Origin of the sequence: Pseudomonas sp., assembly GCF_035512415.1 — a bacterium.
Classification (GTDB): domain Bacteria; phylum Pseudomonadota; class Gammaproteobacteria; order Pseudomonadales; family Pseudomonadaceae; genus Aquipseudomonas.
This window is the reverse complement of sequence record NZ_DATKDZ010000015.1, coordinates 1-115,343: the sequence shown is the minus strand read 5'-3', so window position 1 is coordinate 115,343 and position 115,343 is coordinate 1. Positions and strand designations below refer to the sequence as shown.

General features: G+C 60.8%; 101 protein-coding genes and 3 pseudogenes (1 of these 104 running past the window's edge). 32 read left to right on the top strand and 72 right to left on the bottom strand.

Going from position 1 to position 115,343, the window contains the following annotated elements:
- On the bottom strand, nt 1–1,327 hold the 5' portion of the coding sequence (locus VMP31_RS09505) for a TonB-dependent receptor (protein ID WP_325506420.1). The gene continues 665 nt to the left of window position 1, outside the view; only the first 1,327 of its 1,992 coding nucleotides appear in the window; it begins with the start codon at nt 1,325–1,327; its stop codon lies off the left edge, out of view.
- Nucleotides 1,328–1,487: 160 nt separating this feature from the next.
- Between VMP31_RS09505 and VMP31_RS09500 the strand changes: the two genes are divergently transcribed.
- Nucleotides 1,488–2,453: an AraC family transcriptional regulator gene (locus VMP31_RS09500; RefSeq protein WP_325506418.1), complete on the top strand. Its 966-nt coding sequence runs from the start codon at nt 1,488–1,490 to the stop codon at nt 2,451–2,453.
- A gap of 158 nt (nt 2,454–2,611) precedes the next feature.
- On the opposite strand, the gene VMP31_RS09495 is transcribed toward VMP31_RS09500, so the two are convergent.
- Complete coding sequence (locus VMP31_RS09495) at nt 2,612–3,925, bottom strand: HipA domain-containing protein (protein WP_325506416.1); 1,314 nt, start codon at nt 3,923–3,925, stop codon at nt 2,612–2,614.
- Nucleotides 3,925–4,242, bottom strand: a complete 318-nt coding sequence (locus VMP31_RS09490; protein WP_325506414.1) for a transcriptional regulator — start codon at nt 4,240–4,242, stop codon at nt 3,925–3,927. Before VMP31_RS09490 ends, VMP31_RS09495 begins: the two co-directional genes overlap by 1 nt.
- A gap of 313 nt (nt 4,243–4,555) precedes the next feature.
- Here VMP31_RS09490 and VMP31_RS09485 point away from each other — a divergent pair, with 313 nt between their 5' ends.
- Complete coding sequence (locus tag VMP31_RS09485; RefSeq protein ID WP_325506413.1) at nt 4,556–4,771, top strand: hypothetical protein; 216 nt, start codon at nt 4,556–4,558, stop codon at nt 4,769–4,771.
- A 153-nt stretch (nt 4,772–4,924) separates the two neighbouring features.
- Here the strand turns inward: VMP31_RS09485 and VMP31_RS09480 are convergent, their stop codons facing one another.
- The 6 genes from VMP31_RS09480 to VMP31_RS09455 form a co-directional block, all read right to left on the bottom strand.
- A complete protein-coding gene (locus VMP31_RS09480) occupies nt 4,925–6,880 on the bottom strand; it encodes a PhoX family phosphatase (RefSeq protein ID WP_325506411.1) in 1,956 nt (651 codons plus the stop codon).
- Between the two features lie 76 nt (nt 6,881–6,956).
- Nucleotides 6,957–7,748 (bottom strand): energy transducer TonB, encoded by a 792-nt coding sequence (locus VMP31_RS09475; protein ID WP_325506409.1) that lies wholly within the window; start codon nt 7,746–7,748, stop codon nt 6,957–6,959.
- An 11-nt stretch (nt 7,749–7,759) separates the two neighbouring features.
- Entirely contained in the window at nt 7,760–8,203 is a 444-nt protein-coding gene (gene tolR / locus VMP31_RS09470; RefSeq protein WP_325506407.1) for a protein TolR, read from the bottom strand.
- A gap of 10 nt (nt 8,204–8,213) precedes the next feature.
- Nucleotides 8,214–8,924: a protein TolQ gene (tolQ, locus tag VMP31_RS09465; protein WP_325506405.1), complete on the bottom strand. Its 711-nt coding sequence runs from the start codon at nt 8,922–8,924 to the stop codon at nt 8,214–8,216.
- Between the two features lie 122 nt (nt 8,925–9,046).
- Nucleotides 9,047–10,972, bottom strand: coding sequence for a phytase (locus tag VMP31_RS09460; RefSeq protein WP_325506403.1), 1,926 nt, complete (start codon nt 10,970–10,972; stop codon nt 9,047–9,049).
- A 71-nt stretch (nt 10,973–11,043) separates the two neighbouring features.
- A complete protein-coding gene (locus VMP31_RS09455; protein ID WP_325506401.1) occupies nt 11,044–13,551 on the bottom strand; it encodes a TonB-dependent receptor in 2,508 nt (835 codons plus the stop codon).
- 390 nt (nt 13,552–13,941) lie between these two features.
- Here VMP31_RS09455 and VMP31_RS09450 point away from each other — a divergent pair, with 390 nt between their 5' ends.
- Nucleotides 13,942–14,859 carry a GGDEF domain-containing protein gene (locus VMP31_RS09450; RefSeq protein WP_325506399.1) on the top strand — a complete coding sequence of 306 codons (918 nt, stop codon included), beginning with the start codon at nt 13,942–13,944 and terminating at the stop codon, nt 14,857–14,859.
- A gap of 10 nt (nt 14,860–14,869) precedes the next feature.
- Complete coding sequence (locus tag VMP31_RS09445) at nt 14,870–15,907, top strand: AraC family transcriptional regulator (protein WP_325506397.1); 1,038 nt, start codon at nt 14,870–14,872, stop codon at nt 15,905–15,907.
- A gap of 128 nt (nt 15,908–16,035) precedes the next feature.
- Here VMP31_RS09445 and VMP31_RS09440 read toward each other — a convergent pair whose 3' ends face one another.
- The 4 genes from VMP31_RS09440 to VMP31_RS09425 all read right to left on the bottom strand — a co-directional run bounded on the left by VMP31_RS09440 (nt 16,036) and on the right by VMP31_RS09425 (nt 20,281).
- Entirely contained in the window at nt 16,036–16,284 is a 249-nt protein-coding gene (locus VMP31_RS09440; RefSeq protein ID WP_325506395.1) for a hypothetical protein, read from the bottom strand.
- Between the two features lie 131 nt (nt 16,285–16,415).
- On the bottom strand, nt 16,416–17,516 hold the full coding sequence (locus VMP31_RS09435; RefSeq protein WP_325506393.1) for a polyamine ABC transporter substrate-binding protein: 1,101 nt from the start codon (nt 17,514–17,516) through the stop codon (nt 16,416–16,418).
- Nucleotides 17,517–17,557: 41 nt separating this feature from the next.
- On the bottom strand, nt 17,558–18,883 hold the full coding sequence (locus VMP31_RS09430) for an alginate export family protein (protein WP_325506391.1): 1,326 nt from the start codon (nt 18,881–18,883) through the stop codon (nt 17,558–17,560).
- Between the two features lie 123 nt (nt 18,884–19,006).
- A complete protein-coding gene (locus tag VMP31_RS09425; RefSeq protein WP_414705442.1) occupies nt 19,007–20,281 on the bottom strand; it encodes a serine hydrolase domain-containing protein in 1,275 nt (424 codons plus the stop codon).
- Between the two features lie 149 nt (nt 20,282–20,430).
- Between VMP31_RS09425 and VMP31_RS09420 the strand changes: the two genes are divergently transcribed.
- Nucleotides 20,431–21,051 (top strand): TetR/AcrR family transcriptional regulator, encoded by a 621-nt coding sequence (locus VMP31_RS09420; RefSeq protein ID WP_325506389.1) that lies wholly within the window; start codon nt 20,431–20,433, stop codon nt 21,049–21,051.
- Between the two features lie 93 nt (nt 21,052–21,144).
- Here the strand turns inward: VMP31_RS09420 and VMP31_RS09415 are convergent, their stop codons facing one another.
- Nucleotides 21,145–21,699 (bottom strand): cysteine hydrolase family protein, encoded by a 555-nt coding sequence (locus tag VMP31_RS09415; RefSeq protein WP_325506387.1) that lies wholly within the window; start codon nt 21,697–21,699, stop codon nt 21,145–21,147.
- Between the two features lie 102 nt (nt 21,700–21,801).
- Between VMP31_RS09415 and VMP31_RS09410 the strand changes: the two genes are divergently transcribed.
- On the top strand, nt 21,802–22,779 hold the full coding sequence (locus VMP31_RS09410; protein WP_325506385.1) for a GlxA family transcriptional regulator: 978 nt from the start codon (nt 21,802–21,804) through the stop codon (nt 22,777–22,779).
- 39 nt (nt 22,780–22,818) lie between these two features.
- On the opposite strand, the gene VMP31_RS09405 is transcribed toward VMP31_RS09410, so the two are convergent.
- The 9 genes from VMP31_RS09405 to VMP31_RS09365 form a co-directional block, all read right to left on the bottom strand.
- Nucleotides 22,819–22,968, bottom strand: coding sequence for a hypothetical protein (locus VMP31_RS09405; protein WP_325506584.1), 150 nt, complete (start codon nt 22,966–22,968; stop codon nt 22,819–22,821).
- Nucleotides 22,926–23,096, bottom strand: coding sequence for a hypothetical protein (locus VMP31_RS23370; RefSeq protein WP_414705441.1), 171 nt, complete (start codon nt 23,094–23,096; stop codon nt 22,926–22,928). Before VMP31_RS23370 ends, VMP31_RS09405 begins: the two co-directional genes overlap by 43 nt.
- A complete protein-coding gene (locus tag VMP31_RS09400) occupies nt 23,056–24,141 on the bottom strand; it encodes a glutamine synthetase family protein (RefSeq protein ID WP_325506383.1) in 1,086 nt (361 codons plus the stop codon). Before VMP31_RS09400 ends, VMP31_RS23370 begins: the two co-directional genes overlap by 41 nt.
- A 259-nt stretch (nt 24,142–24,400) precedes the next feature.
- Nucleotides 24,401–25,264, bottom strand: coding sequence for a sulfite exporter TauE/SafE family protein (locus VMP31_RS09390; RefSeq protein ID WP_325506381.1), 864 nt, complete (start codon nt 25,262–25,264; stop codon nt 24,401–24,403).
- A gap of 11 nt (nt 25,265–25,275) precedes the next feature.
- A complete protein-coding gene (gene ggt / locus VMP31_RS09385; RefSeq protein ID WP_325506379.1) occupies nt 25,276–26,862 on the bottom strand; it encodes a gamma-glutamyltransferase in 1,587 nt (528 codons plus the stop codon).
- Between the two features lie 166 nt (nt 26,863–27,028).
- Complete coding sequence (locus VMP31_RS09380; RefSeq protein WP_325506378.1) at nt 27,029–27,808, bottom strand: amino acid ABC transporter ATP-binding protein; 780 nt, start codon at nt 27,806–27,808, stop codon at nt 27,029–27,031.
- Between the two features lies 1 nt (nt 27,809).
- Nucleotides 27,810–28,577 (bottom strand): amino acid ABC transporter permease, encoded by a 768-nt coding sequence (locus tag VMP31_RS09375; protein WP_325506376.1) that lies wholly within the window; start codon nt 28,575–28,577, stop codon nt 27,810–27,812.
- 171 nt (nt 28,578–28,748) lie between these two features.
- A complete protein-coding gene (locus VMP31_RS09370) occupies nt 28,749–29,555 on the bottom strand; it encodes an ABC transporter substrate-binding protein (protein WP_325506374.1) in 807 nt (268 codons plus the stop codon).
- 64 nt (nt 29,556–29,619) lie between these two features.
- Nucleotides 29,620–30,288 carry a GntR family transcriptional regulator gene (locus VMP31_RS09365; protein WP_325506372.1) on the bottom strand — a complete coding sequence of 223 codons (669 nt, stop codon included), beginning with the start codon at nt 30,286–30,288 and terminating at the stop codon, nt 29,620–29,622.
- A gap of 354 nt (nt 30,289–30,642) precedes the next feature.
- On the opposite strand from VMP31_RS09365, the gene VMP31_RS09360 reads away from it, so the two are divergent.
- Nucleotides 30,643–31,545: an EAL domain-containing protein gene (locus VMP31_RS09360; protein ID WP_325506370.1), complete on the top strand. Its 903-nt coding sequence runs from the start codon at nt 30,643–30,645 to the stop codon at nt 31,543–31,545.
- Here VMP31_RS09360 and VMP31_RS09355 read toward each other — a convergent pair.
- The 3 genes from VMP31_RS09355 to gabT form a co-directional block, all read right to left on the bottom strand.
- Nucleotides 31,505–31,993 (bottom strand): Lrp/AsnC family transcriptional regulator, encoded by a 489-nt coding sequence (locus VMP31_RS09355; RefSeq protein ID WP_325506368.1) that lies wholly within the window; start codon nt 31,991–31,993, stop codon nt 31,505–31,507. The two genes, VMP31_RS09360 and VMP31_RS09355, sit on opposite strands and share 41 nt — an antisense overlap.
- 45 nt (nt 31,994–32,038) lie before the next feature.
- Nucleotides 32,039–32,695, bottom strand: coding sequence for a 2-haloalkanoic acid dehalogenase (locus VMP31_RS09350; protein WP_325506366.1), 657 nt, complete (start codon nt 32,693–32,695; stop codon nt 32,039–32,041).
- Between the two features lie 90 nt (nt 32,696–32,785).
- Nucleotides 32,786–34,084 (bottom strand): 4-aminobutyrate--2-oxoglutarate transaminase, encoded by a 1,299-nt coding sequence (gabT, locus tag VMP31_RS09345; protein ID WP_325506364.1) that lies wholly within the window; start codon nt 34,082–34,084, stop codon nt 32,786–32,788.
- A 272-nt stretch (nt 34,085–34,356) separates the two neighbouring features.
- Between gabT and VMP31_RS09340 the strand changes: the two genes are divergently transcribed.
- Entirely contained in the window at nt 34,357–35,283 is a 927-nt protein-coding gene (locus VMP31_RS09340) for a glyoxylate/hydroxypyruvate reductase A (RefSeq protein WP_325506362.1), read from the top strand.
- 276 nt (nt 35,284–35,559) lie between these two features.
- Nucleotides 35,560–37,695 carry a TonB-dependent siderophore receptor gene (locus VMP31_RS09335; protein WP_325506360.1) on the top strand — a complete coding sequence of 712 codons (2,136 nt, stop codon included), beginning with the start codon at nt 35,560–35,562 and terminating at the stop codon, nt 37,693–37,695.
- Between the two features lie 47 nt (nt 37,696–37,742).
- Here VMP31_RS09335 and VMP31_RS09330 read toward each other — a convergent pair whose 3' ends face one another.
- The 18 genes and pseudogenes from VMP31_RS09330 to VMP31_RS09245 form a co-directional block, all read right to left on the bottom strand.
- Nucleotides 37,743–38,573 carry a substrate-binding periplasmic protein gene (locus VMP31_RS09330; RefSeq protein ID WP_325506358.1) on the bottom strand — a complete coding sequence of 277 codons (831 nt, stop codon included), beginning with the start codon at nt 38,571–38,573 and terminating at the stop codon, nt 37,743–37,745.
- A gap of 140 nt (nt 38,574–38,713) precedes the next feature.
- Complete coding sequence (locus VMP31_RS09325; RefSeq protein ID WP_325506356.1) at nt 38,714–39,793, bottom strand: tartrate dehydrogenase; 1,080 nt, start codon at nt 39,791–39,793, stop codon at nt 38,714–38,716.
- A 60-nt stretch (nt 39,794–39,853) separates the two neighbouring features.
- Nucleotides 39,854–41,311 (bottom strand): NAD-dependent succinate-semialdehyde dehydrogenase, encoded by a 1,458-nt coding sequence (locus VMP31_RS09320; RefSeq protein ID WP_325506354.1) that lies wholly within the window; start codon nt 41,309–41,311, stop codon nt 39,854–39,856.
- A gap of 292 nt (nt 41,312–41,603) precedes the next feature.
- The gene (argE, locus tag VMP31_RS09315; protein WP_325506352.1) at nt 41,604–42,761 is read right to left on the bottom strand and encodes an acetylornithine deacetylase; all 1,158 of its coding nucleotides are present in this window, start codon (nt 42,759–42,761) and stop codon (nt 41,604–41,606) included.
- Nucleotides 42,762–42,880: 119 nt separating this feature from the next.
- Nucleotides 42,881–42,997: pseudogene (locus tag VMP31_RS09310) on the bottom strand ((2Fe-2S)-binding protein); the annotation flags it as partial.
- A complete protein-coding gene (locus VMP31_RS09305) occupies nt 42,994–44,826 on the bottom strand; it encodes an ABC transporter ATP-binding protein (protein ID WP_325506350.1) in 1,833 nt (610 codons plus the stop codon). The pseudogene VMP31_RS09310 and the gene VMP31_RS09305, both read right to left, overlap by 4 nt.
- Before the next feature lies 1 nt (nt 44,827).
- Nucleotides 44,828–45,751 carry an ABC transporter permease gene (locus tag VMP31_RS09300; RefSeq protein ID WP_325506348.1) on the bottom strand — a complete coding sequence of 308 codons (924 nt, stop codon included), beginning with the start codon at nt 45,749–45,751 and terminating at the stop codon, nt 44,828–44,830.
- Nucleotides 45,748–46,701 carry an ABC transporter permease gene (locus VMP31_RS09295; RefSeq protein ID WP_325506346.1) on the bottom strand — a complete coding sequence of 318 codons (954 nt, stop codon included), beginning with the start codon at nt 46,699–46,701 and terminating at the stop codon, nt 45,748–45,750. The genes VMP31_RS09300 and VMP31_RS09295 overlap by 4 nt, the downstream gene beginning before the upstream one ends.
- 82 nt (nt 46,702–46,783) lie before the next feature.
- Nucleotides 46,784–48,427: an ABC transporter substrate-binding protein gene (locus tag VMP31_RS09290; RefSeq protein WP_325506344.1), complete on the bottom strand. Its 1,644-nt coding sequence runs from the start codon at nt 48,425–48,427 to the stop codon at nt 46,784–46,786.
- 85 nt (nt 48,428–48,512) lie between these two features.
- On the bottom strand, nt 48,513–49,787 hold the full coding sequence (locus VMP31_RS09285; RefSeq protein WP_325506342.1) for an FAD-binding oxidoreductase: 1,275 nt from the start codon (nt 49,785–49,787) through the stop codon (nt 48,513–48,515).
- 37 nt (nt 49,788–49,824) lie between these two features.
- Nucleotides 49,825–50,493, bottom strand: coding sequence for a haloacid dehalogenase type II (locus tag VMP31_RS09280; protein WP_325506340.1), 669 nt, complete (start codon nt 50,491–50,493; stop codon nt 49,825–49,827).
- A 373-nt stretch (nt 50,494–50,866) separates the two neighbouring features.
- Nucleotides 50,867–52,339 carry an aldehyde dehydrogenase family protein gene (locus VMP31_RS09275; protein ID WP_325506338.1) on the bottom strand — a complete coding sequence of 491 codons (1,473 nt, stop codon included), beginning with the start codon at nt 52,337–52,339 and terminating at the stop codon, nt 50,867–50,869.
- Nucleotides 52,340–52,838: 499 nt separating this feature from the next.
- Nucleotides 52,839–53,342, bottom strand: a complete 504-nt coding sequence (locus tag VMP31_RS09270) for an Lrp/AsnC family transcriptional regulator (RefSeq protein ID WP_325506336.1) — start codon at nt 53,340–53,342, stop codon at nt 52,839–52,841.
- A 29-nt stretch (nt 53,343–53,371) separates the two neighbouring features.
- Nucleotides 53,372–54,724, bottom strand: coding sequence for an aspartate aminotransferase family protein (locus VMP31_RS09265; protein WP_325506334.1), 1,353 nt, complete (start codon nt 54,722–54,724; stop codon nt 53,372–53,374).
- Nucleotides 54,721–55,791 carry a phosphotransferase gene (locus VMP31_RS09260; protein WP_325506332.1) on the bottom strand — a complete coding sequence of 357 codons (1,071 nt, stop codon included), beginning with the start codon at nt 55,789–55,791 and terminating at the stop codon, nt 54,721–54,723. Before VMP31_RS09260 ends, VMP31_RS09265 begins: the two co-directional genes overlap by 4 nt.
- Nucleotides 55,788–56,501, bottom strand: coding sequence for a haloacid dehalogenase type II (locus VMP31_RS09255; RefSeq protein WP_325506330.1), 714 nt, complete (start codon nt 56,499–56,501; stop codon nt 55,788–55,790). Before VMP31_RS09255 ends, VMP31_RS09260 begins: the two co-directional genes overlap by 4 nt.
- Nucleotides 56,502–57,015: 514 nt before the next feature.
- Nucleotides 57,016–57,987 carry a threonine/serine dehydratase gene (locus VMP31_RS09250; RefSeq protein ID WP_325506328.1) on the bottom strand — a complete coding sequence of 324 codons (972 nt, stop codon included), beginning with the start codon at nt 57,985–57,987 and terminating at the stop codon, nt 57,016–57,018.
- A 37-nt stretch (nt 57,988–58,024) separates the two neighbouring features.
- The gene (locus VMP31_RS09245) at nt 58,025–59,014 is read right to left on the bottom strand and encodes an ornithine cyclodeaminase family protein (RefSeq protein ID WP_325506326.1); all 990 of its coding nucleotides are present in this window, start codon (nt 59,012–59,014) and stop codon (nt 58,025–58,027) included.
- A 714-nt stretch (nt 59,015–59,728) separates the two neighbouring features.
- Between VMP31_RS09245 and VMP31_RS09240 the strand changes: the two genes are divergently transcribed.
- The 5 genes and pseudogenes from VMP31_RS09240 (at nt 59,729) to VMP31_RS09215 (ending at nt 66,202) form a co-directional block, all read left to right on the top strand.
- Nucleotides 59,729–61,054, top strand: coding sequence for an FAD-binding oxidoreductase (locus tag VMP31_RS09240; RefSeq protein WP_325506324.1), 1,326 nt, complete (start codon nt 59,729–59,731; stop codon nt 61,052–61,054).
- A 206-nt stretch (nt 61,055–61,260) separates the two neighbouring features.
- Nucleotides 61,261–62,406 (top strand): annotated as a pseudogene (locus VMP31_RS09230) (transposase); the annotation flags it as partial.
- A 389-nt stretch (nt 62,407–62,795) separates the two neighbouring features.
- Complete coding sequence (locus VMP31_RS09225) at nt 62,796–64,133, top strand: OprD family porin (RefSeq protein WP_325506317.1); 1,338 nt, start codon at nt 62,796–62,798, stop codon at nt 64,131–64,133.
- A gap of 445 nt (nt 64,134–64,578) precedes the next feature.
- Nucleotides 64,579–65,436, top strand: coding sequence for a GNAT family N-acetyltransferase (locus VMP31_RS09220; protein ID WP_325506315.1), 858 nt, complete (start codon nt 64,579–64,581; stop codon nt 65,434–65,436).
- A gap of 61 nt (nt 65,437–65,497) precedes the next feature.
- Complete coding sequence (locus VMP31_RS09215; protein WP_325506313.1) at nt 65,498–66,202, top strand: cupin domain-containing protein; 705 nt, start codon at nt 65,498–65,500, stop codon at nt 66,200–66,202.
- Nucleotides 66,203–66,443: 241 nt separating this feature from the next.
- Here the strand turns inward: VMP31_RS09215 and VMP31_RS09210 are convergent, their stop codons facing one another.
- The 10 genes from VMP31_RS09210 to VMP31_RS09165 all read right to left on the bottom strand — a co-directional run bounded on the left by VMP31_RS09210 (nt 66,444) and on the right by VMP31_RS09165 (nt 76,744).
- Nucleotides 66,444–67,388, bottom strand: coding sequence for a helix-turn-helix domain-containing protein (locus VMP31_RS09210; RefSeq protein WP_325506311.1), 945 nt, complete (start codon nt 67,386–67,388; stop codon nt 66,444–66,446).
- 78 nt (nt 67,389–67,466) lie between these two features.
- The gene (locus tag VMP31_RS09205) at nt 67,467–68,255 is read right to left on the bottom strand and encodes a 2-keto-4-pentenoate hydratase (RefSeq protein WP_414705440.1); all 789 of its coding nucleotides are present in this window, start codon (nt 68,253–68,255) and stop codon (nt 67,467–67,469) included.
- On the bottom strand, nt 68,252–69,856 hold the full coding sequence (locus tag VMP31_RS09200; protein WP_325506309.1) for a bifunctional 3-(3-hydroxy-phenyl)propionate/3-hydroxycinnamic acid hydroxylase: 1,605 nt from the start codon (nt 69,854–69,856) through the stop codon (nt 68,252–68,254). The genes VMP31_RS09205 and VMP31_RS09200 overlap by 4 nt, the downstream gene beginning before the upstream one ends.
- Nucleotides 69,853–70,722 carry an alpha/beta hydrolase gene (locus tag VMP31_RS09195; RefSeq protein ID WP_325506307.1) on the bottom strand — a complete coding sequence of 290 codons (870 nt, stop codon included), beginning with the start codon at nt 70,720–70,722 and terminating at the stop codon, nt 69,853–69,855. Before VMP31_RS09195 ends, VMP31_RS09200 begins: the two co-directional genes overlap by 4 nt.
- A 29-nt stretch (nt 70,723–70,751) precedes the next feature.
- On the bottom strand, nt 70,752–71,354 hold the full coding sequence (locus tag VMP31_RS09190; RefSeq protein WP_325506305.1) for an amino acid synthesis family protein: 603 nt from the start codon (nt 71,352–71,354) through the stop codon (nt 70,752–70,754).
- Between the two features lie 11 nt (nt 71,355–71,365).
- Nucleotides 71,366–71,815: a VOC family protein gene (locus tag VMP31_RS09185; protein WP_325506303.1), complete on the bottom strand. Its 450-nt coding sequence runs from the start codon at nt 71,813–71,815 to the stop codon at nt 71,366–71,368.
- Nucleotides 71,816–71,826: 11 nt separating this feature from the next.
- A complete protein-coding gene (locus VMP31_RS09180; RefSeq protein ID WP_325506301.1) occupies nt 71,827–72,867 on the bottom strand; it encodes a glycosyl hydrolase in 1,041 nt (346 codons plus the stop codon).
- Nucleotides 72,868–72,880: 13 nt separating this feature from the next.
- Nucleotides 72,881–73,675, bottom strand: a complete 795-nt coding sequence (locus VMP31_RS09175; RefSeq protein ID WP_325506299.1) for an SDR family NAD(P)-dependent oxidoreductase — start codon at nt 73,673–73,675, stop codon at nt 72,881–72,883.
- Between the two features lie 26 nt (nt 73,676–73,701).
- On the bottom strand, nt 73,702–75,192 hold the full coding sequence (locus VMP31_RS09170) for an aldehyde dehydrogenase family protein (RefSeq protein ID WP_325506298.1): 1,491 nt from the start codon (nt 75,190–75,192) through the stop codon (nt 73,702–73,704).
- Between the two features lie 10 nt (nt 75,193–75,202).
- A complete protein-coding gene (locus VMP31_RS09165; RefSeq protein ID WP_325506296.1) occupies nt 75,203–76,744 on the bottom strand; it encodes an acetolactate synthase large subunit in 1,542 nt (513 codons plus the stop codon).
- 276 nt (nt 76,745–77,020) lie between these two features.
- On the opposite strand from VMP31_RS09165, the gene VMP31_RS09160 reads away from it, so the two are divergent.
- Complete coding sequence (locus VMP31_RS09160) at nt 77,021–77,833, top strand: IclR family transcriptional regulator (RefSeq protein ID WP_325506294.1); 813 nt, start codon at nt 77,021–77,023, stop codon at nt 77,831–77,833.
- A 68-nt stretch (nt 77,834–77,901) separates the two neighbouring features.
- Here the strand turns inward: VMP31_RS09160 and VMP31_RS09155 are convergent, their stop codons facing one another.
- The 4 genes from VMP31_RS09155 to VMP31_RS09140 form a co-directional block, all read right to left on the bottom strand.
- A complete protein-coding gene (locus VMP31_RS09155; protein ID WP_325506292.1) occupies nt 77,902–79,227 on the bottom strand; it encodes a hypothetical protein in 1,326 nt (441 codons plus the stop codon).
- A gap of 96 nt (nt 79,228–79,323) precedes the next feature.
- Nucleotides 79,324–80,673, bottom strand: coding sequence for an aminotransferase class III-fold pyridoxal phosphate-dependent enzyme (locus VMP31_RS09150; protein ID WP_325506290.1), 1,350 nt, complete (start codon nt 80,671–80,673; stop codon nt 79,324–79,326).
- Between the two features lie 11 nt (nt 80,674–80,684).
- Nucleotides 80,685–82,106 carry an aldehyde dehydrogenase family protein gene (locus tag VMP31_RS09145; RefSeq protein ID WP_325506288.1) on the bottom strand — a complete coding sequence of 474 codons (1,422 nt, stop codon included), beginning with the start codon at nt 82,104–82,106 and terminating at the stop codon, nt 80,685–80,687.
- Between the two features lie 87 nt (nt 82,107–82,193).
- Nucleotides 82,194–83,645, bottom strand: coding sequence for an APC family permease (locus tag VMP31_RS09140; RefSeq protein ID WP_325506580.1), 1,452 nt, complete (start codon nt 83,643–83,645; stop codon nt 82,194–82,196).
- Between the two features lie 323 nt (nt 83,646–83,968).
- On the opposite strand from VMP31_RS09140, the gene dapA reads away from it, so the two are divergent.
- The 4 genes from dapA to VMP31_RS09120 all read left to right on the top strand — a co-directional run bounded on the left by dapA (nt 83,969) and on the right by VMP31_RS09120 (nt 89,626).
- Nucleotides 83,969–84,853 carry a 4-hydroxy-tetrahydrodipicolinate synthase gene (gene dapA, locus VMP31_RS09135; protein WP_325506286.1) on the top strand — a complete coding sequence of 295 codons (885 nt, stop codon included), beginning with the start codon at nt 83,969–83,971 and terminating at the stop codon, nt 84,851–84,853.
- A gap of 55 nt (nt 84,854–84,908) precedes the next feature.
- Entirely contained in the window at nt 84,909–86,996 is a 2,088-nt protein-coding gene (locus VMP31_RS09130; protein WP_325506284.1) for a methyl-accepting chemotaxis protein, read from the top strand.
- Between the two features lie 42 nt (nt 86,997–87,038).
- The gene (locus VMP31_RS09125; RefSeq protein WP_325506282.1) at nt 87,039–88,097 is read left to right on the top strand and encodes an extracellular solute-binding protein; all 1,059 of its coding nucleotides are present in this window, start codon (nt 87,039–87,041) and stop codon (nt 88,095–88,097) included.
- Between the two features lie 74 nt (nt 88,098–88,171).
- Nucleotides 88,172–89,626: an NAD-dependent succinate-semialdehyde dehydrogenase gene (locus VMP31_RS09120; protein WP_325506280.1), complete on the top strand. Its 1,455-nt coding sequence runs from the start codon at nt 88,172–88,174 to the stop codon at nt 89,624–89,626.
- A gap of 267 nt (nt 89,627–89,893) precedes the next feature.
- Here the strand turns inward: VMP31_RS09120 and VMP31_RS09115 are convergent, their stop codons facing one another.
- Together VMP31_RS09115 and VMP31_RS09110 are read right to left on the bottom strand one after the other, a co-directional pair.
- Nucleotides 89,894–90,226, bottom strand: a complete 333-nt coding sequence (locus VMP31_RS09115) for a DUF3509 domain-containing protein (RefSeq protein ID WP_325506278.1) — start codon at nt 90,224–90,226, stop codon at nt 89,894–89,896.
- A 233-nt stretch (nt 90,227–90,459) separates the two neighbouring features.
- Nucleotides 90,460–91,599 (bottom strand): carboxylate-amine ligase, encoded by a 1,140-nt coding sequence (locus VMP31_RS09110; RefSeq protein ID WP_325506276.1) that lies wholly within the window; start codon nt 91,597–91,599, stop codon nt 90,460–90,462.
- A gap of 201 nt (nt 91,600–91,800) precedes the next feature.
- Between VMP31_RS09110 and VMP31_RS09105 the strand changes: the two genes are divergently transcribed.
- The 6 genes from VMP31_RS09105 (at nt 91,801) to tal (ending at nt 100,075) form a co-directional block, all read left to right on the top strand.
- Entirely contained in the window at nt 91,801–93,195 is a 1,395-nt protein-coding gene (locus VMP31_RS09105; RefSeq protein WP_325506274.1) for an iron-containing redox enzyme family protein, read from the top strand.
- Nucleotides 93,196–93,209: 14 nt separating this feature from the next.
- A complete protein-coding gene (locus VMP31_RS09100; RefSeq protein ID WP_325506272.1) occupies nt 93,210–94,172 on the top strand; it encodes a class I SAM-dependent methyltransferase in 963 nt (320 codons plus the stop codon).
- Nucleotides 94,173–94,783: 611 nt separating this feature from the next.
- The gene (locus VMP31_RS09095) at nt 94,784–95,245 is read left to right on the top strand and encodes an isoprenylcysteine carboxylmethyltransferase family protein (RefSeq protein WP_325506270.1); all 462 of its coding nucleotides are present in this window, start codon (nt 94,784–94,786) and stop codon (nt 95,243–95,245) included.
- Nucleotides 95,246–95,420: 175 nt separating this feature from the next.
- Nucleotides 95,421–97,715 (top strand): beta-glucosidase BglX, encoded by a 2,295-nt coding sequence (gene bglX / locus VMP31_RS09090; RefSeq protein WP_325506268.1) that lies wholly within the window; start codon nt 95,421–95,423, stop codon nt 97,713–97,715.
- Between the two features lie 381 nt (nt 97,716–98,096).
- On the top strand, nt 98,097–99,107 hold the full coding sequence (gene dusA, locus VMP31_RS09085; protein WP_325506266.1) for a tRNA dihydrouridine(20/20a) synthase DusA: 1,011 nt from the start codon (nt 98,097–98,099) through the stop codon (nt 99,105–99,107).
- Between the two features lie 41 nt (nt 99,108–99,148).
- Nucleotides 99,149–100,075: a transaldolase gene (gene tal, locus VMP31_RS09080; protein ID WP_325506264.1), complete on the top strand. Its 927-nt coding sequence runs from the start codon at nt 99,149–99,151 to the stop codon at nt 100,073–100,075.
- A gap of 257 nt (nt 100,076–100,332) precedes the next feature.
- Here tal and rssC read toward each other — a convergent pair whose 3' ends face one another.
- Together rssC and rssB are read right to left on the bottom strand one after the other, a co-directional pair.
- The gene (gene rssC / locus VMP31_RS09075; protein ID WP_325506578.1) at nt 100,333–100,815 is read right to left on the bottom strand and encodes an anti-sigma factor antagonist RssC; all 483 of its coding nucleotides are present in this window, start codon (nt 100,813–100,815) and stop codon (nt 100,333–100,335) included.
- An 8-nt stretch (nt 100,816–100,823) separates the two neighbouring features.
- Nucleotides 100,824–102,008 carry a two-component system response regulator RssB gene (rssB, locus tag VMP31_RS09070; protein WP_325506262.1) on the bottom strand — a complete coding sequence of 395 codons (1,185 nt, stop codon included), beginning with the start codon at nt 102,006–102,008 and terminating at the stop codon, nt 100,824–100,826.
- A 218-nt stretch (nt 102,009–102,226) separates the two neighbouring features.
- Between rssB and VMP31_RS09065 the strand changes: the two genes are divergently transcribed.
- A complete protein-coding gene (locus VMP31_RS09065; protein WP_325506260.1) occupies nt 102,227–102,526 on the top strand; it encodes a PilZ domain-containing protein in 300 nt (99 codons plus the stop codon).
- Nucleotides 102,527–102,588: 62 nt separating this feature from the next.
- Here the strand turns inward: VMP31_RS09065 and VMP31_RS09060 are convergent, their stop codons facing one another.
- Complete coding sequence (locus tag VMP31_RS09060) at nt 102,589–103,290, bottom strand: VacJ family lipoprotein (protein ID WP_325506258.1); 702 nt, start codon at nt 103,288–103,290, stop codon at nt 102,589–102,591.
- A 224-nt stretch (nt 103,291–103,514) separates the two neighbouring features.
- Here VMP31_RS09060 and VMP31_RS09055 point away from each other — a divergent pair, with 224 nt between their 5' ends.
- Together VMP31_RS09055 and VMP31_RS09050 are read left to right on the top strand one after the other, a co-directional pair.
- Nucleotides 103,515–104,225 carry an HAD family phosphatase gene (locus tag VMP31_RS09055; RefSeq protein WP_325506256.1) on the top strand — a complete coding sequence of 237 codons (711 nt, stop codon included), beginning with the start codon at nt 103,515–103,517 and terminating at the stop codon, nt 104,223–104,225.
- Between the two features lie 158 nt (nt 104,226–104,383).
- The gene (locus tag VMP31_RS09050) at nt 104,384–104,650 is read left to right on the top strand and encodes a DUF4404 family protein (protein ID WP_325506254.1); all 267 of its coding nucleotides are present in this window, start codon (nt 104,384–104,386) and stop codon (nt 104,648–104,650) included.
- Nucleotides 104,651–104,697: 47 nt separating this feature from the next.
- Here the strand turns inward: VMP31_RS09050 and queF are convergent, their stop codons facing one another.
- The 5 genes from queF to VMP31_RS09025 all read right to left on the bottom strand — a co-directional run bounded on the left by queF (nt 104,698) and on the right by VMP31_RS09025 (nt 108,143).
- The gene (queF, locus tag VMP31_RS09045) at nt 104,698–105,528 is read right to left on the bottom strand and encodes an NADPH-dependent 7-cyano-7-deazaguanine reductase QueF (protein ID WP_325506252.1); all 831 of its coding nucleotides are present in this window, start codon (nt 105,526–105,528) and stop codon (nt 104,698–104,700) included.
- 42 nt (nt 105,529–105,570) lie between these two features.
- Nucleotides 105,571–106,269, bottom strand: a complete 699-nt coding sequence (gene pyrF / locus VMP31_RS09040) for an orotidine-5'-phosphate decarboxylase (RefSeq protein ID WP_325506250.1) — start codon at nt 106,267–106,269, stop codon at nt 105,571–105,573.
- A gap of 163 nt (nt 106,270–106,432) precedes the next feature.
- On the bottom strand, nt 106,433–106,906 hold the full coding sequence (locus VMP31_RS09035) for a DUF3291 domain-containing protein (RefSeq protein WP_325506248.1): 474 nt from the start codon (nt 106,904–106,906) through the stop codon (nt 106,433–106,435).
- A 22-nt stretch (nt 106,907–106,928) separates the two neighbouring features.
- Complete coding sequence (locus VMP31_RS09030; RefSeq protein WP_325506246.1) at nt 106,929–107,864, bottom strand: DMT family transporter; 936 nt, start codon at nt 107,862–107,864, stop codon at nt 106,929–106,931.
- Nucleotides 107,865–107,912: 48 nt separating this feature from the next.
- Nucleotides 107,913–108,143 (bottom strand): DUF1127 domain-containing protein, encoded by a 231-nt coding sequence (locus tag VMP31_RS09025; protein WP_325506244.1) that lies wholly within the window; start codon nt 108,141–108,143, stop codon nt 107,913–107,915.
- A 96-nt stretch (nt 108,144–108,239) separates the two neighbouring features.
- On the opposite strand from VMP31_RS09025, the gene VMP31_RS09020 reads away from it, so the two are divergent.
- Nucleotides 108,240–109,094 (top strand): LysR substrate-binding domain-containing protein, encoded by an 855-nt coding sequence (locus tag VMP31_RS09020; RefSeq protein WP_325506242.1) that lies wholly within the window; start codon nt 108,240–108,242, stop codon nt 109,092–109,094.
- Here the strand turns inward: VMP31_RS09020 and VMP31_RS09015 are convergent.
- The gene (locus tag VMP31_RS09015; protein ID WP_325506240.1) at nt 109,084–109,839 is read right to left on the bottom strand and encodes a sulfite exporter TauE/SafE family protein; all 756 of its coding nucleotides are present in this window, start codon (nt 109,837–109,839) and stop codon (nt 109,084–109,086) included. The genes VMP31_RS09020 and VMP31_RS09015 overlap by 11 nt on opposite strands.
- A 106-nt stretch (nt 109,840–109,945) precedes the next feature.
- On the opposite strand from VMP31_RS09015, the gene VMP31_RS09010 reads away from it, so the two are divergent.
- Entirely contained in the window at nt 109,946–110,902 is a 957-nt protein-coding gene (locus VMP31_RS09010; protein ID WP_325506238.1) for a LysR family transcriptional regulator, read from the top strand.
- A 292-nt stretch (nt 110,903–111,194) separates the two neighbouring features.
- Here the strand turns inward: VMP31_RS09010 and efp are convergent, their stop codons facing one another.
- Genes efp through VMP31_RS08995 form a run of 3 tightly spaced genes read right to left on the bottom strand, consistent with a single transcriptional unit; the run spans nt 111,195 to nt 113,764 of the window.
- Complete coding sequence (gene efp / locus VMP31_RS09005; RefSeq protein WP_325506236.1) at nt 111,195–111,767, bottom strand: elongation factor P; 573 nt, start codon at nt 111,765–111,767, stop codon at nt 111,195–111,197.
- 46 nt (nt 111,768–111,813) lie between these two features.
- On the bottom strand, nt 111,814–112,947 hold the full coding sequence (gene earP, locus VMP31_RS09000) for an elongation factor P maturation arginine rhamnosyltransferase EarP (RefSeq protein WP_325506234.1): 1,134 nt from the start codon (nt 112,945–112,947) through the stop codon (nt 111,814–111,816).
- 52 nt (nt 112,948–112,999) lie between these two features.
- Complete coding sequence (locus VMP31_RS08995; RefSeq protein WP_325506232.1) at nt 113,000–113,764, bottom strand: substrate-binding periplasmic protein; 765 nt, start codon at nt 113,762–113,764, stop codon at nt 113,000–113,002.
- Nucleotides 113,765–114,143: 379 nt separating this feature from the next.
- On the opposite strand from VMP31_RS08995, the gene VMP31_RS08990 reads away from it, so the two are divergent.
- Both VMP31_RS08990 and VMP31_RS08985 read left to right on the top strand, forming a co-directional pair.
- On the top strand, nt 114,144–114,653 hold the full coding sequence (locus tag VMP31_RS08990) for a hypothetical protein (RefSeq protein ID WP_325506230.1): 510 nt from the start codon (nt 114,144–114,146) through the stop codon (nt 114,651–114,653).
- A gap of 471 nt (nt 114,654–115,124) precedes the next feature.
- Nucleotides 115,125–115,343, top strand: a pseudogene (locus tag VMP31_RS08985) (IS1182 family transposase); the annotation flags it as partial.

Here is a 115,343-nt window from a genome sequence, read left to right as displayed (position 1 = left end):
AACTGGCGTAGAGATAGGCATCGGGCTGCCACTGGTACTGCAGCGTCGCCTTGGGGCTGAAGCGTTGCCATGTATCGCTCTGGCGGCTACCGATGGCCGGGTCGATATGCACCTTGTTCTGCTCGCTACGGGCTCCGAGGGTCAGGCTCCAGCGCTCGGCCAAGGGCAGCAGCCATTGGCCGAACAGGGCCGTGGTATTGCCGCCCAGCTGGACATCGGTCTGAACCAGACGCAGGGGCAATTTCTGCCTGAACGACAGATCGTGGTCATCGCGATCAACGTAGGCACCAAGCAGCCACTGGTTGTCGCGCCACTGCCCCTCCAGACGGAACTCCTGGGACAGGGTATTGATGTGGTAGTCGCGCGCCAGATGGAACAGGTCTTCCGGCATAAAATCCGTGTCCTGCTGCACCCGGTCATAGAAATCATTGCGCGCGGTGATCGAGCGCAACTTCAGCCCGGAATCGAACTCATGCAACACATCCAGCGACAGGCTGCGACCGCTTGAGTGGTTCCAGCTCGACGTCCCGGAGCGCACCTCCTGCCGCTCAGCGCTTGCCGCCCCCCACAACGATCCGCCATCGCGATAATCCTGACGGCTGTAACGCAGGTTGACCTCAGTAGCCAGACCCGGGGTCCAGCGCAGTACCATCCGTGCACTCTGCCGTTCGCGGTCATCGGCCTGGCCGCCGCGATAGGCATTGTCGATATAGCCGTCCTGCTCACGCCACTGCCCGGCCACCCCGGCATACAGGGTGTCCGCCAGTAAAGCGCTACTCGCATCCACCCCCAGAGTGCGCTGATCACGGCTGCCTGCGCCCACCTCGATACGGGCATAGGGTGCGCTGCCAGGCTGGCGGGTGTAGATATTCAGAACGCCAGCTTCGGCGTTTCGACCATAGAGCGTGGACTGAGGGCCACGCAGGATCTCGACGCGCTCCACCCCCAGCAGGTTATGGTCAAAGCCCTGCCCCATCAGAGTCGGAACCCCGTCCACGAGCATCAGCATCGCAGATGAAAACGCTGTCGGGCTGGAGGTAAGTCCGCGCACCACCGGCACGTTGGTCCCGGACTGACCAAAGGGTTGAAAGGTGAAGCCAGGGGTCAAGCGAGCCAGCTGCTGCAGATCGTCGATGGCACCTTTACCCAGGTCTTCGCCACTGAGCACCGAAAGACTGGCCGGCACCGCCTCCTGCATCTGCTCGATCTTGTTCGCCGTGACCACCACTGGCGGCAGCTCTGTCTGCGCGCTTAACGTCGACACGCCGCCCAGCCAGCAGCCGATCAAGAGCACAGCCCCCCTGACGCCCAACACAGACTTGACCATGGTTTTCCCCAGCAATGAATAGGCGCGCCGCCTTGTTTTGCGATGGCAGCTGCAGTGAAAACATGCTATTCATTAATGCGAATACTTATCATCTGTATTCATATGGATTCTGGATCAATCCATATGCGAGGCGGAGCCAAATCAAGGGAGGGCAGTAAAAGTGGCGGTATTGCAGAGGGTTTCCCAGACCTATCGAGTTGCGTCAGCGCACTCGCGACTGGTCAGTAGCAATGAGGGCGTTTGGATGCGCCAGCAGTTGCCGCAAGACGTGGGCGAGTGCTACTCGGAGCGCATGTCTCTGGATGAAGATCTTTCGGTGGTGCGCTTGCGCTACCGTCCCACGCATAATCTGATTGAGGAAACCGTCAGCCCGTATAACCAGCACATGCTGGTAATTACCTTCGGCATGCAGGGCGACTCCGGCTACAAGGGTGCGGATGGGTCGGCGGTGCCGTTTCGCGCCGGCTACACCACCATTACCTCGTTTCAGATGAGCCTCGGCGAACGCTGCTACGAAGCCGGTACGACGGTGTCCCAATTACGCTTGCTGATCGGCGAAAGCATGCTCAGCAAGTACATCGGCGAACAGCGCACCCGCCAATTGCTGGGTAACGGTAGCGTCCGCCAACTGGCATTCCAGAAGACCTCGGCGGCTTCCAGCAGCCATGCCAGCGCCCTGATCCGCTACCTCAATCAAGGCGCAACCAGCACTCTGGACATGCACATTCATACCCTGAGCCTGCTCTCCGAGCAGCTCAAACTGCTGGCCCCCACGGACAGCCCGGAAAATCTGCAATTCAGCGCGACCGACATCGAAAAACTCGACCACGCCCGCGACATCATGATCGAGCAGATGGACCAACCCCTGACCATTCCCTACCTGTGCGCCGCGGTAGGGCTCAATGAATTCAAACTCAAGGAAGGCCTGCATTACCGCTTCAACTCCACCCCACACCGCATGCTTCACGAGATGCGCATGCGCAAGGCCTATACCCTGCTCGAAAGCGGCTGCCAGGTGGCCCAGGCCGCCTACCAGGTGGGCTACAAGTTCCCCAACAACTTCAGCGCAGCCTTTACCCGTTTTTTTGGCAAGACACCCAAATCGGTGTTTGGCAAGCGCCGCTAAGCAGTCCGGGGATATGCCAGGCGCCGTCTCGGCGCAAAGCCCTCGCTCAAACGGAGTCACTCGAGGTGTCAGCGCTAACGGGGCTGCGACCGCCCAGAACCAGAATATTGAAGCGGGCCGCAGCCTCAGTGACGCGCCGATGATCGGCAGTCCCAGAGCTAATCGGCAACCCGCCTGATTTGCCTGGCCATTTCGCGGATAACGATTTCAACCATGGCCCGCAGTAAGCGCATCTCACCGTTCAGCGTTGCGCGAATCTCGGGGCGCGTCTGGATAAGTGCCTCGTTCTGCTGCGCCACCTCCTCCTGCAGCGCCTTGGCCTGAGCGTAGGCATTATCCGCCAGCTGATCGATGTGCTTGTTCGCCGTCGCGGGCTTGATGCCCATATCGACGCCAACTTCAACCAGTAACGCCCTGCTGACTGCAGACAAGTTCGCCACCCCGTTGAGTGGCCAGGCCAGCGCGGCTTGGCCCGGCCATTTGTCCTGATCAAATGCCCGGGTGCCGTAGACCGCCGTGCACAGCAAGTCGTAGAACGGCGACAAGGCCACACCCTTTCTGCCCACGAGGAAACTCAAGTTCTTCAGGTGGGCATCTTCGTTGCCGACCAGGACGTTGAACACCAGCCACTTGAACAGTGCTTCACGGGCCTTTACCGGCGGCACGCACAGCTTGGTGATCGTGTTCAGCCTCGATACGCTGCCAGCGCTGTATTTGAACTCGCGCGACAGCCCGGTCAACTGACAGGCATCGATGCAGTGCAGGCGTCGCCAGTCCGGCTGCTCGGGCAGGCGATCGAAGCGTTCGATCAGATAGACCGGTTGAGGCACATAGAGCCGGGTCACCTGCGGCACATTCAGGCCCAGGCGTTTGGCCAGGGTCATGACGAACCACTCGTTGATCACCGAGTGAGCCCAGGCCACATCCGGGTGGTCGGGCTTGAGGATATGGGTGGACGGCGTGCTGCCGGTGGGTTCCAGAATCTGCCCATCGCGAAGGATCACCGCCACCTTGTGCTGAGCGCCAGCAAGGGACATTTTCTTGGCTGAGCGCTCGGCCAGCGGTACCCGCGGCATGTCCTGTATGCGTGTCGACAGCTCCTCGTACGACAGCGCCCTGAGCCCACCCGCCTCTGGTACTTCCCCCGGAGGCAGCAGGGTCAGGGAGCCTGCCGACTCGGCCCCGAAGTACTCCAGCAGGCCGAATGCATCCTCGAAGGCGCGACCCACCGATTGCGCAATCAGCAGGCGCTGTCCTTCCTCTGGCAGCAGGTTGTCGAAGTACCACTGCACCGGCCGCACACTGGCACCGTCGACATGCTCCTCGCTCTGCAGCGGCAGGCCTGGACACAGGGGATGGGCATCCTCCCGGTTCAACCACTCCTGGCTATAGGCAAATGCCCAGAGGCCGTTGAACTCGCGCAACGCCCCCACCATGACGCTGTTGATCCAGATATTGAGCACCCGCGGCATCACCGCACCTCGTTTTGCGAGGTATCAGGCTGTGCATCCACAGTGCGCTGACGTTTGCGCTGGATAGTTTGGTAGTGCTCCAGGGTTTCAGGGGCAAAGGCTTGCGGGACCTCAAGCGTTACGCTCAGCCCCAGCTCTTTGATCACCTGGAAGAGCTTTCCCCACTGCACCGTTTCGCCGCCGCGCTCGACCTTGCCGAGGAAGTTTTCACTTACGCCGATAGTGCCGGCCGCATCGTCCTGGCGCATATCCAAGGCTTTACGGCTGGCGCGGATAAGCATGCCGAGCTGCTCAGGGGTATCGATTTCAAACTTCATTGAATAAATCCTCACGAGCGAAAGGATAATCGCCATACATATACGGCGAAGCAGAAAATCCTCACATCTGTGCGGATTTTATCCATCAAAAGGGATTTATCAAGTAAATCCTCATGATCGAGAGGATTTTATGGACCGTGGCCCTAGGCAAGTGACCAACGGCCAACGCCAAGCCCCGCGGCTGCCAGGCCCACACAGCGGTCGATAAAGCCGGTGACCTGCGCCGCCAGCCCAACCAGACAAGTGAGATGCTGAAATCAAAAAGAAATATGCCGGCTCTACAGTGCACACACAAATTCAGGAGGACACGCTTGTGAGCCGCACAATACGACACATCTGTAAAACGCTCGACCAGGTAGCCAGCAACAACGAAGCTGCCGCAGTTGCCGTGATGCGCGCGGCGGAAAGGATTGGCGACGAGGTGCTCAGGCAGCAACTCTTCAACGTGATCCATCGCATGAACCTGGATGCCGCTCAACTGCGCTCTGCCCGCGAAGACATGGCCGGCCAGGAATTGAAGCGCGCCTGAAATGGCATTGAGTCCGTTGAGCGGCCTGCCTAAACGGGCACTCAACCACCGCGTCCGGCCCCCCACTCGCCACCGTCAACAGCCAGAAATCCTGGCCGTTGACGCTCGTTTAGATAAGCCGCTCAAGGCTATAGCAGCCCCTGCCCTCGCGGCTTAGCTGCCAATCACCCCGCCATCATTTTTGGTTATCAGCACCGTGGTCGAGCGCGGCCGAGTTTGGCCGTCGCTGGCTGGGTAGCTGATACCGGGGTGTTGCACATTCGCCCACATCGCCTTGCCATCCGGGCTCCAGGCCAGGCCGGTGACTTCGCAGCCGCGCGGGCCGACCAGAAAACGTCTTACCTCGCGAGTGCTCGGGTCGGCGCACAGCAACTGGTTGCAACCCATGGTCTGCATCGCCGTTTCATCGTCGCCGTAGTCGGTCTGTATCCACAAACGGCCGTGGCTGTCGAAGGCCAGACCATCGGGTGAGGAAAAGATATCGCCGTTGATGGTGCCGGTAAGGTTGGCGGGCACCACGTTGCCGTTGGCATCCTTGGCCCCCTTCTGTTCGCCTGCCAGCAGAAACAGCTCCCAGGTAAAGGTTTCAGCGCTAGGGTCGGCACCCTGCTCCTTGAAACGCAGGATCTGCCCATGCAGGTTCTGCGGGCGCGGGTTGGCTTTGTCGGTGGGTTGTTTGTCGCCGCGACCATCGTTATTGGTCAGGGCCACATACACCTCACGGCTGGCGGGATGCACGGCCGCCCACTCGGGCCTATCCATCGGCGTTGCACCCACCAAGTCAGCGGCGGCACGGGCGTTAAGCAGCACCTCGGCCTGGCTGGTAAAACCACTGGCGTTGGTCAGGCCGTTTTGTCCGTGCACCAGGGCCAGCCATTGGCCGGAACCGTCGGCATCGAAACGCGCGACGTAGAGAGTGCCTTCATCCAGCAGGTCGCGGTTGGCCTTGGGGTTAGCCGCATCAAAGCGCCCGCTGGGGACAAACTTGTAAACGTACTCGCCCTTGGCATCGTCGCCGGAGTAGAACGCCATGCGGCCGTCATCGCCCAGGCTCAGGGCCGCGCACTCGCGGCCGAAACGACCAAAGGCGGTGCGTTTGACCGGCTGCGCCTGCGGGTCGAAGGGGTCGATTTCCACCACCCAGCCAAAGCGATGGGGCTCGTTGACGTAGCCGCCATGCGCTTGCTGCGGATCGGGGGTGGCGTTGAAGCGCGGGTCGGCGCTTTCCCAGGCGTAGTTCTTACTGGTGCCTTCTTTGGCCAGGCCATAGCGTTTGTGCGATACCCGCGTGGCGTAGTCGGCCTGATCGCGGTTGATAAAGTAGTTGTGCCAGTTTTCCTCGCAGGTGAGGAAGGTGCCCCAGGGCGTGATGCCGGTGGCGCAGTTGTTGATCGTGCCGAGCACTTCAAGGCCTGTGGGGTCGGCAACGGTTTGCATCAGTTCATGCCCGGCCAGCGGGCCGGCAATGCGCATGGCGGTCAGGGCGCTGATGCGGCGGTTATAGGGCGAATCCATAACCCGCTGCCACTGGCCGTCCACATCTTTTTTCACTTCGATAACCGACACGCCATGGGCGGCCTGTTCCTTGCGCACCTCGTCCAACGGCCGTGGCTTGCTCTGGTCGATCAGGTTGCCGGGGTGCAGCGGTGGGTTGACGTATTCGTGGTTCATCACCAGCAGGCCACGGTCTGTTTCGCCCTCAAAGGCGAAAAAATCCATGCCGTCATGGTTGTCGCCGGCTTGCTTGAGCTGCGCCTGCCAGTCGTCGCTGGCATCCGGGTTCCACTGCGGCGCGCCGACCTCGACCGGGTCGCCCCAGGAGAAAAACGGCGTGGCGCTATAGCCTTCGGCAACCAGCACGCGGTCGAATTGCGGGTCGATCTGCACCGGCACGCCCTTGAAGCCCAGCAGCGGGCTGGCACTGGCACTGCGGCAGGCACTGATACCGCCTGCGAAGAAACCGAGTGCGGCAAGGGTAAGGCCACCCTTGAGCACATTGCGCCGCGCAGGATTGAGCAAGTCGCTCAGCGCCGGGTTGGCGCTGGGGTTGATCGCCACATCGTCGTGGGCTTCAAGGCTGGCGTGAAACTGTTGGTGATCCTGGTTCATCACGGCTCTCGCAAAAAATTGGCGCACACCGGCCCACACCGCTCCAAGAAGAGCAGCCTGGACGGCGAGCAGAGGTTTATTCGATACGGTAGGTAAAGGTGTTCTTCACATTGGGCACGGCAACGGCGCGGCCATCGATCACCCGCGGCTGGTAGCGAAAGCTCTGCGCAGCGGCCAAGGACGGTCGGATAAACAAGGGATGGCAGGCACCCACCACCTCGGGCTGTTCAACCTGACCCTGGGCGTTGACCGTGTAGCTGACGGTGCATTCGCCCTCGATGCCCTTGTCCAGCGCCCGCCGCGGATAAGCCGGTGCCTGCTTGGTAATCGGCAGGTACTGACGGCTGGCCGCCGCAGCGGCTTCGGCCTGGCGCGCCTGCTCGGCAACTGCATCGGCGGCCTGCTGCCGTTGCTGCGCGGCAAGCTGTTCGGCGGCTTGGCGTTGTTGCGCCTGCTCGCGCTCTTGCTGTTCTTGCCGAGCCTGCTCCTGACGCTGATGCGCTAACCGCTGGCGTTCCTGCGCAAGCTTCTCCTGCTCGACACGCTTATGCGCCAGAGCCGCCTGTTCCAGTTTTTGCTGGGCGATACGCGGGTCGATCTGCGGCTGCACCGGCGCACGCACTTCCGGCAAAGGGGCTTCGACCGGCACGGGCACCGGGGTTTCCACCACCGGCGCTGGTGGCGGCAGGCTGAGCAACTGCATGCTGATGGTGTTGATGCTCGGCGCTGCGGGCTTTTCCACCGGCCAGTTGGCCAGCAACAGCGCCAGCACCAATGCATGCAGGACCAAGGTCAGCAAGGCGGCCTGGGCATTGCGCAGGCGCGAGATTGGCAATCTGGGCCAGATAACAGAAGCGGAATTGTCCATCAGCACACTGCTCACTGCGGGGCCTCGGTGATCAGGCCGAGGTTGCTCACCCCGCCCTTCTGCAAGGCGGCGATACCGGCCACCACAGTGGCGTAGTCGGCGGCCTGATCGGCGCGGATATACACCTGGGTGTCGCCGCGCTCGGCGATGATCTGCGTGACCTGAGCGGTCATTTCCTCAAGACCCACGGTGCTGTCGGTCTGCTGTTCGGTGTTCAGCTCGCTGCCCAGGTTCCAGTAATAGCCACCGTCAGCCTGTACCGAAAGGGTAAGGATTTGCTGCTGGGTATCGGTGGGCAGCGCTTCGCTGGCGACCTTGGGCAGCTCGACCTTCACGCCCTGGGTGAGCATCGGCGCGGTGACCATAAAGATCACCAGCAGCACCAGCATCACGTCGATGTAAGGCACCACGTTCATTTCGGCCTTAGGCGCGTGTTTATTTATCGGCTTGCGCATGGCGGGCTCCTCAGGCGGCGGCGCTGACGTGGCTGCTGGCGGCGTGTAGCTTGCGGTGCAAACGCGCCTGCAATTCGTTGCCAAAGCCGTAGTAGCGCGTGCTCAGGGTGGCCACACGGGCACTGAAGCGGTTGTAGGCGATCACGGCGGGAATCGCCGCGAACAGGCCAATGGCCGTGGCGATCAGCGCTTCGGCGATACCCGGGGCGACCGTGGAAAGCGTCGCCTGCTGCACCTGGGACAGGCCGATAAAGGAATTCATGATCCCCCACACGGTGCCGAACAGGCCGATATAGGGGCTGACCGAACCGACCGTGGCGAGAAACGGCAGGCCCTTCTCCAGGCGCTCTTCCTGCTCGCTGATGGCCACCAGCAGCGAGCGCTCGACACCGTCGATCACCAGCTCGCCGGCAATCCCCGGCTCGCGCTTGAGCTGGACGAACTCGTGGTAACCGGCCTGGAAGATCTGCTGCAAGCCGGCATCCTCATCCACCCCATCGCTGCCTTCGCGGTACAGCTGGGCCAGATCGTGGCCGCTGCGAAAACGCAGCTGGAAGTCTTTCATCAGGCGCTCGTTGCGGCGCAATACGGCGCTGCGCTGGATGATCAGGTACCAGCTAAGCAGCGAGGCCAGCAGCAGGATAAGCATTACCGCCTGCACCAGCAGGCTGGCATCACTGATCAGGCTCCAGACGGTCATCTGTTCGAGGGTGTTGTGCATGGGTGTCTCCTTGCATCGCGCGCCGAGGAAAACCCTCGGCCGTTATTCGATTACGTTTGTGTTGCTGGTTGATGACAGCCGTTTTGAAGCCAGTACAGACCGTCTTTTGTAGGGTGTGCTGCTTACTCCAGACCGAGGGCCTCAGCCACGGCGGTCCAGGGCAAGTACTTGTAGTTCTGCCGGTCTTCGGGCATGCGCTTGCGACCGTCCTGCACCACCAGCATGCCGGCGCTCCAGATGCCGCCGAGGTTGGCCGAGGTAACGTCCAGGCCATCGGTTTCCGAGGCACCATCGATACCCAGTTGCGCGTTCAGGCCGATGCGGAACGCGCCGCGCACGGCATAGGGCGCAGTCGCATCGAGCACCACATAGCTGTCGTTGCCCTGGCTGGAGATCACCAGGTAGTTGCGTGTCGCGCCTTGGTATATGGCCAGGCCTTCGATGTCGTCATGGACCACCTCGCCTGCCGCAATCACTTGCTCCAGCCGGGTTGGCGCATCGGCGCGGGCATCCAGCGTCCAGACTGCGACATCCTCTTCGCCAACAAACAGGCGCTGATTGCGGTCATCTGCGACGCAACCTTCCGGCTGGCTCTCAACCTTGAACTGGCGCACCAGCTCACCCTTGATCCGCCCAGCGTCCGCACTCAGGCGGTACTGCAAAAAGGTGCCGTCCTTGGCATTGGGAATCGCATAAATCGCCCCGGCGGCATCCTTGAACATGCACAGGCCATAGATGTCCTTGAGCGGCGTTGGCAGCTGACCGAGGTTGCGCAGCTCGCCGCTACTACGGTCGATGGCGAACAACTGCAGGCTGTTCTGATCGCGGTTGCTGGCCACGGCCAGGTCGACCAGCTGGCCACTGAGATCAAAGCCTGCGCGCACATCGACGTTGTTCATCCGCCCGACGCGCAGGTCTTGCAGCTGCTTGCCAGCCAGGTCATAGGCCAGCAGACCACCCTGTTTGTCGGTGCCCAATACGCGGCTCTTGCGCGGGTCACTCGGGTGCACCCAGATCGCAGGGTCATCGGCGGCATCGCCCAGGCTCGGTACCGGGTCGGTCTGTACCTGCACCTGCAGAATGGGAAGTGCCGCTTGCGCTTCAGGGGCTTGCGCCTGCCAGTTCAACTGCCCGCGCTGCAGACCGTCGTCATCGCGCACCAGCAGCTCCAGACCGCCCGCAACGGCGCGCACGCTGATGCCTTGCGGCTCATTCAGCTTGCCCAGAGGCAGCACCGGCTGAGCCTGCCAACCGGCTTCGCCATGCTGGTAGCGATGCAGCGTGTTGCTTTCCGGATCCAGCGCCAGCACTCCGCCTGGCACCACGGCCATACCGGCAAGCGCCTTGCCGATATCCCCAAACGGCTGCACCAGCCCCACCGGTTCGCGTACCAGATCAGCCTCGGCATGGGCGGCGTAGGCCCACAGGCCGACGCCCTCCTCGTTGACATATAGACGCTCGGCCACGTCGTCGACCTGGCAGTGTTCGCTGGCCGGCGGCAGGCTCATGCCTCGCACGCGCTTGGGCGTTGCCAACGGCACTTCGTGCTGGGCCACCAGCCACTGCTCGCCAATACCTTCCTCGCCGATCAGGAAGACAAACTCGTTGTGCGCCGCATCGCGGTACAGGCACAGGCCGTCGATCTTGTAGGCCGGGCGCGGCAGGTACAGCGGCTTGCCCCAGCGTTGGTTCGCCAGGTTGACCAGCATCGCCTGCTGGCGGTCAACATCCAGGGCCGCCACCAACAGGCCGCGCGGGCCAACACGGTGATCGATGCTGGCAAAGGTGCCGGGCAGTTGGCTCAGGGTCGCGCCCTGGCCATCAAGCACAAACAGGCCCTGCTTCTCACTGCTTTGCAGGCGTTCGGCACCGGGCCAGAAGCTGTCGCTGGCCAGCCATTGCGCCGCCTCGACCGATTTCATGCTCGGGCTGGCAAGCACCTGCAGGTTCAAGGCTGCAGCGGGTTTATCGGCCACCGTGCTCTGGCAGGCGCTCAAGGCGATCAGACTGGCGAGCAACAGGTTTTTCTTAACAAACGAAAGGTGCATACGGGCAAATCCTTACTGAAAACTTAACAGCCAACCGGGCACGCCCGCGGCGCACCCAGCCGGCATACAGGTCAGAAGTGGGTGAAGGTCAGGCCGAGCTTGTAGGTCGGGCCGTATTCCTCGTACTGGGCGTTGAAGTCGCGGCGGCCGCTGTAGACGTAGAAGGACTCGTCCGTCAGGTTCTGCGCCTGGAAGGTCAGTTGCAGCGCAGGGGTGAGGAAGTAACCGGCGCTGAAGTCGACAAACAGTTGCTCATCGGCGTAGAGGTCATGGGCCTTGTCGTCGATGGCGGCGACTTCGGCCAGGTAGGCGGACTTGTAGTTGGCGGACAGACGCAGGCTGAGCTTGTCGTCTTCCCAGCCGAGCATCAGGTTGCCGACCGTGTCCGACTGGTTCGGCAGGTCGATGTCACGACTCAGACCCTGGCCTTCGATGCTCGCATCGGAGCGGCTAAAGGTGGCGTTGGCCCCCACCAGCAGACCGTTCCAGGGTGCCGGCAGCCAGTCGAACTTCTGCGAGTAGGCCAGCTCCAGGCCATACAACTTGGCGCTGTCGCCATTGGCAAAGGTGTTGGCCTCGGCAAAGTCGGCCCAGATGCCAGTGCCGCCCAGGTCGGTGTTGTAGACGAAGCTGTCGATGTCCTTGTAGAACACGAACGCCGACACCACACCCGCACGGCCCATATAGTGCTCAATGCCGAGGTCGAAATTCATCGCCTCCAGCGGGTCAAGCTCAGGGTTGCCGAAGCTGGCCTCGTCACCGTCGATGACAAATCCGGGTGCCAGTTGGCCAAAGGTCGGCCGCACCACGGTATTGGTCCAGGCGGCGCGCAGCTGGGTGCTGGCGTTGAGCTGATAACGCGCATGCAGGCCCGGCAACCAGTGCTCATAGCGCGTGTCGCTGCTGGTGTCCTCGAAAACCCCATCGCGGATGCCGCTGCCCTTGGCCTCGAACTCGGTACCCTCGTAGCGCACCCCGGCGATAAAACGCCAGTCGTCGATGTCGAGGCTGTTCATCAGGTAGGCGGCGTTGATGTCTTCGCTCATCTCGAAGTCATTTACCCGCGACTCTTCTGCGTTATAGAAGTCGTCTCTGTTCAGGCCGCCGAGCAGGCGCTCGATGGCCTTGTCGCTGATACCGGGGCCAAAGCGGCCCAGGCCGTAATCGACGTTGCCCTTGGTGAACTGGCCAAGGTTGAGATCGGCATCGCTCAGGCCGACATCGCCGAGGTCCTCGTACTTCCAGGCTTCCAGATCATTGTCTTTTTCCCGACGGCTGATCTTGCCGCCGAACTTGACCTGGGAGGCATAGCCGCTGAGGTCATAGTCACGCGCCAGGTCGAGCTTGATGTTCTTCTCGGTATCGGTGGTTTTCTGCTTTTCCCACTCGACCTCGCTGAGGGTGAAATTGTTCGGGTCGTAGAACGCCGAGTCGATATTCAGGCGCGGCTTCTTGGTGTTGCTGAAACCGGCATCGGCAAAATCGTCGTTGCCTTCGAAGGTCGCCCCGGCAATACCTTCCGGGCTGTCTTCGCTGGAGCGGCTGTAACCGGCCTGGGCACCGATGGTCCACAGGCCGAGCATGCGTTCGCCACCCAGCACGTAGGACTGCACTTCCTGGGTTTCCTCGCGGCTCTTCAGCTCGCGGTAGCCTTCGGCATCACCGCTTTCGCCCGGCAACTGCGCATCGGCAAATTCGATGCCGGCAGCGTTGCGGGTCTCAGTGTCCTTGTAGCGGCTATAGAGGGTGCGCAGGTAGTAGCTGGAGAGGTCATCGGGCTTGTAGTCGAAGTTCAGGCCAAAGCCGGTGCGCTCGCGGGTAATGGCGTAGTTGCGCTGCTCCAGTTCTTCGAGCCGGGCACCGTTTTCGAAATCCCAGGCACCGCCGGTTTCGACGTTGTCCGAACCAAAGTCGCGCTCCTGCCAGCTCAACGCCGCGGCCACGCCGAAGTTGTCGATGCCATCGCCCAGGCTGAAGCGATCGCTGATCGCGCCGGAGAACTTCGGGCTGGTCTGCTCGGTATTCTCGTCGTAGCTGCCTTCGGCGCTGCCGGTGTAGAACAGCCCTTCGTGATCAAAGGCCGACAGGCTCTCCACCTCTACCGTGCCGCCGAGGGAGTTGGCGTCCATGTCCGGGGTCAGGGATTTGACCACCGTCAGCGACTGCACCAACTCGGAGGGCAATACATCCAGGGCCACGGCGCGGCGGTCACTTTCCGGCGAGGGCACCAGGGTGCCGTTGATGGTCACGCTGTTCAGATCCGGGCCGATGCCGCGCACGCTGACAAAGCGCCCTTCGCCCTGATCGCGCTCAACCGACAGGCCGGGAATACGTTGCAGCGCTTCGGCGGCGTTGTCGTCCGGCAGCTGGCCGATGCCATCGGCATGCACCACGCTTTGCACGTTGTCGGAGCTGCGCTGCTGCTTCAATGCCTTGTCGATGCTGACGGCCTGACCGACCACCTCGACGTATTCGGTGGCCGGCTCAGCCGCCATAAGCTGGCTGCTGGAGGCAATCGCCAGGGCCAGCACGCTGATATGCAAACCCGAATTGCGAGCGGAACTGCTGCGAACCTTCATCACCTACCCTCCCCAAGATTGATCGCTGCCAGGCTGCAATGGCCGGGCTATTGGGGAGCGAAAGCTAGGCAGGAGTGATGACGCTTCTGTGACAGCACGTGCGGCAATACCGCTAAACCAGGGGGTTTCAGCAGGCTGTAGCACGCAATTGAGCTGAAATGACTGCAACAGTGCGGCCAAGCGGCCAAGCTGACGTGCTGGTTACCGTAGCCCTTCATTTATAGCGCGGCAAAAATGCGCCAACGCGCACCGGCAGAAACCGCCTGATCGCCGTGAAACGCAATAAATTGGCGAAGATCCCTGAGCCAAATTGACCTCCCTCACTGCAACCAAACTGTCATATGCATCTGTTGTGCTGGCGGCCATTACCCTCTGCGGAGCCTCTTGGCCATGCCGCCACTGCTGAAATTGCACGTATGGAAACTCACCGGCCTGTTGCTGGCGGCCAACTTCGGCCTGCTCGCCTACCTGGGTGCCGGCACGCTCAAAGGGCTGAGCGAATGGAACTGGACCGATATCGGCGGTGAAGGCGGCTCGGCGCTGCTGGTGCTGGTGTGGATCGGCCTGCTGCTGAAAAGTCGCCCGGCCGGGCAGGTCACCACCCTGCTGTTTTACGGCCTGGCGTGTCTGTTCTTCTCGCTATGGATGGATACCCTCGACGAGTTCGTGCAACTGTCGGAAAGCATCGCCTGGGACAAGTGGCTGGAGTCGGGGCCGATGCCCGTGGGGTTTATCCTGATGACCCTGGGCATCTACCACTGGCACCGCGAACAGCTAGCGATCAGCGGGCAGATGGAAAAACGCGAGCGGCTGTTTCGCGAGCATCGCCTGTTCGACAAGGTCACCCCGCTGGGCGGGGCCGACTATCTGCGTTTGCAATTGCAGCAAGCCTTGCAGGAGGCCCATAGCGAGCAGCAACCGCTGTCGCTGGTAATTCTCGACCTGGACGATTTCAACCTGGTCAATCGTGAATACGGCCACGCCGAGGGCGACCGCGTATTGCAGGTGGTGTCCCAGGTGATGGTGCTCAACCTGCGCCGCCAGGACCTGCTCTGTCGCCTGGCCGGCGACCGCTTCGTGGTGCTGCTGCCCAATACCGGCGAACAACAGGCCCGCCATTTGGCCCTGGAACTGCAAGCCGCCGTGCAGCACCTGGCCTACAAAAGCCACCTGCATGGCGAGCGTCTGCAACTGAGCGCTAGCGTGGCGGTGGCCATGGCCCAGCAGGATAGTCCGGAGGGCCTGCTGCAACGGCTCAACCTGGCGCTGGCACGGGCCAAACAACCGCCGTTTATCAAGCGCGCCTGAGGCGGATGCCATGACCGTGAAAACGCCCTGGTACGAATGCGACAGCCGCTTTATTGCCGGCCATTACCAGCCTGCGGCATTGATCGACCTGGCCATCAGCCGCGAGATCGACACCCATCGCCTGCTGCGTGGCACCGGCTTGTTCTATGACGACATCCTGGCTGGCGAGGTACGCATCAGCCCGCAGCAGTTCCTGGTGCTGATTGATAACGCACAACGCCTGCTGGAGGCCGACGACACCAGCTTCCTCTTCGGCCAGCGCTTGCTGCCTGGCCACTACGGCGCTGCCAGTCAGGCGCTGCAGCAGGCCGGCAACCTGCAGCAGGCGCTGGAACTGCTGATTGAGATGCGCGCGCTGTTCAGCCCGCTGCTGGCACCACGGCTGTTGCTTGATGAACAGCACGCCTACCTCTACTGGGTCGACAGCAGCGGTGCCGGATCGCACTGGCGTTTTCTGATCGAGGCCTGCATGACGGCTGTGGTGGCAATGGCCCGCTGGTTGTCCGGGCAACAACTGCCGTGGCGCTTCCACTTCGCCCACGCGGAGCCGCGCTATGTCGAGCAGTACTGGGTGCACCTGGGGGAAGACCTGCACTTCGACAGCCAGCTGGACATGCTGCGCCTGCCCCGCGAATTTATGACCGCCGTCTGGCCCAACGCCGCGCACACTGCCGGCGCGGTGGCGCGCCAGGAAGCCACGCGGCAACTGCACGGCCTTGGCTACCAGGCCAGCCTGCTGGACCGTTTATATGCCTGGCTGCAAGCCAACGTGCGTCAGTCCCCCAGCCTGGAACAGGCCGCGCACGCCTTCGAAATGAGCCCCGCGACCTTCAAACGCAAGCTGCAAAAACACGGCACGCGCTATCAGGAACAACACGACCTTGTGCGCAAGCATGTGGCGCTCTACCTCTATCGCATCAAGGCCTACAGCAATGAAGAGATCGCCGACTTCCTGAGCTTCCACGACGCGACCAACTTCCGCCGCTCGTTCAAACGCTGGACCGGGCTGTCGCCCAGCGCGTTGCGGCAGTTATTTGAGGCGGGGTAGCCGCGCGTTCAAACAACAAGGCTGAGTAACTCAATCAAGCCGCGCCCGCCACTCTACTGCCAGCGTTGTGCGCGGGCACATCAAGGAGCAGTTAATAGCGCTGCAATGCAGGGACCATCGAGCCCAGACTAGATGCTGGCAATATCCAACAGCGCCAGTTCGTCTGCGCTCAGGGCAAGCTCGGCAGCCTCTACCAACATGCGCAATTGCCAGGCCCGCGAGAGACCGCCAGCTCCCGGCCCCATGGCTGCACCCACCTCGGTGAACAAGGTGAGGCGATCACGTAGCCCTGGGTTGCGTGCAATCCAGAATACATTGCCACCCAGTACGACCGCAGAGGTGGTCAAGCCGGTCTGGCCCAAGGGTTTATCTTGCATGTTCAACTTCCTGGAAACACCGGTATAAGCGCCTGAGCAAGAACAGGAGATACCGATAAGCATCTCCTACCTCCCCCGCTGCATATGACCTATCGGGTTATCGCCCGGTGTAGAGCCAGACTCTGGATAAGTTACATACCGGTACGGATAGTGTTCCAGGTACGCATGCGCATGCGCTCGACGTTTTGCGGCAGCGCCTTGAGCACAAACAGCGAGGGGAGAACATCTTCCGGGATATACATATTCGGATTGTCCCGAATACTGGCATCAACCAGCGCTGTGGCGTCCTTATTGGCATTTGGATAACCAATGGCGTTGCTGGCCTTGGCGATCACATCCGGCCGCATCATATAGTTCAGAAACTCATGAGCTTCATCACGATTGACCGCGCCCTTGGCAATCGCCATCACGTCCGACCAAACCGGCGCGCCTTCCTTGGGCAGAATCATGTCGACCTTGACGCCTTTACCTGCCGCGTCGGCCAAGCGGGTTGCCAGGGCCACACCGCCTGACCAGCCGATACCGACGCAGATGTCGCCATTGGCCAGATCCATGCCATAACGGGACGAGCTGAAGTAGTTGATATGCGGACGAATCGAGACCATCAACTCCTGAGCCTGGCGATAATCGCTTGCCTCAGTGGAGTGCGACGGTAAGCCCAAATAATGCAGGGCAATGGGCAGAACCTCGTTGGCCGCATCAATAAAGCCAACACCGCACTTGGACAGTTTGGCGATATTCTCTTCCTTGAAGATCAAATCCCAACTGTCCAGCTTGGCGTCCGGGCCAAGCGCCTTGCGCACCATATCGACGTTATAGCCAATCAGCGTTGTGCCCCACATGTATGGAATGGCGTACTGATTACCCGGGTCGCCAGAGGTGGCCAACTCAGCCATAAAAGGCTCATCGAGGTGAGACCAGTTTTTCAGCTGGCTGCGGTCGAGCGGCTCGAATGTGCCGGCCTGGATAAACTTGCCCAGGTTGGCCGTGCTGGGAAATACCACGTCATAGCCCGAGTTCCCTGTCAGTAACTTGGACTCAAGCATTTCGATACTGTCAAAAACATCATAGATGGGGCGAATACCGGTTTCCGCCTCGAAGTCCTTGAGAATCTCGCCGGGCAAGTATTCCAGCCAGTTGTAGATTCGAACGGTTCGTTGCTCGGCAAAGGCCGAGCTACTCATCAGGGTGACGGCAATCGCGGCCGCCATGCTACGCATTACAGAATTCATATCAGGCTCCTGGGGTACCCGCCACAGCGGCTACCCGCTCATCAATAACGGTAGGTGAAGTACATTTCAACGGCGGAAAACTTCTTGTCGCCCAGCAGTTCCTTGGCGGCACCTTTGGGCTGCACCCAGTTGTAGGAAAGCGAGGTGAACAGCTGCGGGGTTGCCACCCAGTCAACAAAGATCACGCTTTCGTCGGCGAAGCGCCGGTCGCTGACAGGTGCACCGAAGAGATTCTTCTCGTCGAGAGAGAACTGGTGGTGCATCGCCCCGACGGTGAGCGTTGGCTGAACCTGGGTTTTCAATGACCAGGTATGCACCTTCTGGTTACTGTTATTGAGCAGGTAGTTACCCACCACGTCGCCGACCAGCCAGGTGCCCCAGTCAACAAAGCCTTTGCTCAGAGCGTCCCAGGCTTCTCGTTTGTTGTCAGCCAGGTCTTCGTCGCCAGAAAAATAGGCATAGCGGTAGCCCAGTTTCGGCTGCAGTGGCAGATCGCTAAAGGCGTATTCGGCCCCGGCATACCAGGCTTTGGCGTCGTACTCGATACCGCCGTCGCTACCCGCTTGCACGGCATACTCGGCGTTAAGGGTCAGGTCCTGGAGCCCAGGCAGCTTGGCATTCAGCGCCCGAATGTTGTAGACCTCCATCCCATCGCGCGGTGTTGCGATATTGGAGTCGCGATCTTCCGCTTTCAGCTTCATGGCCATCGCACCGAAGGTGGCAACCCCCTCCACGGCGTAATCGAGGTTCACCCCGTTCATGCGGTAATCGCCAAGGTGGTCATCGGTACGCAGGCTGAAGGTCTGTACCGAGAGCGCATCACGGGACCAGGCCAACACTGCGGAGTCACGGAAGGCCGTACGCGGTGCCAACCAAAAGGCCGCGTCATCGTGAAAGTCGAGGTTGCCATCCATGACAATAAAGCCCGAACCGATCATGTAGTCCTGGCGACCCGCAGTAAAACGCCACTCCCCGGCGCGAAAGCCCACGTAGGCTTCCTCTGCCGACACGCGATTGTCGGAACCGCGGGTAAAGCCGCCTGCGTCGCCATCGCCGAAGGTCGATGCAGCGACGATTGAGCCTTTGGCCAACAGGTCGAAGTCCGGGTTCAGTGCATAGCTGAAACTGACCGCCGGCTTGACATAGACCTCCTGCCAGTCGGCATTTTTTCCGGTGGCCTCACCGCTGCGGGTATCGATACGCCCCGCACCGAAGTTGACGTTACGGGTGAAAATTGCAGCACCACCCGCGGTTAGATTGACCTCGCCAGAAAGATCGCCCTCCTGGAAGGTATAGCCAGCCATTGCCGGCTGGCTGGCCAAAACCGCCGCGGCAAGAAGTGAAGGTACCAAGGGTACTCGGGTCATGGGTTGCTCCTGGTTGATTGTTGTTGTGTTACAGGGCAGCTCGGACGACAACTGTCGCCATCACGCATCCAGCGCAGGGCCGACGGGCAAAAGCCCGTCGGCGGATCTTTTTGTAATCTCTACTCAGCCCTTGAAATGGCGAGCGAGCGCACGCAGTGCGCGAACGTTGTCGGGGTCGAAGAGGCTGACGGCCTCCGGCAACGAAGACTGCTTGACGATCACAAGGTCGGCCTCGCGATCGACGAACAGGTACTGACCGTTGATGCCGCATGCCATCAGGGCCGGGCTGTGATCATTGAACACGTACCACTGGCTGCGGTACGAAGCCCCAGGCGTCCAGGCGCTGAACTCCTCGTTGCCGGCATAGATCGCCGGATCGCTGCCCTGGGCAATGGCATCGATCGCACGCGGATCGAGCACTGCGCGTCCCTCATGCACACCGCGGTTGGCCAGCAGCAGGCCAAAGCGCGCGATATCCCGTGCGGTAGCGTTGAAGCCTGCACCGGCAACACCGCGCCCCCAGGGATCGGCCATAAAGTAACCGTCACGCTGACAGCCGATTTGCCCCCATACACGCGCCAGCAACTCGGGACAGGCAATGCCCCCGGCACGCTCCATCACCCAGGCCAGGGCCTCGGTGGTTGCAGTCACATAGTGGAAAAAGCCGCCGTGCTCGCCACGCTTACGCAGCGACGGCAAGTACTGATAGAGCGAAGCGAACTGGGCGTAGGCCGCAGGTGCCGGCTGGAAACCACAGGCATAGCCGAATTGCGAGCTCTCCGAAGCCGGATCGTCGTAACGCTCGGTGTAGGCGATCCCCACCGCCATATCCAGCAGTTGGCGAACGGTCGCATCAGCAAAGGCGCTGCCGGCAAATTCGGGCACGTAGTGGTCGGCCCTCAGTGCAGGATTCAACACGCCGTCGCAGATCAGTTGTTCGGCCAGCACGCCGATCAGCGACTTGGTCACCGAGAACATGGTGTGGCGGTCGTTCGCGGTCTGCCCGTTGAAGTAACGCTCGTACTTCACCTCGCCTCGATGCAGCACGATAAAGGCATCGCAATGGCTGGCCACAAGGTGTTCATCAAGGCGTACGGTCAGCCCACACAGGCTCTCGAAGCTGAAACCGTCAAGATCTTCCCCTGCCTGCGGCAAGTCGCTTGCGGCATCGTTACCGGCAGCGACAGAAATGCTCGGGCGCAGCCGTGCAAGATGGCGGAAGCCCCATTTGTTGAACGGTGGGCTCATCCAGTTATGCCAGGTAACGCGCTGCGCCTCAGCAGGCGGGAAGCCCGTCATAAAGGCATCAGGCTGGGCCCCGGAGTGCAGCGCCTCATGGGCATCCGCATAGTGGCGAGCCAGTTGGCAAGCGGTGGGAGAATCGGTGCGAAGTGTCATAAATCAGCTGTCCTGACAGATGCTCTGCACACGGCAGATGTGACATAAAAATTAATCCACATAATTTCTTTAGTCAATAAAATATTTTTTAAGGAAAGAGCTTTCCGTTATGCTCCTGCTTCCAAGGCAGGAAAACCCAGGGGGAACCATTGAGCGGCTTGCGAGAACGACAGAAAGCGATGCGCCGACAAGCCATCAGCCAAGCAGGGATAAAACTGTTTGAGCGGCAGGGTTTCCAGAGCACCACAATCGAGCAAATCGCCCAGGAGGCGGGGGTTTCGGCCCCTACCGTGTTCAAGTACTTCGGCTCCAAGCACGAGATCCTGGTCGAGATGCTGCAGGCCGGCGACGAGCGCGCCATCAGCGATGCGCGCGCGCATATTGCCGAGATGGATGACCCGCTGGATGCCTTGTGCTACCTGGAGAAGGTGCTGGTGGATCAGGCCCTGGCCATGATGCCGCCGCCTATCTGGCGTGAGTTGCTGCTGCATGTGCTGGGCGGCGGACAAAGTGGCCTGCCAGACAGCTACAAGCGCATGAATGACGTCCTGCGCGGTGAAATTGCCGCATTCCTGCGCGAGCTACAGAGCGCAGGCAAGCTGCGCGCTGATCTTGATGTGGATCTGGCCGCCTTTCTGCTCAACGACTATTCCCACCTGCAGCTGCTGCGTCTGACCAGCAGCGAGCCGCTCGACCTTGAGACGCATCGCCAGCAGGTACGCCAGACGTCCGGCCTGATTCTCTATGGCATGGCTGCACCCAAGCCCTGACAGGACTTTAAAACCACAGCCTACCTAGCCCCATGCAGAGCACACTCTGGTCCCCTACGGCGGCCCGGGTGAAAGGTTGCGCACCGGCGAGCATCAGAACGTACGGGCGAGGTACTCGTCGGTGCAGAGAACTTCGGCGTAAGCGAATGCCAGCGCAGCCATAAACGCAGCATGCACCTGGGCAGCGGGTACCTTGACGCCGCCGAACTCCAGCTCATGGCTGGCGCATGCGTCTGCAATCACGGTATTGGCATAGCCATAATCGGCGGCCGCTCTGGCGATGGCGTCCACACACATATGGCTCATATTGCCGACGAGGGTGAGTTGCTCGATGCCCTGCTCGTCGAGAATCGACTTGAGCGGGGTATCAACAAAGGCATTGACCTGATGCTTCAGTACCACAGGTTCGCCAGCACGGCTGGCCACCTTGCTGTGGGTCATCGCGCCCTCGCTGCCCGGCGCAAAGAACGGCGCATCGCCTTCGTTGAATTCGTGGCGTATATGCACCACCAACTGACCACAGTTACGCGCATGCGCGAGAATCCGCGCAGCATTATCAGCAGCCGCATCGACGCCTTCGAGCGGCCACTTACCGGTTGCAAAATAGTCGTTCTGGATGTCCACCAGCACAAGGGCTCGCTTAGTCATGACACACTCCATCAATTCATTGAAAGATAAGTGCACAGCCTAGGGGCTTAGCCCCGGCTTGATGGATTGGCAAAACCGACATTCTTGCTGGAAGAACTGACAATGACGAACACAGCACCCAGGGCTCAGGTCGGCATCCTGCTTTACCCTGGCGCGCAGCGGGCGGCCATCTATGGCCTCGCCGATATTTTCGCCGTGGCCAACCAGTTGCGCCGTGAGCACTCGACCGCGAGTGCGCCGGAGATTTATGTCAGCCAGTGGCAACTCGACACTCAGGAACAACTGACCTGCGCTGACGCATCTGCAGCAGCGCATTGTCCAGCCATCCTGATCGTGCCGCCCTGCCTGGGCGATCATCTGGACGCGCAGTCGGCACGGCCATTTATTCCCGCGCTAAAATCCTGGCACAGCGCCGGCACCCTCATCACTTCGGTATGTGCAGGCGTCTACCTGCTGGCGGAGGCTGGTCTGCTGGACGACCGTTCGGCGACCACGCACTGGAGTCTGGCAAGCGACCTGGCAAGCCGTTATCCAGCCATAGCGGTCGATGTCGACAAGATGATCATCGATCACGGCGATGTGATTACCGCTGGTGGGCTTATGGCCTGGACGGACCTGGGCCTGACCCTGGTGGAACGCCTGCTCGGCCCGAGCCTCGCCGCCGCAACGGCGCGCTTTCTGGTGCTGGATCCGGCTCGCCACTCGCAACAATGCTTCAAGCGGTTCGTGCCCAACCTGAGCCATGGTGACGAGGTGATTGTTAAGGCCCAGCACTGGCTGCACGCCCATGCTGGGCAAATTGACGGCATCAGCCAGCTGGCTGCATACGCCAATCTGGGGGAACGCACCCTGCTGCGGCGCTTCCGTCACGCAACCGGCCTGACACCCACCGAATATTGCCAGGCGCTGCGCATCGGCAAAGCCTGTGAGCTGCTGGAGTTGACCAGCCGGACCATTGAGCACATTGCCTGGACAGTTGGCTACCGCGATACAGGGGCCTTTCGCAGACTCTTCAGCAAAATCACCGGCTTAGCCCCCGCCCACTATCGCAGCCGCTTTGGCGTTGCTCACAAAGGCTGAAACCCGACCAGGGCAGCAATGCCCTGACTGGGCTGTAGATCAAACGGCGAAGCCGTAAAGATCCCATTCCACCTCAGTGACATGCAGCGCCAAACGCTGGTACTCCGCACGCTTGATGGCAACAAACGCCTGATGCAGCGGCAGCCCTAGCACCTCGCGCATAAAGGCCGAACCCTCCAGGCGGACGATTGCCTCCAGCCGGTTCTGGGCAGGTCACTGACATGGGCATCGTTGTAACTGTTGCCCTCTGCCGCCGGCCCCGGGTCGCATCCCTCCTCAATGCCCTTGAGCGCCCCGGCCAGGGTGACGGCCGCCACCAGATAGGGATACCCCCGCAACCCGGTGCTCGAAGTGCCGCGCCTTCACCGACGTATTCGGCATCCGGATGGTCACGGTGCGGTTCTCGACCCCCCAGGTATCGGAGGCTGGGGAGTACAACACCGAGGCAAAGCGCCGCCAGGAATTGAGGAAGGGGGCCAGCACCAGCAGGGTATCGCCGATGGTCTGACGCACGCCGCCGATGGACTGGAGCATCAGAGCGCTTAACTGCCCCTTTGCCGTGTCGGCATAGCGGTTGTTGCCCTCGGCATCCTCCAGGGACAGATGCAGGTGCATCCCGGAGCCGGCCTCCTGGCTGAAGGGCTTGGCCATAAAGCAGGCCTCCATGCCGAAGCGTCTGGCCGCCGAGCGCACCAGACGCTTGGCGATCACCAGATCGTCGGCGGCGCGCAGCAGGTCACGGTAGCGGATGGTGAGTTCGTACTGGCCAACGGCGTATTCGGAAATCACCGATTCCAAGGGTATGTCCAGATGCTCGGCACCTGCGTAGATCATCTCGAAGAAGGGGGCCATTTCGTCCAGCTCATCGACCGACATGGTGTTGCGATTCAGTGAGTGCCGCCCGGTCAGGGCATAGCGAGCCGGCTGATAACGACCTTGCGCATCACGCTCGTTATCCACCAGATAGAACTCCAGCTCGAAAGCCCCCATGGGAGAAAAGCCCAAGGCCTTGGCCGTCTCGACCTGGCGCACCAGTGCCTGGCGTGGGTCGGCACTGAATGGCGAGCCATCGGCCTCGAACATACCGACCAATACCTGGCCACGCTTGGCATGAGGCAGCACGCCCAGCGTGCCGGGAATAGGCCAGCAACGTTTATCGCCACCGCCGTCATGCAACACCAGGCCGGTACCGTCAACATCATCACAGGCCACATCCTGGCCGAACATCGAAGCCGGAATCGGCCGGCCGCTGAGATAAAGCGCATCAAGCTCATGCCGGCGAATGGTTTTGCCACGGCCGATGCCATGGCAGTCGTTCAGCACCACATCGATGCCTGCACATCCGGATACTTGGTGAGGCACTCATGCCCCTCACGCAGCTCTGCCCCTGTGGGCGATTTAACGTTCACTCGAACTAACCATAAAGAGTGGATTAAAACAGCGTCTTACTTCGCCAACCCCAGTCCACGCACATGGGTGTAAGTCAGGTCGGTTGGCAATGGCTGCCGCGCAGGCTGCCGGGTGGCCGGAATAGGTAAAGCCGTGGGCGAATTCATCGCCAAGCTCCAACAGCACATAGCGCTTAACGCAGGCTGCCACCAGCAAATGTCTTAACGCTCGGTCAACGCAACAAGCCATACAGCATGCGCAGCGCTGTCAGAAACAAGAACAACGCAAACAGCTGACGCAAACGGCGCGCATCGACGGAGTGAGCCAGCCTGGCACCATAGGGCGCAAGGAGCATGGTCATGGGTACGATGAGAGCCAGACCCGCGAGGTTGACATAGCCAACCGTGAAGGGAGGACGGTTCGCAACATCAATGCCATTGATCAGGAAGCCGATGGCACCCGGTAAGCTGATGACCATACCTAAGGCCGCGCCTGTACCGACCGCCACGTGCATGGGCGTTTTAAAGGCGCTGAGTATCGGCACGCTGAGCGTCCCGCCACCGATCCCCATCAGGGTGGAAATACCGCCTATCCCGCTGCCTATCAGCGAAGTTCCAACTGTTCCAGGTAGCTCATCGCGTACTAGCAGAGCCTCTTTGCGCAGCCCCATGTTTGCCGCTACCAACAGGGCGATCACGGCAAATACCGTAGTCAGCACTTGGCCGCTAAGCCACTGGCTGGCCACGGCGCCAAGCACAACCCCTACCAGCACCGAAGGGATGAGGCGGCGCAGCAGCTGCTTATCGAGGCTGCCGCGCTTGCGGTGCGCGCGCGCCGAAATGATCGAGGTCGGGATAATGGTCGCCAAGGATGTACCCACTGCAACATGCATGCGCACCTCCGGGTCGACACCGAGCAAGGTGAACAAGTGATAGAGCACCGGGACTATGACGATGCCACCGCCAACCCCCAGCAAACCCGCGAGAAGACCGGCCACGATACCGGTAATCAGCAGCGCGACCGTCAAGCCCACCAACCAGGGCACGCTGTATTGCGCGAGGAAATCGGTCAAACCCATCTGCACCAGAAAATCCATGCTGTCGCTCCTCAATAACCCAATGCACAGCCGTCTTTGCGGGGGTCGGAGCCACCGGTCAGCGTGCCTTTTTCCCAATCGATCCAGATCAACTGGCCTCCGCCCAACGGCTCGGTTTGCTCGGCAAGCTCGTGGCCATAACGGCTCAGCTCCTCTCGCACCGACGCGGGGATGCCGTCTTCCACATGCAGTTTGCCGTCGGCATGGAAGGCGCGAGCGGCATCCAGTGCTTCCTGAGGATCGAGACCGAAATCGATGATGCCGGTCAGCACGTGCACCTGCCCCATCGGCTGGTAGTCGCCGCCCATCACCCCGAAGGGCGCTACGGGACGGCCGTTCTGCATCAGCATGGCGGGCATGATCGTGTGCATCGGCCGTTTGAGGGGCGCGATGCAGTTGGGGTGTTCTGGATCGAGGCGGAAACAGTGCGCGCGGTTTTGCAGCATCACGCCACTGGCTGGGGCCATGACCCCACTGCCGAACTCGTTGTAGATGGAGTTGATAAAGCTCACCGCATTACGCTCATTGTCGACCACGCACAGATAGGTGGTATCGGAGTGCTCCATGATCGGCTCGGGTAGCGCCCTTGATACACGCTGCGGGTCGATCAGCTTACGTGCCTGTTCGGCGTAGCGCTGCGAGAGCAACTGCGCTACGGGCACTTGCGCGAACCTGGGGTCGGCGATGCGCCGATCACGCTCGCGGTAAGCCAGGCGCGCCGCTTCAATTTCCAGATGCAAACGGGCTGCGCTATTGGCAGGCAGTTGGCTCAACTCGAAACCGGCGAGGATGTTGAGCATCAACAGCGCGGTCAGCCCCTGGTTGTTCGGCGGCACCTGGTAGAGGTCATAGCCGCGGTAATGGGCGTGAATCGGCTCCACGTATTCGCCGCGGCAAGTCGCGAAGTCTTCGAGGGTATGCAAACCGCCGAGCCGACGCAGTTGAGCCACCATATCCTCGGCGACCGCGCCCTGATAGAAACCGGCACGACCCTGCTCGGCAATGCGTTGCAGCGTACGGCCGAGCTCCGGCTGTCGATGAATGCTACCGGCCTGCGGTGCCTGCCCGTCGGCTAGCAATATCCGCGCGGCATCTGTGAATTCGGACATCCAGGGCGCGTTATTCGCCCAGTCCCTGGCGACCCTGTCAGCTACCACATAGCCACGCTGCGCATAGCCGATCGCGGCAGACAGCAGCTCACTCATCGGCAGGCGTCCGTGGTCCTCGATCAACTGGCACCAGGCATCGATCGCACCGGGCACAGTGACGGCATGCGGCCCACGCTCGGGAATCTCCGTGAACCCACGCTCGCGATACCAATCCGCGGTTGCCGCGGCCGGTGCACGACCCGAGCCGTTGAACGCCACTACTTTTTCACTGCCACTGGGGCAATAAAGAACAAAGCAGTCGCCACCGATGCCTGTGGCTTGTGGCTCGACCACAGCAAGCACTGCTGATGCGGCGATGGCTGCATCCATGGCATTGCCGCCGCACTTGAGAATATCGAGCGCGGCCTGTGTCGCAAGCGGATGGGAGGTGGCCACCATGCCTTCGGTCGCGCGGACGGGTGAGCGACCTGGGAGTTGCAGATTGCGCATGAACAAGTCTCCGTTCAATTCTTGTAAGGACAGGTGCTTCAGGGGCGCGATACAAGCCTCGAGCAATCCTGTTCTGATGCTGCCCTGATATCCCCGTGACCGATCCTGACTGCCGGCCGCAAGAACGGCAGGGAGGTCGTTACATTTGGGGAGGGGATTTTTTCGGCTAAAGCACGCGGCTGAGAAAGGCGCGGGTGCGTGGGTGTTGTGGCTGGCTGAAGATTTGCTCGGGAGTCCCCTGTTCGATCAGCTCACCCTGGTCGAGCACCACCACGCGATCGGCCACCTCGCGGGCGAAGCCCATTTCGTGGGTGACCACAACCATGGTCATGCCCTCCTCGGCCAACTCCTTCATCACCTGCAGCACCTCGCCGACGGTTTCCGGATCGAGCGCGCTGGTGGGTTCGTCGAACAGCATCGCCTGCGGCTTCATCGCCAGGGCACGGGCAATGGCCACACGCTGCTGCTGGCCACCGGACAGCTGCGACGGGTAGTGATCGGCCTTGTCGGCCAGGCCGACGCGGCCGAGCAGGCGCTGTGCGTCCTCCAGAGCGGCAGCGCGGCTGAGGCCTAGAACCTGGATCGGGGCTTCGATGATGTTCTCCAGCGCGGTCATGTGCGGGAACAGGTTGAAGCGTTGAAACACCATGCCGATGTCACGACGCTGCCGAGCAATGTTGCGCTCGGAATCGCGCACCAGTTTGCCATCTGGCCGCTCGCGATAGCCCATGGCCCGGCCATTGACCCGAATCCGCCCGGCCTGGATGTCTTCGAGCAGATTGATGCAGCGGATAAAGGTGGTCTTGCCGGAGCCGGAGGCACCGATCAACACCACCACTTCGCCGCGCCGCACCTGCAGGGAAATGCCCTTTAGAATCTGCAGCTCACCGAAGGCCTTGTGGATACCCAGGGCCTCGATGATGGGTTCTTCACTCAGATGTGCCATCTCAACGCCCCCTCAACAGTTTCATCGCCTGCCGACCGAACATCCGGCTGCTGGCCGGAGTGCGCTGTTCCGACTGGCTGAAGCGGATTTCGAGCCAGCGCTGGAAGAAGCCCCAAAGCGTGGTCAGCAGCAAGAAATAGATGGCCACTACCAGGTACAGCTCGAAAACCCGGAAGGTTGCCGAGGTGACCATCTGCGTGCTCAGTAGCAACTCCTGCACGCCAATCACACTGACCAGGGTGGTGTTCTTCAGCATCACGTTGAATTCATTGCCGATCGGCGGAACGATCACCCGAAAAGCCTGCGGCAGGACGATGCGGCGCATCAGCTTGCCGAACGTCATGCCCAGTGAGCGCGAGGCCTCGTACTGTCCCTTGTCCACCGCGCCGATACCTGCGCGGATGATCTCGGCCATGTAGGCCCCTTCGTTGAGCCCCAGGGCGATGATCGCCGCCTGGATGTTGCCCGGCAGAATGAACCAGCCCAGGTCGAGGTCCTCGAAGCGGAAGATGCCGCCAGCGGCCAATGCGGTGTAGAGAAAGACAATCTGCACCAGCAGCGGCGTGCCACGCATCAACCAGACATAGAAGCGCACCGGGTACTGCAGCAGCGGATTGCTCGACAGGCGCATCAGCGCCGCAACTAACCCCAGTGCGCAGCCCAACACCATGGACAGTACGCTGATCACACAGGTGAGCCACAGGCCATAGAGGTATATGTCACTGGGTTGCAGCAGATACTGCCAGAAAATATCCCAACTGAAATTCATCGTTCAGGCCTCAGAGGCTATGAAATATCGAGCGCCTCCAGGCGTTCGCGACAACGCGCATTGCGTGAAAAGCAGGGAGCTTAGCGGGCTAAATGCTCCCCCACTTTTCACCTAGCGCACACCACAACAGGCGCTTGCAAACGACCGCAGGGCGAGGGTTTTCACCTGTGCTCAGTCCAGCTTGTCACTTTCGACATGCCACTTGCGCATCAGGGCCAGATAGGAGCCGTCGTCACGCAGGTCTTGCAGCACCTGAGCCACAGCAGCGCTAAGCTCAGGATCGTCCTTGCGGATACCGATGCCGGTCAGGATGCGGCTGAACGCCGGAACCCCTTCCTGGAACAGATCCGGTGCCATGTTCTGGTAGTAGCCGGCGGTTTCCACGGTGGTGCCATAAGCGTCGGCCTGGCCGATGCGCAATGCCTGGAAAGCATCGGTGTCGGTGTTGTAGACCCCCAGCTTCATCGGCGGCTTGCCGGCCTCGGCAAGCTTCTCGTTCTCGGCATCGAGCAGGGTCTTGATGGTCGAGCCGTTGAGTACTGCGACCTTCAGCCCTGCTAAGTCGGACAGCGACTTCACCCCTTTAGGGTTGCCCTTGGGCACCACCACCGACTGGCTGGAGTACATGTAGTTGACGATGTCGATCACTTCGCGCCGCTCGGGCTTGTCGAACAGCTGATCGACGATCATGTCGCATTGGCTGGCCAACAGCGCCGGCAGCATCCCGGAAAAGGGCACCACACGCCATTCCACACGCTTATTGCCCAGCTTTTCGCCGATCAGATTGCCCAGGTCGACGGCCAGGCCGGTGGGCTGCTGCTTGGCATCGAAGAACACCAGCGGTGGCGAGTCCAAGCCCGAACAGTAGGTTAGCTTCTCGGCGTTCTGCAGGCGTTCGGGTAAGGTGGGAGTGGCCAGAGCGGCAGGCACGACGAGACCAAGGGCGAAAGCGGCGAGCGTGTTTCTGTAATAAGACATGACGAAACTCCGGTTGCGTTCAGGGACTGGCAGTACTCGAATCGACACAGCTACAGCAGACGGGTCAGACGCCCGTTTCAAGAAAGCGCACCAGTTCCGTAACGGTGCCTTCAATGTGCTCACGCACGACACGCTCGGCGACAGCGGCATCGCCGGCGCGCAGGGCATCAAGAATCACGGCGTGTTCCTGGCGAGCACTCAGGGGTTTTTCGGCATGCTGCAGCCATAGACGCATGTGCGGCTCTATTACCGAGTAGAGCGCAGTGATCTGGCGCATCAGCCGCGGCCGACCACTGAGGCTGCAGAGGTATTCATGAAAGGCCCGGTGACGGCTGACCCACTCGGCGCTGTCATCGCGGAAGTCGTCCATGTCATCGAGCAGGCGTTCGAGCAGATTCAGGTGACGGGGAGTGATCTTCGCCACGGCGACGCGGATGGCCAACCCTTCCAGCGCACTACGCATCTCGAACACCTCGTGCATCTCGTCGATGTTCAGGCCGCTGACAATCGCACCGCGGTTGGGCCGCAGGGTCACCAAGCCCTCGGCGGCCAGGCGGCGAAACGCCTCACGCACCGGCATGCGGCTCATACCGACGTCTTTGGCGATGTCTTCGGCGATCAACCGGTCACCCGTGCAGTACTGGCCCTTGCAGATCGCATCGAGTAAATAGTTGTAGGCCTCTTCTTCGGCGGTCATGGGCGCACGTTCGACGTAGGTGGGTGTGATTCGCATGGGTCGACCGCCTTAATGTATTTTTGTATCCAATTATCCAAAATACAGCAGGGAGCGTGCCAAGTTCTCCCACAACTTATGCAAGCGCTTGTTTTAAAATGCTATTTATTTTTAGCAGCACTAATTACACGACATCAACACGTCGTAACCTGGGCGGGAGCGCCACAAATCAGGGCATGTGTGAGAAGGAAATGCTGCACACGGTTACCCAACGTAACGTCGAGGTACCCCGCTTGCACTCGCCCCGTGCGCGGACGGCCTTGACTGCCGGGGCGGTTCACTGGCGCATCAACGGAAGGCCCTGCCATTGCGGCGGGCGGCCTCGATCGCGAATGTGCCCAGCACCTGACCCTGATGAGCGAACTGCGCCGGGCGATCGACGGCAACCAGCTGCTGCATTACCAGCCGAAACTGCAAATCGCCACCAATAGGGTGTGCGGCAGCGAAGCCCTGGTGCGCTGGCAGCATCCGCAGCACGGCCTGCTACCGCCCAACGACTTCATCAAGTTGGCCGAAAACGCAGGGCTGATCACCCCGCTCACTTACTGGGTGCTGGACGCGGCGCTGGGCCAGAGCTATGCCTGGCATCAGGAAGGCGACCCTCGACCGATCTCGATCAATCTGTCGGCCCACGACCTGCGCGACCCCAAGCTGATCGAACGGATTCGTGGCGCCTTCTCGACCTGGGGTGCCGAGCCCAATTGGATCGAGTTCGAACTGACCGAAAGCGCGCTGACGGAAGACCCGGTGGCGGCGCGCAAGACCCTGACCCAACTGAGAAACCTCGACAGCCGCCTGACCATCGACGACTTCGGCACCGGCTACTCCTCGCTGGCCTACCTGCAGAAGCTGCCGGTGGATTCGCTGAAGATCGACCAGTCCTTCGTCATTCCCATGCTCAGCGACGACGATGACTCGGCGAAGATCGTGCGTTCCATCTTCGAACTGGCGCACAATCTCGACCTAGAGGTGGTCGCCGAGGGCGTGGGGAGCCAGGAAACCCTGACCCGCCTGGGCGACTTCGGCTGCGACATCGCCCAGGGTTTCTCGATCAGCCGACCGATCCTGGGGACAGCTTCCGCACCAGGGAAGCGCTGTAGACCTCGCACTGACCAACCGCCCGCACGGCCGGCAAACCACACTCACATAGAGGCTCGGTACGTACGGCGCACTCCCAGCCGCTGGCGAGTTGACCATGCAAGCCTTAGACGGAAAATCAGTGACTCAAGAGTTTACGCAGCGGCACACCATCTTTAAGCACCGGCGACTTGATGACGATGTAGCTGAAATACTTGGATATGCCAATATTCTTGTCCAGCAGCCCCTCCATCACCTCTTGGTAGTGCTGGATGCTACGAGTCATGAAACGCGTTAGGTAGTCGTAACCGCCGCTGATCAAGTGGCACTCGAGCACCTCATCGACCAGACGAATGTTGGACTCGAATTTGGCGAAGTCTTCACGTTTGTGGTCATGCAGGGTGATCTCGGTGAATACCGTTACCGACTCGGTGATCTTGGCCAGATTGAGATGGGCACTATAGCCGGAGATATAGCCTGCTGCTTCGAGCCGCTTGACCCGCTGCAGACATGGGCTGGCCGACAGGCCCACGGCATCGGCCAGACTGACGTTAGTGATGCGACCGTCTTTTTGCAGCTCGACCAGAATATTAATGTCGATCCGGTCCAGCTTGACTAAAGCTTCCATCGCGTACCTCTCGATCGCTATTCGTAGGCAGTCTTTCTAGCAAAGTCAGCGCCGCAAAGACAGCTGATGTTGCGCCACCAGGTCGGCCATGCTGTTAATGCAATAGTCCGCCGGACATGGCTGAGTATAGCGGTCATGGTCACGACGAATCAGGCACAACCCAGCTGACACGGGCGACTCGGCGGGATACCTCGACACCTGCAGGACTTCTTCGGCCTTGAGGCCATGGGCGAGCAACCAGGCACGATCCGCCAAAGGCTTACTGGCCGGAGAAAGCAAATCCTCGGAGATGATCCCCAATCGATCGCAGAGTGCCTTGCGATCCGCGGCATCGCGGTCGCCGTGCACCAGCAGCCGATAGAACTTGCGCAGATACAGCATGGCACCAGGCGCGTCTTCGAACAGCGACCAGTTGCGTACCGAACGGGCGAAGGTCATCCCCTCCTCCCAGCTGACCTTGAGCCCGAGGCGCTCGGCCAATTGCCGATGGGCGAAGCACAGTAAGCCACTGAACCCCAGATCGGAGAAACGCGGATAGAGCGCGCGTATCGCCTCGTTGAACTCGCTCAGCACTTCCTCCCGCCCCAAGATGCCGGGACGGTTTTCCAGCAACGGCTGCAAGGCCGTCCAGACGCCGGAATCCCGATCAACCAGGACTTCATCGCAGTCGATCAGCAGCGCACGATAATCAGTAAGGTCCATGGCTCTCGCCTCCTCTGATGCTTTCATCGATCCATGCTCCAAAATCTCCTCAGTCGGCACGAACCAACGAGTGCCGACCGAGGGCTCAACTCAATTCAATACGCGTGCCAGGGCCGCCCCGAGAATTTCCAGGGCTTCGTCGATCTGCGCTTCTTCGGCGACCAGAGGCGCGAGAAAACGCAGCACGTTACGGTACACACCACATTTGATCACCAGCAGACCGCCGTTGCGGGCCTCGTCGATCAGTTGCTGATTCAGCTCTGGATCAGGACTGCACGCCGCGTCGTCCTTGATCAGCTCCATCGCCAGCATCAGGCCGGTGCCACGCACATCACCGATCTGCTGCGGGTAGCGTGCCTGCAGGCGCAGCAGGCCCTGACGCAGACGTTCGCCCAGCTTGTCGCCACGCGCCAGCAATTGTTCCTGCTCGTAGGTGTCGATCACTGCCAAGGCCGCCGCGCAAGCCAGGGCGTTACCGCCGTAAGTACCGCCGAGGCCGCCGGGGGCTGGCGCGTCCATGATTTCTGCACGGCCGACCACGCCCGAGATCGGCAGGCCAGCGGCCAGGCTCTTGGCCACGGTAACCAGGTCCGGCTGAATCCCGGCGTGCTGGAAACCGAACCAGGTGCCGGTGCGACCGAAGCCGGTCTGCACTTCATCGAGAATCAGCACGATGCCATGGCGCGTGGTCAACTCGCGTAGCGCCTGAAGGAATTCCACTGGTGCCGAAAGGAAACCGCCGTCGCCTTGTACCGGCTCGATGATGATTGCGGCGACGCGATCCGGGGAAACCTGGGTGGCGAACAATTCGTTGAGCGCCTGCAGCGCCATCTCGCTGGTGAAACCGCGGTAGGCATTCGGGTACGGCGTGTGGAACACCTCGGGGGCCATGCCGAAGTTCTGCTTATAGGGCTGGCTCATGCCGGTCAGGGTGGTGCCGAGCAAGGTACGACCATGGAAACCGCCACGGAAGGAGATCACCGCCGGACGTTTGGTATGGGCGCGGGCGATCTTCACCGCATTCTCCACAGCCTCTGCACCCGAGGTGAACAGTGCCGCCTTATGCGCAACGCCACTGGAGCCGCCGACCAACTCGCACAAGCGTTGTACCAGATCGAGATAAGGCTGATAGGCCGCCACCTGGAAACAGGCGTGGGTAACCTTCTGCATCTGCGCCTGCACCGCCGCGACCACCTTCGGATGATTGTGGCCGATGTTCATCACGCCGATACCACCGACGAAGTCCAGGTAACGTCTGCCGTCGACATCCCAGAGTTCGGCACCCTGGGCGCGGTCGACGACCAGCGGATGGGCGGTGACCAAGCCACGCGGCACAAACTGATCGCGCTGCTGAAGCAAATGTGGGGTTTTTTCGACTTTACTATTCATGGCATCTCCCATAAGTGAGCCCGGCAACCGGGAGGCGGCTGCGATGTGCTTCAGGTTAAGCCTTCGCCACAACGCTCTAAGCCGAACTTGCCCCCTGAGAAATTCGGATCGACTGTTTTCAGCCCGGTAAACGGCAGAATCCTTCAAACCACGGAATCTGCCGGGATCCGCCCCATACAATCCGATGCCATGCGTTTGCCGTGGCTCTTTCAACAGATCCTGCTCTACCGCTCTGGCATGCTGGCTATTTCCGTTTATATGAGGAAATGCCCATGGCCCTGCTCTATAAAGCCGACCCGGTGCGCGGCGAACAGTGGCAAGCGTTGTTCGCCGAACAAGCCCCGGATATCGAATGGCGCGCCTGGTCGGACATCGGCGACCCGCGCGATATTCGCTACCTGGCGGCCTGGCAGGCACCGGACGATCTCGAAGCCCTGCTGCCGAACCTGCAGGTGCTGTTCGCCCTGTCGGCAGGCGTCGACCAGCTCGACCTCGGCCGCTTGCCGGCGAGCTTGCCGGTGGTCCGTTTGCTCGATCCGGGCATCACTCAGGGCATGTGCGAATACGCCAGCTTCGCCGTACTCGGCCTGCACCGGGACATGCTGCGCTACCGCCAGCAACAGGCCGAAAAGCGCTGGCAAGCGCACCGCCTGGTGCCCGCGCAGAAGCGCCGGGTCGGGGTCATGGGTCTCGGTTTGCAGGCCCGGCAGATACTCGCCACCTTGCAACCTTATGGCTTTGCCCTGTCGGGCTGGGCGCGTAGCCAACACCGCATACCCGGGGTCGATTGTTTTGCCGGCACCGAGCAACTGCCGGCTTTCCTCGGTCAATGCGACATTCTGCTGTGCGTTCTGCCGCTGACCGAGCAGACCCAAGGGATTCTCGACCGCCAGCTGTTTCAGCACCTGCCCAAAGGCACCGCGCTGGTCAATATGGGTCGCGGTGGCCACCTGGTGGAAGAGGACTTGCTCGCAGCCCTGGCCAGCGGCCAGCTCAGCGCCGCAGTGCTCGACGTGCTGCAACAGGAACCTGCCGAGCCGGACCACCCCTTCTGGCATCACCCACAGATTCTGCTGACGCCGCATATCGCCGCGATGACCCAACCGGAAAGCGCGTTTGCCGTGTTGCTGGAGAATATCCGCCGGCATCAACGCGGCGAGCACATGCTCGGCCAAATTGATCGTAGGCAGGGCTACTAACCGCCACACGGTCGACTCTCTGCTTTCAAAATCGGCTGGGCTGAGCATGGCTACCTCATGCCATCCTTGCCGAGTATTGCTACTCATCCGCCCCCGCGCCCCTTTCGCAGAAGATTCTGCCGAACTACGACACATACCAGCAGCCCCCAATCGTTTTCCACGACAGAACGGTAGTGGAATCCTGCCATATCGAGAACAATAGCCAATCACAAATGATTCTTATTAGATATATAATCTCTACTAAGCCAACAAGTCGATCGAAGGACACGACCAACAATGCGTCATACCACCACTATCGGGCTCTACCTTCTGATGGCCGCCTCGCCTGTCGTGCAGGCCGAACAACCAGACAAAGATAAGCCAACGCCTTTGCAGCTCGAGGCCATGACAATCAGCTCGTCCGCGAGCAATTCTGAACGTGCCGACGGTCCGGTGGATGGCTACAGGGCTACGCGATCAAGCAGTGCAACACGCACCGACGTCGCGCTTCACGAAACACCGCAATCGGTCAGTGTCATACCCCGCGATGCGGTCGAGGATAGCGGTGCGACCCGTCTGCGCGATGCGCTCGACTACGCCGGCGGTGTTGGGCGGGCCAACAATTTTGGCGGTCAGGGCCTGACCACCTTCACCGTACGCGGCTTCACCACCGGCGAGTTCTATCGCAACGGCTTCCCCATCAACCGCGGCTACCCGAACTCACCGGACGCTTACACCATCGAGCGTCTTGAGGTGCTGCGCGGCCCGGCTTCAACCCTCTACGGCCGAGGTGATCCGGGTGGTACCTTCAACCTGGTCACCAAACAACCCCAGGCCGAGCGCCAGGTGACGCTCGGCAGCCAGATCGACGACCAGGGCATGCAGCGGGCAACCCTCGACGCCATCGGAGCGCTGGACGAAGAAGGCCGGCTGACCTACCGCCTGAACCTGCTGGGCGAAGGTGGCGAGACCTTCCGCGACCATGTCGAAACCGAGCGCTACGGGGTAGCCCCGGTACTCAGCTGGCAGCTTTCCGATGCAACGCGCATCACCCTGGAAGCGGATTTCATGCGCAACAATCATCCGCTGGATCGCGGCCTGACCCGTTTCCCCAATCAGATTGGCAACGCTTCGCGCGATACCAACGCCTGGGAAACGGGCAGCGACAACCTTCTGCATAACGACAACAACATGGTGCAGCTGCGCTTCGACCATTGGCTCAATGACAGCTGGATGCTGGCCGGCGGCGTGCAGCAGCTGGACGGCACCTTGCAAGGCAATGCAGTGGAGGCCAATGGTCTGCAGGCCGACGGCCGCACCCTGGGACGCAACTTCAGCGAGCGCAAGCTGGAATGGAACGACCGCAATGTGCAGCTCAACCTGACCGGCAATTTCGACGCCCTGGGCCTGGAGCACATGTTACTCACAGGGGCCGAGTACGAGGACTTCCACTACAAGTCGATCATTCGACGCTCCGGCGGTGCGCTCGACGCCTACCCCGTCGATATTTTTGAGCCGATACTGGGCCAGCCGCGTCCCACACTGACCCGCACCACTACCCACGACAACGAAAACCTGCAGACCTGGGCCGCCTTCGTCCAGGATCAGGTGACCCTCAGCGAACGCCTCAAGTTTCTCGCCGGAGTGCGGATCGAGCGCTTCGAGCATGACTATCGCAACCACCTGCCGGGTAGTCGCAGCTGGGACGCGGCCGATACTGCCGCCACACCAAGGGTCGGTTTGATCTACGACCTGAGCGACAGCCTGGCCGTCTACGCCAATGCGGCACGCTCCTACAAGCCCAACAGTGGCGCGAGCCGTCTCGGCGACGGCTTCGATCCGGAGCAAGGCAAGTCCTATGAACTGGGCGTGAAGTGGCAAGCCCTCGACCGGCAGTTGAACGTCGATGCGGCGGTTTATCACACGGTCAAGCAAAATGTCCTGACCCTGGACCCGCTCGACCCGACCTTCAGTATCGCGGCGGGCGAGGTGCGTAGCCGAGGTATCGACCTGAATATCGCCGGCAACATCACCCCCGAGTGGCGGATGATCGGCGGCTACGCCTTCGTCGATGCCAAAGTAAGCAAAGACAACTCGATCCCATCCGGCACGCGGTTGGCCAATATTCCACGCAATAGCTTCAGCCTGCTGAACGTCTACGAGTTCCAGAAGGGAGCGGCGCAAGGCCTGGGTCTGGGCATAGCGGTGAAGTATGTCGACGAGCGCGCCGGACAAACCAGTGCGACCGCTTACGACATGCAGGACTATAGCGTCGTCGACCTGTTGAGCTTCTACAAAGTCAACGAGCATGTACGGCTGAACCTGGACGTGAAGAACCTGTTCAACGAGGAGTACGAAGAAGGGGCGTGGAACCTCTACGCTTACCCCGGCGCACCGCGTACCGTTCAGGCCGGTATCGCCTATACGTTCTGATCTGAGCGGAAAAGCAGCCAGAAACATGTGGCTATTTCAGGCAACCCCTAGATGCCGTCGGCCTGGGAGACCAAAGGGTTCATCAGATCGTAGCGCCTGGCCAGGCGAACGATGCTGCCTTCACGCTCCATGTCAGCCAGGATAGCGTCGAGGCGTTGCTTGAAATCGTCCTTGTAGGGATAAGCGGCCGCATTGACCCGGGTATAACCGAGATGGCCCTCCTCACCGGAGAGCCAGGGGCCTTCAACCACCCAATCGAGCCCTTTGCCGCCGAAGACGCCGTCACGCTGCATCCGGTTGAGCTCCCAGAGGACGGAGCGACGGTCATTGATATAGGCATCCAATCTCCCCCTATAGAGCATGGCCAGGCTGGTGCGGTTGTCCTTGCTATAAATCTGTCGCAGTTCACCCTTGGCCAGCATGGATTGATAGTCCGGGTCGCGAATCTTGATAAAGCCACTGTTCTGGCCGATGCGCAGGCCTCTATAGGCTTGCGGAAATCGCTCCTCCGGCAGCACGCGAGCTACCTCGGCGCGCACGAAAACAACCAGCTTCTCCCGCAATATGGGCCGCGAATAGTCCATCCACGGCCGCTCGCCGGGCCGGAAATACGGCGGATAGAGAGCCAAGGCACGGCCCTTAGCCAATTCCGCCAAACCGCGCGCCCAGGGCACGGGCCGAATATGCACGCGGTACTCCGGCATGCGGGCAAAGGCAGCGCGCAGAATATCGCTGTAAAGCCCCTTGGCTTCGCCTCCCACGTCATAGCTGTACGGCGGGTAGCCGGCGTCGCCGAGGATGGTCACCTCGATAGGCGAACTCGCCCAGCTTATGACAGGCCAGGTGCAAGCCAACAATACGACCAGTAACCTACGCATACGCAACCCTCCTGCATGACGCGACTAAAAACGCACTCGGAGCGGGGCAGCAGCGACCCCGTGCCCGACAAGACGCAAAAAAAAAGCCCGCAGTGTGTACGGGCTATAAGGGGTGACACACCAGAAACTTAGGTAGGCGCTCAGAGCGCCGCGGCGATCGCCTTGCCGACGTCCTGGGTCGAGCCTTGGCCGCCGAGATCGGGCGTGATCGGCCCTCTAGCAATGATCTGCTCGATGGCCTTGAGAATGCCGTCGTGGGCGGCGCGGTAGCGTTCATCGCCATTGCCGAGGAAATCCAGCATCAGCGCGCCGGACCAGATCATCGCGATCGGGTTGGCGATGTTGCGCCCGTAGATATCCGGGGCCGAACCGTGCACCGGTTCGAACAGCGAAGGGAAGCGGCGCTCCGGGTCGAGGTTGGCCGACGGGGCGATGCCGATGGTGCCGGCGCAGGCCGGCCCCAGATCGGAAAGGATGTCGCCGAACAGGTTCGACGCCACCACCACATCGAAGCGGTCCGGCTGCAACACGAAGCGCGCGCAGAGAATATCGATGTGCTGCTTGTCCCAGCTGATCTCCGGGTACTGCTCGGCCATCAGCGCGGTGCGCTCGTCCCAGTACGGCATGCTGATAGAGATGCCGTTGGACTTGGTCGCCGCGGTCAGACGCTTGCGCGGGCGGGTCTGCGCCAGGTCGAAGGCGTACTTGAGAATCCGATCCACGCCACGACGGGTGAACACCGATTCCTGCAGCACGAACTCGTGTTCAGTGCCTTCGAACATCTTGCCGCCCACCGAGGAATATTCGCCTTCGGTGTTTTCGCGGATCACCACGAAGTCGATATCGCCGGGCTCACGACCGGCTAGCGGACACGGCACACCGGGGAACAGCCGCACCGGGCGGATATTCACGTACTGGTCGAAGTCGCGACGGAACTTGAGCAGCGAACCCCACAGGGAAATATGATCCGGCACCTTGTCCGGCCAGCCCACGGCACCGAAGTAGATGGCATCGAAGCCTTTCAGCTGCTCGAACCAATCGGTGGGCATCATCTGCCCGTGTTCCAGGTAGTAATCGCAGTGCGCCCAATCGAGCACTTCGATGCTCAGGTCCAGATCCCACTTGCGCGCCGCCTGCTCCAACACCCGCAGCCCTTCGGGCAGCACTTCCTTGCCGATGCCATCGCCGGCGATCGCGGCGATTTTGAATGTCTTGCTCATGTCGTCACCTTGTCGAATTCGCGTCAATCAGGCCGGTTGGAAAACCTATAGCCCGCCGATCTAGAGCCCGCCGATATGGAAGGCTTTGACTTCCAGGTACTCATCCAGGCCGTACTTGGAACCCTCGCGGCCCAGGCCGGACTGCTTGACCCCACCGAACGGTGCCACTTCCATGGAAATGAGCCCGGTATTGAGGCCGATCATGCCGAACTCCAGCGCCTCGCCGAAGCGCCACGAGCGGCGCATATCCTGGGTGAAGAAGTACGCGGCCAAGCCATAGGGCGTGGCATTGGCCAGAGCCAGCGCTTCGGCCTCGTGAGTAAAGCGCATCAAGGGTGCCACCGGGCCGAAGGTTTCTTCGTTGGCCAGCAACATGCCGGCATGGGCCTCGCCGAGCACCGTCGGCTCGACGAACTGGCTGTCGCCCGCGGGAATACCACCGCAGAGTAAACGGCCGCCTTTACTCAGGGCATCGTCGATATGCTTGGCGACCTTGCTCACCGCGGCCGCATTGATCAGCGGGCCGGTGGTCACGCCCTGCTCCAGGCCGTTGCCGACCTTGAGCTTGCCCACCTCCTCCACCAGGCGCTGGGCGAAGCGCTCGTAGATGCCCTCCTGTACCAGGATGCGATTGGCGCAGACACAGGTCTGCCCGGCGTTGCGGAACTTGCTCTGCATGACCCCGGCCACAGCCTGTTCCAGGTCAGCGTCGTCGAACACGATAAAGGGCGCGTTGCCGCCCAATTCGAGGCTCAGGCGCTTGATCTGATCAGCGCTCTGGCGCATCAGCAAGCTGCCCACAGCAGTCGAGCCGGTGAAGGAAATCTTGCGCACCGTCGGGTTGCTGGTCAGCTCTTCGCCGATCCCCACCGGCATACCGGTCACTACGTTGAACACCCCGGCAGGAATGCCGACCCGTTCGGCCAGCACCGCCAGCGCCAGCGCAGACAAAGGCGTCAGATCCGAGGGCTTAACGATCACCGGGCAACCGGCCGCCAGGGCCGGCGCGCACTTGCGGGTGATCATCGCGTTAGGGAAGTTCCACGGGGTGATAGCGGCGCAAACCCCGACTGGTTGTTTCAGGGTCAGCAGGCGGCGGTCGCCACTGGGTGCCGGAATGGTTTCGCCGTATATCCGGCGGGCCTCCTCGGCGAACCATTTGACGAAGCTGGCACCGTAGCGGATTTCGCCCTGGGCTTCATGGAGCGGCTTGCCCTGCTCGCAGGTCATGATCAACGCCAGGTCATCGAGGTTATCGAGCATGGCCTGATACCAACGTTCGAGCAGCACGGCACGTTCTGCCGCAGGACGCGCACGCCAGGCCGGCCAGGCGCGATCGGCGGCCTCGATGGCGCGACGGGTTTCGCCGCCTTGCATAGCCGGCACTCGGGCCAGGCATTCGCCGTTGGCCGGGTTGACGACATCCACAGTGGCGGCGTTATCGGCAGCGACCCACTGCCCGTCGATGTAAGCGAGTTCTGCCAGCAGGCTGGGGTCTTTCAAACGATTCTTGAGCATGATCGAGTCCTGTTCCGAGACAGCCTTCAGTTTATTCAGCGGCTACAGACGAGGATGCTGAAAGCGCTCGCCCAGCAGCGTTGAATGCTGAATATCGCCCGACGACGGCAGGCTCTACTGGGCTATGCGGAGCGCGGCCCCGGGTGGGGTTGCTGGTGTCGCGACAGGAATAAGGTGTCGCTGCTGTGGGAGGGTCGGGCGGTGTTCAGCTTCGGCTGCGATTCTTTTAGTACCTTCGAGGCCAATCGCGGCTAAAGCCCCTCCCACATCAATACCGCGCAGAAATCTGACGCTACAGCTTCAACGACCCCAACAGCCCCTCGAGAAAGCGCTCGCCGGCGTCCATCTGGCTGACTTCGATGAATTCGTCGGGCTTGTGCGCCTGCTGAATGGAGCCCGGCCCGCAAACCACCACAGGTACATTCAGGCGCTGGCTGAACAAACCGCCTTCGGTGCCGAAGGACACTTTCGTGCTGCCGGTATCCGCCGGGGCGAAGTTCTTCAGCAAGCGCACGGCTTCCACGCTGGGGTGGGTATCGAGGCCGGGGTAGACGTTCAGGGTTTCGATCTCGATATCGGCGACACTGGACAAGCGCTTGGCCTCGCGCACGATCGTCTCGGCCTGTTCGCGCATCTGCTCGAGGAACTGATCGAGGTCGTCGGCCGGCAGATTGCGCACTTCAAAATCCAGGCTGCACAGGTTCGGCACTATGTTCAGGGCCTTGCCGCCGACGATTTGCCCGACATGCACGGTGCTGTAGGGCACGTCGTAATCCGCATCCTGCGCGCCCTGCTCCTGCAAGCGCTGCTGACTCTGGCGCAGCGCGGCGATAAAGTCGCAGGCCACGTGAATGGCATTGACCGAGCGCGGTGCCAGGGACGAGTGCGCTTCCTGGCCACGACAGAAGGCGCGGTAAGAACCCTTGCCCTTGTGCCCTAGAACGAACTGCATCTCGGTCGGTTCGCCAACGATGCACAGGAACGGGCGCAACGGCGCCAGGTGCAGCACGTCGAGCAGGCGGCGCACACCGACGCAACCGATTTCCTCGTCATGCGACAGCGCCAGTTGCAACGGACGGCTCAACGAGCTGTCGGCGGCCTCGAGCATGGCGTCGATCGCCAGGGCGATAAAGCCTTTCATGTCGCAACTGCCGCGGCCATAGAGCCGCCCGTCCTTCAGCGTCACCTGGAACGCCGGCACGCTCCAAGCCTGGCCGGCGGCGGGTACCACGTCGGTATGCCCGGACAGCAGAATCCCGGGTACATCGCGCGGGCCGGTGCTGGCGAACAGGTTGGCCTTGCGCCCGCTCTCGTCCTTGACGATCAAGGACTCGATGCCCTTGCTCAGCAGCAGCTCGCGCACATATTCGATCAACGCCAGGTTCGACTCCGAAGAGACGGTGTCGAAGGCGATCAGCCGTTTGAAAATCTCCAGAACACGGGGTTTCATAAGGCCTTGCTCCGCTGCATAGATGAAGTGGCGAACCGGCGTATATGGCAGGGTTCGACGCTGGTGTGCTTGCCCTGACTGACGCAGCACAGCTGGCCCGGCGTCAGGCTCCATACCGGGGTCAATAACGCAACCATCAGGGTGTCGCCCTGCAATGCCTCGATCGGCTCGCCATCGACCAGCAGCCTGACGCTTGGCCGCTCAGCCTCGGCCAAGCGTACGAAACGCGCTCTCACGCGTAAGTACCCACCAGTTTCATGCTGCTCACACCTTCCTGGGCTTTGAGCAGATCGGCACTGGTGTGATGGCAAAGAATCTCGCTACCGCCAGCGATGTTGCGACGCGGTGGCGCGCTGCGGTTGCACAGGCCGTCGATGCGCACTGGGCAGCGATCGAGGAACGGACAGAGATGCGCGCCGCTGGCCAGCTCGCCGATCGGCGGCAGCGCGCCGTGAGCGGCCCCGCAGGTTTCCAGCCATCCTTGACGCAGCTCCGGCACCGAATTGGTCAACAGGTTGGTATAGGGGTGGAACGGCACCTGGGCGAACGCCTGCTGATCGCCGGCCTCGACCTTATGGCCGCTGTACATCACCACTATGTCGTCGCACAGCGCACGCACGGTGGAGATGTCATGGCTGATAAACAGGTAGGAGACCCCCAGATCTCGGCGCAGATCGCGCAACAGTTCGAGAATCGCCGCACCCACCACCGTATCCAGCGCCGAGGTCACTTCATCACAGAGGATCAGATCCGGTTCCGCCGCCAGCGCCCGCGCCAGGTTGACGCGCTGTTTCTGCCCGCCGGACAACTCGCCGGGCCGGCGTTGCGCAAGGCTGGCCGGCAACTGCACCAGCTCCAGCAACTCGACGACCCGCCGCTGCTGCTGCGCGCCCTTCATGCCGTGGTAGAAACGCAGCGGACGACCGAGGATCTGTTCGATGCTGTGCTTTGGGTTCAGCGCCGTATCGGCGTTCTGGAAGACGAACTGCACTCGACGGAACTGCTCACGGGTACGACCGTTCAGGGTCCTGCTGAGCGGCTGACCGTCCAGCAGGATATGTCCGGCCGATGTTGGTGCCAGGCCGGCGATGGCCTGCGCCAGGGTGGTTTTTCCCGACCCCGACTCGCCGATCACGCCGACTGCCGCGCCGCGCCGGATCTTCAGATCGACATCCTGCAACACCTTCTTGAAGCCATAACAAATCTCCAGACCGCGGATGTCGAGCAGCACATCCTCTTCCGCGCAAGCGGCCTCTTGATCGCCCGCGCCCTGGCGCGCCGCCGGCCTTATCGCTGCCAGCAGGCTGCGGGTATAGGGATGCTGCGGCGCGGCGAGGATCTGTTCGGTCGGATTGTTTTCCTGGATCTGGCCATTGCGCAGCACGACGATACGGTCGGCCATCTGCGCCACCACCGCCAGATCGTGGGAGACGTAAATCGCCGTGGTGCCGCGTTCGCGCACCACCTTCTTGAAAGCCCGCAGCACTTCGATCTGGGTCGTGACATCCAGCGCCGTGGTCGGCTCATCCAGAATCACCAGCGCCGGATCGGTGATCAGCGCCATCGCCGCCATCAGCCGCTGCAGCTGCCCACCCGAGACCTGGTGTGGATAGCGCGCGCCGATGCGCTCCGGTTCCGGCAGCGCCAGCTCGCGGAACAGTTCGACGGCCTTGGCCTGCGCCTGCTTGCGCGACAGCACGCCATGGATCAGCGCACTTTCGATCACCTGATCCATGATGCTCTTGGAAGGATTGAACGCCGCCGCCGCGCTCTGCGCGATATAGGCCACGGTGCGCCCGCGCAGCTTTGCCAACTGGGCATCCGACAGTTTCAGCACGTCGACATCGCCGACCCGTACCGAGCCGCCGACGATACGGCAACCCGAGCGAGCGTAGCCCATCAGCGACAGCGCTATGGTGCTCTTGCCGGAACCGGACTCGCCGATCAGCGCCAGTACTTCGCCTTTGTTCAGGCTGAAATCGGCACCGTGCACGATCGGCACATCGATGCCCTCTTCGTTACGTGCGGCCACACGCAGGCCGCTTACCCTGACGATTTCGTTCATCTCACTTCTCCATCTCGCGCTTGGATCGCCCGCCGAAGCTGTCGATGAGCAAGTTGACCCCCATGGTCAGGGTGGCGATGGCGACCGCCGGTGCCAGCACCGCCGGGGCACCCTGGGCCAGGCCCTCGATGTTTTCCCGCACCAGCGAACCCCAATCGGCGTCCGGCGGCTGCACGCCCAGCCCAAGGAAGCTCATGGCGCTGAGCAGCAGCACCACATAGACGAAACGCAGGCCGAAGTCGGTCATCACCGGGCGCAGCATGTTCGGCAGCACTTCGATAAAGATGATGTAGGCCATGGCTTCGCCGCGGGTACGCGCAACCCGGACGAAGTCCATCGTCATGACGTTCACCGCGACCGCACGGGCGATACGGAAGGAACCCGGCATATAGGCGAATGCGGCCATCAGCAGCAACAGCGGCACCGAGGAGCCGAACGAGGCAACCATCAACAAGGCAAAAATCTTGTTCGGAATCGCGATCAGCGCATCCTGGGTACGGCTTATGAGTGCATCGACCCAGCCACCGGAAGCGGCCGCCACCAGCGCCAGCACCACGCCAGATGCGCAGGCCAGCGCTGTTGCCGCCAGCGCCACACCTATGGTGTAGGGCGCGCCGTGCAATAGGCGGCTGAGGATATCCCGCCCCAGATAGTCGGTACCCAAGGGAAACTCCAGGCTGAGTGGGCCGAAGTAACCGTCGCTGATCATGGCGTTGGCATCATGGGGCGCGAACATGGGTCCGGCGACGGCCATCAGCGCCCAGAAGGCCACGATCAGCAGACCGATGATGCCGCTGAAAGTCAGCGTGAACCGGCGTCGGCGCGCTGTGATGGTCTGGCTCTGCTCGTTCGCTCCGTCCTGTTTCAGCGCGTCATCCTTGCCGCTGCCGATGCTCGCTTTAGGTGAAATACTGTTCGGTTTCATTTGCGCAGCCTCGGGTTGGATAGAATTGCACAGAGGTCAGCCAGCAGAACCAGCACCAGAAAACCCAGGCTGAACAACATTACGCACGCCTGAATCAGCGGCATGTCACGGGTGACCACACCGTTCACCATCAGCGTCGCGACGCCCGGATAGTTGAAGATCGACTCGACTATGACCACGCCGCCCAGCAGGTACGACAGGCTCAGCGCCACGGCGTTGGCGATCGGTCCGATGGCATTGGGCAGCGCATGGCGCAGCACCACCCGGATCGGCCGCGCGCCTTTGAGCACTGCCATTTCGACATAGGAGGCGCTGAGCTGGTCGATCACCGCGGCCCGCGTCATGCGTGCCATCTGCGCCGTCAGTACGCAGCACAGCGTCAGCACCGGTAACGCGTAGACCCGGACCAGTTCGCCGAGCGTTTCGACCTCAACGTTGCGCGACAGCGCCGACAGCCAGCCCAGCTTGACCGCGAAGATCAGCACAGCGATGGTGGCGATCAGGAACTCCGGCACGGAGACGGCGAACACCGCCAACATGTTGCTGTAACGGTCGAAGATTGAGCCGCGGTACATCGCCGACAGAATCCCGATAGTCAGCGCCAGCGGCACCGAGACCAGCGCGGTGACCGCGGCCAGGCTCAGGGTATTGGGCAGCCTGCTGGCGATCATTGCGTCGACCGGCATGCCGTTGACCAGGGAAATACCGGGATTGCCGGTGATCAGCCCGCCCAGCCAGTTCAAGTAACGCAGATGCACGGGTAGATCCAGGCCTAACTGCGCACGTATCGCCGCCAGCGCTTCTGGAGTTGCCTCCTGGCCGAGCTGTTCCTGGACCGCGTCACCTGGCAGCAGGCTGGTGAGGAAAAACACCACGAGCGAGACGATAAGCAGCGTAAGCACGCCTACAGCCAACCGAACACCAACCAGGCGCGCAATAGTGCTGTTCATAATTGATCCCTCTACTTGATGACGCCGCCTGCATGACCCGCAGGCGGCGCCTTGGTTATCGAGCTATCGTCGCAGCATTCGCTCAGGCATCCAGCCAGGCGTGCTCGGCGAACATGTAGCCCATCAACCCACCAAGAGGATGAGGGGTAAGGCCTTTCAACTTGGTGTTGTGGCCATCGAGGCTGCTGTTGAACTGCGAAATACCGATACCGCCGTGCTCATGCACCAGCACCTGCATATCGGCATACATCTGCTTGCGCTTGGCGTCGTCGGTCTCACCGCGCGCGGCAACCAGCAACTGGTCGAACTGCTCGTTCTTCCAGCCCGATTCGTTGTTGCCGGCATCGGACTTGAAGAACAGGCTGAACAACAAGTCGGCGGTCGGACGCGCACCGATGTTGCCGAAGCCCAGCGGATGCTTCATCCAGTGATTGGACCAGTAGCCGTCTGCCGGCATCCGTTTGATATCGAGCTTGAGGCCGATCTGCTGCCCGGAGAGCTGCAGCAACTGCGCGATATCCAGCGAGCCGGTAGCCGCTTCGGAAGCCACGATAGACAGGGGACGTCCGGCCATGCCGGATTTTTGCAGGTGGAACTTGGCCTTTTCCGGGTCGTACTCACGTTGTGGCAGACCGGCCAAATGGTAGCGATTGCTGGGGGCGATCGGTTGGTCGTTGGCGATCTGGCCGTAACCACGGAAGGCAGCTCGATTGATCTGTTTGCGATCTTGCAGATACTTCATCGCCAGGACGAAGTCCGGGTTCTGCACCGGGCCCAGCTCATCGCGCATGATCAGGTTGGTATAGCCACCGGTCGGGGTCTCCATCAACTCGACTTTATCGCTGTCGAGGATGCGCGAAACCGAGCGCGGGTTGACCGGGTTGATCAGGTCCACATCACCAGCGAGCAGGGCACTGATACGAGCGGCCTCGTCGGGGATCGAGAAGAACTCGATTTCGTCGAGGTAGGGCAGGCCCGGCTTCCAATAGCTGTCGTTACGCGCACTGATCGAGCGCACGCCGGGCTGGAATTCCGCGCATTTGAAAGGCCCGGTGCCGTTGGCGATGGCAAAATCGGTGGTGCCGTCACGCACGATATGGAAGTGCGTGGTAGCGAGGATGGCCGGCAGGTCGGCGTTCGGGCTGGCCAAGCGGATCTGCACTTCATGCGGCCCAGTAGCCTTCACCTCCTCGAACTGCTGCGCGATGGTCAGCACCTTGGAGCCAGTCTCCGGCAACTTGTGGCGGGTCAACGAATAGACGACGTCGGCCGAGGTGAATGGCTTGCCATCGTGGAACACCACGTCCTTGCGCAACTTGACGGTCCAGAAGATCGCATCGCTGGTATCGAACGACTCCGCCAGGGCCATCTGCGGTGCCAGCTGCGCGTCCAGGACCGCCAGGCCGTTATAGAACATATTGTGACGGCAGTAGTCGGTGTAATTACCGCCCTTGGCCGGGTCCAGCGTATCTGCGGTCGAGCTGGTTGCAGTGGCGACCTTGATGCGGCCACCGCGCTTGCCTTTGCCCGCGCTGCCAGCCGCTGATGCGAACACTTGGCCGGCCGAGCCGAACAGGCTACCGGCACCGGCCATAGCCACACCAGCCAGCCCCAACATGCGCAGCGCATCACGACGCGACATGCCCCGGTTGAGCCCTTCAAAAACCCGTAGGCTTTCTTGGCCTGTGATCAACTGGGAGTCAACTTTGTTTTTATTGTCAGTCATCTCGGTTCTACCTTTAGAAAGTGCTAAGGCTCGAATGCTCGCTCATTAGCGGAGCGTGTTTTTTCGGTGAAACAACCGCATAAACTCAGTGTAGGTAGTCCTGTAGCCGGTAATACGCACCTACCACCGGCAGGAACCAGGGCTTGCCGAAATGCCCGGGAATGGCCGGCCAGTTCAACTCTCGCCAGGGGTTGGCTTCGACTTTGCCATCCATAACCTCGGCCATCACCTGCCCCATATGCACCGACATCTGCACGCCATGGCCGCTGTAACCCATGGAGTGATAAACCCCGCCATGCTGACCGGCGCGCGGCAAGCGATCGGAGGTCATGTCCACCAGCCCGCCCCAGCAGTAATCGATCTTCACATGGGCCAACTGCGGGAACATCTGCACCATCGCCGCCTGCAGCACCTGGCCGCTCTTGGCGTCAGAGTTCGCACCGGACATGGCAAAGCGCGCACGACCACCGAACAGCAGGCGGTTATCCGGCGTCAGGCGGAAGTAATTACCGATAATGCGGCTGGTGACGTACGAGCGACGGGCCGGCAGCAAGCGCTCGATCAAGGCCTGGGGCAGGACCTCGGTAGCGATCACAAAGCTGCCCACCGGCACGATCCGCCGCCGGTACCAACCCATGTCGCCGTGCTGGCAGGCACCGGTCGCCAGCAAAATCTGCTTGGCTTGCAGCGAACCCTTGCTGGTATTGAGCCGGTAACCACCGGCATTGGCTTGCCAGTCGCTCACCGGGGTGTGCTGATAGATCAGCGCGCCACGCTGTACGGCAGCCTCCGCCAAGCCGACGCCGAAACGACCGATGTGCATCTGCACGCCGTTGCGCTGCAACAGGCCGCCATGGAATTCAGCGGAATCGACTTCGGCGCGGGTTTCTTCGGCGGACAACAGCTCGACGTCGGCGTCGACTTCCCGCCGAATCAGTTCGCAGGTCCGCGCCAGCTTTTCGTAATGCAGGGGCTTGGCGGCCAGTTTGAGCTTACCGTTACGCTTGAGGTCGCAAGCGATCTGCTCCTGCTCCACCAGCGCGACCACGGTCTGCACCGCGCTTTCGTAGGCCTGGTAATAGGCCCGCGCCCTGTCGGCACCCAGACTTGCGCTCAGCGCAGCGTAGTCCTGGGCGACGCCAGTACTGCAGTGCCCACCGTTGCGCCCGGAGGCTTCGCCGATCACCCGGCCGCCTTCCAGCACCACTACCTTGGCACCCTTCATGGCCAGTGTGCGAGCCGCCGACAGACCGGTAAGACCGCCACCGACAATGGCGACATCCACCTGGTCGGGCAGCGCACCGCTCTGCGCACAGGTGAACGCCGGTGCGGTATCTAGCCAGTAGGATTCACTGTGCATATCCAACCCCTTTGCCTTGAAGAGCGACCGTTGTGGATCAGAGACCGACCAAGCCAGGCAGACCGCCGATGTCGGAGATTTGGTGGTAGTTAAAGGCGGCATTGCCCGGCTGCTCGTGGCCACGGGCGACGAAGGCCTTGTTCTTGATCTTCATGTCGTCGGCCGACATCAGGTCGTAACGGAAACTCGAAGACACATGAAGAAGGTCTTCCGGACCGCAACCAAGGTTGTCGAGCAGATACTCGAAGGCTTGCAGGCGTGGCTTATAGGCCTGGGCCTGCTGAGCGGTGAAGACCTTGTGGAAAGGCACGCCCAGCTTGTCGACGTTGGACATGATCTGCTCGTCCATCGCATTGGATAAAATCACCAGGGGAATCTTGTCGGCGATTTTCGCCAGGCCGGCCGTCACGTCGGCATGCGGACCCCAGGTCGGCACAGCGTCGTAGTAAACCTGACCTTCACCGCGGTATTCGATGCCCCAGCGCTTGCACAGCCGCGAGATGGCGGTCTTGAGGATTTCATCATAAGGACGCCAGTCACCCATCACCTGATCCAGGCGATAAGCAGTGAAATCCTTGACGAACTGATCCATTTGCTCAGGGGCAACGCGATCGGCGAACAGTTCGCGGGTCAACGGGCCCATTTGGAAGTTGGTCAGCGTGCCGTAGCAGTCGAAGGTGATGTACTTGGGGCGCAGAAAGCTCATGGGTGCGGTCCTGAAAGTTCGTTGATGAACATGGTGTCACCTGCACGGCCCCTACTCTCAGGAGCGACGATGCGTCGCATCACCATGGCTTTATTACAGCACCATGAAACCAGCAGATGCCGTTAAAAGCGCGCGTCACTCGGTACAAATCACCGTTTTAAGGGTCGGCCTCAGCAGAGGCTGCGGAGCGCTCCAAAAGCGGGCGAATCCTCTATTTATGCACCTTAGCGGGCTATCGAAATGTCCGCCCGGCCACCCCACTCTCCTAGCACCGCAGAACCTACGCCAGCCCCAACGAAAACGGGCGCACCCCTGAGGATGCGCCCGCTTATGTTGCCGTGAGGCTTGACGCCGGCGGCGCCGGCCAGTGGATTCAACCGGCGATATCGATCAGCACACTCTTATGCCGCAAGTTGGCCTCGAAGGCTTCGCTGCCCAGATCCTTACCAATGCCCGAGCGCTTATAGCCCCCGGTCGGCAGGATGTGATCGTTGCTACGGCCGTAGCGGTTGACCCACACCGTGCCGACTTCCAGGCCGCGAATCAGGCGTAGCGCACGGTTGAGATCGGCGGTGTGCACCCCGGCAGCCAAGCCGTAGGTGGGGTGCTCGGCGAGGCGTAGGGCCTGCTCTTCATCCTCGAAGGTCTGCACCGTCAGCACCGGGCCGAAGATCTCCTCGAGCACGGCCGGATTGCTGCTGTCCGCCACGCTCAATAGGGTTGGCTGGTAGTAGGCGCCACCAAGCCCTTCGATTTGGCCACCGCCTTCCAGCACTTCGGCACCGGCCTGGCGCGAACGCTGGACGATGCCGTCGATCCGCTCGGCCTGCTGACGGGAGATGATCGGCGACAGGCTGGTCTGCGTCGACCAGGTGTGGCCAGGGCGCAGCTCGCGGAAGTAGCCCTGCAGGTACTCTACGAAGGGCTCGAGAATCGAGCGCTCGATGATCAGCCGCGACCCCGACACGCAGACCTGCCCGGCATTGCCGGTGATACCCATAGCGACGCTGCGGGCGGTCTTCTGCAGGTCCGGGACATCGGCAAACACCAGTTGCGGGCTCTTGCCGCCGAGCTCGAGGGTCACCGGCTTTGGCCCGAAGTGTGCGCAGGTGGACATGATGCTCGCGCCGGTGGCGGTGGAGCCGGTGAACGTCACCTTGCTGATCCGCGGATGACGGCACAGGGCATCGCCCGTGAGCCGGCCGTCGCCCTGCACCACATTGAAGATGCCTGGCGGGATCCCCGCCTGCACCGCCAGTTCGGCGTAGCGCAGGATGGAGAACGGAGTCAGTTCCGAGGGCTTGAGCACCACCGCGTTGCCGGCCGCCAGGGCCGGCGCGATCTTCCAGTTGGCCATACTCAGCGGGAAATTCCAGGGCGCGATGGCGCCGATCACCCCATAGGGTTCGGCGATCTGCATGCCCAGGCTGTCACGCTGGGTCGCCGCGACCTGGCCACCGTGCTTATCGGCGAGCTCGGCGAAGAAGCGCAGAACCTCAGCCACATAGGGGATGTCCCAAGCCAGCACGTCTTTATGCGGGCGGGTCGAACCGATCGCTTCCAGCGGTGCAAGGGTCGCTGCGTCCGCCTCGATCAAGTCGGCCCAACGGCGCATGGCACGGGTGCGTTCGCGCGGCGGCCGGGTTGCCCAGTCGCTTCGGCAAAAGGCCTGCCAGGCGTTCTCCACCGCCTCGTCGACCAGCGCCGTATCGGCGATTGGCAGTTGGGCGTAGTACTGGCCGTCCGAGGGTCGCACCACCTCCAGCCCCGGCAGGGCATCGCGGTATCTCCCGCCGATGAAATGGGCACTGCGTACCTTGACGACGCTGGGGTCGAAGCTGTTCATAAAGGACTCCAGAAAGGGGCGTGGCACCGGCTCGGTGCATTGCGTGGCCAGGCCTCTATCGTAGAAAAAATCGGCCAATATTTGCTGCCGACCTTAGCCCCCATTTGAGCAGTAGCTGCGGTCTGTCGAGCCGCCATCTATGCAATCTACCGAATGCCCTCGGCGGGCCTGGCGGTAGCTGCATAGCCGCCGCAGCGCGATAGCTGGGGCGCTTTAGTTTCTTTTGGTTCTTCGCGGATGCAGGCGGCTTTTGTAGGGTGGGTTAGCCGCCTGTTGCATTCGTCGATCAAACCGCTGTGCCTGGTGCGGCGTAACCCACCATCGGCGCAACACCGTCCATCGCCTGGTGGGTTACGCGGCGCACGGCCTTCATCTGCGCTTGGAAGATCGGCATTCGGCGCCGCTAACCCACCCTACGGAAGCAGCGCTACGGAAGCAGCGCTCGGCACCTCTTGCCCAAACGGCAACAGCCCCCGGTGATGCATGACGCCGCACTCGATCACTCCCAACTTGGCCTTCCCGTGGCGATAATACTTAGCGGATATCCGCGCTGCTCGAGCGGCTGGCGCAAGACGATGCGGCTGGCGAATTTCTCGATGCCGATATCGTCTTCCAGCATCCGATCCATAAGCGCCTGAAAATAGGCAATGCTGGGGGCCACGATTTTCAGCAGGTAATCGTAACCGCCACTGACGTTGTAGCATTCGACGATTTCGGGGTACTTGCCCGCCCCTGCTTCGAATATACGGAAGTCGCAGGGCCGATGACTGCTGATGGTCACCTCGGAAAACACGATGACGTGGTTGCCCAGCTTCTCCAGTGCGACCTCCGCACGGTAGCCCCGGATAATGCCGATTTCCTGAAGCCGTTTGGTACGCAGGAGGCATGGGCTCTCACTAAGGCCAATGGCCGCGGACAGATCGACATTCGAACAGCGTCCCTCGCGCTGCAGATGCACAAGAATCTTGAGATCGAACGGGTCGAGGGAAACTGAAGGTCGCATAAGTCGTTAGTACCTCGGATGTCGGCCTGTTAGCGCGTTTTTGCCGATTGCGCTTCGGTTAGCGCTTGGTCGAGCGTTTCGATCACCATAGCGGCTTGTTCCGCTGACAGCACCAGCGGCGGTCGAATCTTCAGCACATTGTGTCCCATCGCACAGGCGCTGAGCAGGACACCCTTGTCGCGCATCAGATTGACCACCCGGCTGGTGAGCTCGCGGTCGGGTGTTCGCGATGCGTGGTCCGAGACCAATTCCACGCCGACGAACATGCCCGCGCCACGTACATCACCAATGGCCTCGTGCCGGTTGGCAAGTGCGGCGATACCGTCGTGCAGGATCTTCCCGACCTTGGCGGCGTGCTGCACCAGGCCTTCTTTTTCGATCGTATCCAACACCGCCAGCGCCGCCGCGCAGGATACGGTATTGCCAGCGAAGGTATTGAAGTACCTGGAGTTCTTGCCGAATTCCGCCAACACGTCAGCAGTGGCCAGCAGCCCCGCGACAGGTTGTCCATTGCCCATGGGCTTACCCAGGGTGACGATGTCGGGGATCAGACCGTGACGCTGAAAACCCCACATATGCTCGCCCGTGCGACCGAAGCCGGGCTGGACCTCATCGGCGATGAAAATGCCGCCGGCCCGCTTGATCGCGTCGACCGCCCCCTTCAAGAAGCCCGCCGGGCCCGGGAGGATGCCGTCGCTGGTGAACAGGGAATCGACGATCAGTGCCGCCGGCTTGATGCCGTGACGCTGAAGATCGGCGATCGCCGCCTCGACATCGCGCGTGAAGCGCTCGCCGAGATCGGCACCCTCGGCATGATAGAGGCGCGGTGCCGGGACCAGGCGAACGTGCGCGCCGAGATCGACTGTCGCGCCGAGCGATGGCGAGAATTGCGATACTGCGTCGGTGAAGCCGTGATAGGCGGTTTCGGTCACGATCACGCCCGTGCCACCGGTGCGGACCTTGGCGATGCGATAGGCGACGTCGTTCGCCTCGCTGCCGGTACAGGTCAACATGAGATGCGCAAGGTCAGTTTCGGGCACGGTCGCGAGCAGGCGTTCGGCCAGTTCGAGAATGGTGTCGTGCAGATAGCGGGTGTTGGTCGCCAGCGTCTGCGCTTGCTTGCATATCGCCTCGGTCACCGCCGGGTGACAATGCCCGAGTGAGGCCACGTTATTGTAAACGTCGAGGTAACGGCGACCTTGCGGATCGATCAGCCACACGCCTTCGCCGCGCACGATGTGCAGCGGATGCTCGTACATCAGCCGATAGGCCGGGCCGAGCAAGGCATCGCGTCGCTCGATCATCGCCGCGGTGACGGGGCCCACGTCGGCACGTCCGGGGATATAGGCGTTGACCATGTTGAGGTCAGTGGTGCTTTTCATTGGCTTTTTCCTTTTCGTACTTCGGTGAGCAAGCGGTCGCGCGCAGCATCGCGGGAAAGATCGGCCATCTGGGCCAACGCCTCCCATGCCGCAGGGTTGTGGCGCATGATGTAGGCGCGGTTCTCGGGGTAGCGCGCAGCGCGCCATTCCGAAATCAGCGCGGTGATGAGGTGGCGTGTAGCCATGAGATCGGCGACGATCTCCTGCTCGATCTCGGTCAGCGGCAGCGTCGCGTGATAGGCGCCGACGAACTGCGCCGCGCCCTCGAACGGATCGGCGCTGCCGGTCATATGAAAGGCCGCTGCAGTCGCGACCTCACCGACCAGCGGCGCATGCAGCATGTCGCCGAAGTCGATGATTCCCACTACGCGTTCATGATCGTCGGGGGCGACCAGCACGTTGTAGAGGTGGTAGTCGTTATGGATGACCTGCGCCCTCAGCGAGCCGAGACGCGGCAGGACATGCTCGTTGAAGCGCGCCATGAACGATTCGGCGAGCGCGCGACGCGGGGCGTCCAGGATGCAATCGAGCTTGGCGGTCAGCAGGTGCGCTGCGGAAACATTCCACAACAGATCGTGCGTCGCCGAAGGATGGCTGAAATCGCGCAACGCCAGGTTCAATTCGGCAAGCACCTTCCCCATTGCCCGACGCTGCCCGGCGGTCCGGGGCGTCTCCTTGATCTGCACGCCGTCGAGATAGGTCAGCATCCGCACGGTGGTTTCAACCCCGTCGCCCAGCGCTACGGTGTCGCGCGACCGTCCGCCGAGCGTCCGTACGACACGTGGCACCGGCAGGTCAGGCGATACGCGGGCCATGTGCTCAAGCGCCGCGATCTGGAAATCCACCACCGCAACCGGCTCGGATGGATTGCTGATCTTGAACACGTAACGCGTGCCGTCCGCGGTCTCTATGCAGCAATTCTGATCGCGCTCGCCCACCAGTGATTTGACGCTGCCATCGATGCCGTAGAGACGACCGACCAAGGCCCGCACCTCGTCCAGGGCAAGGTTGGGCACCGCTGTACTCATACTCAACGCCGCTGCCGCAATCGGATGCTCCGACATCATGCGCCTCGTTTCATCGTTGCGGCCTGAGGCGGAAAGTCGAGCCCAAGCAAACCAGGAAGCTGGCGAATATCGGTCAAGCGGTTGACGCCGTAACCCTCGAAACCTTCGAACGAGGGCTCGTGACCGCGATCGATAAAGGCTTTGGCCATGAACCCGAGGTCGTTCGCGGTCATAAGGTCGTAACGATAGCTCGACGAGACGTGCATCATCTGCTCTGGGCCGCAGCCGAGTTGATCGAACATATATTCGAACATCTGCGCCCGTGGCTTGTAGGCGCGCGCTTGCTCGGCGGTGTACACGGCGTGGAAAGGTGCCTTGAGGTGGGCGACGCTATGGGGAATCAGATCGACCATGGAGTTCGACAGGATCACCAGCGGAATATGCGGAGCGATTGCCTCCAGCACCTCGACTACATTCGGATGGGGCTGCCAGGTCGGGACGGCGGCGTAGAGTGCCTGGGCATCGGCTGGGCGATATTCAACGCCGTGTGCCTTGCATGCCCGTTGAATGGAATTCTCAACAACGTTAAAAAACGGTTTCCACTCACCCAATACTTCATCGAGGCGGTAGAAGCCAAAACTGGCTAGAAAGGCCGGCATCCGATCAGTTGGAACACGATCTTCGAAAAGCTTTTTGGCTGTCGGCCCCATTTCGAAGTTAATCAGCGTCCCGTAGCAATCGAAGCTGATGAATTTCGGTTTGTATATCATTGAGTTGATCTCCTACAGGTTGACGGCAACTGGATGTCAGGTGACGAAGAAAGTGTATGGATATCAGCGCAACGGAAATGCTTTATTGCCGCGGGACTCAAGCGGTTTCCACTTCAATCTGGAGCATGCCTGGCATTTTCCGCGGTGCCCGTTAAGGCCGAACTTTGTCGAGGCATGACTGTCCGCTTTCCTGTTGTCGCGACAACTTGGTGGCCAGGTAAGGAGATGCGCATCTCTTATATTGAAACGCTTTGAGCCGCCCTTCGGGGATCAGGCGCTTTTTGTCCGATCGCCTTTCTCGGCGCCGCAAAGCCGAACGCCCTTCCATAAAGGAAGGGCGTTCGGCTGTCGCCGGGTGTTGCAACGATCCGGGCGTCTATACATGCCAGCAAGTTCGGAGAAGAACTTTGTAGCGCTTTGCTCGGTTCAGTAAGCAGTAGACATCGCGAGCCGATTGATGCTTATAGAATGGCGTGTCATTGCGTCCTGCTCGTTGCGCTGGCGCGCGCAAAGCTCAGTCAACTAGTTTGTATATCTCGGCAAGGTCACATAAGTCCCAGTTCCCGCCAGTCAATACCACACAGACCTTTTCATCGGGTCTAACTTTTATGCTGCCGGCCAACAAAGCGCCAATACCAATAGAGGCGGCGGGCTCGGCTATCAATTTCGCATCTTTGGCAAGAGCACGCATACCCGCGATGATGTGCTCGTCTTCAACGAGAACGATCTCATCCACATACTTTTCAATAATGGGATATGGATTTTGGCCTGGGACACTGATTCTTAAACCATCGGCAATGGTGTTTTTCAAAGGCAGCGATGTACGCTCCTTATTAATCCTGCTGTGAAAATATTTCGGGGTTAAGGCAGGCTCTGCGCCTATAACGCGCACCGATGGTTTCGTTTCTTTGATAGCGGTAGCGATCCCTGAAATAAGGCCTCCGCCGCCCATGGGAATAATTACTGTATCCACATCGTGCAAATCCTCCAATATTTCACAGCCGATGGTTCCCTGACCGGCCATTACCAGCGGGTCCTCAAAAGCGTGAACCACTGCATAGTGGTTTTCTTCGGCGATTTCATACACCCTTTTCCATCTGGCAGCGGTATCACCATCAAAAAGAATGACTTCGGCCCCGAGGGCTTTGGTATTTTCAATTTTGATTTTTGGCGTGGTAACCGGAAGTACCAGTAACGCCTTTACGCCCAGCATTCTGGCGGCGTAAGCAAGCCCTTGCGCATGATTGCCCGAAGAAGTGGCAATGATGCCGTTTGCGATCGCTTCTTTTGACAGCGAGAGTGCCTTGTTGAGAGCACCTCGAATTTTAAAGGCACCAGTGATTTGCAGGGTTTCAGGTTTCAGATAGAGCTGACAACCCACAGCTTTCTCGATTTTTTCTGCACGCAACAACGGCGTATGTTTGATATGGGGTCGCAGCCGTTCCTGGGCTTCATGAATATCCTGAATGGTCGGGTAGTTACGCATGTAATTTCCTCTCTCCGTACTGCCGAAAAATCAAAACTCAAAGGAACGAAAATAAAGTTCCGACGTTGTTTTCCAGTGCGTTGCGATAGATTTTTTCGGCGGTGGTGTTGTCCTGTATGGCCATGCCAGTGGAGTCGAAGATGGTGATTTCCTCATCATTCTCCCGACCGGGCTTGGTGCCCAGCAGTACCTCGCCAATCTCGCCGTGGATATCGTCCAGAGTGATGATCTTCTCGTTCAGTGGATGCCAGGTTTCCCCTTTATCGATGCACTGCGAGATCGAGTCGTTGACGATCTTGGCGTGCCTGAATATTTCCGGGTCAAGCTCCTGCTTGCCTTGCATATCCGTGCCTATGGCGACGATGTGGGTGCCGGGTTTCACCCAGTTCGCTTCCACCAGCGAGCCTTTACCACGGGTGGTGGTGATCAGGATATCGGCCTGCTCGACCGCCTCTTTCTTCGAATCGGCGAGGATCACGGGAATACCGAACTCGCCTTCGATATCCATCTTGAAGCGGGCGAGCGTTTCCGGGTTGCGACTCCAGGCATGGATCTCTTCGATCTGCATCACCAGGCTGATGGCGCGAATCTGCATCCGCGCCTGGTTGCCGGTACCGATGCAGGTGATCTTCTTCGCGTCCTTTCTTGCCAGCGCCTTGACCGAGACCGCTCCCGACGCGCCCGTCCGGAGACCGGTAAGCAGGCTTCCGTCCATGACGCAGATCAGCGCGCAGCTCCTGGCATCGAACAGCAGAACGCTGCCCATGCCGTTGGGCACGCCATGTGCCGTCGGGTTATCGAGGAAGCCGCCGGAGGAGGCTTTCATCGAGATGATTTCATTGGTCTTGCAGTAACCGGCCTTGAAGTCGATTTCTCCGCGCGGCTGCGGAAGATGTATCCCCATATAGTCGGGCTGCACCACCTGCCCATCGCTGAAGGCTTTGTAGGCTTCTTCCACCGTGCCTATGACTTCCTTCATGGATATCAGTCTGCCGACTTCTTCTTTGCTTAGCAGCAGTGTTTTCATCTACGCGACCTCGCCATTCTCTGATCAGGGCGTCTGTTATTCGCCGGAATTTGCACCAGCATGATCAAGCCGAGATCGCTCGCCATGTTCGCTGCGAGTACTACGGCCATGCATTGCTGGTTTGCTGTGCTTAGTATGCTGCCGAGCGCTCAGCAGAAAATTTCGGATACCCTGGAAATGCGCAACTTCCAGTTATTTTCAGCGCCATCGGCGAAAGCTAACGCTCCAGCCCTGCAACGTTCGAGCTGACTACGCATGGATCAGGGTGAAGTGCCTGAAGATTCGGTCTTTCATACGCGGCGGGTAAAGAGCGAGCGCAGTCGCCCCTGGCTCTCTGCAAGAGAAGGTGTCTGCGCGCGATGATGCTTGTTAATCGCCGATTGCTCAGGCACCCGCAGCATAAACTTCCAAGCACAGCCCCGAAAACGCCCGATTCTGCGATTGCACATAGCCAATACGACAGCCGCCTTCGGGTCGAGATGCCTAATATGAGCTCAACGCGGCGGCATGGGCGACCGGGCGATACCGGACGCAGTCTATTGCGCTGCTGCGAATCGACCGACATCCAACATAACGCGGCAGCAGACATGGATTTCAATGTCGATAGTCCCGATTGTGTGGGGGCCGATAACTTCATTGTCGAGCAATGGCGGCATCGCCTGCATTGCTCGCTGCATAGCGGTAAAACAATAGATTTCAGGCCAGGAGAATAGAATGCCGGCTCCCTTGATCACCATTGCGTCCACACCGGAGCTGCCAAAAAGCGCCGATGCCGTCGTTATCGGCGGCGGTATCATCGGCGTATGCGCCGCCTATTATTTGGCCCGTCAAGGTATGAGCGTTGCGGTGCTCGAGAAGGGCCGTATAGGTGCCGAGCAATCCAGCCGCAACTGGGGCTGGTGCCGTCAGCAGAACCGCGACGCGCGCGAACTGCCCTTGTCAACCAAGAGTCTCGCGCTCTGGGAAGAGATTACCGCCGACCTCGACGAGGACCTCGGTTTCCGCCGCTGCGGATTGTTCTATCTGTCGGATAACCAGGCCGAGCTGGACGGCTGGGCGAAATGGCGCGATTTCGCGATCACCCAGGGCGTTACCACCCATATGCTGAGCGGTGCCGAAGCCACGCAACGCGGCGCGGCAACCGGCAAGCCCTGGTTGGGCGGGGTGTTTTCACCGTCCGACGGCATCGCCGATCCGGCACGGGCGGCGCCGCTGATCGCCAAGGGGGTGCTCAAACATGGCGGCTCGCTGCATCAGTTCTGCGCAGCCCGCGGTATCGAGACCGAGGCTGGCCGGGTATCGGGGGTGATTACCGAAAAGGGCGTAATCAAGACCCAGCAAGTGGTGATGGCCGGCGGTGCCTGGGCCTCCTCCTTCTGCGCACAGCTGGGCATTCGCTTCCCGCAAGCGTCGATACGCTCCAGCATCCTGTCGGTCATGCCGGGGGCCCAGGGGCTTCCCGATGCACTTCATACCAGTGAGGTAACAGTCACCCGGCGCGGCGACGGCGGCTATACCCTGGCCATTTCCGGCCGGGCCTGCGTGGATCCGACGCCACAGCAACTTCGCTTCTCCTCTTACTTTCTGCCGATGTTCGCCAAACGCTGGCAAATGCTCTCACCGGGTGACCTGCAGGGTTGGCAGTACGGACACGAGACGCGCAGCAAATGGGCGCTCGACCGGCCTACACCGATGGAGCGCGTGCGTATCCTCGATCCGCGCCCGTCGGAGGCGATCCTCAGGGATACCCTCGCCCGTGCGCGCCGCCTGTTGCCCGCCCTGGGCAGCGTGCCCGTTCAGGCAGGTTGGGCAGGCTATATCGACAGCACTCCAGACGGGGTGCCGGTCATCGACCAAGCGCAGAACCTGCCCGGTTTCATTCTGGCCGCCGGCTTTTCCGGCCACGGCTTCGGTATCGGCCCCGGTGCCGGGCGCCTGATTGCCGAACTGGCGACGGGCAAAACGCCCTTTGTGGATCACACGCAATACAGCCTTGCCCGCCTGAACAAAGGGGCTTGGGGCAAAGTCTCGGATTTCTGACCGTCTTCCCGCGCTGTTTTGGCGGGAGCCTCGCTCCCGCCTTTCCCCCTCCTCCGTTCAACACCCCTCGCAGAAAAATAGACAGCTCGAACAAGCGACCGCCTTTAGCGTGCGATATGCGCTTTCTGGCGACACCAGGAAATGTAGTGGTCTACTGATTCCGGACACCCATTTAGGCGAGAATGCTCGCCAGATCGAGGTGTCAGATGACCAAACAACGCCGTTCCTTTTCTGCTGAATTCAAGCGCGAGGCAGCCGCCCTCGTGCTCAAGCAAGAGTACAGCTACATCGAAGCCAGCCGTTCACTTGGCATTGGCGAGTCAGCACTACGCCGCTGGGTCAGCCAGGTTCAGCAAGAGCGCAATGGCGTTACCCCGCAGAGCAAAGCGCTGACACCGGAACAGCAGAAAATCCAGGAACTGGAAGCACGGATCGCCCGCCTCGAACGGGAGAAATCGATACTAAAAAAGGCTACCGCGCTCTTGATGTCGGAAGATCACGAGCGTACGCGCTGATCGATCAGCTGAGCGTCCATGAGCCGGTTGATAGGCTGTGCAAAGTTTTTGAAATCAACCGCTCAAGCTACTACGCCCACCGTCTCAGGCGTCGAACGGCTTCGGTTACGCAGCCGGGTGAGCGAACTGTTCTCGCAAAGCCGCAGTGCTGCGGGTAGCCGCAGCATCCTGTTGATGATGCGTGAAGACGGTGAGCAACTAGGTCGGTTCAAGGTGCGCCGCTTGATGCGTGAGCTCGACATCATAAGTAAGCAGCCGGGGTCACATGCCTACAAACGAGCGACGGTTGAGCGGCTGGATATCCCGAACACATTGAATCGGGAGTTCGACGCTCCCGCGCCGAACCGGGTCTGGTGCGGCGACATCACTTACATTTGGGCTCAGGGAAAATGGCATTACCTGGCTGTCGTTCTTGATTTGTGCGCGCGTCGGATAGTGGGCTGGGCGTTGTCGGAAAAGCCGGATGCCGAGCTGGTTATCAAAGCTCTGGATATGGCCTACGAGCAGCGTGGAAAGCCTCAGGGCCTGCTGTTCCACTCGGATCAAGGATCACAGTATGCGAGTCGTTTATTTCGCCAGCGGCTGTGGCGTTATCGAATGCGTCAGAGCATGAGTCGTCGGGGAAATTGCTGGGACAACGCACCGATGGAGCGTGTGTTCCGCAGCTTGAAAACCGAATGGATACCGACCCTGGGTTACAGAACTGCCCATGAAGCCCAGCGTGATATCAGCCATTTTTTGATGCATCGGTACAACTGGATTCGGCCCCACCAATTCAATGGTGGGCTGGCCCCAGCTCAGGCCGAGAAAAAACTTAACGTCGTGTCCGAGATTAGTTGACCACTACAAAAGCGCGGGCACCCGAAAACTCAGTTCACAGGCATGCCTACCTCGGCCGGGTCGATCACGATGAAAAACTCGGCTCGGTATCGACTTGGGCTTAACGCTTTTCGAACGTCCGTCCTGTCTTTTAACGCTCATGACTTTCGCTTCCGGGTAAAAAACGGCCAAGCAGTTACTGCTGATCGCGAGCGCTGTTCAGGTCAAAAATTTGGCCCATAGCGCCACTAACTGGGGAATCTACCGAATTGCTTCCAGCCCCTTGCCAGGTCCCGGCGGCAGTGGGATACAGACGCCGCGCCCCAGGCGACTAAGGCCCGGCCGCACCAGTTCTACAGCGGTTCTTCTGAACGGCTACGCGAATAATAAAATCACTGGAGTAGACCATGAACGTCGTGAAACCCAGCTTTCTAACCCTGGCGGTCGCCGCCGCCTCGCAACTGGCCGTGGCCGGCCAGCAGCAACAAGCCAATGGCTTTATCGAGGACAGCAGCCTGAAGCTGCTCAACCGCAATTTCTATATGAATCGCGACTTCCATGATGGCGGCAGCAACGGCGAGGGCATCAATGGCTCGAAGCCCGCCAGCGAACGCAACGGTTATCGCGAAGAGTGGGCCCATGGTGCCATGCTCAATTTCGTCTCCGGTTTCACCCAGGGCACTGTCGGCTTCGGTGCTGATGCCTTCGCCTACGGCGGGATCAAGCTGGATACTGGCCGCGGCCGGGTCGGCGCAGGCCTGCTGCCGATCAGCAACAACAGGACTGCCGACGCCGAAGTACCGGACTCCTTCGGCGAGATCGGCGGCGCGGTGAAGGTGCGCGTCTCCTCCACCGAGCTGAAGTACGGCGAGCAGCGCCCGACTGCTCCGGTATTCGCCATGGGTGACAACCGCCTGCTGCCGGAAGTGGCCACCGGCTTCCAGCTGTCGAGCCGCGAGTTCGCTGATCTCTTCCTCGAGGCCGGCCACTTCACCGCGTACAACGGCAGAAACTCGACCAACTCCGACGACAAGCTGACCTCCAGCTACGCCGGCGTCGAGGCCGACAGCATCGACTTCATCGGCGGCTCCTACAAGGTCAACGACAACCTCAGCCTGATGGCCTACGCCAGCGAGGCCGAAGAGGTCTGGCGTCAGTACTTCGGCCGCGCGGCCTACGTACTGCCGCTGGCCGACAAGCAGGCGCTGGACTTCACCCTGGCGGCCTACAAGACCAGCGACGAAGGCGAGTCGCGTGCCGGCAAGATTGACACCACCGCCTGGTCGGCGCGTGTCGGCTACGCCTTCGGCCCGCACAAGCTGAGCTTCGCCTATCAGAAGATCGCTGGCGACGAGACCTTCGATTTCTACGGCGTCGACTCGATCTGGCTGGCCAACTCGGTGCAGTACGCCGAATTCAACCGCCCCAACGAGCGCTCCATGCAGGTCCGTTATGACCTGAACATGGCCGACTTCGGTGTGCCGGGCCTGACCCTTATGACCCGCTACATCAAAGGCGACCAGATCGATTTCACTAAGGCCGATCCGACGGGTGCCTATTTCCGCGCAGGGGTCGAGGACGAGAAGCGTTGGGAGCGCGACGTGGAAGCCAAGTATGTGGTTCAGTCGGGCTCGGCCAAGGATCTGTCCCTGCGCTTGCGCCAGGCTACCTACCGCTCCAGCTCGTTCGACAAGGGCACCGATGAAGTCCGTCTGATCATCGAATACCCGCTGAGCATTCTGTAACGGCAGTTCCCGACCGGCTTTTATCGTGGGCCGCTCGGGAACCTTTTGAAGGTCAACCCATGCTCCTTTGGCCTTAAGACGCCCGTCCGGGCGTCTTTTTTTGTTTTATACCGCAATAGGTCGGGTTCTTCACACTTAAGCGACCAAGCCTGAACGCAACACACTACTGCTACATAGCCAATGCAAAGCCCCTCTATCAAGCGCACCCGTGGGGCAAAGAATCGATCGGTGCAAAGCCTTTGATTCATGTTTCCCCTGAAAAAACAGCCAAGCATTTACTGCTGATAACAACTATCGCTTAAGTAAAAAATAGGGCTCATAGAACCCCCACTTGGGGAATCTACCGAATTGCCTTCACCCCCTTGTCAGGCCGCGCCGCAGGTGGGATACAGCCTTATAGCCGATAAAAATTTCCGCCGCACGCATACAACAACGGAGTTCTGCCATGTCCGTCGCTCAACGCCCTTCCCACCTTTATCGCCCCATGACCGCCGCGGACGTGGCAGCGGCCCATGCCTTGTCCGTACCGTTGAAGTGGCCTCATCGCCTGGAGGACTGGGCCATGCTGCAACGCGTCGCCGAGGGTTTCGTCGTAGAAGACGACGGCCGCCTGATTGGTACCGCGTTCGCTTGCCCACAGGGCGCTTATGCCACCATCGGCCTGGTGATCGTCAGCGATGAATACCAGGGCCTAGGAATTGGCCGCAAGCTGATGGAACTGGCACTCGAGGCCTGCACGCCGCGCACCGCCATACTCAACGCCACACTGGCGGGTGTCCCGCTGTACGCCAGCCAAGGCTTCGTCGAGTTCGGGCAGATCCACCAGCATCAGGGCCAGGCACAAGCCGCCGCTACCCCTGCCCTGCCCACCGGTGAACAGTGCCGGCCCCTGACCTCAGCCGACCGGGTTCGCCAGCTCGAATTGGCCAATGCCGGCAGCGGACTCGACCGCGAAAGCGTATTCAACGACCTGTTCGATGTCGTCGAACACACGGTCGGTATCGAGCGCGACGGCCAGCTGCGCGCCTTCGCGATGCTGCGCCCGTTCGGCCGTGGCCGCTGTATCGGTCCGGTCATCGCGGAAAATCCTGAACAGGCCAAGCACCTGATAGGCGTGTTGTTGGCGCAGGTGCCGGAGGCTTTCGTCCGCATCGATATTCCGGCCGACAGCGGCCTGTCCGATTGGCTCGAAGCCGCTGGCCTGAAACAGGCCGACAGGGTCGCGCAAATGGCCCTCGGAACGCCGCCGCGCGCAGTCGGCGGCGTCAACCAATTCGCCCTGGTGACTCAGGCCATTGGCTGACCAGCCCTTGCCATGGGCGCTAGCGCCCCTTCCCCATAACATTTCCTGGAGATAACACCTGATGCAACCATCCACCGCCCTACTGCTGGTACACACCGATGGCAGCCGCGCGCCTACGCCCATGACCTCGGCTTCGTTGAGCCCTGCCGACCCGTTCGGCACAGCGCGGGAGATCGCTTACCTCGGGGCAGACGGCATGGCTGCCGGCGTCGTGCAGGTGAGCGGATCATTCACCATCGCTGATTACCCCCAGCTCGAAATGATCGTGGTTCACAGCGGGTACCTGACCCTGCAAGCCGAAGACTGCACACTCGAACTCGGTCGTGGAGCCAGCGCGGTGATCGGCCGTGGTACCGCTCTGCAGATCCAGGCGCAGGCGGATACGCTCTGGGCTTTTTGTGCTCAAGTCACAGACGAACGGAACCCCGGGCTTACCCCGCTCGACCCGCACGCCCACCTCACGCCCTCGACACCGCCCGATGCGCAGATCCTGATCAGCGCCGAGCCCCAATGCCGCTCGAAGAATAGCTACAAGGACAGCGCTAATGTACTCATCGGCGTCTGGGACTCGACGCCCTATACGCGCCATGCACGACCACACAAAGTCCACGAGCTGATGCACCTGATCGAAGGCAGCGTCACGCTGCATTCGCCGGAAGGCGAAAGCCTGCAGGTCAACGCCGGCGATAGCATATTCGTACCGCTCGGCGCGGAATGCGCCTGGGAAAGTGCGGTCTATGTGCGCAAGTTCTACGTCTGCAAATAAACTTGGGTAGTTTTGGGCACCCGCGGACGGTAGCGATCCGCAGGTGCCATGCACACTCGGTCTGCGGCCCAGGCCAGCACGGTACGTACCGCTGCTGGCCTAGGGAATATTCACCCTTCTACCCAACCGATCGACCCCTCATCACGGAGTACACATCATGGGCATAGGCGGAATCAGTATCTGGCAACTCGTGATCATCCTGCTGATCGTGGTCCCGCATGCCCGATAATCCAGCACCTCACTACCCCGCCCGCCGAGTTTCAGAGGGGTACTCACCAAAGAGCTCCCGATAATTCCCAGCAAAGTGACTCAGGTGAAAGAAGCCCATTTCGGTCGCTATCTCACTCACTTTAAATTCACTAGCTGCGGTACTGATTAGCCGACGCCGAACCGCATTCAACCGTAGATTGCGTAGATACTCGACTGGGCGAATACCTGTCACAACATGAAAACTGTTCTGCAACGTTCTGCGACTCACTCGCAGCTGCTCACACAAGTCGAGAATGCTGATTGGTACCTCACCATTTGCCAAGGCTAGTTCCTGGCTTCTCTTCACCAGGTAGGCACACACTGCGAAGTTACCTCGTCGCCCTCGCCCTTCGTCTGAAGCATTACTGAACAGATCGAGAAACGCATCCAGCAAGGTGTCTTCGAGCATCTTTTCCGCGGCCGGACCGACATCCATCGATCGCTGCAATAAGCACTGAAAAATCGGATAGACCCGTTGCTGGAGGCGCTGCAGCACACCTTCGGAAATACTGATCTGCGACATGGTTTTCAACAATTTGAGTTTCTCGGGAGAAAGCTCGAACGCTGCCAGTCTGGCAAACCGCACGACATCAACATTCACGGCGAAAAATTGCATACCTTCTGGAGCATGCAATAGAAAATCCTCACCATCGCGCAGCAACACTACGCTATGGGCCCCAACTTCAAGCCCCTGCACCATCGGAGCGCGGCCAGAACTCAGCGATATGGCGATACAAAGACGTCCCTCAGGGGCGCATCCATGCTGCACAATGCGCTTGTTTAAACTCTCCTGAAATATTTGAAAACGATCGGCTGACACTTGTCGCAGCTCACTCGAAAAGCTGCCACAACTCAATTGATCATAGGTCTGGTGCCAGCCCAATATCGAACTGGCATGCTGCTGAGGATCAGCGAAGGAACGGGTTTCGGTAAGCATAGTCATCGCTCATCTTGCGTCATAATTTTTATTATCAGACCAACAAGTAGTCCGTCATCCATGACGCGGCAGGCAATATCAGTCGGGGTTTAACCCCGACTCGAAGCGTAAAGCCAATTCCATGCCAACCATCTGCAAACGATATTCACCGGGGTTGATGTCCAGCGGTGCCAGCAAGGCCCCCGAGAGGATGACCTGGCCCGCGCGCAACGGCTGGCCGTCAGCCAGTAGTCGACGCAGCAACCAGCACAGGTTCACCAGCGGTGTGTCGATGCGCCCATCGCGATGACCCGCACCACAGGGTTCACCCTCGTGCTCCAGACAATAGTCCACCCGCGCATGCCGCTTTGAATCGAAAGCTTGCCGCGGGCCGAGGCAATACAACGCTGCAGCTGCATTGTCGGCGAGGAAAGCCCCCGCGGCGAAACGCCAGCCTTGCCAGCGACAATCAGCGATTTCGAAGGCGGGTGCCACCTCGGTGATGGCCTCGATCAATTGTTCATCAGTATAGTCCCCCGGAACGATCTCACGCCCCAGCAGGAATGCCAGCTCGATCTCCAGCTTGGGCTGGATCAGGCTGGCCAGGTCGACGCGGCTGCCCGGCTCTACCTGCATGGTAGATGTCAGTGCCCCATAGACTGGCTCACTCAGGCCGAAACGTGCCTGCGCAGCGGCAGCGCTGAAGGCCACCTTCCAACCGCTAAGGAATTCGCCATCCCGCAACCTCAGCTGCAACGCCAGCTGTTGCAGAAGGTAGCCTTGCGCCACATCCGGCGCAGCACCATCCATCAGGGTCGGCAGCACCGTCGCGCTCAGGCCTGCCTGGCGCAATGCGCCAGGCAGGCCCGCAAAGAGGTCCTGGTTCATGACAGTTGCCCAGCCAGCTTGGCCAGCACCCCCTCCAAACGCTCCGGGGTAGTGATGGCAGCGATAAAGCGATCGGGACGGACCACCACAACGTTGTCACGGACCTGGGAGAACCAGTCGTCCAGGCGGTTATCCACGTCCTCCACGCTGATCACACCCTCGGCGCTCAACGGCTGATTACGGTTGCCGCTGCGCGAGCGATTGACCTGGATAAAGCGGGTCTCCAGGCCATTCCAAAACGTCCGCGCCTCGGCGCTAAGCCCCGCAGCCGGATTGGTCCGGTAGCCGATCACCGCGTACCAAGGACCCAGTACATCGTCGAAGCGCACGCGTGCGCCGTCGGCATTCTCGACCTGGGGCTGGATAAACAGTTGGCCGACCAGGTCACCCTCGCGCACATCCGCTCGCTCGTGATAGACCAGCCCTCTGGTGATGGTCGCCTTGGGCTTGAACTTGAACTCCAGCAGGTGCGAACGCAGGTTGTCGACGGTGTTGACCGCCTGGAACAGCCAGTCGCGAACACCCGCCACCAGCGGATTGGTCAAACCCAGTACCGCCCCCATGTTGTCGGCCAGAGCGATCAGGTCGGTGGCATGCCCACGGCGCTCCAGGTCGTAGCTCTGGATGATCGACTCCTTGGCGCGCCCCTTGACCACAGCGGCCAGCTTCCAGCAGAGGTTGGCCACATCACGCAGACCGGAATTGAGGCCCTGGCCAGCCCAGGGCGGGGTAATGTGCGCGGCATCACCGATCAGCGCCACCCGACCAGAGACGAAGCGTTCGGCCACCCGCGAGTTGTGGGTATAGGCACGAATTCGCACGATTTCCAACTGGTCAACCGCATCGCCAATATGGCCACGGATCAGGCGGCGGATATTGCTCTCTTCACACATCTTCGCCTCGTCCTCGCCCTCCAGCAGCATGAACTCCCAGCGGCGCTGACGGTACGGCAAATAGATGCACACAAAAGGCCGCTGCGGGTCAGCATGCAACGCCGTATATGGTGCCTCCAGCGTATCGTTGGCGGCATCAACCACCACCCACTTGCGCGGATGGGTCAGACCAATCAGCTCAATGCCAAGTTGCTTGCGCACGCAAGAGCGGCCGCCATCGGCACCGATCACATACTGGGCGCTGAGCTCATAGGACTCGCCAGCGGCATCCTTGACCTTGAGCGTGACGCCTGTGGAGTCCTGGCTGAGTTCAAGCATTTCATGGCCCTGGCGCAGGTCGACGCATTCACGCTTGTCCAGTTCCTCGCGCAAGGTACCCTCGAGCAACTGCTGCATGAAGATGTTGCGCATAGGCCAGCCATAGTCGGCGATGCTTGGCTTCACCTCGGCGAAACAGACGCCGCGGGCGTTGTAGTAACGCAAAGGCACATTGCTGATCATGTCGCGATGGGCGGGTTCCGCAACGCCCACCGTCTGCAACACGCGTAGCGCCTCGTCATCCATGCCGACCGCTCTTGGGTAGGGCAAGATGCCTTGGTTAAGCTCCAGTACCACGCAGTCGATACCGTAGAGGCCCATGTAATGGGCGGCAGCAATTCCGTTCGGTCCACCACCGACAATCACAATCTGAGTAGTCTCGCGTTTCATGCTTTATCACCGGTTTCTTGTTGTGATCGATCAGCCAACTCACCTAGATAGCCAGCCACGACACTATTGAAGGTTTCACCCTGATCATCATGTACATAGTGACTTGCGTCAGCGATCTCTACCGCCTGGATATGAGGATTGACGTCCTTCACTGCGGCCAGCGTTGCCAACGGCAAGAAATCCGAGCGACCGCCGCGAATAAATAAGGTCGGACAATCCAATGCCCTTACAGCAGGCCAGAGATCGGTCGGAGTAATGCTCAGGCGCGCCTCGGCGATCCCCTGCTGGTCGTGCCGCCAAGTAACCCCTTGCGCGGTTTCTTTCATGGAATACGCCAACCGTGACGCCAGCCCCGCTTCCGACAATCCTGAGCGGGATTTGCGCCAGAACGCGCGGGCGGCATTCCAGTCCACGAACTGCAGGGGCGTCTCGCTCATCTCCCGACGAATCCGCGCAGCACCATCGCCGGTAGTTGACGAGCCGGGACCGATGTCCTCGATCACCAAAGCCAGCAGCCGACCAGAGTTCTGCCGCGCATACTCCAGCGCATTGGTTCCTCCCAGCGAGTGCCCCACGAGCATGAAGCGCTCCAGTGCCAGATGGGCCACCAGATCCTCCAGATCGTTGACATAGCACTGCGTCTGGTAACTCGAGCTATCTGCCCAATCACTCAGGCCGCGCCCACGCTGATCAAGCGCATAACAGCAGAATCTATCGCTCAGGGTGGTGGCCAGCGGCTCCCAGGTCTGCGCATAGGCCCGCAAACCATGCAACAGAATCACTGGAATACCATCCGGCCGCCCCAAGCACAGAAAATGAAGGCGCAGCCCGGAACGAGTGGTGAAGAAGTGGCTTTCCGTGGACATCGGTTCTCTCCGGCCAGCAGTAGTATTCATCAGGTCAGGCCGTTGTCGCCCTTGATATCCTTGGCCTGCAGGCCGCCCAGGCGGGCGTGCAGACGACCACGGCTAGCAAAGGCCCAGATGACAATGACCTCATCCGGAGCCGGACCATCGCCGAAGGACACAGAAACGGTGTCGTACTGAGCGCGCACATACAGCGCATCCTTATGTGCCAGCGGCACATCAATGGTGACACCCGGCGCGCCGCGCTTACCGGTAGACGGCACCCAGGACTTACCGCCACCTAAGGCCTCGCGCACCGGATCGGCCGCGGGATTGGTCAGAAAAGCATTGCCATGCTCGTACTCGCAGTTGCTGCCCACCAGGCAGGCCTTGCCGTAGCTGACGATGGCGCGCCCGCCTGCCAGTTCCTGAATACGCCGGCCGAATTCACAGCCCAGTTCGGGCGAATTCTCGATCAGCTCGCTGAGATCCTCACTGAAACGCCCGGCATAGGGATTATGGATGGCCGCGGCGACCACGTACTTGAACAGCGGTTCGCCATCGGCCAGTTGCCCGCTCTCATTGGCCAGGGTTTCTTCGCTGAAGCTGTACCACTTACGGATGTGGTAATTGGCAAAGTTGCTCGGTTTCATTGTGCAGGTCCTTACAGTGGATCGAGTTTGAAATTACGGCTGGGCGCGCCGGCCGCCTTGAAGCGTGCCTTGGCACGCTCGTCGTCGTGATCCGTTTCGAGAAAGAATTCGAGACGGTTATCGTCGGGGTCGTTGAAGTACACACCGTTGCCGATTTCATGATCGGTGATTTTCACCACCTCGACGCCCTTGCTCAGCAACATGCCGTAGAGCTGACGCAAGGTATCCATGTCACCGGCGATCTCCAGCCCGTAGTGCTGTAGCCCAAGGCCACCCTGATGGGCACCGGGTGCCGCCTTGATCAGCGCGATGTCGTGGTGCTTGGTGCCGAACGCCATCATGATCCAGCTCTCGCCCCGGGCACTTTCGTGCATGCCGAGAACGTCGGCGTACCAGATCGCGGAGGCATCCGGGTCGGTGACGAACAGGGACAGGTGGGTACGCACGATCTCGACTTTCATGGCGGAGCTCCTCACTTCTTGCTGGTGACAGAGGTATGGGCCGGCTTGATCTGCGCCACGGCGGGCGTCCACAGCACGTCAGCGATCTCGCTGAAATCGCGCCATTGCTTAAGCCAGCCGTCACCACCGTTTTCCGAGGTGAACAGGTGGCCGTACTTGGTGCCGGCGATGATCTGCCGCGGGTTGTTGGGGTTGATGCCGATGGCCCAGACACAGGAGTTAGGCTGCTGCGGCAGCGGCAGCAATTCCCAGGTCTGCGCAGCATCGCGCGAGACGAGGATCTTGCTGGTAGTGCCGGGCGTACCGTCGGAGATGCTCAAGTAGACGGTGTCTTCGCTACCCAGCGGCGCGTTCATGGCGCGCACGTAGTACAGACCGAAGTCATCCTTGGCCAGTTGCCCGCTCCAGGTCAGCCCTTCGTCTTCACTGCGGTAGATGGCGTTAACGCACACCACCACCACGGTCTTCTTGCCATGGTTGGACATAACCAGGATGTTGTGGATGTCGGAGTTGTAGTCCCACAACAACCGGTCGTCGACGCGGGTGAAGGTGTCGCCGCCGTCGCGGCTGTGGAACAGGCCGCCCTCTTCCAGGCCAAACCAGACCTGATTGCGGTCGGTCGAATCATAGGCGAAGGCCAATAAACGCGGTTTGCTCACACCGTCGCAGAATTCCGGGATCTCTACCGGCACGCGGTACCAGCTCTGCCCACCGTCGAGTGTGCGCCACAGCACCGCACGAGAAGGCGCGCCGGTACCGACGAAGATACGCAGCGAATCCTGCGGATCGACCGCTACTTTCCACACTGCCTGCCCGTTGAATGGCGAGTCCACCAGTTCCCAGTTACTGCCAACGTCGCGGCTGACGATCAAACCAATATCGGCTCCGGCATAAATCACTTCCGGCTGCTGCGGATCCAGGCTCAGCGAGCGGGTGATAGCATCGAATTCCAGCGGCTGGCCGAGGCCCTGGCGGTGCCAAGTGCTGCCGTTGTCAGCGCTGCGGATGATAGCCTGGCCAACCGTCGCGACCAGAAAGGTTCCGTTGCTCATAGCTGCTTGCTCCTCAGATGAAGATGCCGCGGGTCAGGCCGCCATCAATACCGATGGACTCGCCAGTGACGGCACCGGCCTTGGGCGAGGCGAGAAAACCGATCAACCAACCCATTTCGATGGGCTGCAGGGTGCGACGAATTGGCGTTGCGTCGATGTAACCCTGTTCGACCTGCTGCGGCGTTTTGCCTTGCTTGATGCCCTCACGCTCGTACAGCTCCTGGATATGCGGCGTGTCGACCACACCCGGATGGATCAAGTTGACCGTGACGCCAAACGGCCCCAGCTGGTCGGAGAGCGTCTTGGTCATATGCGCGATGGCCAGGTTGCGCATGCCCGAAAGCACCTTGCTACTGCGCCCGGTCAAGCCACCGATATTGATGATGCGACCGAACCCAGCCGCCTTCATGTGCGGGGTTACCGCCTTGGCGCAGCGGAAGTAGCCGATCACCTTGGTGTTCAGGTCGGACAGCAATTCGTCGTCGCCGGCATATTCGATGTCATTACGCACCACACCGGACGGTGCCGCAGCGCCGTTGACCAGGATGTCGATACGACCGAAATGGGCCTTGGCCGCGCTCACCATGTCGCCAACCGCAGACATGTCGTTGGTGTCGCAGAACAGCGGCAACACTTCATTGCCGGTTTCAGCGGTAATCTCCTCGGCGGCCTGCTGCAGGTACTCCATGCGGCGTGCGCAGATCACCACCTTGCAGCCTTCCTGGGACAGAAAACGCGCTACTTCCTTGCCAATCCCCATGCCGCCACCGGTGACGATGGCCACACGGTCTTTCAATTCCAGATCCATGCCTATTCCTCTTGTCGTTGGTTTGTTCAGGCGAGATCGACGAAGACGCTTTTCGTCTCGGTGTAGGCGTCAATCACGTGCTTGCTCATTTCCCGGCCCCAGCCGGATTGCTTGTAACCACCGAAGGGCGAGGCCGGGTCGACCACGTTCCAGCAGTTGATCCACACCGAACCGGCCTTGAGCTGCGCCGCGACCCGGTGCGCCGAGCGCAGGTCGTTGGTCCAAAGACCGGCGGCCAGGCCAAAGGGTGAGTCGTTGGCGCGGACAACCAGTTCATCTATGTCAGACCAGCTCATGACGGTGAGCACCGGACCGAAGATTTCCTCACGCGCCACGCATGCGCGTTCGGCGCGGTCGAGGAACACGGTCGGCTCAATGAAGTGGCCATGTTCGAGGTGCGTCGGCCGGTTGCCGCCGCAAATCAGCTCAGCACCGTCTTCCTGGCCGCGCTGCAGGTAGCCCTTGACCGTGTCCAGCTGCCGCTCAGAGACCAGCGGCCCCATGCTGGTAGCCGGATTGAGGCCTGAGCCGAGCACGTAAGCCGCGGCATGCCGCGGCAGCTCATCCAGCACCTGATCGAGCACGCTCTCGTGCACATAAAGACGCGAGCCGGCGGTGCACACCTGCCCCTGGTTGTAGAAGATGCCGTCGGCCGCGCCCTTGGCTGCACGCACGATGTCCGCATCCGGGAGGATGATGTTCGGCGACTTGCCGCCCAGCTCCAGCGAGACCTTCTTCATGTTGCCGGTCGCTGCCTGGGCAATCAGGCGGCCGACCTGGGTTGAGCCGGTGAAGGCGATTTTGTCCACATCAGCATGCTGCGCCAGTGGTGCTCCAGTACGAATACCGAACCCCGTGAGCAGGTTGACCACACCCGCCGGGAAGCCGGCTGCCTCGATCAGTTGCACCAGACGCACGGCCACCAGCGGTGTCTGCTCGGCAGGTTTGAGCACCGCGGTGCAGCCGGTGGCCAGCGCCGGACCGAGCTTCCAAACGCACATGGTCAGCGGGAAATTCCATGGCACGATCAGGGCACAGACCCCCACCGGCTCGCGCAACGTGTAGTTGAGCATCGGCGCACCACTGGCCGGGGACACAGGCAATGTGCTGCCCTCGATCTTGGTTGGCCAGCCAGCGAAGTAACGCACGATATTGGCAGCGCTCGCGGCCTCACCCCTGGCGGTAGAAATCGGCTTGCCGTTCTCCAGGGTGATCAGCTGCGCCAGCTCTTCGGCATGGGCATCGATCAGTTCGGCCAGGCGAAATAACAGCAGGCTCCGACGCGCTGGCGACACGTGCCGCCACGGCCCCTCGAATGCAGCACGCGCGGCGGCTACCGCTGCGTCGACATCCGCAACGTCGCCTTCGGCGACCTCGCACAGCACAGCCTCGGTAGCCGGATTCTCTACGGCAAAACGACGACCGCTCGCGGCCTCCTGCCAGCTTCCACCAATAAAGAGTCGGCCAGGGTTAGCCAGGAATTCACGCACTGCAGGCAAAAGTTCGATATCGCTCATAGTCTTGTCCTCAGAGCTCCATTTCGATCAGGCAGGGGCCGGCCGAGGCCTTGGCATCGGCCAACGCGCGCTGCAGTTCGGCATTGCTGCGTACCGTGCTTGCCGGTACGCCGTAACCCTTGGCCAGCGCCTTCCAGTCCACCCGTGGGCGGTCCAGTTCGGTAAGGCTGAGCGCCTGCGGGCCGAACTCGGTCACGCCAAAACGACGCAGCTCGTTCTGCAGGATCGCGTAGCGGTGGTTGGCGGCAATCAGGATCACCACCGGCAACTGCTCGCGGGCGATGCTCCACAACGTCTGGATGGTGTATTGCGCACTGCCGTCGGACTGCAGACAGAACACCCGGTTACCGCGCTCGGCCAGGGCCGCGCCGAAACCGACCGGGATGCCCTGGCCAATGGCACCGCCGGTATTGGTCAACACACGGTGGCGAGCGGCATTGGCCGATGCAGTGAAGAATGGGTACCCGCAGGTTCCCCCTTCGATCGACACAATGCAGTCCTCAGGCAGCGCTGCGGCAAGAACCCGACCGACCGACTGCGGGGTCAGCTGTTCTTGCCCTGGCGGCAGCTCGACCCCGAGAGGGCTGGCCACGAATGCCGGTGCTTCCAGGGCATCGGCCAGGGCGACCAGGGCACCGGTTACATCGTCACCGACGTCAGCCAACGAGAGCAGACGATCGAGCTCGGCCAGGCGAGAGGGAATGCCCTCATAGCCGAAATAACTGATCGGCTCCGGGACGCCGGCGCAGACCACGGCGTCGTACTGGTCAAGAATTTCGATGGCCACTTCGGGGAAGTACGGCAGGCGATCCAGATCCGGCAGACCACCGCCACGATGACTCAGGCGCGGGAAGGTCTCGGCGAACAAACGCACGCCCGGCAGACCGGCCAGACGACCCGCCGCTTCAAGACCGGAAGCAGACAGGCCGTCATCGCCGACGATGAACACCAAGCGCTTGCCGGCACGCAGGCTGCGCGCAACCGCCTCGACCTTGTCGGTGGCAAAACGGCGAACCGGTGGGCGCAAGGCAGAAAAATTCAACCCCGCAGCGACCTCACTCGCTTGCAGATCCATCGGCAAAATCAGGCTGGCGATCTGACCACGTGGTTGCCAGGCCGCCTGTAGGGCGCTCTGTAGATCCTCACCAATAAGTTCTGCCGAACGCGACGTACGCACCCAACCGGACACCGCACCCGCCAACGCAGTGATGTCACTGGCCAGCGGCGGATCGTAATTCACATGCCAGGATGCGTGATCGCCGATGACGTTGACGATTGGGGTATTCGCCCGGCGGGCGTTGTGCAGGTTGGCAATGCCATTGGCGAAGCCAGGCCCCAGATGGGTCAGGGTCATCGCCGGGCGGCCAGCGATACGGCCATAGCCATCCGCCGCCCCGGTACACACCCCCTCGAAAAGCGACAACACCGGCTTCAGCGCGGGCTCGGCAGCCATCGCTGCCACCAGCGGGATCTCGGTAGTACCAGGGTTGGCGAAGCAGTACTCGACGCCGCTGGCGGCGGCAGCCTTGATGAGTAATTCGGCACCATTCATTCGTAGGCCTCACAGTTCTTGCGTTTCTGTTGTGAGATTTATTTCATTAAATATCTTCTAGAACAATATTTTTTTATCAAAAGGCTCAAAATACGAGATTATTGAGATTTTAAAGGGTATATTTACTGCAACATGACCATTCCGCTCCAGCAATAGGTAGGCGCGGACGCGGCACAGCGACGAACGAAACACTCTTTGAACGCGGTAGGCAGAACGCCTGCTATAGAACAAGCGGGCCGCGATAGGCCCGTGGGGATTAAGCAGTAAAGGAGCGCTATGAGCAGCTTGAGCAAGACACTGGGTGTGCTGGACCTCTTCGGTCCACAGCAACTTCAGATAGACCCGGACACCATCGCCGCGCGCATGGGGCTGTCCAGAGCAACCGTCTATCGCTACGTGAAAGATCTTTGCGAAGCCGGCTTGCTGACCCGCGCAGGTGTCGGCAGTTATGCGCTGGGGCCGCGCATCATTGAACTGGACTGGATGATGCGACAGTACGACCCCATCCTGACCGCCGGACGTGAGTTGATGCATACACTCTCTGACGAGACCGGGTTGGCCGTGTTCGCCAGCGTTTTCTACGATGGACGCATCATCAATACTTTCATCACCAAACCCAATGACAGCTATCACTTCGCCTTCGGCCGCGGTCAGCCCCTGCCGCTGTTCCGTGGCGCCCAATCCAAGGTGTTAGTTGCCCACCAAAAGGGCCGGCACCTCCAGAAGCTGTTCGAGGAAAGGATATCCAAGGACCCCGTCAATCCTTGCGCCGCTTACAGCTGGTCAGAGTTCGCCAGGGTAGCCAAGAAGATTCGCAAAGATGGCTATTGCATCACGCACGACGAACTGAACCTGGGGTTGACCGGTATCGCCGCACCGATCATCGACCTCGAAGATAAGGCAGTGGTTGCCAGCCTGTCCGCCGTCGGCACCACTGACAGCTTCAAGTTGCTGCGTCAGGAAACAGTGATCGATATGGTCATCGCAACCACACGGCGTATCGCCGCCAATATGCAGGTACAGCGCACGGCAATCCTTCCGGAACATTCCGCGGAGACTCGGCGGCCTGCAACACAACAGAAGCCGTAACAAAGCCGCCCGATAAGGGGCGGCTTTGACCTTGGCCTGCGCAACATCCAGACGCTAGGCGGCAGGGATTAGAACGGCACGATCACCACCAACTGGCTGTAGACGTTGGTGCCATCACCGCTGACCTGGTTGCCACCGTTGCTGGCATCCTTCTTCGGTTGGTAAAGGCCGACCAGTGGGCTGATGATGAGGTTATCGTTCACTACCCACTCGGCAAACACATCCAGCTCGCGAGCATCCAGGTTCAACGCATTACGCTTGTGCAGGGTGTTGAAGTCAAAGTACAGCGCCCCAAGCGTCAGGTTCGGTAAAGTGTTAACCTTGAACCCCAGGTGATGGATGGCCGTATTGGTGTTGAACGGCCCGGCATAGTTGCCCGCAACCTCCCCCTGGAACCAGGTGCCGTAACCCGTGCTCAGCCCGGTGAACAACGGATCCCAGCTCTCGGAATAGCGGGTGTAGCGATAGGTCAGGTTCGGCGACCAGGCCAGGTCGGCGAAGGTGTAGCCCGCCTCCGCGTACCAGGCCTTCTCGGAGCCGGTGTCCAGGTCCTGCCAGGCATACTCGAAGGCGAAGTTGGCATTCTCGATGCCGGCATCACCCTCACCGCGCAAACTGTAAACATCAAGGTCCTCACGCAGTTTCTGGGCGGGGCTGGCCCACTTGTCGGCGACATCGAGACCATGGACCCAGGTTAGCCCCAGGGTACCCGCCTTGCCTGTGTAGTCCAGGGTGCCGGCGGCCAGCTCGGTCTCGGCCTGGGCGCGGTTGTCAGACTTGAGCCAGACGGCACTGCCGTGCAGGCCCTCTTCCCCACCGATACGGACCACTGCGGTGCGGTCGAAAGCATGCCGTGCGGCTAGATAGTAGGCTCCGCCACGATTCAAGGCACCGTCTGCCGGCCCCTTGCCCAAGTTCAGACCATCGTCGTTGATAAGGAAACCCCGGCCGAGCTTGACAACCTGACGCCCGAAAGAAAGGTCCACACCATCCTGGCCCAGCACCGGAAACATGTCGGCAGAACGCCAGCCCAAATAGGCGTCCTCGATCTTGGTGGTGCGTTCGGAGCCGTCACTGTTGCCACCGGGGTCGCCATCGCCCCAGGTGCCGGAGCTGACCCAGTTGAGTGCACCGTAGGCGGTGCCGGCACCGGCGAGCCCTTGGTCGCCGCTGATACCGTACTTGACGAAGCCCTCGCGCCAGGAAGAACCACCCGCTGTACCGTCGTAGTTCTTGCGGCTATTCATCCAGCCATAAACGGCCAAAAAATCGGCATTCAGGTGAGTGTCTTCATCGGCATACAACTCGTAAGCCTGAGCCTGGCTGGCCATGCCTACCGCTATGGCCAGGGCGAGTCCGCCACGTAAAGCTCCGGTGAATTTTCGATGATTCATGTCAAGGCTCCTATTCTGCCCTTTGGGCTTTTTATTGTTGCTGTTGTGTCAGAGCACCCGCCCACGCGACACCCCAGCGCAGGCGGGTTAGGCAAGCTAGCGATAAGCGCTAATAGCAGTTTCCAAAGCGCAAACAATTAATCCGGCCTCATCAGCCGTGAGGGTCAAGGGAGGCGAAAGAATGATCTTGTTGCCAACTGCGCGAACCAGAACACCCTCACCCCGCGCCACGTCGGCGATGCGCGCAGCATGCCCGGCAGCCGGGTCCAGCGGTTGACGGGTGCGCTTGTCTGCGACCAGGTCGATGGCAATCATCAACCCCTTACCACGGACCTCACCGACAACGTCAAAACGCTCACTGAGCGGTTTGAGCTGCTGGAGCAACTGCGCGCCCACCCGACCAGCATTGCCCGGCAGATCTTCCGCCTCGACGATATCGAGCACGGCCAATGCGGCGGCACAGGCAACCGGATGACCGCTGTAGGTGTATCCATGCATGATCACATTGCTGAAGCCGGGACCACTCTCGATGGCATCGGCTATACGTGCATTGAACACGGTGGCACCGAGCGGGATATAACCGGCTGAAATGCCCTTGGCCAAACACAGGATGTCCGGTGTCACGCCCCAGCCGCGACTGCCCAGGATGCAGCCAGTGCGGCCGAAACCAGTGACCACCTCGTCGGCGATCAGCAGAATTCCATAACGGTCGCAAATCTCGCGCAAACGCGGCCAGTAGTGCTCAGGCGGCACGATCACCCCGCCGGCCCCTTGCACCGGTTCGGCAATGAATGCGGCGATGGTGTTCGGCCCCAGCAAGGCGATCTGGTCTTCCAGCTGGCGGATGCAATGGTCGGTTAGTTGCTCGGGGTCACGGCAATCCCACGGATTGCGGTACAACCAGGGGGTATCGAGCAGATGACAGCCGGCCAGCAATGGACCGTGGTTGTAGTGATACACACCGTTGCCGCCCACCGACGTACCACCCACGTGCACGCCGTGATAACCGTTACGCAGCGAGAGGAAGCGGGTACGACCGGGCTGACCGGAAGCGATCCAGTATTGCCGGGCCATCTTCAGCGCGGTCTCTACCGCATCGGAGCCGCCGGAATTGAAGAGCACGCGCGACATCTGCTCATGGGCGAACATCGAGGTGAGGCGCTCGGCCAAGTCGAACACCCGTGGGTGAGCGATGCCGTCGAAGGTCTGGTAATAGGCCAGCTCATCGAGCTGCGCTGCGATGGCGGCTTTGACCGTGGGGCGGTTGTGCCCGACGTTGACGTTCCATAGCCCGCCCACGCCATCGAGCATGCGGTTGCCGTCGATATCGGTGATGTAGTTGCCATCGCCACGGGCAATGATCAGAGTCTTGGCCCGATTTTCCGGGGACGATGAACTCATTGGGTGCCAGAATTTCTTCTGCGCGGTCTTGTATTTCTCGTACATGATTTCGCTCCTCACACGGTTTCGCGCTTGCGGACGTACAACAACTGTTGGCCGGTACACTCCAGCAGCCCCTCCAAACCGAACTCGACACCAAAGCCGGACATCTTGCTGCCGCCGAACGGTGTATTCGGCTGGATCTGCGCATGGCAGTTGACCCAGGCCACACCACTTTCCAGACGGCTGGCGAAAGCCTGAGCCTGCTCCGGGTCTGCACCCCATACCGATCCGCCCAGACCCATTTCACTGGCATTGGCGCGGCGCAGGGCGTCCTCCTCATCGCGGTAGGCGATCAGTGGCAACACCGGGCCGAACTGTTCTTCATCCACCAGGCGATGGCCGTCGGTGATACCGGTGACTATGGTCGGCGGGTAGAAGAAGCCCGGGCGATCCAGGCGTGCACCACCGCACAGCACCTGGCCACCCTGGGCACGCGCGTCATCGACCAGTTCGGCCACCAGCTCGAGCTGGTCACGGTTCTGCACCGGGCCGAAGTTCACGTCTGCCTCGAGGCCATCACCGATCACCTGACGCCCGGCGATTTCAACCAACGCATCAGCGAAGGCCTGGTACTGGGACTCATGTACGTAAAGACGTTTCAGGGCCGCACAGGTCTGCCCCATGTTGAGAAAAGCGGCCTGAAAAATGTCCTCCACTACGCTCTCGACCGGTGTACCTGGGAGCACGATAGCGGCGTCGTTGCCACCCAGTTCCAGGGTCAGGCGCTTGAGGTTGCCGGCGGCAGCCTGCATAACCCGTTGGCCAGTGGCGGTCGAACCGGTAAACACGATCTTGTGGATGCCCGGATGACTGGATATCGCGCCGCCGAGTCCTCGCTCGCCGGTGACTATGTTGATCACCCCACGCGGAACATGACGGGCAATGATCTCGACCAGGCGCAGGGTGCTGAGCGGAGTCAGGCTGGACGGCTTGCTGATCACGCAGTTTCCTGCGCGCAGGGCTGGCATGATGTGCCAAATGGCGATCATGAATGGCCAGTTCCATGGCGTGATCGAGGCCACCACACCCAACGGCTTACGGTGCAGCTCGATGCGATTAGCCAGGGTGTCCTCGACCAGCTCTACAGGGATTTCCAGATCGGCGGCATAGCGGGTCCAGGCTACCCCACCCATCACCTCTGAAAATGCCAGCGCGAGTGGCTTGCCCTGCTCTGCCACGATCAGTCTCGCCAAGCCCTCGGCATCCTGCTCGATATCATCAGCGATAAGCTGCAAGCACTCTCGCCGGTATGCATGGGTACTGTGCTGCCACCCCTTGAAAGCGGCCTGGGCGGCATTCACCGCTTGATCGAGTTGAGCGCGCGAGCACGCAGTGCATTGCGCGAAAGCAGCCTCCGTAGCGGGGTTAATCACGTCGAAGTGACCGTCCTCGCCCACTACTCGGGCACCGTCGATAAGCATTCGATAGTCGTACATAGGAACCTTCCATTCGCCCACCGGAGGGCAAAGCCCTCGCGGCGGCTGCTTGGTTTTTCAGGGTGAATGATGAGCGCCCGTATGGGCTCAGAGCTTGTGGCTACCCAGTGCCTTGAAGCGCTCGGGGGATATTCTGCGCAGACGCGCTGCCAGCATTACACCGACGATCAGGGCTGCCGGAATGACCGCACAGAGCCCATAGGACAAGGCCTTGCTCGAGCCCGTCAGCACGTCGAAGTGAACCACCGCGATGGCCAGCACGAAGAGCAGCGCGATACAGGAAAATGCCGGCATGACAGTGCTACGAATCAGGTTCAGCTTCAGCTCGGGGTGCTTTCGGAAGTAGACCAGCACGGCAGCCGACGTCAGCGCCATGAGCAGGAGCAAACACAAGGTCGCCAGGCTGGAGAACCAGGCAAAGAGCTGCAGGATTGGATCAGCACCCATGGCAGCAAAGATCAGAACGACCACAGCGGCAATCAGGCTCTGCAAGGCCGAGCCCATGTGCGGACTCTGGTGAATCCGGTGGGTCGTGCCCAACAGGCTGTGCAGCAAGCCGTCGCGACCAATGGCGAAGAAATAACGTGCCGCTGAATTGTGGAAGGCAAGCAGCCCGGCATAGATACTGACCAGGAACAGCACCCGAATAACCCGGGTCAACTCGGGCCCAACAAAGTGGTCGGACATGCCGTAGATAAAGGTGGTCGGATCCTCAAGCGACTGAATGGCAGGCACGATCTTGTCGGCCCCGACACCAATCACCATCGCCCAGACCGACAGTGCGTAGAAACCGCCGATCAGCAGTACCGAGGCATAAGTGGCTATCGGAATGGCGCGCTTGGGATTCTTCGCCTCCTCGCCATAGATGGTAGTGGCCTCGAAGCCGATAAACGCGGCGAAACAGAACAGCAGACCAATCGACGGCGTGCCGCTGAAAACGTGCTCCGGCTTGAAGGAGTCAAGATTGATGCCCGCATCGCCGCCGCTCGTAAGGATGGCGACATCCAGCCAGAGAATGGCCAAGTATTCGGCGATCACGATGAAGGACAGCACCCGCGCAGACAAGTCGATCTTGCGGTAGCCGAGCACGGCGATACTGACCATCGCCAACAGCGAGTAGACCCACCACGGCATGTCTAAACCGAACACACTGGCCATGGTGCCTGCAGCTACAGCACCGAACATGCCGTACAGGCCGACCTGCAGGATGTTGTAGCCGACCATGGCAAGCACCCCGGACGCGCCGCCGGCCAAGCCGCCAAGCCCGCGCGCCGAGAATGCATAAAAACCACCAGCATTGGTCACATGCCGGGCCATGGTGGTGTAGCCCACCGAGAAGGACAGCAGTACCAGCAAGGCAAGCACTAGTAGCGCGGGCATGCCCGCACCATTGCCCAACATGATACCGATGGGGAAGCCACCCGCGAGGACACTCAACGGACTCGCGGCGGACACCACGAAGAAGATGATGAAACCGACGCCGAGGGCACCGCGGCGCAACTCTGTCGAGCTCGCGACCGAAGGGGTATATACGCTCATTTTCTTGACCTTGTTGTATGAGTCAGTCGATGGAAGACCGGAGAGCAACATCGCGCCACTCTTGCCGACCAAAGAATTTGTTGTTGTAGAGCTACCAGCGAAATCGATGCTAGGCCTACCCCGGATAGGCCGCTATCCCAAATCGGCAGCATCGAAGCTTGCGCCCCAAGATGTATCAGGCCCATGACTCCCCCCGACGCGAACCTGCCGATTTGGGATATCGCCCCTGCGCACGGCACTTCTATCATCGACCAAGGACGCCCCCACAAGCGGCCGCCCTACCTCGCCGTGAAGAACAACAAGAAGATCTGAGGCCAGAAAAAATGATCCGAGGAAGCATTGCAGCCCTCGTCACACCGATGACCCATACGGGTCAGGTGGACTACGACAGCCTGGAACGGCTGGTGGCGCTCCATTTAGGCGAAGGCACCGACGCCCTTGTCGTGGCTGGCACCACCGGTGAATGCGCGACCCTGGACTTCGCCGAGCACATCGGCCTCATCCGTCGCGTGGTGAAGCTGGTCAATCGACACATTCCTGTCATCGCGGGCACCGGCAGCAACTCCACCAGGGAGGCGGTGGAGCTCACCGCCGCGGCGAAGGACGCTGGCGTGGACGCCTGCCTGCTGGTAACGCCCTACTATGTAAGACCGACCCAGGAAGGCCTGTACCAGCACTTCCGCCAGGTTGCGACAGCAGTAGCCATTCCGCAGATGCTCTACAACGTTCCGGCACGCACGTGCTGCGACCTGCTCCCGAATACGGTCGTGAGGTTGGCGAAGACCGCTCACATCATCGGCATCAAGGAGGCCACGGGAGATCTGCTCCGCGCCCAGGAACTTCTCGAACGAACCAACGGCACATTTCCCGTTTACTCCGGCGACGACCCCACCGCCCTCGACCTGATGCTCCTGGGCGGCGCGGGTAATATCTCGGTGACCGCCAATGTGGCACCACGCCTCATGGCCAGTCTGTGCGCCGCTGCGCTCAGCGGTGACGAGGACAGCGCACGCGCACTCGATGCCCGCCTGCAAGCGCTTAACGCCGCCCTGTTCATCGAGCCCAACCCTATTCCGGTCAAGTGGGCCCTGCACCAAATGGGCCTGATCGCCAAGGGTATCCGCCTACCCATGACCTGGCTCTCCCAGTGTCATGAAGAACCTCTACGCGCCGCTCTGCAGGCCTGCCTCGCAGCCCCGGCGTCCTGAGTCAGCTACCCACTGCCACTTAGCGCCTCGCCGTACTCCACAGGAGATAACGTCCATGCCCTTCGACCGCCTCAATATTCAGTGGCGCATCAGCCTGCTGAGCGGATTTTGTCTGTTGGCCGTTGTTGTCGTCCTGCTTGGTGCCACCCTGTATCAGACCCACCAGAATGCCGAGCTGCTCAAGCGTGAAGGTGCCCGCATGCTCGGGGAGTCGGCCCAGGCACGCCTGGAAGAGAGTGCTGCGGCTCAGGGGCTGCGCGTCGAACGCTTCTTCGATGAAGCACGGCTATATGGCGAAGGGTTCGCCAATCAGGTGCTGCAACTGCGCGAACAGTCCATCGAAGGCCTGATTTCCGCCGAGCAATTGCGTCACAAGATCGTGGCCAAGACCCAGCATGCACTGCGCGAGAAGCCACAGATGCTCGGCATCTATGTGGTACTGCTGCCGGATGCCCTGGACGACCAGGACTCACGCTTCGTCAACCAGCCTGCCGCGGCGGGCAACGAGACCGGACGCTTTGCCCTCTACTGGTCGCAAAGCGAACCGGGACAACTGGCTCAAGCGGTACTGACCGAAGCGAATATCACCACCAACCACGCGCCACCTGGCAAAGAACCCGAGAACGCCTGGTACGTCTGCCCGATGGAGAACGGCACTCCCTGCGTGGTCGAGCCTTACTCCGTCGAGGTAGAAGGCCACAATACGTTGATGAGCAGCATCTCCCTGCCGTTAATCGAAGAGGGCAAAGTCCTCGGGGTAATAGGCATCGACATCAGTCTGAAGAGCCTGCAGAAGCTGACTGAAACCCTTGGCACCGACCTGTATCAGGGACAAGGCGAGATCAGTATTGTTTCCGCCAGCGGGCTGCTCGCCGGGCATAGCGCCAGTCCCGACGAGCTGGGAAAACCTTTTGCGACCGTTGACTACTCAACCAGTGCACTCGAAGTGCTTCAGCCACTGCACCCCTCTAACGAGGGTAGATCCTGGGAACTGCGCATCCGCGTTCCGCACAACGTGCTCCAGGCACCCGCACTGGATCTACAGGCGCAACTGGACCAGAAAAACCGCCAGGCCACCTGGCAGAACCTCAGCCTGGGCATCTTCGCGAGCGGCCTGGGCTTATTGCTGATTCGACTCACCGCAGTCGGTATCACTCGCCCGCTACTCCGGGTGGCAGAGGTGTTGGACGCGATCGTCGATGGTGATGGCGACCTCACCCAGCGCATTCCCAACGTCCGCAACGATGAACTCGGCAGGCTCGCCAACGGCTTCAATCGCTTTCTAGAAAAGCTGCAACCCATAGTCGGAGAAATCCAGAAGGTCACGCGGCATACCCGCGACACCGCCGACCGAGGTGCCATGATCGCCAAGGAAATCAATGCCGGCATGCACCGGCAACATCGGGAAGTGGATCAAGCCGCCACGGCACTCCAGCAGATCAGCGCCAATGCACAGGCAGTAGCACAAAGTTCATCGCGAGCCGCCGAATCGGCGACGGCCGCCGAACAGGCCAGCCAGAAGGGCCTCGGCGTGTTCGATAAAACCACGGAATGCATCGCACGGCTGGATCATGGCGTGGAGTTAAACCTGAAGGATATTCAGGCGCTTGCAGAGAGCAGCAAGCAGATCGGCCAAGTACTCGACGTGATCTGCTCCATCGCGGAACAGACCAACCTGCTGGCCCTCAATGCGGCCATCGAAGCAGCCCGGGCAGGTGAGCAAGGGCGTGGTTTTGCCGTAGTCGCGGATGAAGTCCGGCACCTGGCCAGCCACACACAGAACTCGGTCGGGAAAATCCGCGAGGTCGTGGAAACGCTTCAGCGCCTCACCCACAACGTAGTGGAAAGCATGCAGCTAAGCCGAAACCAGGCGCGGCAAAGCGTCGAACTGGTCGCCGAGACACATACAGCCTTGCTCACCATCGGTGACGCAGTAGCCGTGATTGATCAGATGAACCGGCAAATCGCCAGTGCCGCAGAGGAACAATGCGCGGTGGTGGAGGAAATCACCCGGCGCGTGCGCGGGATTCGCGATATCAGCGAAGCGCTGACAACCCGGATAGAAGAATCATCGCAGATGGGCCAGTCACTAAATGACATGGCCAGCCATCAGCAGCGCCTGGTGGAGCACTTCCGGACCTGAAGTGCAAACCCCGTAGCGGCCCGGCATATAAGGAGTCGTCCCATGAAGTATCTGCTCTGCATACTCGCCCTGCTCACCTGCGCCGAATCCCAGGCCGAGGATGTGCTGCGTTTCTACAGTTGGAAGGACTATTTTGATCCGGGGGTACTCGAGGACTTTCAGAAGGCGCGCGGCATCCGCGTGGACTACCACGCCTTCACCACCACCGACGAACTGATCCTGGCGATGAAAAACGGTGACGCCTACGATGTAATCGTTCCCTCGCACTTCATGCTCAGGCAGCTGATTTCCGAGGGGAAACTGGCGCCGATCGACACTCGCCGCCTGTCCAACCATTCGACCCTGGACCCGTGGTTGCTCTCTACGCTCGCAGGCATTGCGTCGGCCAACCAGCATGCTGTTCCCTACCTGTGGGGATCAATCGGCATGGTCGTCAATTCGCAACTGGCTCAACCCGTCTATGGCGAGGCCCTTCCCAACAGTTGGGGCCTGTTGTTCGACGAAAGCAAGGCAGCACGCCTGGCAAGTTGCGGCCTCAGTATGCCGGACGCTCCCGAGGAGTCGACCTCGCTGCTGCTCAACTACCAAGGTCGCCGCCTATCCAGCGCCAGCAGCCGACAAATAGGCCGCAGCTTGCAGGCGCTGGAGGTACTAGCACCGCGACTACGGTCCCTCGACAACTGGGAGCACATTGACGAACTTGCCAACGGAAGGTTGTGCCTGGCCATGAGTTGGAGCGGACATGCCATACACGCAATGGAAAGAAACCCGATGTTGACCTATCGGATTCCAGAGGAAGGGGCAGCGATCTACATCGACACCCTGGCTATACCGAGCAACGCGCCGAATCCAGAACACGCTTACGACTTCATAGACTTTCTGATTGCACCTAAAAATGCCATCCGCAACGCCCGCGCGACCAAATTCTACGCTCCGCTGGCAAGCTCCTCGGCCGAGATGCTGACCTTTGCCAAGGACCACCCCATGCAGGTCCTGAGTACCGAACAACGGCGCCGGAGCTACCTGCTGGAAAGCCTGAAACCTGAACAAAAGCAGGCACTCGATCAGTCCTGGGAACAGTTCAAGGCCGCTCGCCATTGAACCTCTTCACAACAGCTTCCTTATGTCCCTCAAACCGACACTCGAGGGACCGCATTCATCTTTCGGAGAACCTGATGCAACTTACCGATCTGAACCTGCTGCGCGACCAGGCCTACATTGATGGCCAGTGGATCGAAGCCGACGACAAAGCCCGTTTCGCTGTAACCAACCCAGCCAATGGCGAGCTGATCGCCAATGTCGCCTCGCTCGGCAAGGACGAGACCGCCCGCGCCATCGATGCCGCCGAGGCGGCCTGGCCAGCCTGGCGCGACAAGACCGCCAAGGAGCGTAGCGCTGTCCTGCGCAACTGGTTCGAGCTGATTCTGGCCAACCAGGAAGATCTGGCCCGCCTGCTCAGCTGGGAACAGGGCAAACCGCTGGCTGAAAGCCGCGGCGAGATCGCCTACGGTGCCAGCTTTATCGAGTGGTTCGCTGAAGAGGCCAAGCGCGTTTACGGCGACGTGATTCCCCACGACAAGCAGGGGCGCCGTCTGGTGGTGATCAAGCAGCCGATCGGCGTGGTGGCGGCTATCACCCCGTGGAACTTTCCCAACGCCATGATCACCCGAAAGGTCGGCCCGGCCCTGGCCGCCGGGTGCACCGTGGTACTTAAACCCGCCTCAGAAACACCCTTGTCTGCCCTGGCATTGGCCGTACTCGGCGAGCGCGCGGGCATTCCCGCCGGAGTGTTCAACGTGGTTCCGGGCAACAACTCGCGCGCCATCGGCGGCGAACTGACCGGCAATCCCAAGGTACGCAAACTGTCCTTCACTGGCTCCACGGGCATCGGCAAGCTGCTCATGGCCCAGTGCGCCGAGAGCATCAAGAAGGTCAGCCTGGAACTGGGCGGCAATGCCCCCTTTATCGTATTTGACGACGCAGACCTGGATACGGCGGTACAGGGCGCTATTGGTTCGAAATTCCGCAATAGCGGACAGACCTGCGTCTGCACCAATCGTTTCCTGGTGCAGAACGGCGTCTACGACGAGTTCGCGCGCCGCCTGGTCGCGGCCGTCGAAGCGCTCAAGGTAGCCCCGGCCACCGAAGATGGCGCGCAACAGGGTCCGCTGATCAACGCCAAGGCCGTAGACAAGATCCAGCAACACATCGCCGATGCCCTGGGCAAAGGCGCGCGCTTGCTCGCAGGTGGCAAACCGCACGCACTCGGTGGCACCTTCTTCGAGCCGACCGTGCTGGGCGACGTTCGCCCCGACATGCTGGTAGCCCGCGACGAAACCTTCGGCCCACTAGCACCGATCTTCCGTTTCGCCAGCGAAGCCGAAGCCATCGCCATGGCCAACGACACCGAATTCGGCCTCGCCTCCTATATCTACACGCAGAGTCTCGGCCGCGCATGGCGCGTCAGCGAGGCGCTGGAGTACGGCATGGTCGGCGTCAACGAAGGTCTGATCTCCACCGAGGTCGCGCCCTTCGGCGGGATCAAGCAATCCGGTCTCGGCCGTGAGGGCTCGCACTACGGCATCGACGACTACATTGAGCAAAAGTACATGTGTCTGAGTATCGTTTGAAACAAGTGAAACAAAAGAGCCTGTATTTAGCCCCAAACAGGCTCGCTTGATGTTCCCCTACGGACGGAATGACTCGTACTCCCCCAAGTAGCGCTCAATGATTTTGTTGAGCTCTACTTCCTCGAGCAGAACTCCATAACGGCCTTGGTTCTTATCCAAATATTCAAGCACAAGCCAATAGCTCCGAATAATGTTCTTAACGTAAATCTCTTACCCATGAAATTATTTAATAAATTAATAGCTCGAAGCAGCCGTCAACCACTGACATTAAGAGACTTTAAGCCCCCGTCGTGAGACCAATGTCTTGGCTGCTGTGAGCTGAATTGGTTCGCCGGTAAACGTCGGTAAATCCCGCCTTACCCAGGAGCTGTCTTTGCCTTGCCAGGTAACCTCGCCGCTGGCCAATTTTAGATCCCGAGTCAGTTCATTAATAATTGCGCGAACACCGATTTCAGAGCTCACCGTTTCGCCGGGGAATACTTTACGCAGGGTGAAATCGTTGCCCATATACAGCGTCAACAATACATTTCCATCGGGTCGCGGCGTGAGCGTAACGGTATGCCCTGGAAAGGCGTTATAGATTTCGTTGATGACTTTCACGACTGGCTCTCCCTGAGTGAGCCTAGTCATCTGCACTGATTATGCCGATTGCCTACAAAACCTATGCGGTTGTTTTTAATCAGTTATTTAAATGCGCCCATACGCTATATCTTGCAAAACGCATGATTACCTCTAGTTGAGATTGCAAAGTGCACACCCGCACGTCGCGGCTGCCGCGCCTGGGTTTTGCAACGGCCTGCTATTGTGAAATCAGCCCAGGCCAGACGTTCAAGTTATTGGTATGAGTGGCGCAGTTCGGTTTGCGCCATCAGCGTATCCACCACCTCGACCAGCGCTTCTGTAGGGCTGCGCCCCGCTTTCTGCGCCTGCTGATGGCGATTCAGTTGAGCCTGCGCACTGCCGCCCTGCTGAGCCAGTTTCCGCGCATGTTGCGCGGCAGGCTCATCACCCACAGCCGTGTAGTCGGCAAGCTCTTGCAGAACGCCGTCGAGCCACTGGGCAAAAGGCAAAACCCGCTGAGTGACAGGGTCGATAAACTCGCCACGCAAACCATAACGCTTGGCCCGCCAGCGATTTTCCAGGGTGATCACCCGGGTCAGCGGCTCGTCGATCCAGCTTGGCCTGGGTGCGAGAACGGCATAATTGACCATGGCGCGAAACAGCGCGGCGATGCACAGCGCGTCTTCAAGTTGCGGACAGGCGTCCGCAATGCGCAGCTCCAGGGTCGGGTAGCGAAGCGAGGGACGGATGTTCCACCACACGTCGGCCGGGGTGCGTATCGAACCCGTGTCGAGCAGCATGTGCACATAACGTTGATACTCGGCGTCGTTGTCAAAATGCTCGGGAATACCCATCCGCGGCCACTCATCGCACACCGCCTGGCGGTAGCTCATCAGCCCAGAAGGCTGGCCTTCCCAAAACGGTGAAGAGGCGCTGAGGCCGAGCAGCAGCGGTAACCAGGGCGTCACGCGGTTCATCACGCAGATGCGATCAACCTCCGCCGAGACCCCGACATGCACGTGCAAACCAGCCAATACGCTGCGGCTGGCCACCATCTGAAAATCATCAAACAGCTGCTGGTAGTGCGGCATACCCGTGGCCTGCTGCTGCCGCCACTGCGCCAGTGGATGAGTGCCGGCAGCCACCAGGCCGAAGCCAAACTCCCGGGCGATGCGAGCCAGGGTGATGCGGGCGTTGCTTAAACACTCACGGGCGTCATCGAGGTGCTCAAGCACGGGCGTGACCACCTCGAACTGGGCGGCGAACATCTCACGGGTCACCAGGCTGCCCAATGCAGCCTGGGCGGCTTTGGCAAAACCTTCTACGGGCTGGGTGGGAATACTGCGGCTGAGCAAATCCGTGAGGAAATACTCTTCCTCAATGCCGAACGTACGCGGGGAACGAACTGCCATGGTGCTTTCCTTTAGCATGCGAACGACCTGTTACAGGTGTTGATGCCCTGCCCGCGCCGTGGTTCAACCTATTCGTTGCGACGCCTGGGCAGCAATTAGTTGGAATCTTTTCGCTCGCCTCCCCCTCCTAACTTAAAGGCCCAAAATCAGCCGTGATACTGCGCTCTGGTTTTCTGCCGCAGCGGCCAGGAGGCCAAACCCATGACCATTCTCAGCCTTGTCGATACCTCTTCTAACCACGGCACCTCGTCCGCCACGCGCAGCGAATCATGGCAACGTACTTACCAAGAGTTATTGACTGAGCCGAGGGCTGGTAAGCAGCTGGCACGGGATTTTCTCGAAACCTGCCTGCAGGATGCTGCGGCCCTGCCTTGTGATTTGCCGGATTCGCCCAGCGAGCTGCACGCCTGGACATTTCGCGGCATTCAAACAGTCACCAAGCAGTACGCGGCCTACCTCGCCAGCCGCAGGGCTGGTGGCGGACGGCAGTACTTCACCCATCGCGCCCATGCCTTGTGCTTTCTGCGTTCGGTAGCACCGACCAAACTGGTAGATGGTGCCTGGTTGTATGGCACGTTACCGCACTGGCGCGATGTGCGCTTACAGCCCCTGGTACGCACCTATTTAGAAGAGTTGGGCGATGGTGTGCCCGGGCAGAACCACGCGCTAATGTACCGGCGGCTACTGGCCGCAGAGGGTTGCGACGAGTTGAGTAACCTTGACGACTCGCTCTATCTGCAAGGCGCGATTCAATTGGCCCTCGGCCACATGGCCGACGACTACCTGCCGGAAGTCATCGGCTACAACCTGGGCTACGAACAGCTGCCCCTGCATCTGTTAATCAGCGCGTTCGAGCTGGAAGAGCTGGATATCGACCCGTATTACTTTCTCCTGCACGTGACCATCGACAACAGCGCCACCGGTCACGCCGCCAAGGCTGTGCGTGCGGTACTGGACAACCTGCCGCGGGTCGGCGATGCCCAGGATTTTTACCGACGGGTTGCCCTGGGCTATCGGCTCAACGACCTGGGTGAAAGTTCGCACACGATCATCAGCGGCTTCGATCTTGAGCAGGAACTGTTCAGCATGTTCGAACACAAGCGTGCGATAGCAGGCCAGGTGCATTCCGACTACTGCCGTATCGAAGGCCGCACCGTCAACCAGTGGCTGTCTGCCGATGAAGGTATCGGCGGCTTCCTCGATGCCCTGCAAAGCCGTGGCTGGATCAAACGCCACCAGGACCCGGTCAACAGCCGTTTTTGGAGCCTGGTGCAGGGCGAAGGGGCTGAGATGTTCGGCGTGTTCAATGCCTATGAACAACAGCTGATCCATGACTGGATCGCCGGTGATTGGCTGCGCGCGCCAGCAGCTGCTCAGCCGGGCACTCGACCTTTTCAGAAAAACCGTCAACGCAGCGGGGTATTACCGGCCCCGCAGAGCGAACTGCACAGCGAACAGCAGCTTCTGCAAGAGCAGCTGCAACGCTTGGACCCTGCGCAGCAAGAAGCGCGCTTGATTGAACTGCTAGCGCCGGTTTACCACCCGACCTCAGCCGGGCTGACGGCGACCCGAATTTTCTCTGCGCTGACTTACTGAGACAGGAAACCCTTATGCATGACGCTGTTTCCACCCTCACCTCACCCGCTGCCATTGCCTTGCTCAATCTCGGCGCAGCGCTGCAAAGCCGCGGCTACCACTTTACCGCCACAACACCAGCGACCCACCAACACGTCAACCAGCGCCCCGGCAATGAAGAGGCACGCAGCCTGACCGATATCTTCGGTTGGAGCCGGCCCTTTCGCCGTGAAATCCTCGACAGCGAAATTTTTGAGCTGATGGGTAAGGCCAATATTCTTGAGGCGCACGGCGAACACTGGATCAGCCAGGTGCGCTGGGCCAGCCTGGGGGATCAGCTTTACGTGCATTCGCGCTTCCCGACCAGCGACGCCAACGCGGTGTTCTTCGGCCCCGACACCTATCGCTTCGTACGCATGCTGCGCGATCACTTGCAAGGCGATGCCGCGCAGCTGCAGCGCATCGTCGATATCGGTTGCGGTGCAGGCCCCGGCGCGCTGACAGCAGCCAGGTTACGCCCGCAGGCCGAGGTGCTGGCACTGGATATAAACGAGCTCGCCCTGGCCTTCACCTCAGTGAATGCGCATCTGGGCGGCATCTCCAACCTGGTAACCGCGCACAGTGATCTATTGCGTGATGTTGAGGGCACCTTCGACTTGATCATCGCCAACCCGCCCTACTTGCTGGATGCAGAGCAGCGCGTCTACCGGCATGGTGGGGGCAACCATGGCGCGGGCCTGTCACTGAAGATATTCGATGCGGCGCTGCAAAGGCTCGCCCCTGGCGGGACATTACTGCTCTATACCGGCGTAGCCATCTTCGATGGGCAGGACCCGTTTCTAAGTGCGGTTCGCCTGTCTTTGGTCGACCTCGGCTGGGACTGGTTCTACGAGGAAATAGACCCGGATGTATTTGCTGAGGAACTGGAAAAGCCGGATTACATCCACGCTGACCGTATAGCCTGCGTGGCGCTGCGGCTTACCCGCCCCACCACCTAGCCATCAGCCTGAGACTGTGTGTGAGCCCCAGGTGAAGTAGCTATTGGCCCTCAACATTCCTAGAGCCGATAGGCACTGCGTCAGCTCCGTAACTGCCCGTGACCCTCAATCGATTGCACCAATCCCGATAGCGTTGCTGGGCTTGCTCCTGCGCGCGAAGGTCATAGTTAAGCGAAGTCACAGGGGTTGCGTGGGTGTCGTCAGCAGCACCTCGCCTGGCTCCTGGATATAAACATTTCATGTTCATGGCTAGCACCGAAGTAATAGTGGGCAGTACTAAAAGCTGACCTACCCGCTTGGTACCTAGTTCAGAGTTTTTTCACCTTCGGCCAATGCTCCGCACCACAGCGTTGGCATGGGTGCTACCTCAAGGTGCCGACGCTGATACCCACCCAGAGCCGTCCTGCCACAAGAATCAGCCCGTAGGGCGCGCCGCGCGCACCAAGCACGGCAGACGGTCGGTGTGCACTGCGCAGCCACTCCGTAGTGTCAGGAGGTTTGCATTGGGCGTGGCTGGATCAAGCAGGCGTAATGCACCCATTGACCGACTCTTTACTGAACCGGTCACAGCGCCCTACCCTGCAGCCTGCCCAGCGTCCCTAGGACAACCGATGCAAGCACTTGAAAACAGGATTCCACCGCCCCTGGGCGCGACGTTGTTCGCGCTGATTATGTGGGCGCTTTCAAGCGTTGTGCCGGGCATCGAGGTGAGCGATTCGCTGCGTATAGCCATCACGCTAGCCGTGCTGGCGCTTGGCGCGTTCTTCTGCCGGGCGGGTGTGGTGTCTTTTCACCAGGCCAAAACCACGGTCAACCCGTTGAAACCGCAGACGGCATCGGCCCTAGTGAGCTCGGGGATCTATCGGGTTTCGCGCAACCCCATGTACCTTGGCTTTGCCCTGTTTCTCGCTGCCTGGGCGGTGTTTCTGGCATCGCCCTGGGCGCTGGTTGGGGTGCTGGGGTTTGTCCTCTATATGAATCGCTTGCAGATCGCCGCAGAGGAGCGTGCGCTTGAGGCGCTGTTTGGTGCTGAATTTGTTCGCTATAAATCCAGAGTTCGCCGCTGGTTGTGAGCCATAATGCCGGGCTGCAGGTCAGCGTCTGCCCGCGCTGGCGTGTTTGGCTGGTGCGCACGGCGCACCCTACGCGGATCATGCCCGGCACCTGAGCGGTGCTTACGCATCAACCGCACAGCCCATGCGTCTCCCCCCAGCGGCCCAGTATTGCATCACTCAGGAATACCATCGGATGAACAGGTTGTATCTGTTTGGCTTTATAGCCTGCTTTAGCAGTCACGCGGCTCTGGCCGGGACGTCTCCCGCTCTGCTGGATAACAAACAGGCTTTTATCGCCGATTTGATGACGCAGATGACCCTCGAGGAAAAAGTCGGCCAGCTGCGTTTGATCAGCATCGGCGGGGATATGCCGCGTCCGCGCATCCTCGAGGAGATCGCCGCCGGCAATATCGGTGGCACCTTCAATACCGTCACGCGCCGCGACAATCGCCCCATGCAGGACGCCGCGGTGCAGCGCAGCCGGCTGAAGATTCCACTGTTCTTCGCCTATGACGTGATCCATGGCCATCGCACCATTTTCCCGATCAGCCTGGCGCTGGCGTCGAGTTGGGATTTGCAGGCGATTACCCTGAGTGGTCGCATTGCCGCCATCGAGGCCAGCGCCGATGGCCTCGACATGGTCTTCGCGCCAATGGTCGATATCACCCGCGATCCGCGCTGGGGGCGCACCTCGGAAGGCTTTGGCGAAGACCCGTATCTGGTGTCGCAGATTGCCCGCAGCATGGTCAAGGCCTTGCAGGGGCCAACCCCCAGCGCTGCCGACAGTGTGATGGCCAGCGTCAAGCACTTCGCCCTGTATGGCGCGGTTGAGGGCGGGCGCGATTACAACGTGGTGGATATGAGCCCGATGCGCATGCATCAGGACTATCTGCCGCCCTACCGTGCTGCCGTTGACGCCGGTGCGGGCGGTTTGATGGTCGCCCTGAATACGATCAACGGTGTGCCGGCCAGCGCCAACACCTGGCTGATGCAGGATCTGCTGCGCCGCGACTGGGGCTTCCGCGGGGTCACGATCAGTGACCACGGCGCGATCACCGAACTGGTCAGCCACGGGATTGCCCGGGATGGTCGCGAGGCCGCAAAGCTGGCGATCAAGGCCGGTATCGACATGAGCATGGCCGACTCGCTGTATCGCCAGGAGCTGCCCGCACTGGTGCGCTCGGGCGAGGTCAAGGTGCAGGAGATCGACAATGCCGTGCGCGAAGTGCTCGGTGCCAAATACGACATGGGCTTGTTCCATGACCCGTACCGGCGCATCGGCATCGCCGCCGAAGACCCGGCCGACGTCCAAGGCGAAAGCCGCCTGCATCGCGCCGAGGCCAGGGCCGTGGCGCGCCAGTCGATGGTCTTGCTGAAAAATCGCCAGCAAACCCTGCCGCTGAAAAAGATCGGCAGCATTGCCTTGGTTGGCCCCCTGGCGGATTCGCCCATCGACATGCTGGGCAGCTGGTCGGCAGCCGGTAATGCTGCGCAGTCGGTCACGCTGCGCCAGGGCCTGCACGCGGCGCTGGGCGAGCAGGCGCAAGTGATTTACGCCCTAGGGGCGAACGTGACCGATGACCAGCACATTGTCGACTACCTGAACTTCCTCAAAGAGAACAAGCCGGTGGTGGTGCTCGACCCGCGCCCGCCCGCCGAGTTGATCGCCGAAGCGCTGCAAGCCGCCGAACAGGCCGACGTGATAATCGCAGCGGTTGGCGAGGCGCGCGGCATGTCACACGAGTCCTCGAGCCGCACGCGCCTGGACATTCCCCCCAGCCAGCAGGCGTTGCTGCGTGCGCTGAAAAAGACCGGCAAACCGCTGGTACTGGTGTTGATGAACGGCAGGCCGCTGGCACTTAACTGGGAGCAGGCCAACGCCGACGCGATATTGGAAACCTGGTTCAGCGGCACCGAGGGCGGTCATGCGATTGCGGACGTTCTGTTCGGCGATTACAACCCGTCCGGCAAGCTGCCCATCACCTTCCCGCGCACGGTCGGGCAAATTCCGACCTACTACAACCACTTGCGCCTCGGTCGCCCCTATGTCGAGGGCCATCCGGGTAACTACACCTCGCAGTACTTCGAGGAACCCAACGGGCCGCTGTATCCGTTCGGCTATGGCTTGAGCTACACCGATTTCAGCCTTTCCGAGTTGCAGCTTTCCAGCCGCAGCCTGGCGCGCGACGGTACCCTCGACGTCAGCCTGACCCTGAAAAACACCGGGGCGCGTGACGGCGCGACTGTCGTGCAGCTGTATATCCGCGACATTGCGGCTTCCGTGGTGCGTCCAGTCAAGGAATTGAAGCGTTTTCACAAAGTCACGCTCAAAGCTGGCGAACAAACCCAGGTGCGTTTCAGCATCAATGAAGATGACCTGAAGTTCTTTAACGCGCAGTTGCAGCACGTAGCTGAGCCGGGTGAGTTCGAGGTGCAGATCGGCCTGGATTCGCAAGCCGTGCAGACCCAGCGGTTTGAGCTGCTGTAGCGCACTGCAGTGCAAGGAGCACGCTGTCTGTTGGGCTTCGCTGCGCCCAACACCCACCTACGACTGATCGTCTCGGCTACATAGCCCAAACAGGCTATGTAGCCGTTACGTATTGAAGGCTGTGGGCTGCAAGATGACACTCGGCGCGTCAACCAGCCAGGGCTGCGGCCTCCGGTCGAGTGACTGGGTTTACTGATAGACTACTGCCCCACTCCGCCGCAGCCGGATCTGCGCGGTGTACTTAGCCTCCCCGTTTTTGTTACATCGCTGCGTTATCGCCCCTCATGCGTCCCTCAGTGCTAAACGCCCCTTTCGCGGTGCTGAAAGTTAGCACTGACACCGCAGAAACCAGCAAAAACAGTCAAATATCAAGCGTGCACCATGCCTCTAGAATCAGCCTCAAAGCCAGAAACCACGCCACCTGCACTGTCTCGGCGCTTCTCCGTTGCGCCGATGATGGATTGGACGGATAGGCACTGCCGCTTCTTTCTGCGCCAGCTGTCGCAGCACGCCCTGCTCTATACCGAGATGGTCACCACCGGCGCGATCCTGCATAACGACAGCGCGCGGTTTCTGCGCCACAGCGCCGCAGAATACCCGCTGGCCCTGCAGCTGGGCGGGAGTGTGCCGACGGAGCTGGCGGCCTGCGCCAAGCTTGCGCAAGAGGCGGGCTATAACGAGGTCAACCTCAACGTTGGCTGCCCCAGCGACCGGGTGCAGAACAATATGATCGGGGCCTGCCTGATGGGCCACCCGCAGCTGGTCGCCGATTGCGTCAAGGCCATGCAGGATGCGGTGAGCATCCCGGTGACGGTCAAGCACCGTATCGGCATCAACGGCCGCGACAGCTACGCCGAACTGTGCGATTTCGTCGGTACGGTGCGTGACGCCGGTTGCCGCAGCTTTACCGTACACGCGCGCATCGCCATTCTCGAAGGCCTGTCGCCCAAGGAAAACCGCGAAGTACCGCCGCTGCGCTACGACATCGCCGCGCAGCTCAAGCAGGACTTCCCCGAGCTGGAGATCATCCTCAACGGCGGCATCAAGACCCTGGAAGATTGCCAGCAGCACCTGCAGACCTTCGATGGCGTGATGCTGGGCCGCGAGGCCTATCACAACCCCTATCTGCTGGCCCAGGTCGACCAGCAGCTATTCGGTGCCACGCGCCCAGTGCTGAGCCGCCTGGAGGCCATGCAGAGCATGCGCGGCTATATCGCTGCGCACCTGGCCGAAGGCGGCAGCATGCACCATATCACCCGCCATATGCTCGGCCTGGGCCAGGGTTTCAATGGCGCGCGGCGCTTCCGGCAACTGCTCTCGGTGGACATTCACAAGACCGATGATCCGCTTGCGCTGTTCGATCAAGCTGCGCAATTGCTGCAAGGCCGCTGACTCGGGTAAGGTCGCTGCATCTGCAACGACAAGGCTGTGTCATGACCTCCAAGCTGGATCAACTCAAGCAGTTCACCACCGTAGTCGCCGACACTGGCGACCTCGACGCCATCGCCCGCCTGAAGCCGGTCGATGCCACTACCAACCCTTCCCTGCTGCTCAAGGCCGCAGCCATGCCTGGCTACGGCGAGTTGCTGAAAAGCGCAGTCACAGCCAGCCAGGGTGACCTGGGCCTGGCCTGCGACCATTTTGGCGTCGCGGTGGGGGGTGAGATTCTCAAGATCATCCCCGGGCGCATCTCCACCGAGGTGGATGCGCGACTGTCCTTCGACACCCAGGCCACCCTGCGCCGCGCCGAACGCCTGATCAACCTCTATGATCAGGCCGGCATCGGCCGTGAACGGGTGCTGATCAAGATCGCTTCAACCTGGGAAGGCATCCGCGCTGCCGAGCAACTGGAAAAGGCCGGTATCCAGTGCAACCTGACCCTGCTCTTCTCCTTCGCCCAGGCCCAGGCCTGCGCCGAAGCCGGCGTGTTTCTGATCTCGCCGTTCGTGGGGCGCATCTACGACTGGTACAAGAAGGCCGAAGGCCGTGATTTTGTCGGTGCCGAAGACCCTGGCGTACAGTCGGTCACACGCATCTACAACTACTACAAAGCCAATGCCTACTCGACCGTGGTAATGGGCGCGAGCTTTCGCAATATAGGCCAGATCGAGCAACTGGCCGGCTGCGACCGCCTGACCATCAGCCCCGAGCTGCTGCAGCAACTGGCCGATGACCAGCAGCCGCTGGCACGCCTGCTAAGCCCAGGCCAGGATGCAGAGGCCAAGCAGAGCCTGAACGAAAGCCAGTACCGCTGGGCAATGAACGAAGACGCCATGGCCACCGAGAAACTGGCCGAAGGCATCCGCCAGTTCGCCCGCGATCAGGAGAAGTTGGAAAAGCTGCTGACGGCTCTGGCCTGAGAACCTGTTTAGGATCGGCTGCGCGTCGGTCCTAAAGGCTAAGTTGCGTAGCACACTTAGGCTGGATGACACTGCTTGCAGAGGCCGCAATGGGTAGGGCGTGCTGTGTGCACCAAGAATTCACAGCAGGCCCGGTGCGCACAGCCGAGGGCGGCCCCGCGCACCCTACACAAGCTGGCTGCAACACGTGATTGGGATATAGCCAAAAACAAACGGGGCGCTCATTGAGCGCCCCATTTCGTTACCCCCTGCATCACTCAGTGATGTTCCAGGGCATTGACCAGATCGTGGAAGGCTTCGCGGTTGGAGTCGTTCAGGCCCATCAGAATCCGGTGCGCTTCCAGCACCTTGGCCCGCACCACCTCTTCCGACTGGTCCTGCGACGGCAGGTCATCCAGACACTCAGGGCACGGCACCGGGGTATCGACGATATTGAATACCTGATCGAAGCCCATGGACTGCAGCAGGCGGGTGATGTCCTCGTGGGTGGTGACCACGGTGGGCAGCAGGCCGATTTTTTGCCGAGAAAGGATCGACAGCTTGGCCAGCAAGCCGAGGGTGGTGCTGTCGATGCTGCGGGTCTCGGTCAGATCAATCACGATGGCCGAGAAATTCAGCGCGGTGAAGATCTTTTCGATGGTAGCGTCCAGGGCCGAACACAGGGTCAGGCGCACTTCACCGACGAACTTGAGGATAAAGGTTCCGTCTTGTTCGGCGAACTGGATTCTACCGGGGCTTATCCCAGGGTTCATGCAAGGTTCCTGCTTAACACCAGCAAGGCGATATCATCCGGCATCTCACCCAGATTGGCCAGCCCAAAGGCCTTGCGCAAGCCATCCAGGGTGCCTCCGGCGTTACTGATCAATTCTGGCAGCAACGCTTCCTTCTCTTTCAGGGTATCGCCGGACATCAGGTCGAGAATGCCATCGGACATCAGCGTCAGGCTGAACGACTGGGGCAGCTCCATCTGCTGATCCTGATACTCGGCTTCGACGAACAACCCCACCGGCAGGCCGCGGCCTTTCAGGTACTGCGCCTGGCCTTCGCTGTAGAGCACCGGTAGCGGCAGATGGCCGCCAATGCTGTAGGTCAGACGGTTGTGTTCCAAGTCTATTACACCGCCGAGCATGGTCACGTGCTTGCCCAGCTTGCAGTTGATCAGGCCGCGATTGATATGGCCGAGCACTTCCGACGGCTTGAAATCGGGCAAACCGCCGGAGCGGCGCGACTCGTAAAGCAGACGGGTGGTCATGAATTTCAGCAATACGGTGATAAAGGCCGAGGACGCGCCATGGCCGGAGACATCAGCCAGGTAAAAGGCGATGCGGCTGTCGTCGACGCGAAAATAATCGACGAAATCACCGGACAGATAGAGCGACGGGATGATCTTGTGAGCGAAGCTCAGGCCGTCGGCCTGCCAGGGGGTTACCGGGAGCATGTTCATCTGCACCTGGCGACCGGCATTCTGGTCTTCCTGAAGCAGGTGCAGGCTGGCTTGCAACTCGCGGTTGGCGGTTTCCAGCTCTTCGCGATAGCGCTGGTTTTCCAGGCGCAGGTTGGCCCGGTCCAGGGCGCGGCGAATTGAGTGTTCGAGCACCGCCAGATCCGCCAGGGGCTTGATCAGGTAGTCGGCGGCCCCAAGGCGCAAGGCTTCCACAGCATCGCCCATGACCCCGGCACCGGAGACCACGATGACTGGCGTTTCCACTTTCAGGGCATTGATTCGGCGAATCAGCTCGAGACCATCGACCTGGGGCATGCGCAGGTCGCAGATCACCAGATCCGGGTTCTCGCTGTGGAAGACCTCCAGGCCTTGCAGGCCATTGGCGGCTTGCAGCACATGAAAACCACTGTCTTCCAGGTAGGCCGCGAGGCTCGCGCGCACTACATCGTCGTCATCGATTATCAGCAGCGTGGCACTGGTTTTGTGCATGGGGTATCCAGGCAAACTGCGCCGGGTATGGGTTGGCTTATGCGTCAGGAGGGCGTTGCCCCGTACGCGCGAACTCGGCTTGCATCAAGGCGCAGACGGTACTCCCATCCGCACCTCGATTCAAGCGACTGCCGATCGTCGCAGTTCACCTTTACACCCGAAATCGGCCAAGGTTATAAGAGTCGCAGGACAGCCCCGATAATAAGAGGAAAGTGCCCATGAGCCAAAATGATCATGCTTACAGTGAAAAACGCGATTACATCCGTATGCGATTGGAAGCACCGGTCACGTTGCTTTATGCCGGCAAGGAACTCCCGGCGCTATGCCTCGACCTGTCCAGCACCGGCATGCAACTGGAAGCTGAAAGCACCCTGAGCCTGGGCGACAAGGTCAGGGTGCATATCGCCTCCGACCATAACGAGCTGCGTGGGCTGGATGCCCAGGCCGAAGTGGTACGGGTCAACACCCTGGAAGATGGCCGCCAGGCCCTGGGGCTGGCGATTATCTCGATGACCTGAGCCAGGTGGCAAACATGCAAAAGGCGGCTATTAAGCCGCCTTTTGCGTTTGTTGCCGCCGGCTCAGAAGTCGTCTTCGACTTCGCCGTCACGCACCCGAAACTCGCGGTTCTGCAGGTAGGCATTGCGAATAAAGATGTATTTGTCACCACTGATCAGCTTCTCCGCCGAGAGCAGGCTGACGCGCATATCCACGGCATTAACCGCATGCACGACATTGCGCGTCGGTACGTGGTCGATGGTGGACTGAACGGTCAGCATGCTGTCGGGAATCTTGCCGATGGCATCACGCACGGTGCTTGGCCCCAGCAGAGGCAATACCACATAAGGACCGCTGCCCAGCCCCCATGCACCAAGGGTCTGGCCAAAATCTTCATCGCTGCGTTGCAGGCCCATTTGGCTGGCCACATCGAAGAAACCCAACAGGCCGAAGGTGGTGTTGAAGATCAGACGCCCGCTATCCACCCCGGCATCGTGCAGCTTGCCCTGCAGCACGTTGTTGGCCAGGTTGCCGACATCACCGATATTTCTGAAGATATTGTGCACCCCATCCTCGAGCAGTTGTGGGGTGACCGCCTGGTAGCCCTTGGCCAAAGGCTTGAGGGTGTAGGTATCGACATTGTCGTTGATGCGGAACATAAAGCGGTTGTAGCCCTGCCAAGGGTCTTCTTCACTGGCCTGCGCCAGTGCCGGCAGCAGCGCCAAACCGGCACAAACAGCCAGGCAGCCCAGCCGCTCAATCAAACTCGCAGCGATTACACGCATTACAGCCTCTCCTTGACAGCAGTAGTGGGCAGCCCATTGGCGACCTTTCAAAGGCGCGCAGTATATGACTTTGGCCTGATGCTGGCAGCATAGCGGATCAACCGGGCGCAGGAAAATCCCTGACACCCGGCGAAACAGGGCCGCAGGGCTGTCACTGTCACTCAAGGTTCATCTACCTGTCATCTAGCTGCCTTAGGCTGCACATGACGACAAGGACGAACCTCATGACCCTATTCCCCGCCCCGCCCCGCTTCAGCGCCCTGTTGTTCGGCCTATCTGGCTGTCTGGTCGACTTCGGCGCACGCACGGCCCTGGTGGCCTTGCAGCGCCTCTACCCGGATGCCGGCCCGCAGCGCGATCTGCCGCAACTGCTTGGCCGCCCAGCGCAAGCCCATGAACAACTGGCCTATCAGGACGCCTTGAGCACGGCGGCCAGCGAGCACGCCGAAGCCACCCCCGGAGCCCTGACCATTCTGGCCCAGCTGCACCAGCAAGGCGTGCCTTGCGCCTGGCTCGACGAGCTGCCCCGGGATGTCAGCATCCAGCTGGCCAGCGCCCTGCCCGACTGGCTGCCTGCGGCACCGCAGCGGCATGAGCGCCCCTGGCCGGCACCCGACGCCATCTGGCAGAGCCTGATCGAGCTGCAGGTCGAGCACCTCGACGGCGGCGTGCTGATCAGCGGCGAACCGCGCCTGCTCCAGGCCGGCCTGAGGGCCGGGCTGTGGACCGTTGGCCTGGCCATCTGCGGCCCCCTCTGCGGGCAGGCACCGGCGGACTGGCAAAGCCTGGCCTCAGGAGAGCGCGATCAGTTGCGCAGCCAGGCCACCCTGGCCCTCTATCGCCTGGGCGTGCATTCGGTGATCGATCAGTTGAGCGATCTGCCCGCCTGCCTGGACGACCTCGCGCAGCGCCGGCAAAAAGGTGAAAAGCCCTGACCACGGGCCTCTGATACGTATCACCCGACCCGGCGACGGCAGCCGCGTTGATCCAAAGCAAGCAAAGCCCCGGCGCTTGGATTACCCTTGGACACATGCACGTACCTTGCGCCCCGGCGCAAGGTCTATCGATTGGTGTACCAAAAAGGGAGAACCACATGCCCGCAAGCCGCCTGCAGCAACAACTGCAAGACCTGCGCGATCAACTGTCGGAAGAGCCGCCGCTCAGCGAAGAGGAGCGCGCCGAACTGTTTGTCCTGACCCAGGAGATCGAACTGCAACTGGCTCACCAAGCCGCCGCCGCACCGGACGCCACCCTGATCGACGGGGTCAACCTGGCCGTGGAGCGTTTCGAAGTCAGCCATCCGACCCTGGCCGGCACCCTGCGCAATATCATGCAGAGCCTGGCCAATATGGGGATCTAAAGCCACTGCGCCAAGAAAAAACCCCAGCGCTTAGCTGGGGTTTTTCGTTACTGGCGTACCAGCCGGCGATTTTCCGGCGTGATGGCTGCGCTGCTGCGATAGGGGTTGATATCCAGGCCTCCGCGGCGCACATAGCGCGCATAGACCGTCAGCCACTCGGGCTTGAGCAGGCGCTGCAGGTCGAGAAAGATCCGCTCCACGCACTGCTCGTGGAAATCCGCGTGCTGGCGGAAGCTCACCAGATAGGCCAGCAGGCTGGCGTGATCCAGAGCCGCGCCACGGTACTCCAGCACCAGGGTGCCCCAGTCCGGCTGGCCGGTGACCGGGCAGTTGGATTTGAGCAGATGGCTGTGCAGGCTTTCCTCCACCACCTGCGCCGGGTCGCAGCGCAATAGCTCAGGCATTGGCTGAGCGTAATTGCTGATGGCCACATCCAGCTCGTCGATACAGGTGCCTGGCGCTGCCACCACGCCTTCGGCCGTCACCTCTGTCAGGCTGCGCAGGCGCACCCCAACCGGCTTGCCCGCCGCCGCTGAGAGGTCCTTGACCAGCACCGCCAGCAACTCGGCGTTATCGGCAAACACGGTCTGGTTCAGCGAGTTGAGATAGAGCTTGAACGACTTGGACTCGATGATATTCGGCGAGTCGGCAGGTATCGCGAACTCGCCCATGGCCACCACCGGCTTGCCCGAAGGCAGCAGCCAGGACAGCTCGAAGCAGTTCCAGAAATCCACGCCCTGGTACGGCAGGTTCTCGGCGCTCAGGCCCAGCTCGGCCCACTTGGCGGCGCGGGGAATGGGGAACAGCAGGGACGGCGTATAGGTCGCGATATAGTCGCTGGATTTACCCAGGGGCGAATCTTCGGCAGCAGGGTGCATGGCAAAAACCTGATCAAGTCGAATAAAGAACGGGCTGACGCCTCAGGCCAGTTCGGCCACAACGGCCGCCAGCGCCTGGGCCGGGTCAGCAGCCTGGCTGATCGGCCGGCCGATCACCAGATAATCGGAGCCAACCTCCAGGGCCTGACGCGGCGTCAGAATGCGCCGTTGATCGTCCTGAGCACTGCCAGCCGGACGAATCCCCGGGGTCACCAGTTGCAGCGCCGGGTAAGCGGCTTTCAGGGCGCGAGCTTCCTGGGCGGAACAGACCAGGCCATCCAGCCCGGCCTCGGCGGCCAGGCCGGCCAGACGCAGCACCTGCGCCTGCGGCTCGAGATCCAGGCCGATACCGGCCAGGTCCTCGCGCTCCATGCTGGTCAGCACGGTCACGCCAATCAACAGGGGCTTAGCCCCGCTCAGGCCGTCCAGGATCTCGCGGCAGGCCGCCATCATGCGCAGGCCGCCGGAGCAGTGCACATTGACCATCCACACGCCCATTTCCGCCGCCGCCTTGACCGCCATGGCAGTAGTGTTGGGGATATCGTGGAATTTCAGATCGAGGAACACCTCGAAGCCCTGATCGGCCAGCGCACCAACAATCTCCGGGCCGCAACGGGTAAACAGCTCCTTGCCAACCTTGACCCGACACAGCGCGGGGTCGAGCCGGGCGGCCAGGGCCAGGGCGGCATCACGGGTCGGGAAATCCAGGGCAACGATGATCGGGGTCTGGCAGGCGGACATGGGTGGGCTCTCGGGCATGACAAATTCGCCGCGCATTGTAGCGGAAGCCGTACACAATTGCCGGCCCGGCAATCTGCCCGCCTCAGGAAAACTGCCCCCCGCAGCAGCGGCACTGACGGGCCCGGCCCGTAGGGTGCCGCCGTGCGCACCAAGCACTCATTACCTACACGAGACCAAGCGCGACAGCCTGCATATCCTCGGGCGCGAACGCCTGACGGAAGCTAAAGGCCTGCACGCTCGGCCCTTGCTCACGCAGCAAGCGCAGGCGTTCGGCGGCCTCCTCGACGCTGGGCAGATGGCCGGCCGGCACCCACCACAGCACCATATGCGCCTCGCCCATACGCGCGAACCACTCGGCGCGGCGCTTGAGCATCTCGGCATGGGCGGATTTATAGACATAGTCCCTGAGCGCCTCGACATCGCGCCAGAGCGACAGATTAACCAGTACGTCCTCGCCAAAGGGACGTATAGCGGTGGCATCCCCCGCCTCGTCCTGCAGCCGCCAGACAAAACCAGGCGAGGCTTCAGCCAGGGCGTTGATGCGTTCCAGGTTAGCGACGAAATCCGCCATGCCCGGCGACTCCAGCGGTTGCAGCATGTTGGCGATATTCAGTTGTGCGAGTTGGTAAAGGGCCATGCTGTGCCTCTCCTTGTCTTTATCATTCAGCGTAGCGCCAGAGACTGAGGCGCTTGCCCACCCAGGCATGGTTGCTGACCAGCACAATACCCAGCAGCACCAGCACCGCACCCGCAACAAAGTTCAGGCTTAGGGGTTCATCGAGGATCAACACGCCGAAGCTCACCCCGAACAGCGGAGTCATAAAGGAGAACACCGCCATGTTCGATGCCAGGTAACGCCGCAGCAGCCAGAACCAGGCCAGGTAACTGAGAAAGGACACCACCACGCCCTGCAGCAGCACGCTGGCGACGCTGATCGGCGTCCAGTGGATCGGCCCGAGCTGATCGGTCGCCGCGGCGTAGCCCAGCAACAGCACGAAGGAAACCCCCAGCTGATAGAACAGCGTCAGGGTCGGCGGTGCTTCCGACAGGCGCGAGGCGCGCACCACCACAGTAGTCGCACCCCAGGCCATGCCGGCCAGCAGCCCCAGGGCATCGCCCAGCAGCATCCGTCGATCCAGCGCCGCCCAGTCCATGCCCGCGCCGAAGGCCACCGCGATACCGGCGAAACACAGGCCGATACCCAGCCACTGCAGCACGCGCAGACGCTCGCTCGGCAGCAGCAGGTGCAGGCCCAGGGCGGAAAAGATCGGCGCGGTGTAGAGAAACACCGCCATATGCGAGGCCGAGGTGTACTGCAGCCCCAGGGCGATAAAGAAAAACTCCAGACCGAACAGCACGCCCGCAAGCACACCGCCGCCCCAGGTAGAGCCCAGCCAACCCTGCCAGCCGCGCTGCCAGAGCATCAACGCGCCCACCAGCAACGCGGCAATGCCCGAGCGCAGCGCCACCTGCAGCAGCGGCGCGATATCCGCCGCAGCCAGCTTGATCGCCACCTGCTGCAAACCCCAGATGGCGCACAACAACAGCATCAGTTGAAACAGAAATACATCCGCACCCTTGCGCGTACTACTCATGCGCGCACCCTGCTTGCGCCTGGCATACAAACTCCTTCAATCGAACACTCAACGCGACAGCGGATCATCCCAGAATGGCCGCTCAACTTCCTGCATTACATCGCCCCGGCTCAAGCCGAGATCCTTGAGTGCAGTTTCATCCAGCATCGCCAACCGCCGGCGCTGTTCGGCCAGCTGATACCAGCGCTTGAGCTGCCGCCCAAGCTTTCCGGCCCATGCGCCCAGGCTTGGCTGCCGGGGCAAGACTGTTGCAAGTACATAACCTTTTTGACCTTTCATCTCGTCGCCCTCCTGTGGGGATGGCGACAGTCTCGCGCTGGGCTTATGATCAATCCAACGAATGTTTCTTATGCTATGCATCTCGGAGATTGATGAATGGCCAGCCACCCGAGTATCGACAGCGAACTGCTGCGTACCTTTGTCGCCATTGCCGATCACGGCGGCTTTACCCGTGCCGCGGAAATGGTCAACCGCACCCAGTCGGCGGTCAGCATGCAGATGAAGCGCCTGGAAGAAGACGTGATGCAGCGCCCGCTGTTTCAGCGCGACGGCCGCCAGCTCAGCCTGACCGCCGAGGGCCAGCTGCTGCTGAGCTACGCCAGGCGCATTCTCAAGCTGCATGCCGAAGTGATGAACAGCATGCGCGAACCGCATATGGTCGGTACCGTGCGCATCGGCACCCCGGACGATTACGTGATGCGCTTTATGCAGGGCATCCTGGTGCGCTTTGCCGAAAGCTACCCGCTGGTGCAGGTGGAGCTGCACTGCGAGCCGTCCTTCCTACTGCTGCAACGCCAGGATCTGGACCTGACCATCGTCACCCGCGAGCCCGGCACCGAGATCGGTCAACTGCTGCGCCAGGAACACCTGGTCTGGGCCCAGGCCCGCGGCAGTAACCTGCACGAGCGCGATAACCTGCCTCTGGCCATGTTCAATTCGCAGTGTTTCTGCCGCTCCTGGGCGTGCAACGGCCTGGATGCCCTGGGCCGCAACTACCGCATCGCCTACACCAGCCCCAGCCTATCGGCGATCATGGCCGCGGTCAGCGCCGGCCTGGCGATTACCGCGCAACTGCAAAGCCTGATCACCCCGGACCTGCAGGTAATCGGCGAGGCCGAAGGGCTGCCGAGCATGCCCATGGCCAGCATCGTGCTGCTGCGCAATGAGCGCACCCAGTCGCCGGTAACCGAAACCCTGGCCGAGCACATCGTCGAAGGCTTCAGGTTTTAAGCCCCAGTAGCAGCGCACAGAGCAACAGAAAGACGGTAAACAGGCCGCGCAGCACCTGCTCCGGCAAGGCATGGGCGAGCTTCACCCCCCAACTGATGCTGAGCAACCCGCCCAACGCCAGGGGCAACCCCAGCAGCCAGTCGACATGGCCATGCAGCGCATAGGTGGCCAGGGTCACCCCGGTGCTGGGTGCCGCCAGCGCCAGGGACAAGCCCTGGGCCACCACCTGGGTGGTGCCGAACAGGCCGGTCAATACCGGCACGGCCAGCACCGCACCACCGACCCCGAACAAGCCGCCAAGCAACCCCGCGCCACTGCCCAGAACGCCCAGCCAGGGCCATGGATAGCGCAAATGAGTCAGGGCCGGAGCCGGCCGCCAGTACAAGCGCGACAGGTTGTACAACGCCAGCACCAGAAGGAAGACGACAAAACCGAGGCGCATGCGCTCGGCCTCCAGGGTCACCGCCCAGGCGGCCCCGAGCAGGGCGAAGAGCAGGCCGCTCAGCGCCAGCGCCAGGGCATGGCGCGGGTTGATACGGTTGCGCTGGTGATAGCGCCACAGCGCCAGCAGCACATTGGGCACCACCATCACCAGGGCCGTGCCCTGGGCCAACTGCTGATCCAGATCGAACAGCACGCCCAGGGCCGGAATCGCAATCAGCCCGCCGCCGATACCGAACAACCCGCCCAGGGTACCGAGCGCCAGGCCGAGCAGCAGATTCAGGGCAAAGTCGAACAGCGTCATGGGGGCACTCCAGATAATCAGCGGCCAGCCTAAACACTGCTCACTGGCAGGTAAACGCACAGCAGCGCACAATGGCTGTGCCTGCAACGCATAACCGAGCCCAGCCATGAATCCCGATGCCCTGACCGATCAGCTCAGCCTGTTTCTCGACGTACTGGAAACCGGCAGCTTTTCCGCCGCGGCCCGCCGCCACCCTCTGACACCCTCGGCCGTGGCCCGGCGTATTGATAGCCTGGAGCGCTCCCTGGGCAGCAATCTGTTCAGCCGCAACACCCACGCGGTGCGCGTCACCCCGGCCGGCTTGGCCTTTGCCGAGCGTGCGCGACGCATTCTCGCCGAACTGCACCTGGCCCGCGCCGAAGCCGTGTCGCTGAGCAGCGCCCCCGAGGGCCTGATCCGTATCGATGCCCCTGCCCCCTTCGGCCGCCGCCATCTGGCCCCGGCGATTGCCGAATTTCTGCTCGCCTACCCGGGCCTGGATGTGCAATTGCGCCTGATCGACAGCTTCGTCGACCTGCACGGCACCCACCTTGGCGAGGTCGATCTGGTGCTGCGTATCGGCCCGCTGGCCGACACCCGTCTGGTTGCCACTGCACTGTCGCCCATGGTGCGGATCGTCTGTGCCAGCCCGGACTATCTGGCGCGTCGCGGCGTACCGCGCAACCCCGACGAGCTGCTCGAACACGACGGCCTCGACTGGGACGGCCTGGCCCCGCCCTACGCCTGGCGCTTCGAACAGGGCGGCAAGCTGCAGCTGTGCCGACCCAAACGCCTGCGCATGACCGCCAATAACGCCGAGGCCCTGCTGTTCAGCGCCCTCGCCGGCCTGGGCATAGCCCACCTGCCCACCTGGCTGATCAGCGACTACTTGTTACGCGGCGAATTGCTGCCGCTGTTCTGCGAGAACGGCCTGCCCGCCCCCGAGCCCAGCGGCATCTACGCCCTGCGCCTGGAACGGGAAACCGACTCGCGCAGCCGCCTGTTGCTGGAGTTTCTCAAGAACCGCTTCGGCCCGGTCGCGTCTTGGGATCTGGCCCTGCAGAGCGGGCTTAACCGCAACTAAACCCGGTAGTCCGACGGCAACCCTGGGGCCCTGCTTTCCGGATTGCGCCAAGGCTTATTCGGGCTACCGGGCACGCGTTTGTAGGGCGGACATGGCGAAGCTTTGTCCGCCTCTGGGGCTTACCGCAGGCAGCCAGTGGTGGACAAGCCTTCGGCACCTCCACCCTACGATGCCGTATCGCCCCCAGTGGAAAGGGCCTTGGCCGCGACAAGCGCTGCCCGCAGCTAAAAAACCCAGGCAGAAAAAAGCCCGGCACTGAGGCCGGGCTTTCTGCTCGCAACTGAAGCCAGTCTTAGACCGGGGCTTTAGCGCGGGATTTGTATTCGCCGGTACGGGTATCGATTTCGATCCAGTCGTCGATGTTGCAGAAATCAGCAACCTTGACCTCGGTACCGTTGCTCAGCTTGGCTGGCTTCATCACCTTGCCGGAAGTGTCGCCACGGGCGGAACCTTCGGTGTAGGTGATCTGGCGAACGATGGTGGTCGGCAGGTCAACCGAAACCACTTTGCCTTCGAAGAATACGGCTTCGCAGACGTCGGTCATGCCATCGACGATGTACGGCATTACGCTTTCCAGGTCGTCTTTGTTCAGCTCGTACTGGTTGAACTCTTCGTCCATAAAGACGTAGTTCGGCTCGCTGTAGTAGGAGTAGGTCACTGCTACGCGATCGAGGATAACCGGCTCCATTTTGTCGTCGGCTTTGTACACGGTTTCAGTCGAGGAACCGCTTAGCAGGTTCTTCAACTTCATTTTAACGATGGCGCTGTTACGACCGGACTTGGTGAATTCGGCCTTCTGGATCAGCCAAGGTTGGCCGTCGATCAGGGCCACACTGTTGGGCTTCATTTCTTGTGCGGTTTTCATACGAATATCCGGGTTTGGATGGAATTACAGAAATCTTGGCCGCGTATCATAGCCAATTTAGGTAAAACAGCACCAGCGCCTCGGCAAGATCGACCTGCGAGGCCCGTTGCAGACACCAGTTTTCGGCATGCTCGGCCAGTTCCGGCCAGCTTTTGAGCAGGGCCTGCCAGTCGTCGGCGAGTTCCTCGCCGCCATTCCAGGCCCGCCAGAAACCACTCAGCGCCTCGCCCGCAGCAGGCGACAAGCCCTCTTTATACAACGTCAGAAAGGCCTCGAGCTTTTCCAGGTGCGCGGCCTCTTCCTGCCGATAGATATGCCACAGCAGCGGCCGCCCCGCCCACTGCGCACGCACAAAGGAATCCTCGCCGCGCACCGCATTCAGATCGCAACACCAGAGCAGGCGGTCGTACTGATCCTGACGGACAAACGGCAACACCTGGATATGCAGCTGACCGCGCTGCAGCGCCGTCCCGACCGTCAAGGGCACGCCGCCGAGCCAAGCCTGCAGATCGCTTAGGATGCGCCCTTCCGGCACCAGCAACTGGCTGGGCTGGCTAGCGCTGGCCAAGGCATCCAGCCAACTGGCCAAGGCGCTGTTCTCGTAGGCAAACAGGGAAATCCGCCGCGCGCCCGTCACCGGCTCCACGCCAATGCTGCGTAAAAAAGCTTCCTGCGCCGCTGGATCGGCCTGAAAGGCCCGACGCTGCGCCAGCAACTCGCGCTCGCGCAGCAACCCGCCACTACCCGGGGTAAAGCCCGGAAAGAAGAAGAACTTGGACAAACCATTGGCTTGCAGCGACGGCAGCCCGTGACACCCTTCAACCCAGTCTTCAGCACTGAGGTACTCCAGGTTCAGCCACAGCACCTTGTTCGGCCGCGCCGCCATGGCCGCGATATAGGTTTCGGGCAACGCACAGGCGAAGGCCTCGATCACCACATCGGCAGGCTCAACCGGCTGCCAGGGCGCAGGCCACTGACGGATCTCGACCCCAGCCTGCCTCTGCTGCGCCGCCTGCCGATCGGCTTCGGGGCACAGGCGGACAAAAGCGCCGAGGTCATCCACCCACAGGCGCACCGCCTGGTCATGCTCGGCGACCAACTGCCGGGCCAGACGCCAGGTCACCCCGATGTCGCCGTAGTTGTCGACCACGCTACAGAAAATATCCCAGCTCGCCTTCATGCACCGCCCCATCAATAGGCGCGCAGTTTATCAAGACTCACGCACCCGCCGCTCAATCCAGCACGCTGGCTTCCAACTGCTGACGAAACAGAGCCGAGTCCCGTGCCGACGCGACACCTTGCCAACTGCGTTGCACCAGTGCGGCATGGCGCTGGTAAAAGGCCTGCGAATAGGCCAGGTAATAATGCTTTTCCTGCAGCGGCGGCTCGACACGCTCCAGCGCCTCATGAAAATCCAGGTTATGCCGCAGCCAGTAGTCGCCCTCCTGGCCGAGCAACACCACGGCCGCAACCCGGCCCTTGAGCAGCTTGTGCAGATTGGCTTCGGCGCTGCTGGCCCCGCTGTCGATGGTCGCGCCATGGCGCTCCAGCATCTCGATCACCGAGTAGCCCAACTGCACGCCGATCGCGCCCTGCAGGTTCGCAAAACCCTGCTCCGTCCAGCGCACCGCATGGCCCTTGCGCCGGTACAGCACATAGCTTTCGCTGCGCATACGCAGGGCCGTCTGGGGTTGCTGCAGTTGCAGCGGATAAACGGCAAAGGCTCCCCGCTCTTCGGAGTAACTCACCCCCATGGCCGCATCCACCCGACCACGCTGCAGGCTCAGCAAACAACGCTTCCAGGGCAGCGCGACAAACTCGAAGCGCACACCCAGCGGTGCCTGCAGCTGACGTATCAACTCGAAGTCCAGCCCTTGCTGCCCCTCCAAGCGCCAGGGCCGCAACGGCTCGCGGTCATGGCAGACGCGAATGGTCAACGGCTCGGCATGGGCCAGCGGCAGCAATACAAGCAACAGCAAAGGCAGCAGTCTTTTCATCTAAGCGCCTAGCCAAAAGAGGTGTCTCCCAGTCTAGGCCTTAATCCGCAATAAAAACCGACGCAGATCAACGCAGACATGGGAAGCCAAATAGCAACACGAACGCAGGCCGCAGCGGCCTTCTCTGGCCAGTGATTTCGACACTTTATCGACATATAGGCTAGACAGGCCTTAGACCTCCCAGTAGCGTCTAGCGGCAATGGTGCCGTAATCCGGCACGTGGTCTTGTCTTACTGTCGTTTTGCGCCGTACCCGTGTTGCGTTTACCGTTCAGGGTTGTATGCAATTCAAAAGGTTGCGCGTGACAAAGAACGTTATCAGACACCTCAAGGTGCTATATGCGACAGCGATGTCGCCTGATTATTAGTTAGGAGGCGAGTTGAAAGAGCGCGCTAAAGCTGTATATGGCTCCGCACTGGCGTACGCGCGTGCAGCGTCCGCCCTTAATGCAGCAGCGCGATCCGACATGTCGCTGCTGTTGCCAAGCATGGTAAACGCTGCGCTCGCGCTTGAGCTTTGCCTGAAAGCATTGTATGAATTCGAGACAGATATGGAATTCAAGGTGCAAGGACGCTATTCGCATGATTTCCATGCTCTATTTAAGCTGCTGCCGAACGACACAAAATCGAGGATTAACTCTCATTTTGCCAATGCGCTTGCATCGCGCGACATGCGCGATATAAAGGTCTTTGAAAACATGCAGACTGTTGTCTCCCTGAACCTGGAGAGAAACCTTGCCGACTGGGCAAGCATCTTTACCGAGCTTCGCTATGCACATCAATTCGTCGAAACACATAAGGACAAACAAAAGACAATGTTGTTCTTCCCCGAGATCATGGCTGCTGTCTCCGATTCAGTCTCCCGACCTGACAGGAATTGGCTATCCTAACTATTCAATCAAGGGGAACAACCATCACTTCGTGCTGCCTGCCCCTTATCTCAGGTGTTAGGAGTTTTCATTAAAAATGCGTGCACCAAACTCTATCTGTAAAAAGTGCGGTAGCCTAAGCATGAAGTTCTCTAACGACATTTGCTTGGCTAATCGCGGGGACGGTTCTCGTTGCCAGGCAGCCTTGTACGGAATCCTTGATGGCGAGCTGTCCAAGTGTTCATATTGCGGAGGAAGCGGCAGAACTGAAGGATCTAAATGCGAGGTCTGCCAAGGTTATGGCCAAGAGTACAAGTCAAAACATTAACTCAGTGCCAGTAACTTCTAACACTCAAATCGCTCGCTTCGTTCGCTGGGGCGGGCTAAAGCCCGCCCCTTAGCTTAGTCGTTGAGGCTGTAGAAAAACCTGCTGCCCTCCGATTCGCAGGCTGATAATCTCCGACTCATTCAATCGCAGGGAGGCGCGGGGCGATGCCTCGATTCAAAACCGTTCACAAGGGACTGAAACTGCTCCCAATCGACTTCGACAAGCAACTGCTGCCCGGCACCTTCGAGCACGCCTTGTGCTATTTGGTCGATCACGAACTCGACCTGTCCGACTTCCACGCCCGCTACCGCAACAGTGTCGAAGGTGCCCCCGCTTACGATCCGGCGGTTCTGTTAAAAATTGTTCTGCTGGCGTATAGCCGC

Bases quoted from the DNA above. Each gene is read 5' to 3' on its own strand.
- VMP31_RS09050 (WP_325506254.1), top strand. From the start codon at position 104,384: ATGCCCGCAAGCCGCCTGCAGCAACAACTGCAAGACCTGCGCGATCAA.
- VMP31_RS09360 (WP_325506370.1), top strand. From the start codon at position 30,643: ATGAGCGAACTGCGCCGGGCGATCGACGGCAACCAGCTGCTGCATTAC.
- VMP31_RS08995 (WP_325506232.1), bottom strand. From the start codon at position 113,764: ATGAAAAGACTGCTGCCTTTGCTGTTGCTTGTATTGCTGCCGCTGGCC.
- VMP31_RS09180 (WP_325506301.1), bottom strand. From the start codon at position 72,867: ATGAGCAACGGAACCTTTCTGGTCGCGACGGTTGGCCAGGCTATCATC.
- VMP31_RS09380 (WP_325506378.1), bottom strand. From the start codon at position 27,808: ATGGCACATCTGAGTGAAGAACCCATCATCGAGGCCCTGGGTATCCAC.
- VMP31_RS09255 (WP_325506330.1), bottom strand. From the start codon at position 56,501: ATGATATACAAACCGAAATTCATCAGCTTCGATTGCTACGGGACGCTG.
- VMP31_RS09330 (WP_325506358.1), bottom strand. From the start codon at position 38,573: ATGCGTAGGTTACTGGTCGTATTGTTGGCTTGCACCTGGCCTGTCATA.
- VMP31_RS09415 (WP_325506387.1), bottom strand. From the start codon at position 21,699: ATGACTAAGCGAGCCCTTGTGCTGGTGGACATCCAGAACGACTATTTT.
- VMP31_RS09155 (WP_325506292.1), bottom strand. From the start codon at position 79,227: ATGAATCATCGAAAATTCACCGGAGCTTTACGTGGCGGACTCGCCCTG.
- VMP31_RS09175 (WP_325506299.1), bottom strand. From the start codon at position 73,675: ATGGATCTGGAATTGAAAGACCGTGTGGCCATCGTCACCGGTGGCGGC.
- VMP31_RS09055 (WP_325506256.1), top strand. From the start codon at position 103,515: ATGACCCTATTCCCCGCCCCGCCCCGCTTCAGCGCCCTGTTGTTCGGC.
- VMP31_RS09020 (WP_325506242.1), top strand. From the start codon at position 108,240: ATGGCCAGCCACCCGAGTATCGACAGCGAACTGCTGCGTACCTTTGTC.
- VMP31_RS09445 (WP_325506397.1), top strand. From the start codon at position 14,870: ATGACCGTGAAAACGCCCTGGTACGAATGCGACAGCCGCTTTATTGCC.
- VMP31_RS09185 (WP_325506303.1), bottom strand. From the start codon at position 71,815: ATGAAAGTCGAGATCGTGCGTACCCACCTGTCCCTGTTCGTCACCGAC.
- VMP31_RS09410 (WP_325506385.1), top strand. From the start codon at position 21,802: ATGACGAACACAGCACCCAGGGCTCAGGTCGGCATCCTGCTTTACCCT.
- VMP31_RS09025 (WP_325506244.1), bottom strand. From the start codon at position 108,143: ATGAAAGGTCAAAAAGGTTATGTACTTGCAACAGTCTTGCCCCGGCAG.
- VMP31_RS09295 (WP_325506346.1), bottom strand. From the start codon at position 46,701: ATGAACAGCACTATTGCGCGCCTGGTTGGTGTTCGGTTGGCTGTAGGC.
- dapA (WP_325506286.1), top strand. From the start codon at position 83,969: ATGATCCGAGGAAGCATTGCAGCCCTCGTCACACCGATGACCCATACG.
- VMP31_RS09365 (WP_325506372.1), bottom strand. From the start codon at position 30,288: ATGCGAATCACACCCACCTACGTCGAACGTGCGCCCATGACCGCCGAA.
- VMP31_RS09250 (WP_325506328.1), bottom strand. From the start codon at position 57,987: ATGCGTAACTACCCGACCATTCAGGATATTCATGAAGCCCAGGAACGG.
- VMP31_RS09370 (WP_325506374.1), bottom strand. From the start codon at position 29,555: ATGTCTTATTACAGAAACACGCTCGCCGCTTTCGCCCTTGGTCTCGTC.
- VMP31_RS09480 (WP_325506411.1), bottom strand. From the start codon at position 6,880: ATGAACCAGGATCACCAACAGTTTCACGCCAGCCTTGAAGCCCACGAC.
- VMP31_RS09105 (WP_325506274.1), top strand. From the start codon at position 91,801: ATGACCATTCTCAGCCTTGTCGATACCTCTTCTAACCACGGCACCTCG.
- VMP31_RS09225 (WP_325506317.1), top strand. From the start codon at position 62,796: ATGAACGTCGTGAAACCCAGCTTTCTAACCCTGGCGGTCGCCGCCGCC.
- VMP31_RS09240 (WP_325506324.1), top strand. From the start codon at position 59,729: ATGCCGGCTCCCTTGATCACCATTGCGTCCACACCGGAGCTGCCAAAA.
- VMP31_RS09460 (WP_325506403.1), bottom strand. From the start codon at position 10,972: ATGCACCTTTCGTTTGTTAAGAAAAACCTGTTGCTCGCCAGTCTGATC.
- rssB (WP_325506262.1), bottom strand. From the start codon at position 102,008: ATGCACAAAACCAGTGCCACGCTGCTGATAATCGATGACGACGATGTA.
- VMP31_RS09390 (WP_325506381.1), bottom strand. From the start codon at position 25,264: ATGGATTTTCTGGTGCAGATGGGTTTGACCGATTTCCTCGCGCAATAC.
- tolR (WP_325506407.1), bottom strand. From the start codon at position 8,203: ATGCGCAAGCCGATAAATAAACACGCGCCTAAGGCCGAAATGAACGTG.
- VMP31_RS09145 (WP_325506288.1), bottom strand. From the start codon at position 82,106: ATGTACGACTATCGAATGCTTATCGACGGTGCCCGAGTAGTGGGCGAG.
- VMP31_RS09130 (WP_325506284.1), top strand. From the start codon at position 84,909: ATGCCCTTCGACCGCCTCAATATTCAGTGGCGCATCAGCCTGCTGAGC.
- VMP31_RS09290 (WP_325506344.1), bottom strand. From the start codon at position 48,427: ATGACTGACAATAAAAACAAAGTTGACTCCCAGTTGATCACAGGCCAA.
- VMP31_RS09440 (WP_325506395.1), bottom strand. From the start codon at position 16,284: ATGCAAGATAAACCCTTGGGCCAGACCGGCTTGACCACCTCTGCGGTC.
- VMP31_RS09355 (WP_325506368.1), bottom strand. From the start codon at position 31,993: ATGGAAGCTTTAGTCAAGCTGGACCGGATCGACATTAATATTCTGGTC.
- dusA (WP_325506266.1), top strand. From the start codon at position 98,097: ATGCCTCTAGAATCAGCCTCAAAGCCAGAAACCACGCCACCTGCACTG.
- argE (WP_325506352.1), bottom strand. From the start codon at position 42,761: ATGAAACCCCGTGTTCTGGAGATTTTCAAACGGCTGATCGCCTTCGAC.
- VMP31_RS09305 (WP_325506350.1), bottom strand. From the start codon at position 44,826: ATGAACGAAATCGTCAGGGTAAGCGGCCTGCGTGTGGCCGCACGTAAC.
- VMP31_RS09320 (WP_325506354.1), bottom strand. From the start codon at position 41,311: ATGCTCAAGAATCGTTTGAAAGACCCCAGCCTGCTGGCAGAACTCGCT.
- pyrF (WP_325506250.1), bottom strand. From the start codon at position 106,269: ATGTCCGCCTGCCAGACCCCGATCATCGTTGCCCTGGATTTCCCGACC.
- VMP31_RS09490 (WP_325506414.1), bottom strand. From the start codon at position 4,242: ATGAAGTTTGAAATCGATACCCCTGAGCAGCTCGGCATGCTTATCCGC.
- VMP31_RS09245 (WP_325506326.1), bottom strand. From the start codon at position 59,014: ATGAAAACACTGCTGCTAAGCAAAGAAGAAGTCGGCAGACTGATATCC.
- VMP31_RS09140 (WP_325506580.1), bottom strand. From the start codon at position 83,645: ATGAGCGTATATACCCCTTCGGTCGCGAGCTCGACAGAGTTGCGCCGC.
- VMP31_RS09100 (WP_325506272.1), top strand. From the start codon at position 93,210: ATGCATGACGCTGTTTCCACCCTCACCTCACCCGCTGCCATTGCCTTG.
- tal (WP_325506264.1), top strand. From the start codon at position 99,149: ATGACCTCCAAGCTGGATCAACTCAAGCAGTTCACCACCGTAGTCGCC.
- VMP31_RS09200 (WP_325506309.1), bottom strand. From the start codon at position 69,856: ATGAAACGCGAGACTACTCAGATTGTGATTGTCGGTGGTGGACCGAAC.
- VMP31_RS09210 (WP_325506311.1), bottom strand. From the start codon at position 67,388: ATGCTTACCGAAACCCGTTCCTTCGCTGATCCTCAGCAGCATGCCAGT.
- efp (WP_325506236.1), bottom strand. From the start codon at position 111,767: ATGAAAACCGCACAAGAAATGAAGCCCAACAGTGTGGCCCTGATCGAC.
- gabT (WP_325506364.1), bottom strand. From the start codon at position 34,084: ATGAATAGTAAAGTCGAAAAAACCCCACATTTGCTTCAGCAGCGCGAT.
- VMP31_RS09160 (WP_325506294.1), top strand. From the start codon at position 77,021: ATGAGCAGCTTGAGCAAGACACTGGGTGTGCTGGACCTCTTCGGTCCA.
- VMP31_RS09335 (WP_325506360.1), top strand. From the start codon at position 35,560: ATGCGTCATACCACCACTATCGGGCTCTACCTTCTGATGGCCGCCTCG.
- VMP31_RS09195 (WP_325506307.1), bottom strand. From the start codon at position 70,722: ATGTCCACGGAAAGCCACTTCTTCACCACTCGTTCCGGGCTGCGCCTT.
- VMP31_RS09260 (WP_325506332.1), bottom strand. From the start codon at position 55,791: ATGATGTCGGAGCATCCGATTGCGGCAGCGGCGTTGAGTATGAGTACA.
- VMP31_RS09325 (WP_325506356.1), bottom strand. From the start codon at position 39,793: ATGAGCAAGACATTCAAAATCGCCGCGATCGCCGGCGATGGCATCGGC.
- VMP31_RS09285 (WP_325506342.1), bottom strand. From the start codon at position 49,787: ATGCACAGTGAATCCTACTGGCTAGATACCGCACCGGCGTTCACCTGT.
- VMP31_RS09015 (WP_325506240.1), bottom strand. From the start codon at position 109,839: ATGACGCTGTTCGACTTTGCCCTGAATCTGCTGCTCGGCCTGGCGCTC.
- VMP31_RS09455 (WP_325506401.1), bottom strand. From the start codon at position 13,551: ATGAAGGTTCGCAGCAGTTCCGCTCGCAATTCGGGTTTGCATATCAGC.
- VMP31_RS09275 (WP_325506338.1), bottom strand. From the start codon at position 52,339: ATGAACAGCTTCGACCCCAGCGTCGTCAAGGTACGCAGTGCCCATTTC.
- VMP31_RS09350 (WP_325506366.1), bottom strand. From the start codon at position 32,695: ATGGACCTTACTGATTATCGTGCGCTGCTGATCGACTGCGATGAAGTC.
- tolQ (WP_325506405.1), bottom strand. From the start codon at position 8,924: ATGCACAACACCCTCGAACAGATGACCGTCTGGAGCCTGATCAGTGAT.
- bglX (WP_325506268.1), top strand. From the start codon at position 95,421: ATGAACAGGTTGTATCTGTTTGGCTTTATAGCCTGCTTTAGCAGTCAC.
- VMP31_RS09475 (WP_325506409.1), bottom strand. From the start codon at position 7,748: ATGGACAATTCCGCTTCTGTTATCTGGCCCAGATTGCCAATCTCGCGC.
- VMP31_RS09095 (WP_325506270.1), top strand. From the start codon at position 94,784: ATGCAAGCACTTGAAAACAGGATTCCACCGCCCCTGGGCGCGACGTTG.
- VMP31_RS09165 (WP_325506296.1), bottom strand. From the start codon at position 76,744: ATGAATGGTGCCGAATTACTCATCAAGGCTGCCGCCGCCAGCGGCGTC.
- VMP31_RS09120 (WP_325506280.1), top strand. From the start codon at position 88,172: ATGCAACTTACCGATCTGAACCTGCTGCGCGACCAGGCCTACATTGAT.
- VMP31_RS09450 (WP_325506399.1), top strand. From the start codon at position 13,942: ATGCCGCCACTGCTGAAATTGCACGTATGGAAACTCACCGGCCTGTTG.
- VMP31_RS09205 (WP_414705440.1), bottom strand. From the start codon at position 68,255: ATGAACCAGGACCTCTTTGCGGGCCTGCCTGGCGCATTGCGCCAGGCA.
- VMP31_RS09340 (WP_325506362.1), top strand. From the start codon at position 34,357: ATGGCCCTGCTCTATAAAGCCGACCCGGTGCGCGGCGAACAGTGGCAA.
- VMP31_RS09190 (WP_325506305.1), bottom strand. From the start codon at position 71,354: ATGAAACCGAGCAACTTTGCCAATTACCACATCCGTAAGTGGTACAGC.
- VMP31_RS09270 (WP_325506336.1), bottom strand. From the start codon at position 53,342: ATGCGACCTTCAGTTTCCCTCGACCCGTTCGATCTCAAGATTCTTGTG.
- VMP31_RS09035 (WP_325506248.1), bottom strand. From the start codon at position 106,906: ATGGCCCTTTACCAACTCGCACAACTGAATATCGCCAACATGCTGCAA.
- VMP31_RS09300 (WP_325506348.1), bottom strand. From the start codon at position 45,751: ATGAAACCGAACAGTATTTCACCTAAAGCGAGCATCGGCAGCGGCAAG.
- VMP31_RS09125 (WP_325506282.1), top strand. From the start codon at position 87,039: ATGAAGTATCTGCTCTGCATACTCGCCCTGCTCACCTGCGCCGAATCC.
- VMP31_RS09495 (WP_325506416.1), bottom strand. From the start codon at position 3,925: ATGCCGCGGGTGCTCAATATCTGGATCAACAGCGTCATGGTGGGGGCG.
- earP (WP_325506234.1), bottom strand. From the start codon at position 112,947: ATGAAGGCGAGCTGGGATATTTTCTGTAGCGTGGTCGACAACTACGGC.
- VMP31_RS09170 (WP_325506298.1), bottom strand. From the start codon at position 75,192: ATGAGCGATATCGAACTTTTGCCTGCAGTGCGTGAATTCCTGGCTAAC.
- VMP31_RS09425 (WP_414705442.1), bottom strand. From the start codon at position 20,281: ATGACACTTCGCACCGATTCTCCCACCGCTTGCCAACTGGCTCGCCAC.
- VMP31_RS09215 (WP_325506313.1), top strand. From the start codon at position 65,498: ATGCAACCATCCACCGCCCTACTGCTGGTACACACCGATGGCAGCCGC.
- VMP31_RS09110 (WP_325506276.1), bottom strand. From the start codon at position 91,599: ATGGCAGTTCGTTCCCCGCGTACGTTCGGCATTGAGGAAGAGTATTTC.
- VMP31_RS09010 (WP_325506238.1), top strand. From the start codon at position 109,946: ATGAATCCCGATGCCCTGACCGATCAGCTCAGCCTGTTTCTCGACGTA.
- VMP31_RS09220 (WP_325506315.1), top strand. From the start codon at position 64,579: ATGTCCGTCGCTCAACGCCCTTCCCACCTTTATCGCCCCATGACCGCC.
- ggt (WP_325506379.1), bottom strand. From the start codon at position 26,862: ATGCGCAATCTGCAACTCCCAGGTCGCTCACCCGTCCGCGCGACCGAA.
- VMP31_RS09265 (WP_325506334.1), bottom strand. From the start codon at position 54,724: ATGAAAAGCACCACTGACCTCAACATGGTCAACGCCTATATCCCCGGA.
- VMP31_RS09060 (WP_325506258.1), bottom strand. From the start codon at position 103,290: ATGCGTGTAATCGCTGCGAGTTTGATTGAGCGGCTGGGCTGCCTGGCT.
- VMP31_RS09375 (WP_325506376.1), bottom strand. From the start codon at position 28,577: ATGAATTTCAGTTGGGATATTTTCTGGCAGTATCTGCTGCAACCCAGT.
- VMP31_RS09430 (WP_325506391.1), bottom strand. From the start codon at position 18,883: ATGACCCGAGTACCCTTGGTACCTTCACTTCTTGCCGCGGCGGTTTTG.
- queF (WP_325506252.1), bottom strand. From the start codon at position 105,528: ATGCACCCTGCTGCCGAAGATTCGCCCCTGGGTAAATCCAGCGACTAT.
- VMP31_RS09280 (WP_325506340.1), bottom strand. From the start codon at position 50,493: ATGAGCTTTCTGCGCCCCAAGTACATCACCTTCGACTGCTACGGCACG.
- VMP31_RS09065 (WP_325506260.1), top strand. From the start codon at position 102,227: ATGAGCCAAAATGATCATGCTTACAGTGAAAAACGCGATTACATCCGT.
- VMP31_RS09150 (WP_325506290.1), bottom strand. From the start codon at position 80,673: ATGTACGAGAAATACAAGACCGCGCAGAAGAAATTCTGGCACCCAATG.
- VMP31_RS09435 (WP_325506393.1), bottom strand. From the start codon at position 17,516: ATGAATTCTGTAATGCGTAGCATGGCGGCCGCGATTGCCGTCACCCTG.
- VMP31_RS09030 (WP_325506246.1), bottom strand. From the start codon at position 107,864: ATGAGTAGTACGCGCAAGGGTGCGGATGTATTTCTGTTTCAACTGATG.